Genomic DNA, 110,857 nt, shown 5'->3' on the forward strand with positions numbered 1-110,857 from the left:
TCAGGTCCTCGCGAGACCGTTAGTGAGAGAAGAGAGAGCCTTTCAGGTCCTCGCGAGACCGTTAGTGAGAGAAGAGATGCCCTTTCAGGCCCTCGCGAGACCCTTGGTGAGAGAGGCGCGAGGCTTTTTGCCTCTCGCGACCGCCTATGTGTGAGTAGAGGGACAAGAGGAGGCGCCCGGCCGGTCCATGACCTCTGGCGCTCAAGCGGTTCTCCATGGCCCGTATGATTCAACTCACATAGGAGGGGTCATGCGCTCACTGATCGGAATCTGCCTGCTCGCCCTGCTGCCGTTCGCCGCCCCGGCGGCTGGTCCGGCTGCCCATGCCATTCCCACCCGTGTCGCTCTGGACGCGGAAGTCGCGGCGGCCATGAAGGCCGCGCAGGCCAACGGTCTGGCCATCGCGATCATCGACGAAGGCAAGGTGGTCCACGTTGCCGCTTACGGCAAGCGCAATGCGAAAGGCGATCCCCTGCAAGCGGACACCGTCATGTATGGTGCGTCGCTGACCAAGGCAGTGTTCGCCTACACCGTGATGCAGCTGGTGGAGGAGGGCCGACTGGACCTGGACCGCCCCATCGGCGAGTACTTCGACCAGCCGCTGACCGACTATCCCGCCGAAGACGCCTACGGCCCCTGGCCCGACTTGGCCGGCGACTCTCGCTGGAAAGGCATCACCGCACGCCACCTGCTGACCCACAGCAGCGGCTTCGCCAACTTTGCCTTCCTCGAACCCGACGGCAAGCTGCGCATTCACTTCGACCCCGGCACGCGCTATGCCTACTCCGGTGAAGGGTTGATCCTGCTGCAATACGTGATCGAACGCGGGCTGGGCCTGGACCTGGGCGCGGAGATGCAGCGGCGCGTGTTCGACCGCTTCGGCATGCCGAACACCAGCATGATCTGGCGTGCCGATTTCGCCGCCAACCTGGCCGATGGCTGGATGGAAGACGGCACGGTCGAGCCGCACGACGAGCGCGGTCGCGTGCGCGCGGCCGGGTCGATGGACACCACCATCACGGACATGGCGGACTTCGCTGCGGCCTACATCAACGGAGAAGGCCTGCGTGCGGATACGTTCGCCGCGATGACGTCGCCGCAATTGCCCATCACCACGGCCTCGCAATTCCCCTCATTGCAGGACGAACTGCCCGCCCCACAGCGACGCAAGGATCTCGCTGCGGGCCTGGGGGTGGTGGTGTTCGACGGCCCGCAAGGCGCGGGCTTCTACAAGGGCGGGCACAACGACTCCACCGGCAATACCTGGGTGTGCGTGAAACAGCGCAAGCGCTGCGTCGTGATCCTGGGCAACGATGTGCGCGCGGAGCGCGCATTTCCTCGGCTGGTGTCGTTCGTGCTGGGCGACACCGGCGTGCCGTGGAGATGGGAGTACGGCGCCGGCAAGGGCTTCATCGACTGATGCGGCGACGTGCATTCGACGCGGATCCCTGTTGGATCGCCGTTCGATCGCGACGCCGGTGCTCTGCCGTCGATAGTGGAATGTGCAGGAAATCGCCGGAAATTACGCATATTCACGCATGCATTTAACGTTCTTAACATCGCGTTGACCTGCGCGATGACGATGCGGACTACAATGCTGCATCGCATCAGTCGATGTCCGCGTCCATGTCCGGGGACGGACGCGCATCTGCCGCGCTTCTGCGCGCAGCGTGCCTCGCACGCGACACACCTTCTTTCCGCACCCGCCTAGCGGTGCCCCTCCGATGCGTGATTCCCCGCCTGCGTCCTGTGACGCATCCGCGTCGTGCCGTGTGCGCGGCTTCCCTCGCGACCATGGAGTGCACCTCATGACCCTGTTGAAACATCCTTCGCAACCTGTCCTTCTCGCCACCGATCTCGACGGCACCTTCCTGGCCGGCGACGCGGAGGCGCGCAAGCGCCTGTACCACCTCGTCGACGCGCATCCGGACGTCAAGCTGGCGTGGGTCACCGGTCGCGGCCGTGAAGCGATCCTGCCGCTGTTGGCCGATCCCGGACTGCCCACGCCGGACTACGTGATCTGCGACGTCGGCGCGACCGTTCTGCGCACCGCCGACATGCAGCCGATCCAGCCGCTGCAGTCGGCCATCGAAGCGCGCTGGCCGGGCGAGCATGTGGTGGCCGAGGCCATGCGCCGCTTTCCCATGCTGGTGCGGCAGGAAGTGCCGCAGGAGCGGCGCTGCTCCTATTACTGCCATCCCGAACAGCTCTCCACGATCCAGGCCGACGTGGAGACCGTCGCCGCCTCGCTGGGCTGCGAAGTACTGTATTCGGCCGACCGCTACCTGGACATCCTGCCGCGCGACACGCGCAAGGGCAGCACGCTGACCGCGCTGGTGGACGAGCTGGCACTCGACCCGTCGCGCGTGCTGGTGGCCGGCGACACGCTCAACGACCTGTCGATGTATGGCGAGGGCTTCCCCGGCGTGTGCGTGGGCGAATCCGAGCCGGCGCTGATCGCCGCCACGGCCGACATGGACAACGTGCTGCATGCCGATGCGCCGGGCTGCGGCGGCATCCTGCAGGCGATGGCGCACTTCGCGCTGCTGGAGGCGGACGACTACCGGCCCACGCTGCATCCGCCCGGCAAGGCGGAACTGGTGATGGTCTACCACCGCCTGCCGTACGAGGAACACATCGTCGATGGACAGCGCGTGCGCCGCCCGCACAGTTCGCCGAACGGCATCATCCCGAGCCTGTTGAGTTTCTTCGGCGATGGCCAGCCCGGTTCGTGGGTGGCGTGGACGGTGGACGATCCGAAGGCACCCCCCATCGAGCCGCGCGCGCCGGTGGACGCCGAACGCTATCCGGGCCTTACCGCCACCCACGTGCCGCTGACCAAGCATGAGGTGGACGTGTTCTACAACCGCTTCTCGAAGGAGGCGTTCTGGCCGGTGATCAACAGCTTCTGGGAGCGCGCGCGTTTCAGCGAGGACGACTGGGACCTGTTCAAGCGCGTCAACCGCCGCTTCGCCGAGGCTGCCGCCGCCGAGGCCGCGCCGGGTGCGACCGTCTGGTTGCACGACTACAACCTGTGGATGGTGCCGTCGGTGCTGCGCGAACTGCGGCCGGACGTGAAGATCGCCTTCTTCCACCACACGCAGTTTCCCTCGGCGGACATCTTCGCGGTCCTGCCGTGGCGCCGCGAGATCCTCGGCAGCCTGCTGGCCTGCGACTACGTGGGCTTCCACATCCCGCGCCATGCCGAGAACTTCACCGACGCGGTGCGCAGCACGTTCCCGGTCGAGGTTACGCGGCGCGCGTCGTGCGCGCCGCGCTTCATGACCTTCGGCTGCGCGGTCGGCGTGGAGGACATGGCCACGGAGTTGCGTATTGACGGACGCACGGTGCGCATCGGTGCGCACCCGATCGGCACCGACGTGGGGCGCATCCGGGCCTGTCTCGAGACGGAGCAGGTGGCGGACGACATCGCGCGCATCCGCGACGAGATCGGCCGGCGCAAGCTGGTGCTGTCGATCGAACGGCTGGACTACACCAAGGGGATCCTGCAGAAGCTGCAGGCCTTCGAACGCCTGCTGGACGAGTCGCCCGAGCTGCGCGGCGAAGTGACGCTGGTGCTGGTCTGCGTGCCCGCCGCGAAGGAGATGACCATCTATCGCCCGCTGCAGCAGCAGATCGAACAGGCGGTGGGGCGCATCAACGGTCGGCTGTCGCAGCTGGACTGGACGCCGGTGCGCTTCTTCGCCCGCGTGCTGCCCTTCGCCGACGTGGTGGCGCACTACGCGGCCGCCGACGTCATGTGGATCACGCCGTTGCGCGATGGCCTGAACCTGGTGGCGAAGGAGTTCGTCGCCGTGCAGGGACTGGACGGTGGCGATGGCGTGCTGGTGCTGTCCGAGTTCGCCGGCGCGGCCGCGGAGCTGAAGGGTGCGGTGCTGACCAATCCGCACGACCCGGCCGACCTGGCGCGCACGCTGCGGCAGGCACTGGGGATGACGCCGGGCGAGCGCGAGGACCGTCAGCGTCGGCTGTTCGACATCGTGCGGCACTACGACCTGTCGCGCTGGGGGCGCGAGTTCCTCGCCGCTGCGCGTGGCGTGGACGACACGCCCACGGCCGGAGCGCACACTGCGATCGCCGCGTAACGCATTTACGTTTGACGCGTCCCCCGTGGGCCGCGATAGTCGCCTCACAGACGGAGGGGGGACGCCGCGATGCGGATGATGGTCGTGAGGAGCATGGCGTGGCTGCTGATCGCGGCCACGGCGCTCGTGTTGTTCGGCCTGGCCCAGGTACCGGAGCTGTGGGCGCGCTGAGCGCCGCGGCCAAAAGAAAACCCGACCAGGTCGGTCGGGTCTGAAAGGGGGAGTCCCCGGCTCCGGCAGTGCTGCTTGCTCAAGGCAGCGCCCGTTTCCGTTGCAGAGCGGCCATTCGTGGCCTGCGCAGGGCGTGCTGCCGGGGACGCGTCCATGGTCGTGGATGGCGCTCACCTTCGCAGTCGGGTGTAGCCCCGCCGTGCTGTAGGGAAATTCCTACCCTCATCCGTGATCGGATGCAGCGAACAACCCGTTGACCGCACCGTAGCCCATCGCCTGCGGATCGGGCAGTGACGTCGCATCCTCGTGCAGGAACGCGCTGACCTGCGCCGCCAGGCGACCGTACATCGATTCGGCCAGCGCCGAACCCGTGCTGATGCGTCGTACGCCCCACGCCTGCAGCGCGGCCAGGTCCTGCAGCTGCGGGCGCACCATCAGGTTGAGCGGCAGGCCGCAGCGCGCGACCAGCGTGCGGATCGCGTCCGCATCGACCAGCCCCGGCGCGAACAGGCCGTCGGCGCCAGCATCGCGATACAGATCGGCGCGCCACGGTTTCCTCGAGGCGTGCGCCTTCTACCACCAGGCCGCGAAGATATACGTCGGTGCGCGCGTTGATGAAGACATCCAGCCCATGGCGCACGCACGCCGCGCGGATGGCACGGATCTTCGTGGCGAGCAGCGCGGGGTCGCGTGCGCCGTCTTCCAGATTGATGCCTGCCGCGGCCGCTTGCACGGCTTGGACCACGGTATCCGCTACGGCGGCGGGATCGTCGGAGTAGCCGCCTTCCATGTCAACGGTCAGCGGCACATGGATGGCGCGCGCGATGCCGGCGACGGCGTGCAGCAACGCGTCCTTGTCCAGTGAGTCACCGTCGGGATAGCCTTGTGCCCACGCAAGTCCCGCACTGGTGGTGGCGACGGCAGGTGCGCCCAGGTGTTCGATCAGACGGGCCGTTCCCGCGTCCCAGGCATTGGCGAGGCGCAGCAGACCCTTGGAATGCAGATTTCGGAAGCGCGAGACCGCGGAAAGATGCGTCATGGCAGGTCGTCGGAAGAAACGGGCGCACAGAGTGCCACGCGCGTCACTTCAGGACTCACCGCTTGCGGACAGCAATAACCGTCGCGTGCCCGTGGATCAGGCGCAGAGACGCCAGCCCTCGAACAGGCGCCAGCGACCGTCGCCGCCTTCGATATTGATGGCGTACTCCAGCCCCTGCTGGTGGCGCTGGTTGGCCAGCTTGACGGCATAACCCAAGGCCGCGCCCGGGCTGCTGAAGTGCAGGGGAGGGGATTCGTTGATCGACAGCTCGTACGAGCCATCGTCGGCGGGAGCGTGGAAGAGATCGAACGTCATCATGGGGATGCGGAATGCGTTGCCTGTGGTGCAACGTACGGCGCGACGCGTGATGCGGACGCATACGCGGGCAATCTGGTTCCACGCGATTAAGTCATGTGGAAATGGCGTGAGAAAACTGTGCAGTCAGGCTGAACGCCATGCACGCGGTCTTCGCATCCGCGTCCGTAAAACAGCGCGCAGTGGTCGGGCCGGCGGATCCACCCCTTCTGCCTCCCGCGACCCCCTGCTACCGAGCCGCAAGGCTGACACCCAGGGCACCACGAGAGAACCGAACGCAGCGCACCGGACACCCCCTGTTCCTTAGCTGCGCCTGGCGGTGGACCGCGAGTCCGACACCGTCGCCGCCCGGAGAGCCAGGCGTGTTCTCGCCCCCCAATGCAAACGGGCCCGAAAGGGCCCGTTTGTGTGTCCGGCGCGGTGCAGGCTCAGTGTGCGGGAGCGGCATCCCAGGCGCGTAGCCCGTGTTCCACGACGCGCAGGGCATCGTCCACGCGACCGCTGTCCAGTTCTGCGGCCGTATCGCGGGCGCTGTGGATCACCTGCATCACCTTCGGCATCTGCGCCGGCTTGCCGCCGCCGAAGACCGCCAGGATCGGGTCAATCTCATCGCCACCGACCAGCGAGAACGACACCGCCGGCCAACCCGCCTTGAGGAAGGCGAGGTGGTCGGTGGGCGGGTACTTGTCGCCGGGCTGGAAGCCGAGTTTCTCGTGCTTGCTGGATGCCCGCAGGGCGGCGACCAGCAGGCTGTCGCCACTGTCGCTGGCGGGCTGCATCATCCACAGCGTGTCGCCCCAGCCGAATACGTCGAAGTTGACGTAGAGCGCCGGTTTCTCGCGTCCCGGCGTAGCGACCCACGCGCGCGAGCCGAGCAGGCCCTTCTCCTCCAGGTCCCAGAACACGACCCGCACGCGGTGGTGTGCCAGGGGCTTCGCTTTCAATGCCTGCGCCAGCTCCAGCACGGCCGCGACGCCGGACGCGTTGTCCGTGGCTCCGTGGCCGACGTCGACCTTGTCGTAGTGTGCGCCGATCAGCAGCAGCGGCGCCTTGCCGGGGCCGCCCAGGTCGGCGACCAGGTTCTGCCCGGACTGTCCGTCCTGCTCGAACGCCTCACGCTTCCATTCGATGCCGAGCGCCGTCAGGCGCTGGCCGATGGCATCGCCGCGTGCGGCAGTGTCGCTGCGCGCACTGACCGCTTCGACTTGCTGCAGCCAGCGATCGGAGACGTCGTCGGCCCAAGCGGGCACGCTGGTGAGGAGGGACAACAGGAGGGCGTGGCGGGCGCAGCGGCGCAGAGAGGTCATGGCGGAATTCCGGTGGAAAGCGCGAGTATGCCGCAGGCCCGCGGCGGTCTCGACCGGCCGGGGCGCCCGCCGCCGGCGTGCGTCGATACAATGTTAATTGCGCGGCGATGGACGCCACCCCTACGCTCCACCCGTATCCCCCAAGGCATCCGTCTCCATGACCATCCGTGTTTTCCTGATCGACGACCACGCGCTGGTGCGCACCGGCATGCGCCTGATCCTCGGTACGGAGACCGACATCGAGGTGGTGGGCGAGGCGGAAACCGGCGAGGCCGCCCTGCCGCTGGTTCGCCAGCTGAAGCCAGACGTGGTGCTGTGCGACCTGCACCTGCCGGGCTACAGCGGACTGGAGGTGACCGAGCGCATCGTGCGCGCCGATATCGGCGTGCGGGTCATCATCGTGTCGGTGCTCGAAGACGGCCCGCTGCCGAAGCGCCTGCTGGAAGCCGGTGCATCCGGCTACCTGGGCAAGGCCGGCGACGCCACCGAGCTGATCCGCGCCGTGCGCGATGTCGCCCGCGGCAAGCGCTACCTGGGCAGCAACGTGGCGCAGAACCTGGCGCTGCACACCGTGGGCGGCGACGCGTCGCCATTCGATGCGCTCTCGCCGCGCGAACTGGAAGTCGCCATGCTGCTCACGCAGGGCATGCGCCAGGAAGAGATCGCGCGCCGGCTCAACCTCAGCGCGAAGACGGTCAACACGCACAAGACGCGCCTGTTCGAGAAGACCGGCGTGCAGGACAACATCGCCCTGGCGCGCTTGGCCGCCCAGTGGGGCCTGATGGACCCGACACGGTCGCTCTGAGCGACCGGCAACGCGTGGACGGAGCGGGCGTGCATTGGATCGTCCTCGGAGGTCACTCCCGCGCAGGAGGGACTCCATGACCTGTTCGAGCCGCGATACGCCACGCAGGCAGCAACGGGGCTTGGCGTCCGCAGGTCGGCGGTGGACTAACCGGTTCGACCACGACGCCGTCATTCCGGCGCACGCATGGAATGCCAGGCGTGCGTGAGGATGGGCGCTAGCGCGCAGGCTGCGCCTCTGTTCTTTCTTCCATCGCCGCGGTGCAGGTCTGCAGCGAGTCCACCATGGCGTCGGCAAGCTCCGTGGCGCGTGTCTCCAGCGCGGCGCGCGCTTCGCCTTCGGCGGGCACACCCAGCACCGCGATCTCGTAACGGCTGCCGCCGTGCACGAACAGGCGGTGCACGGAGAGCGAATGGAGCGGTTCGTCGGGTGCGTTCAACAGGGGACGTGCAACCGGGAAGGGTGCGTCCGGGTCATCGTCGCCGATATTCAGCAGCCGCAGCCGCACCGTGGGCCCGAACGAGGATGTGCCGGTATCCACGCGGTAGCGGTCGGCCGACGCGACCGCAGTGACGGCGCGCGAGTTGTTGTATTCGCGCTGCAGCAGCCCGCGGTACTCGTCGGCGGCACTGCGGTCTCTCGGCAAGGTGGAGGTGACCACGTAGGCGCTCATATCGTTCTCGTAACGCAGGCGGTAGAACGAGATCGCGCCGCCGCCCAACGTGCCGTGCACGACATCCCGGGCCGGTCGGATGGGGGGCATGTCGATGCAGTACACATCGAGGAAGGTCCACTCGAACAGGAGCGACTGCGCGCCGCCCGTGCCCTTCATCTGATAGGGCCCCTCGGTCCATCCCCCGACGCTGCGCTGCTGGGCGTCCGCCGTGAGCGGCTGCGTGGACAGGAGGGTGGCCGCCGCGACGGTGATCATGACACGCGCCGCGCCTGCGGGCAGGGAGGGTCGCTTCATGACAGGCATCCATGCACTGGGAACATGGAATGACTGTAGTCGCATCATTGCGTGACTGCCACCCGCTGGTGTCCGGCGCCCTGAAACGACACTGGCCGCTTGCGCGGCCAGTGTGTGTTCACGCCAGGAAACGCGGCGCGTCAGGCGCTGCGCTCTTCCGTGCCGTCATCGTCCTGACCGTCGGCCGCCGCGATCCCGTCGGCAGGCTTGGCCGGTGTGACCACCGGTTCGAACAGGCTGCGCGTGACCGACGGCGGCGTGTCTGCATCGGCGACGAAGAACAGCGAGCCGGTGGCCGGCGCGCTGATGGGCTTCGGCACGACCGGGGGCGTCGTCGGTGCTGCGGGCACCACCGTTGCTTCGGTATCGGCGACGGTGGCCTCGTTCACGGCATCGACCAGATCGATCTGCACGGGCTCGCTACGCACGGCGGCGATCGCCGGGGTCTCCACCTGCGTGTCCGCCGTCTCGACGGCGGCGACCGGCGCAACCGTCGCGACCGCCTCGATGACCGCGGAGGCCGGTTCCGCGCCGATCTCGGCCTTCACCGTCTCGACGATGGCGACCGCGGCCGGGGTCTCATGCTGCACGGTGGCGTTCACCTCGGGCTGGATGCGCGCGGCTTCTGCCTTCACTGCGTCGATGACCTCGACGGCTGCGACCGCCTCGGGCACGACCGGTGCAGGCACGCTCGCGGGAGCGGGGGCGACGTCCGCTTGGGCGTCGGATGCAGTGGCCGCAGTCGCCACGACCGGTGCGGCAGCGGCGACGGGTGCGGGCGCATTCGGTTTCGGTGCACGCGGTGCGGCGACGGCCGGCTCTTCGTCGTCGAAATCGAACTCCGGCTGCGAGCGGTCCGCGACCGGGGTGTCGTCATCGCTACCGAGCTCATCGACCGACACGCCTTCTTCGCCGATGGCACCGGTTTCGCCGTTGCCGCGACGGCGGCGGCGGCCACCACGACGGCCGCGGCGGCGACGGCCACCTTCGCCCGTGTCGCCGGCGTCGGCGGACGGGACCGCATCGCCGTCGATGGCAGCGATCTGCTTCGCCTCGAGTTCGGTTGCCGGTGCGTCGGGCAGCGGGGTCGCCACGGGCGCGTCGGCCGGGGGGGTGAAGCGCGCGATATCCGGCGTGGCGGCCACGGCCGCGGCGGCGGTCACCGTCTCGACAGGGGTCGTGCCGGTCGGCTTCTGCGCATCCTGCTGCGGCGTGCGCGGGGCCTGCGGGCGCTGGCTTTCCTGCCCCTGCGGCTTGTTGCCTCCCTGCTGGCCCTGGGGCTGCCGGGGTGCCTTCGGCTGCTGTGCAGGGCCCTGGCCGTTCTGCGGCTGGCCGCCTTGCGGCTTCTGCTGCTTCTGGCCCTGTTGCTCGTTGCGCGGCTTCTGCTGCTGGGCGTTGCCGCCCTGCACCTTGTCGCCCTTGCCGCGCTCGTCGCGGCGGTTGTTGTCCTGCTTGCCGCCACGGCCCTGGTTCTGCTGGCCCCGGTTGTCGCGGTTCTCGCGACGGGCATTGCCATTGCGGTCGTTGCGCGGGCGGCTGTCCTGCTGCGGACGCGCCTGCGGGGCCGGTGCCGCGGCTTCGCCGCCACCGAACAGGCGCTTGAAGAAGCCGACCACGCCGCCCGATGCGGGTGCGGCCACGGCGACGGGTGCCGCGACCGGAGCAGGAGCGGGCGCCACCGGTGCCGGCGCCTCACGCTCTTCACGCACCGGGGCCGGCTGCGTGTGCTTGACGTGGGTGACGGCGGGCGCAGCCGGGATATTGAGCTGCGCCTTGGTCAGGGCATGCACGGGCAGCTTGCGCTGGGTGCCGCGGTGGTAGCTGGGCTTGCTGCTTTCTTCGCCCAGTTCGTTCTCGCGGATGCGGGTGACTTCGTAGTGCGGCGTGTGCAGCGCCTCGTCGGCCACGATGATGACGGGCGCATCGTGGCGCTGCTCGATCTCGCGCAGCGCGCTGCGCTTCTCGTTGAGCAGGAAGTTGGCGATCTCGAGCGGGGCCTGGATCAGCACCTGCCCCGTGTTGTCCTTCATCGCATGCTCTTCGGCCACGCGGATGATCGACAGCGACAGCGATTCGACGCTGCGCATGCGGCCATGGCCTTCGCAGCGCGGGCAGACGATCTGGCTGGATTCGCCCAGCGACGGACGCAGGCGCTGGCGGCTCATCTCGAGCAGGCCGAAGCGCGAGATGCGGCCGATCTGCACGCGGGCGCGGTCGTACTTCAGCGCGTTCTGCAGCTTGTTCTCGACTTCGCGCTGGTGCTTGTTGCTGGACATGTCGATGAAGTCGATCACCACAAGACCGCCCAGGTCGCGCAGGCGCAGCTGGCGGGCCACTTCCTCGGCCGCCTCCATGTTGGTGTGGAACGCGGTTTCCTCGATGTCGCCGCCCTTGGTGGCGCGCGCCGAGTTGACGTCGATGGCGGTCAGCGCCTCGGTCTGGTCGACCACGATGGAGCCGCCGGAGGGCAGGCGGACGTTGCGCTCATACGCGCCTTCGATCTGCGATTCGATCTGGAAGCGGTTGAACAGCGGGATGTCGTCCTTGTACGGCTTCAGCTTGCGCAGGTTGTGCGGCATGACCTGCTGCATGAACTCGCGCGCGGTCTCGTACAGCTCGTCGGTGTCGACCAGGATCTCGCCCACGTCGCTGCGCAGGTAGTCGCGCAGGGCGCGCACGATCAGGCGGCTTTCCTGGTAGATCAGGAACGGAGCCGGCTTGGTCAGCGCGGCTTCGGCGATCGCCTTCCACACGCTGAGCAGGTAGTCCAGGTCCCACTGCAGCTCTTCGGCGTCGCGGCCGACGCCGGCGGTGCGGATGATCACGCCCATGTCGTCGGGAATGGCCAGCGCGTCCATCGCCTTCTTCAGCTCGGCGCGGTCGTCGCCCTCGATGCGGCGCGACACGCCACCGGCGGTGGGCGAGTTCGGCATCAGCACCATGTAGCGGCCGGCAAGGGAGATGAACGTGGTCAGGGCGGCGCCCTTGTTGCCGCGCTCGTCCTTGTCCACCTGGACGACGACTTCCTGGCCTTCCTTCAGCAGCTCGCGGATGCCGGCCTTGTTGTGGTCGACACCGGCCTGGAAGTAGTCGCGGGAGATTTCCTTCAGCGGCAGGAAGCCATGGCGGTCAGCGCCGTAATCGACGAAGGCGGCTTCCAGGGAGGGCTCGAGCCGGGTGATGCGGCCCTTGTAGATGTTGGACTTCTTCTGTTCCTTCGACGGCTGTTCGATATCGATGTCGTACAGGGTCTGACCGTCGACGATGGCCACGCGCAGCTCTTCGGCCTGCGTGGCATTGATCAACATGCGTTTCATTGTGCGTTCCTCGCGCGCTGCTACCGCGCGGAACGCCATGGGGTTTCGCCTCTGGAACGTTGCACCGCCCCTTGCGCAGGCGCAGCGGGGCGGATCGGGTTTCCAGCGCTACGACACCACGGCAGGCCGCGGGAGCGCTTTTCTTTCTAATAGGTGTTGCGGGGCCGGCGGCAGCTTCCCCCAAGAGGTGGCGCCACGCGGGACATGTTCAGCATCAGGTGCCGTCACGCACCCGGCGGTATCCGGGCCTGCCGATCAGCCGCTAACATGGCCGCCCCTGGGGCGGTGGCCGCGCACTTGCCGGAATCGCGGGGAGACGGGCTTCTGGCCCAACTGCAACTCCCTGCGAAATCAAACCCTTATCTCGCCCTCCGAGTGTAACAGAATGAATGGCTCCAACCCCAGCCCCCCCACCGCCAAGCCTGCCGCCGCCGCCAAGAGCACGGTGCGGACGGTCACGGTGCCGGCGGACCGGGGCGGCCAGCGGCTGGACAACTTCCTGCTGGGGCAACTGAAGGGTGCCCCGCGCAGCTTGGTCTACAAGCTGGTGCGGAGCGGCCAAGTGCGGGTGAACGGGGGGCGGGCCAAGGCGGAGCGGAAGCTGGAGGGCGGGGACGAGGTCCGCATTCCGCCCGTCAGTCTCACGGAAGTGGGAGAGAAGGTCGCGCCTCCCTCAGGCTTCCTGAAGCGGATGGAGGCCGCCATCGTGTTCGAGGACGAGCGCCTGCTGGTGATCAACAAGCCGACCGGCGTGGCCAGCCATGGCGGCAGCGGGATCAGCCACGGCGCCATCGAGACGATGCGCGCCCTGCGGCCGAACCAGACGCTGGAACTGGTGCACCGGCTGGACCGCGACACCTCCGGCCTGCTGGTGATGGCCAAGAAGCGCTCCGCGCTGTCCGAACTGCAGGCGCTGCTGCGCGAGGACAGCGAGGACGGAGCGCGCGGGATCGAGAAGCGCTACCTGACGCTGCTGGTCGGCCGCATGCCCGACGGGGTGATGAGCGTGGACGCCCCGCTGCACATCGGCCTGCGCCAGGGTGGCGAGCGCCATGTACAGGTGCATCGCGATGGCAAGGCGTCGCTGAGCCACTTCCGTGTGCTGGAGCGTCGTGGCGGGCATTCGTACTGCGAGGTCCGCATCGATACCGGCCGCACCCACCAGATCCGCGTGCATGCGCAGCACATCGGCCATCCCGTGGCCGGCGACGACAAGTACGGCGATCCGGCCGTGAACAGGCGGCTGCGGGAGCAGGTGGGCTTGAAACGCCTGTTCCTGCACGCGGCGTCGCTGCAGTTCGCCCTGGACGGCGGCAGGACGCCGTACGTGCTCAGCGCGCCGCTGTCGGAGGATCTCGCGGACGCGCTGGAACGACTGGGCTGATTCAGCCCGCGCCCTGCGCGAAGCACCGGGTCGGCTTCTCCAGCACCGGCGGGAACGTCACCGGGACGTTGATGGTGTGGCTGACCGGTTTGCCGTTGCGCGTGGCGGCGCGGAATTTCCAGGTCTGCACCGCGTCGAGCGCCGCCTTGTCGAGCGAGGCGTTGCCGCTGCCCTGCACCTGCGCGACACGTGCCGGCACGCCGTCCTGTTCGACCGTCACCCGCAGCACGGTGGTGCCACCGGCACCATCGCACTCGGCATCGACGGGGTAGACGGGGGGCGGCGTGTCGATGGCGGCCAGTTCGGTAGGCGCGACCAGGGGCGCGGCGGATTCTTCCTGCTGCTTGGCGCAGGCCGACAGCACGAGGATGCCCGCGAGCATGGAGAAGGCGGGCGGGACGAGGCGAAGTCGCATCAGGATTCTCCCAGCAGGGCGCCGGCCTTGGCGGCGCAGATGAAGTCGTTCTCGCTCAGGCCGCCGACGTCGTGCGTCGAGTAGCGCACGACGGCGCGGTTGTAGTGCACGCCGAGATCGGGGTGGTGGTCTTCGGCATGCGCAACGAAGGCGAGGGCGTTCACGAACGCCATCGTCTCGTAGTAATCCGCGAAGGCGAACGTCCGCAGCAGTGCGTGGCCGTCCTCGACCAGCTCCCATCCAGGGATCTGCGGCAGCAGCTCGGCGATGCGGGCAGGCGGCAGGCGATGCTCGCTGCCACGCAGCGGCACGCAGTGCGCGCGGGCCAGGGGGATGAGATCGGACATGGCGCGGCTCCTGCTGGGACCAGTCTGAATGAACCACGACGACCGGCCTGTGGATGTGAATGCCCCTCGGGCAGGGGGCTAGAATAGCGCCATGATCCAGATTTCCGACAGCGCACAGGCGCACTTCCGCAAGTTGATCGAACGCGAAGCCTTGCCTGGCCTGGGCGTCAGGCTGAGTGCCGTGCATCCGGGCACGGCGCAGGCCGATGCGCGGCTGGAGTTCGCCGAGCCGAGCGACCTGGCAGGCGATGAATGGGCCGTGGATTGCGACGGGTTCACCTTGTATGTCGATGCCGCCAGCGTGCATTGGCTCGACGGCGCCGACATCGACTACGTGCTGAAAGGCGCCAGCACCCAGCTGACCATCAAGGCGCCGCGCATCAAGGGCGAAGCGCCCGGCGATGCGGCGTCGCTGGTCGAGCGCGTGCGCTGGGTCGTCGACAACGAGATCAATCCGCAACTGGCGTCGCACAAGGGCCGTGTGGCGGTCGAAGAAGTCGGCGGCGATGGCGTGGTGTGGCTGCGGTTCGGTGGCGGCTGCCACGGCTGTGGCATGGCGGACGTCACGCTCAAGCAAGGCATCGAGAAGACGTTGATGGCACGCGTACCCGGCGTCACCGCCGTGCGCGATGCCACCGACCATGAAACGGGCGACGCGCCCTACATCCCGCGCGGCAACGCGGCCTGACGGGGTCCTGCGCCGGTGACGAACGCCACCGACGTCATCGCACACCTGCTGCCGCGCAAGGCGGCCACCATCGTCGAGCGCCAGACCGGCCTGCCGTTTGGCTGGGGCCTGTGGTTGCGTGCCTTGCCGGAGCGACTGGGCCGCATCACCCGCGAGAAGGCCGATGGCATCGTCGATGCCGTCGCGCTGCGTGCGCCGCGCGCCCGGACCGCGCCACCGTTCCTGCCCAGCCGGCTGACTGCGTTACGGTCGCTGTTCTATCAGGGCTGGGGTCCGCCGCCGCGCGAAGAGCGCTGGATGCGCTGGCTCGCGGGTTTCAGCAGCAGCCTGCTGCACCTGATGTTCTTCCTGTTCCTGCTGTGGGTGGCGCTGGTGCAGATTCCGCCACCGCGGCCCGATGCCGGCGACAGCAGTCGCGTGAGGCTGGAGATGGTCGGCGACGGCAGCCCGGATGACGTGGGCGGTGCCGTGGAGGCGGGCGAGACCGCCAGTGAGCAGAGCGCAGCGGCGACGGCGTCGCCCGCCGCTGCGCCGTCACTGACCTCGACTCCTCCGCAGCCGACCGAAACGCCGCCGCCTTCGGACGCTGATGCACCGGAGGTTGCGGTGGACATGCCGCCCTTACCGCTGCGCGAGGTGCCGTTGCCGGAGATTGCGGAACAGCCGCTGCAGGTGACCGAGGTGGCCGAACCCACGCGCGCGTTCGTCTTGCTGCCGCCCACGCCCCGGCAGCCGGAGATCCGACCGCCGGCGATGCGGGAAATCGGCGTGCCCACGCGCGACATTCCCGTGCCCGTCACCGCGCCCGTCGTGCGCCGCAAGATACCGATGCGAGCTGTCGACGTGCCGGCTGTCGCCACGCGGGAAGCGGAAGTCCGCGAACGCGAAATGGCGGTGCCTGCTCCAGCGGTGCGGAACGTGCCGGTACCGACACGCGATATTGCACCGCGTGCCCTCGCGACACGTGAGCCCAGCGTGCGCCAGGCGGAGATCAATGAGCCCTCTCCCCGGGCAGCACCGGCGCCGGCCGCCAGCGCCAACGCCAACGCCAACGCCAACGCATCTACCGCGCCCCGGGGCACGACGGCCCCGGCGTCGGGTGCGCGCGGACCCATGCCGACCCCCCGTGCCGGTGGCTGGGACACTCCCGCGCGCGCCGACGACTGGGGCAACGCGCGGCGCGAGGTCGCCGGCGACAGCGTCGCGGATGGACGCGGCAACGCGGGTCTCTACAACGCCGATGGCAGTCTGCGCGTGCCCGGCAATGCGGGCGACGCGGCGGCGGAGCGGGGCGCTCCCGGCGGCGGCAACGATCAGTGGACCCGCGAACGGCTGGCGGAGGCGGGTACGTGGCTGCAGCGGCCGCCGTACGACTACGAGCCGACCAGCTTCGACAAATACTGGGTGCCGAGCGAGTCGCTGCTGGCCGAATGGGTGCGGCGGAATGTCCGCGAAGTCGACATTCCCATCCCGGGCACCAACATGAAGCTCAAGTGTTCGATTTCCGTCCTGCAACTGGGCGGAGGCTGTGGCCTCGGCAGCCTGTTCCCCGAGCCGCCCAAGGCCCGCCCGCCACCGGAGATCCCGGTCAAGCGCACGCCGATCCCGACGGACAGCTGATTAGGTCGACGCGCGCGTCGCCCCAGGAAGCGAGGTCAGTTGCGATGAAGCATTTGGAAGGGTCGTCGCGCGCGACTTTGCCCCCGAGGACACCTGCCGTCCCCACAAACGAAAACGGAGCCCAAGGGCGCCGTTCTCGCGTACCCGATGCGGGAAAGACTTACTCGTGGACGCGGTGCAGATCGCGCAGCTGCGAGGGGCGCGAACCGAAGTAGGCCGCCAGGTCGGAGATGTCCTGGTCGCTCAGGTTGGCGGCCTGGGGCGACATCAGGGCGTGCTGGCGATCGCCGCCCCGGTACGCCTGCAGCGCATGCGCCAGGTAGTCGCCGTACTGGCCGCCCAGCTTGGGATAGGTGTCGTCGATCGGCGCATTGCCGTCCGCGCCGTGGCAGTCGATGCAGCTCTGCCCGGTGGCCTTGCCCTTGGCCTTGGCCAGTTCCTCGCCCTTGGCGATATGCCCCTTCGGCAGGCCTGCCGACGAACTGGAACCGTGTTCGCCACTGGCGTGGCCCGGGTTTTCGGCCGAAGCCTCGGTGCTTTCCTTCGAGCAAGCCACCAGGGTGAGGGCCGCGAACAGGACGATGGCTAGACGCTGGGCGTGCTTGGCGTTGGGCATGGTGGGATTACTTGACGGTGGAAAGGAAAGCGGCGATGTCGGCGATGTCCTGGTCGGAGAAGCTCTGCGCCTGGGCCTGCATCGTGGGGTGCTTGCGGTTGCCGGTACGGTATTCGGTCAGCGCATTGGCCAGGTACTCCGCCGACTGGCCACCGATCTTCGGCACCTTGAAGCTCGGGTATGCGTTCTTGTAGCCGACGATGCCGTGGCAGCCCTGACAGGTGTAGGTCAGGGTGCGGCCGGTGTCGGCGTTGCCGACCAGCGGCTTGGGCGCAGCGACCGGCGCGGCGGCTTCGGCGACCGGCGGAGTGACCGGCGTTTCCTGTTGGGCGGTCAGGGCGGCCAGCGGAAGGGCGGCCAAGGCAAGGCAAGCAGCGAGCGGCAGCAGTCGCATCATTCTCGTGAAACTCTCAGGTTGCGCGCGCCACGTACCACCGCGGCGCTTGGCTGAACGCAAGTATAGCCTGCGACAGAATGTCACGCACAGGCGCGCCAGGATGCGCCGTGTTCCCTCCTGCGCGGCGCGCGTGCGTACTCAGGGCGTTTCGCACGCGACGGCCGCGATGGGATACAAAGACGCGCCGGTGTCCGGCATGTCGCATCTCCGACGAAGCAACCCGCCATTGCATCCTGGCTCGAGCACCATCGCCCCGGGCACGAACGCCGACGCAAGTCACCATGACCTTCGGCGCATGGAAGTCGTTCAGGGGTGATATACCTTGATACAACACCACCACAACACCACCACGGTACCGCCTCCATGTCCCGACCCCGCCCCCATTCCGGCCGTTCGTACCTGCGCCTGGCACTGATTCCCGTCCTGTGCAGCCTGCTGGTCCTGTCCGCCTGCAAGGGAGGCGGCCCGACGCCCGAAGCCCAGGCCAAGAACGGAGAGGAAAAGAAGGAGTCGGAGGCCGTCCCGGTCGAAGTGGCTAAGGCCACCCGGCGCGCGGTGGCTGCCAGCTATAGCGGCACCACCACGCTGGAAGCGCTGGGCGAGTCCCAGGTCGTTGCCAAGACATCCGGCGTCGCGCTGGCCGTGCTGGTCGAGGAAGGGCAGGTTGTCCGCGCCGGCCAGGCCTTGGTGCGGCTGGACCCTGATCGTCCGCGCCTGCAGGTCGCCCAGGCCGCAGCGCAGATGCACAAGCTGGAGAACAACTACAGGCGCGCCCAGCAGCTGGTCGAACAGCGGATGATCAGCGCCAACGACGTGGACCAGATCAAATACGACCTGGAGAACGCGCGCGCCGTTTACCGCGCCGCGTCGCTGGAACTGTCCTACACCACGATCACCGCGCCGATCTCCGGCGTCGTTGCCTCGCGTTCAATCAAGTCCGGCAACTTCGTGCAGATCAACTCGCCGATCATCCGCATCGTCGACGCCTCGCGGCTGGAAGCCACCTTGAACGTGCCCGAGCGCGAGATCGCCAAGCTCAAGCCCGGGCAGGCCGTCGGGCTGGCGGTGGATGCCTTGCCGGGCAAGCAGTTCTCCGGCACGGTGGATCGCGTCGCCCCCGTGGTCGACAACGGAACAGGTACGTTCCGCGTGGTGGCCTCGTTCCCCGGCAACGGCGAATTGCAGCCCGGCATGTTCAGTCGCCTCGACATCAACTACGACCAGCGTGCCGACGCGTTGGTGGTGCCGCGCACCGCGCTGCTGGAAGACGGTGGCGAGCCTGCCGTGTATGTGGTCCGTGATGGCAAGGCCCAGCGCACCGTGCTGAAGCTGGGGTACAACGATGCCGGTTGGGTCGAAGTGCGCGAAGGGCTGAAGCCCGGCGATCAGGTTGTGATCGCGGGCAAGGCCGCGTTGCGCGAAGGCAGCGCCGTGCAGGTGATCGGGCAGGACAAGAAGGCCGCCACGGTGGCCAAGGCGCCGGCCGCAGAGGCGAGCAAGCAATGAGTGCGCACGGACCTTCGTCCGGCGGTGGCTTCGACCTGATCGAGTTCTCCACGCGCCGCCGCGTCACCATCGCGATGATGACGCTCACCCTGGTGCTGTTCGGCCTGATATCGCTGTCCAGCCTGAAGGTCGAGCTGCTGCCGGACCTGAGCTATCCGACGCTGACGGTGCGCACCGACTATGAGGGTGCGGCACCTGCGGAAGTGGAAACGCTGATTTCGCAACCGGCGGAAGAGGCCCTGGGCATCGTCAAGGGTCTGCGCAAGCTCAAGTCGATCTCGCGCACCGGGCAGAGCGACGTGGTGCTCGAGTTCGCATGGGGCACCGACATGCAACAGGCCGGCCTGGACGTGCGCGACAAGATGGAAACGCTGCAACTGCCGCTGGAGGCCAAGGCCCCGGTGCTGCTGCGTTTCAATCCGTCCACCCAGCCGATCATGCGCCTCGCGCTATCGTCGAAGCAGGAGGCCGGCAACGACGCCGACGCGATCCGCCGACTGATGGAGCTGCGTCGTTACGCCGACGAGGACCTCAAGCGCAAGCTCGAACCCGTTGCAGGCGTCGCCGCCGTCAAGGTCGGCGGTGGCCTGGAAGACGAAATCCAGGTCGACATCGACCAGCGCAAGCTGGCGCAGTTGGGCCTGTCACTGGATGCCGTGATCCAGCGCCTGCAGCAGGAAAACGTGAACCTCTCCGGCGGTCGCCTGGAGGAGGGTTCGCAGCGCTATCTTGTGCGAACTGTCAACCAGTTCGCCACGGTCGAACAGATGCGGGAAATGTTGTTGACCACCGCGGCAGGTGCTTCGTCCAGCAGCTCGACCGGCACCAACCAGCAACTGATGACGGCGATCCTGGGCAGCAGCGATCCGAATGTGATCGCCGCGCTGCGCAGCGACACCAGCGGCGGCGCGCCCAGCGTGCGCCTGAAGGATGTGGCCGACGTGCGCCAGGGTTACAAGGAGCGCGAAGCGGTGATCCGCAGCGCCGGCCACGAGGCGGTGGAGCTGGCGATCTACAAGGAAGGCGACGCCAACACCGTGTCGACCGCCGATGCGCTGGAACAGCGCCTAGAAATCATCCGCAAGGAGATGCCCAAAGACATCGAGATGACGGCCGTGGAGGACCAGTCGGTCTTCATCCGCCACGCCATCAAGGACGTCAAGGTCGATGCGGTGATCGGTGGCCTGTTGTCGATCCTGATCATCTTCCTGTTCTTGCGTGATGGCTGGAGCACCTTCGTCATCTCGCTGTCGCTGCCGATCTCGATCATCGCCACGTTCTTCTTCATGGGCCAGCTGGGCCTGAGCTTGAACGTCATGTCGCTGGGCGGCCTGGCATTGGCCACGGGCCTGGTCGTCGACGATTCTATCGTCGTGCTGGAGTCCATCGCCAAGGCCCGCGAACGAGGCATGGGCATTCTGGAAGCGGCGATCAAGGGCACGCGTGAAGTGTTCATGGCGGTGGTGGCATCGACACTGACCACGATCGCGGTTTTCCTGCCGCTGGTGTTCGTCGAAGGCATCGCCGGCCAGCTGTTCCGCGACCAGGCGCTGACGGTGTCGATTGCCATCGCGGTGTCACTGGTGGTGTCGATGACGCTGATCCCGATGCTGAGCGCGCTGAAGGGCCGTCCGCCGCTGGAGTTTCCGGCCGAAGCGCCGCGCGAGCCGTGGCGTCCCGAGAGCCGCTGGAAGAAGCCGGCGGCCTACGCGGGGCGCGGCATCGGTGCACTGTTCCGTTATGGTTTTTTCTCGCTGGTGTGGCTGGTGGTGCGGATCTTCCGTGGCCTCGCTGCGGTGATCGGACCGGTGATGCGCAAGGCAAGCGACCTGGCGATGGCGCCGTATGGCCGGGCCGAAGCGGGTTACCTGCGGATCCTGCCGGCTGCGTTGAAGCGACCCGTCCCGGTGCTGGGCGGCGCGGCGCTGGCGTTCGCGCTGACCCTGGCGGCACTACCGCTGCTGGGCGTGGACCTGATCCCGCAGCTGGCGCAGGACCGTTTCGAGATGACCGCCAAGCTGCCGCCCGGCACGCCGCTCGCGCAGACCGACGCCCTGGTGCGCGAGGTGCAGCGTGCGCATGCAGGTGAGGATGGCGTGCGCCTTCTGTACGGCGTGTCGGGCACCGGCACGCGGCTGGACGCCAGCCCCACCGAAAGCGGCGAAAACATCGGCAAGCTGTCGGTGGTGATGACCGACAACGCGCGCGAGCAGGGTCTGATCGAAAGCCTGCGCGCGACCATGAAGCAGTGGCCGGAGGCCCAGGTCGACTTCGCCCGCCCGGAGCTGTTCGCTTTGGCTGCCCCGCTGGAGATCGAGATCGAGGGCAACAACCTGGAATCGATCCGCGTTGCAGGCAATCGCCTGGCCGAGCTGCTGCGGCAGAGCCCGCACTACGCCGACGTGAAATCGACGGTGGAGCAGGGCTTTCCGGAAATCCAGATCGTGTTCGACCAGGACCGGGCGGCTGCGCTGGGCCTGACCACGCGACAGATCGCCGATGCCGTGGTCAACAAGGTGCGCGGCAATGTCGCCACGCGCTACAGCTTCCGCGACCGCAAGATCGACGTGCTGGTGCGCGTGCAGGAATCCGAGCGCGCCTCGGTCGACGATATCCGCCGCCTCATCGTCAATCCCAGCGGCAACAAGCCGGTGGAACTGATCTCGGTGGCCGACGTCGTCGCCACCACCGGTCCGAGCGAGATCCACCGCGCCGACCAGCGTCGCGTGGCCATCGTGTCGGCCAACCTGCGCGATATCGACCTGGGCAAGGCCATCACGGAAGTGCGGAACATGGTGGCGGAAAACCCGCTGGGCACGGACGTGGGCATGCGCATGGGTGGGCAGGGCGAGGAGCTGGGCGAGTCGATCAAGTCGCTGCTGTTCGCGTTCGGTCTGGCGATCTTCCTGGTCTACCTGGTCATGGCGTCGCAGTTCGAATCGCTGCTGCATCCGTTCGTCATCCTGTTCACCATCCCGCTCGCGCTCGTCGGCGCGGTGGCAGCGCTGCTGCTGTCCCGTTCGCCGGTGTCGGTGGTGGTATTCATCGGCCTGATCCTGCTGGTCGGCCTGGTTGTGAAGAACGCCATCATCCTGATCGACAAGGTCAACCAGCTGCGCGAAGAGGGCGTGGCCAAGCGTGTCGCGTTGGTGGAGGGTGCGCGCTCGCGCCTCCGCCCGATCATGATGACCACCCTGTGCGCGGTGTTCGGCTTCCTGCCGCTGGCGCTCGCCTTCGGCCAGGGTGCCGAGGTGCGCTCGCCGATGGCGATCACGGTGATCGGTGGCCTGCTGGTGTCCACGCTGCTGACGCTGCTGGTGATCCCGGTGGTGTACGACCTGCTGGACCGCAAGCCGGATGAGTTCTACGCCGAACGCGGTCGTCGCGCGCGACTGGTCGCTGCGCAGGCCGAGCAGCTGATCGCGCACGAAGACGATCCGCTGGGCGGCGTCAAGGGCTGATCCGGATGAACATCACCGAGCTGTCCATCCGCCGTCCCGTCACCACCATCATGCTGTTCGTGTCGATGGTGGTGATCGGCCTGATCGCCTCGTTCCGGTTGCCACTGGAGGCCGAGCCGGAAGCCACCATTCCATTCTTCTTCGTTTCGTTGCCGTATCCCGGATCGACCCCGGAAGAGGTCGAGCGCAATCTGCTGCGCCCGGTGGAGGAAGCCATTGCCACGATGCCGGGCATCAAGACGATGAACTCGCGCGCCAATGCCGAAGGCGGCCAGATCCAGGTCGAGTTCAGCGATTGGGATCGGGACATCGCGATGGCCGCCTCCGAGGCGCGCGAACGCATCGATGCGGTGCGGGACGAGTTGCCGGATGATTTCCGCCGCTATTACGTGCAGCGCTGGAGCACCAGCGACCAGGAGGCGATCAGCCTTCGCCTCAGTAGCCAGGAAGACCTGACGGCCCGCGCCGACATGCTGGAGCGCAGCATCAAGCAGCATCTGGAGCGGTTGCCGGGTGTGGCGCGCGTCGAGGTCGAGGGCGTGGCAAGGCAGGAAGTGCTGGTCGCGCTGGACAAGGACCGCATCAGTGCTCACGGGGTCGCGCTCAACGAGCTGGTCAGCAAGTTGCAAGCGGCCAACTTCTCCGTTTCCGCCGGTCAGATCACCGAAGATGGCCGCCGCCTGCGCGTGCAGCCGCGCGGCGAATTGCTCGAACTGCAGGCGTTGCGTGACCTGCCTATCGATGGCCGCGGAACGCGCCTGTCCGATATCGCCGATGTCAGCCTGCAACCTCAGCGCATGAGCTACGTGCGCAAGATGGAGGGCAAGCCCAGCGTGGGTGTGGACATCTACAAGGAACGTTCGGCGAACCTCGTGGACCTGTCGAGGACGGTGGGCAAGGAGGTGGAGGCGCTGCGTCAGGACCCGGCGATGCACGGGGTCGACATCGAGGTCGCCTGGGATTCCGGCAAGGCGGTGACCAGTTCGCTGCTGGCGCTGGCGGAAGCGGGGGCGATCGGCCTGGTGTTGTCGGTGATCGTGCTGTACGCCTTCCTGCGCCACTGGCCGTCGACGCTGATGGTGTCCATGGCCATCCCGATCTGCTTCATCATGACCCTGGGCTTCATGTACTTCACCGGCATCAGCCTGAACATCATCTCGATGATGGGCCTGCTGCTTGCGGTCGGCATGCTGGTCGACAACGCCGTCGTGGTGGTTGAGAGCATCTACCAGGAGCGTGAGAAGTTCCCAAACCAGCCCGAGGTCGCTTCGATCATCGGCACCCGCCACGTGGCCATCGCGCTGTCGGCGGGCACCCTGTGCCACTGCGTGGTGTTCCTGCCGATGATGTTCGGCGAGAAGAACATCATCACGATCTACCTGTCGCAGCTGGCGGTCACTATCTCGGTATCGCTCCTTGCCTCGTGGCTGGTGGCGGTGAGCCTGATCCCGATGCTGTCGGCACGGATGAAGACGCCGCCTGCAGTGAAGTCGCCGCTGATCAGCCGCCTGCAGGACCGCTATGCGCGCGTCCTGCGCTGGACGCTGGTGAACCGCGGCTGGAGTGTCGCGGGCATCCTGCTGATCTCGGCGATAAGTGTATTCCCGATGATGAACACCACCGGCGGTGGCGATGAGAACGATCCGGACGAGATCAACATCTTCTACCAGTGGAAGGGATCCTATTCAAAGGAGGAGATGGGCAAGGAAGTGCAGCGCGTCGAAGATTTCGTCAACGCCAATCGCAAGGCGTTCCACATCAAGCGGGTGTACAGCCGATATTCCGAGCAGGGCTGGGCGCAGACGCGGCTCTACCTGGACATCGATGACCGCGAGGTCAGCAAGAAGATCGAAGAGGAAGTCCGAAAGGGTCTTCCGCAATCGGCGAGGGCCAAGCTCGGCATTGGCTGGCCGGGTGGCATGGGCAGCGAAGGCCAGGGTATACGCTTCAGCCTGATCGGCGACTCCAGCCAGACCCTGCAAGAGCTGGCCGAGGACATCATGCCGATCCTCGCGCGCGATCCGAAGCTGCGCGACGTGCGGGTGGATGTCGGCGACGCCAACTCCGAACTGGCGGTGCAGGTGAATCGCGAGCGTGCGGCGTCCTACGGCTTCAGCGCACAACAGGTGGCGCAGTTCGTCGGCATGGCATTGCGCGGCTCATCGCTGCGCGATTTCCATCGCGACGACGTGGAAATCCCGGTCAACGTGCGCTTCGCCGGGTCGGATCACTACGGCATCGAGGATCTGTCCTCGTTCATGGTGCGCAGCGCCTCGGGCCAGGAAGTCCCCCTGCTGGCGATGGTCGACGTCAACGTCACCCCCGCTGCAACGTCCATCCAGCGCCTGAACCGGCAGACCATGTTGCGGATCGAGGCGGGACTGGCCAAGGATGTGTCGATGGAGGACGCGCGCAAGTCCGTGGAAGCCACGCTGGACGGCATGGAGTTCCCGCCGGGGTATGGCTACACGTTCAATGGCGCCGGATTCAACATCAACTTCGACGGCATGGACCAGATGATGACCGCCATCATGATCGCGCTGGTGTTGATGCTGGTGATCATGGCGGCGGTGTTCGAGTCGCTGCTGTTCCCGGTCGCCATCATGTCCTGCGTGCTGTTCTCGATCTTCGGCGTGTACTGGCTGTTCTGGTTGACGGGAACGGAGATGAACATCATGGCCGTGATCGGCATCCTGGTGCTGATGGGCGTGGTGGTGAACAACGGCATCGTGATGATCGAGCACATCAACAACCTCCGGCGACGCGGTGTGGCGCGGACGGATGCGCTGGTAGAGGGCAGTCGCGAACGCCTGCGCCCGATCATGATGACCATGGGCACCGCGATCCTGGCGATGATTCCGATCGCGCTGAACACGCAGACGGCCGACGGCATGCCGCCTTACCACCCGATGGCGCGCGCCATCGCCGGTGGCCTGGCGTTCTCCACCGTGGTCAGCCTGCTGTTCCTGCCGACCATCTACGCACTGCTGGATGACCTGCGGAGCGCGACAGCCCGTTCGATCAAGCGCGCCCGCGACCGCGGAGGCGTGTCGCCTGCGGTGGCAAGCGACCCCCGTCTGCACGAAGACTGACGCTGATTGCATAAGAGAGGCCGGGCAAAGCTGGGCTTCTCTCCTTTGGCTCGGACTGCGGAGTAGGACTCGGTCGTCCAACTTGCCCAGCATCCGCAGCCGCCGATTGCCGTGCCCAGCTGATCGCAAAGAAGTTCAGTGGCACGCGCAGCACGCGATTCCACCAACCACGCATCGTTCGCACTCCGTTGCGCAGCGTCATGAAGCCAGGTCACGTGGGTTTGCGAAGCGTCGCTTGCACGAAGGCCCTCAGCGCACCGAGACAGGCGCCGGATGCAGGCGAGTGAGCGGACGCGAAATGAGCGGGAAGCAGATGCCGAGGATGCAAGCACCGCCAATCGCGCCTAGTACGCTGGTAGTCAGCGCCGATTGTGACAGCCGGTCGAAGCCGGCATCGTTTCAGCGGGGGGCGTCATTCTCTTCCCTCAAGTGAAGGGTCAGGCAGGGAAGGCGGTCCGCACAGAACAGCGCGAGCATGCGGTAGATCGCCGTGGTGCTGGTTCGGTTGCTGGTGGCGATTTGGCGTAGCGCAGATGCCAAGTAGTAGTCGCGCTCGGCGATGAAGGCCTGGCAACACAGCGGACTTCGGTCGCGGATTCGCTGAAGCTGGAATCCATCATGTCGCTCTGAGGCCAAGCCCATTCGCCGATGGCGCCAGTGATCGCGAGAGGTTTAGCGTTCTCGAGGATGGTCAAGCAGGCGTAAGAGGGTAGGTGGCGGATCGATCGCCATGCCGCCCAAATGCAGTGGCTTCGAGCGAGCGGCATATGGCTTGATTCACTCGTGGGGCATCATTAGAGTGCTAGGGCCGCTGATTGTGGTGGCGGTCGCCAAGAACGAAAAGGACATCGAATGCGTAAGATCAAGACCCGTTATGTGGCTTTTGTCGCGGTACTGCTGTGCGTGATGAGCGGTACGGCGGTGGCAGAGGAACGCAGTGAAATACTCGAAAAGATCTGCGACGCGGCACCTGCGTTTTGTGAGTTGTGGGGACTGTAAGAGTCCTTGTTGATTGGCGCATGGAGTCCTGATCCGGCTTCATGCGTCTTTGGCTGGAACACTCATGCCATTGGGTGTGCCTGGCGCGAAACGATCCATGTTGCACGCGACACGTGCCCACCGCGGGATTCGGCGTGGACACGTAGGTCGCGGTCTGACACGCGTATTGACTGTCTCATTCCCGAGCGAGGACCAGAAATTCTCTCGCTCTCAAGCTTATTACGCGCCCTGACGGCCACAACGAGCCAGCGGACGATTGCATCCTGTTGATCGCATGATGCGGATCTGCCGGGGGATGTGTTTCGCGGCGAAGATGGCGGGACCGCGCGTCGGATGATGCGCAAGAGTCGGGCATTGCACCCCCTTTTTTCTGCCTGAGGCTGCGATCAGCCGACCAGCTTGCCCAGCATCCGCAGTCCCCCCGTCCACACGCCGATGGCCGTCCCGAGGCTGGTCAGGAAGAAGTTCAGCAGCACGCGGGCCACGCGGTTCTTCCACCAGCCGCGCATCGTCTGTACATCGTCGCGCAACGCCATGAAGTCCGCGTACGTCGGCTTGCGCAGCGTGGCCTCCACGAAGGCGCTGACCGTGCCCGAGGCGAGCGCCGGATGCAGCGGGGTCAGGGGAGAGGAAATGAACGCGGCGAGGATGCTCAGCGGATGGCCGCCCGCGATCGCGCAGCCGATGGCACCCAGCACGCCGGTGGCCAGCACCCATTGCAGCAGCAGGTCGGAGCCGACGTCGACGCCGCCCTGCCAGAAACCCCAGGCGAAGCCGCCCACGAGGAATACGCCGATCACCACTTCCATCCACGGGAAGCGCGACTTGGCTTTCACGATCTCCAGCGATCGCCGGGTCTCGGCGGGATCCGCGGTGTCCTCCTGCAGATGTCGGGTCAGGCCGGGCAGGTGGCCCGCACCGACCACCGCGAGCACGCGGTAGGGTGACGGGGTGCCGGCCGGCTTGCTGGTCGCCACCTGGCGCAGGGCGGCCGCCATGTACTGGTCGCGCTCGGCGATGATGGCCTGGTAAAGCTGCGGGCTCTCCGCTGCGAATTCGCCGAAGCTGGACTCCATCATGTCGCCCTGCTTGAGCTTCTCGATTTCGTCGTCGCCGACTTCCTCGTCGCCGAACATGCTGGCCAGGATGCCGGCACCTACCTTGGTCCGCTGCCACCAGCCCAGGGACTGCAGGGCGCGCTTGAAGGTCAGTCCGACCTCGCGGTCGATCAGATGCACCGGCAGTCCGAGCGCCTGCGCATCCAGCGCGCCGGCCTTCAGTTCTTCTCCGGGCTCGACGTCCAACTGTTCGGCGAGGCGCCGCTGGTAGGCGGCCAGTGCCAGGTTGGCGGCGAACAGGTGTGTCTTGCCTTCGCGGATCACCTTGACCAGGTCCAGCCTGGCGAGCGTATCCGGGTCAGTGAGCGACTGCAGGCGGCCAGGATCCAGTTCCACGGCCACGCTGTCGTACTCGCCGCTGGCGACGGCCGCGCGCACGGCGTCTACGCTGGCGCGCGAGACGTGGGCGGTACCCAGCAGGGTGTAGTGCACGCCGTCGCGTTCGACGATCTCGTGGGGCTGGCCGTGCAGCGGGGCGACGGCGGCAAGGGGTTCGGTCATCGTGTCATTCGTCTTGCGGAGGCGTGGCGGTGCCATCGCCGAGGGTGCGTTGCATCTGCACGGTGTCCAGCCAGCGGTCGTGTTTCCAGGCGATGCCGCGGAACACACCCACCAGGACGAAGCCGAATTTCTCGTGCAAACGGATGGACGCGGTGTTGGTGGGTTCGCCGATCACCGCGATCATCTGGCGATAACCACGTGCCTCGCAGGCGTGGATCAGTGCCTGCATCAACGCAGCGCCGATGCCCTGGCCCTGTCGGCCCGGGACCACGTAGACCGAGTTCTCGACGGTCTTGCGATAGCCCGTGCGGGCGCGATAGCTGCTGGCGTAGGCGTAACCGACGAACTCTCCGTCCAGCTCGGCCACCAGGTACGGATAGCCGGCGTCGAGCACGCTCCGCATGCGGCGCGCCATTTCATCGGCGTCGGGCGCGTCGTACTCGTAGGTATTGACGTGATGGCGGACTTCGTCCGCATACAGGGCGGTGATGGTCGGCACGTCGGCCGGCGTGGCGTCACGGACGATCAGCGGCACGTGCTGCCCTCAGTCGATATAGCGCTTGAGCAGGTCGCCGTACGCATCGATGCGACGGTCACGCAGGAACGGCCAGATGCGGCGCACGTGTTCGCTGCGCTGCAGGTCGACCTCGGCCATGAGGACGGTCGCGTCGCCCCCCGCTTCCGCAATGAACTCGCCCTGCGGACCGAGCACGTGGCTGTTACCCCAGAACTGGATGCCGGACGCACCCATGGGAGAAGGCTCATGGCCGACGCGGTTGCAGCTCAGCACCGGAAGACCGTTCGCGACGGCATGGCCGCGGTGGCTCAACACCCATGCGTCGCGCTGGCGATCCTTCTCCGCCTGCTCGTCGTCCGGGTCCCAACCGATCGCGGTGGGATACAGCAACAGGTCGGCGCCGGCCAGCGCCATCAGGCGCGCGGCTTCCGGATACCACTGGTCCCAGCACACCAGCACGCCGAGGCGGCCGACCGACGTGTCGATCGGCGTGAAACCCATATCGCCCGGCGTGAAGTAGAACTTCTCGTAGAAACCCGGATCGTCCGGGATGTGCATCTTGCGGTACTTGCCGGCGATGCTGCCGTCCTTTTCGTAGACGACGGCGGTGTTGTGGTACAGACCGGCGGCGCGGCGTTCGAACAGCGACGACACCAGCACCACGCCATGCTGCTTCGCCAGTGCGCCGAGGCGCTCGGTGCTCGGGCCGGGAATCGGCTCGGCCAGGTCGAATTCGTGGACCGATTCGTGCTGGCAGAAGTACGCACCGTTATGCAGCTCCTGCAGCAGGACCAGCCGCGCACCACGCCGGGCCGCCTCGGCGACGCGCGCCTCGATCACCGCCAGGTTGGCGTCGGCATCGCCGTGGTTCTCTTCCTGGATCAGGGCAACGGGCAGGGTGGTGCGGCTCATCGTGAGGACAGGGCGGATGCGGGGGAGGCCGCATGGTAACGCGTCCACCGTGACGGCAGGCGTCCCGGGCGTGAATACGCGCGCTCAGGGGGTGCCGCCCGCCGCTTCCCGTTGCTTCTGCCGCCGGCCAAGCGCCACCCCGGTGATCGCCCATGCCATGGCAACTCCCGCACCGATGAACATCGCGGCGGCCGGATGGTCGGCCAGTACGTCCAGCGCGCGCTTCAGCCAGCCGCTCAGCGCATCGCCGCCGCGGTAGACGACGGTGTCGATGAAGTTCTTCGCCTTGTATTTCTGCTCGGCGGGCACGACGGTATAGAGCATCTCGCGTCCGGGACGCACGAAGGCATATTCGCCCGCGCGCCGCACCACCATCACCACCACGAAGACCGCGAATACCGGTGCCAGCGCCAGCCACAGGAAGCCCGCCGCGACCACGACGGGCACGGCCACCAGCAGCACACCGACCCCCAGCTTCTGCGCAACACGCCCGGTGATGAACAACTGGCTGAGAATGGCCAGCGTCTGCACGACGGTGTCGATCAGGCCGAAGACCTGGGTCTGCTCCTCCTTGTCGGCGAAACGCTCGGCGACCAGCTTGGCCTGTTCGAAATAGAGGAACGTGGTCACGGTCGCCAGCAACAGCACGAACAGTGCAATACCCGCCAGGTAGGGCGAGCGGAACACCGCGGTCGCGCCGGCGAAGGGATTTCCACCGAGCGGCTGGCGCCGGTGTTCCGCCGAACTGATGCCTGCGGGCAACGGGTGGCGATCGCGCCAGCGGTGCAGCCAGGTCGCAGTGGCTGCGCTGGCGCCGATCAGCAGCGCAGACAGCAGCATCAGGCCGCCGTGTCCCAGCGGCTTCACCATCAGCGTGGTCATCAGCGGACCCACCAGGCCGCCCAGGCTCGCGCCGGTGGCGATCAGGGCGAACAGGCGCTTGGCTTCGTGGCTCTCCATCACGTCGGCGAGCACGCTCCACGCCAGCGAGATCATCAGCAGGTTGATGACCGACACCCAGATGTAGAAGGTGCGCGCCAGCCAGACGTCCTCCGGCTGCGCCAGCATCGCCGCGCCATAGCCGAGCAGGCTGGCCACGACCATGCCGAATACCCACGGCACGATGCGCCGGCGGGAAACCTTCGATGCGATCCACCCGTACAACGGAAGTACCGCGAGGGTGGCGACGAAGGTGCCGGTGAACAGCCACTGCAGGTTGTCGACGCCGCCCGCGACGCCCATCGTTTCGCGGATCGGCCGCAGCATGAAGTAGCCGGCGAACAGCAGGAAGAACATCGCCAGCCCCGCGCCGACCACGGGTGCTTCGTGGTCGCGGACGTTGAAGACGCGGGCAAGCCAGGCGGAGATGCCTTGCGCGGGAGGCGAAGGCATGCGCTCAGGCCACGGCAGCGATCAGGGCGTCGCGCTGGGCCGCGGTCAGGTCGGGACCGATGCCTGCCCTCAGGTTGTCGGTTTGCCGGTCCGGTTTGCCGGTGGCGGGAATGACGGCCGTCACGGCAGGGGGGCTGAGCGCGAACTTCAGGAACGCCTGTGCCCACGAGCCGACGCCTGCGTCGACCAGGGCCGCGGGGACGGGCTTGTCCTTCACCTGCGCAAACAGCTTTCCGTCCTCGAACGCACGGTTGATGAGGACGGCCACGCCCAGGTCCTGCGCCAGCGGCAGCACGCGCGTCTCCGCACCGCGGCTGGCGACCGAGTAGTTGATCTGGAGGAAGTCAGGCTTCTCCGCCTGCACGACGTTGGCGAGCTCGTCCTGCGCGCGCTCGACGTAATGGGTGACACCCACGTACTTCACCTTGCCCTGCGCCTTCAACTCGCGTGCCACGGCCATCTGCGTCTTCAGGTCGCCCAGGTTGTGGACCTGCAGCAGCGCGACCTTGTCGGTCTTCAGGCGACGCAGCGTGTCCTGGAACTGCGCGATACCCGCCGCGCGCCCGCTCACGCCGGACAATTTGGTGGCCAGCCAGGCCCTGCCGGTCAGGTTCTGCTCCGCCAGCAGCGCCCCCATCACGTCCTCGGCGACGCTGTAGGTGGGCGCGGTATCGATCAGGGTGGCGCCGGCGGCGAAGAACCGCTTCAGTACCTCGCGCAGCGGGTCCAGTTCCGCGGCGCTCTGGCCCACTTCAAAGCTGCCGGAGGTGCCCATGCCGATGACGGGGATGCGCTCGCCGGTCGACGGGATGGCACGGGTGTTCAGGGGTGCTGGTGCGGTCGGCGTCGTGGCCGATGCCGGCTTGGCCCCGCCCACGCCGCCGGCCTGTGCCGTATCGCGGCAGGCGGCCAGGCCCATGCCTGCCGTGGCCAGCGCGGTGCTTGTCAGGAACTTGCGTCGTGAATACACGGCCGTCTCCTCGCTCAAGGGGAAACGGTGGTTATCCGGGATCGTGTGAGGCGAGATGTAAACGAAGCGTTCAATCTGCGCCCAACTGATGTCACGGTGCCACGAACCGTGGCGCCTTCGCTCAGTCAGCCGATCAGTCCTGAAGGCAACTGCATGGTGATGCAGTGCAGGCTGCCGTTCTGCCAGATCAGCGCGCGGCACGGCACCTGCACGATCTCACGGTCCGGATACGCCTGCGCCAGGACTTCGGCGGCGATATCGTCGGCGGGGTCGCCGTAGGCCGGCATCAACACCGCGCCATTGATGATCAGATAGTTCGCGTACGACGCCGCCAGGCGACGCCCACCGTCGATCACGGGCTGTGCCCAAGGAAGCGGGAACGTGCGATAGGCATGGCCATCCGCCGTGCGCAGCGCGGCGATGTCGGTTGCCATGGCCTGCAGCTCGGCGAAATGCACGTCGCCGGCATCGTCGCACGCCTGGTAGACGATGGCGTCGCCCGGTGCGAAGCGGGCGAGGGTATCGATGTGGGCGTCGGTGTCATCGCCCTCCAGATAGCCATGGTCCAGCCACAGCACGCGGTCCTGTCGCAGCCAGCCCGTCAACTTGGCGGTCAGCTCATCCCGAGACGCGGCAGGGTGGCGTTCGTGCAGGCATTGCCAAGTCGTGAGCAGGGTGCCTGCGCCATCCGTTTCGATAGCGCCACCTTCCAAAGCAAAATCAATACTTTGGACGAAATAGTTGTGAAATAGCTGCATGCCGGACAACTCGCCGACCAGGCGATCATCGCGACGGGCTTCGTACTTCCCGCCCCAGCCGGTGAAGCGGAAGTCGAGCAGCTTGAAACGGCCCCCGTCCCGCAGCGTGATGGGGCCGGAATCGCGCAGCCAGGTATCGTCGTACTCGGCCGGCACGAAGCGCACGTTCGCCATCTCCACGCGCGCGGAACGCAGCCGGGCTTCGGCATAGGTCTGCAGGTCGTCGTCTGCGACGCAGATCAGCACGGGCTGGAAACGGGTGATCGCGGCCACCAGGGCGACGTAGGTTTCCTCCACGTCGGCGAGGCGGTCGGCCCAGTCGGTCTCGGCATGCGGCCAGGCGATCAGGATCGCGGACTGGGGCTCCCACTCCGCAGGGAAGCGATAGGCATCTGTCATCGGATTGCAGGGTGCGCGGGCACCGGTCAGCGGATGGGAGGCTTCGGGCCGACTTCTTCGGCGGACGCCTTGTTGAGCACCACGTCGATGACGCGGCTCTTCTCGAAGTACACGGTGAAACCCGGATAGACCCAGCGATGGATCACCGGCCACTGGCGCTTCTGTCCGCCCCGGGGCTCCAGCTTCTGCTGGGGCGTGCCGAAGCGGGCTTCGACGTCAGCGGCCGACTGCCCCCGCACGGGCGCGGCGGCAGGTTGTTCCTGGGCGCGTTCGATCAGCAGCGTATCGGCGGACACCGGGCCTGCGAGGCCGAGCAGGGCGATCAACGGAAGTGCGAGGGCGCGACGGCTCATGGTGGAACTCCCCTGGATGATCTGCCTTTTATAACAAAAGGCAGGTAACAAAAAACCGCCCGAAGGCGGCTTTCCGTGCATTGCCGGCCGGAGCCGGCAGCGCCGTTCTCAGCGCTGGCGCGCCTTGAAACGGGGGTTGGACTTGCAGATCACGAAGACCTTGCCGCGGCGGCGGACCACCTTGCAGTCGCGGTGACGGGCCTTCGCCGACTTCAGGGAGGACAGGACCTTCATGAGTTGAAACCTCGGCGTAAAAGAATATGGGGTAAAGCGAAGCCCGCTATTCTAGCGGCAATTCCGCTGGCTTATCAAGCGGTTGCGGAGGGTGCCGGCGTGCCGTGCGTTCCGGGGCGTTCCAGGGGGCGCCATAATGAGCGGAAACCGCCTGGAGTTCCCATGTCCGATACCGCTCCCGTCCTCACCATCGATGGCCCCTCCGGGGCCGGCAAGGGTACCGTGAGCCGGCTCGCCGCGGCCCGGCTTGGCTGGCACTATCTCGATTCGGGCGCGCTGTATCGCGCCGTCGGCGTGGCGGCCAGTTGGGCGGACCTCGATATTTCGGATCCGGCGGCCCTGGTCAGGTGCGCCTTCGATACCCGGGTGAGCTTCCGGGAGTCGGAGCAGGGATTGAGGGTGATCGTCGACGATCTGGATGCCACCGACGAGCTTCGTCTTGAAACCACGGGCGCCCTCGCGTCCGCCATCGCCGCCATTCCCGAGGTCCGCTCGGCCCTGAAGGAGCGGCAGCGGGCGTTCCGGCAGATGCCGGGGCTGGTCGCCGATGGCCGGGACATGGGAACGGTGATCTTCCCGGATGCTCCCTACAAGGTCTTCCTGACGGCCAGTGCCGACGAACGGGCGGAAAGGCGGTATAAGCAGTTGAAAGACAAAGGGGTTTCCGTCACAATCGACGGTCTGCTTCGCGAGATCCTCGCCCGTGACGCCCGTGACGCCCAGCGCACGGTGGCGCCCCTGAGGCCGGCCGACGACGCCGTCCTCATCGACACCACCGGCCTCGGCATCGACGCGGTCGTCGAGCGCGTGCTGGCCCTGGTGCCTGCACGCGCAGGTTAGGTCCCGCGCTGCAGAAGGCTCGCGCCGCATCCGTGGCGCGTTTTTCCAACCACAACACTCACGGCCATACGCAATCCCGCGCCGGCCGACAACGGGTGGACCTTGTGCACGTCCGTGCGCAGGTCTGTTTCATCAACCGAGTATTTTTTCAATGACCGAATCATTTGCCGAACTGTTTGAACAGAGCCAGACCCAACTGGCCAAGCTGAAGCCGGGCGCGATCGTCACCGGCGTCGTCGTGGAAGTCCGCAACGACGTCGTGGTGATCAACGCCGGCCTGAAGTCCGAAGGCATCGTGCCGATCGAACAGTTCCGGAACGACGCCGGCGAAATCGACGTGGGCGTGGGCGACGAAGTGAAGGTGGCCCTCGACTCGATCGAGAACGGCTTCGGCGAAACCGTCCTCTCGCGCGAGAAGGCCAAGCGCGCCATGGTGTGGGACGAGCTGGAGCAGGCGCTGGAGAAGAACGAGACCATCACCGGCCGCATCAGCGGCAAGGTCAAGGGTGGTTTCACCGTCGACATCAAGGACGTCCGCGCATTCCTGCCGGGCTCGCTGGTCGACGTGCGCCCCGTGCGCGACCCGGGCTACCTGGAAGGCAAGGAGCTGGAGTTCAAGCTCATCAAGCTGGATCGCAAGCGCAACAATGTGGTCGTCTCCCGCCGTGCGGTGGTCGAGAGCGAGCATTCGGAAGAGCGCGAGCAGCTGATGGACAAGCTGCAGGAAGGCGTGGTGCTGAAGGGTGTGGTCAAGAACCTCACCGACTACGGCGCGTTCGTCGACCTGGGCGGCATCGATGGCCTGCTGCACATCACCGACATGGCATGGAAGCGCGTGCGTCATCCGTCCGAAGTCGTGGAAGTCGGCCAGGAGCTGGATGTCCGCGTGCTGAAGTACGACCGTGAGCGCAATCGCGTCTCGCTGGGCCTGAAGCAGCTGGGCGAGGATCCGTGGGACAACATCGCGCGTCGTTACCCGGCCAACAGCCGCGTGTTCGGCAAGGTCTCCAACGTCACCGATTACGGCGCGTTCGTCGAGATCGAGCCGGGCGTCGAAGGCCTGGTGCACGTGTCCGAGATGGATTGGACCAACAAGAACGTCAACCCGTCCAAGGTCGTGCAGGTCGGTGACGAAGTCGAAGTGATGGTGCTGGACGTGGATGAAGAGCGTCGCCGCATCTCGCTGGGCATGAAGCAGGTCGCCGCCAATCCGTGGGAGACCTTCGCGGCCACCCACAAGAAGAACGACAAGGTGTCCGGCCAGATCAAGTCGATCACCGACTTCGGCATCTTCATCGGCCTGGACGGCGGCATCGACGGCCTGATCCACCTGTCGGACATCAGCTGGAACACCACCGGCGAAGACATCGTGCGCAACTTCAAGAAGGGCGACACGCTGGAAGCCGTCGTGCTGGCCGTTGATCCGGAGCGCGAGCGAATCAGCCTGGGCGTGAAGCAGCTGGAGCAGGATCCGTTCGGCCAGTACATGGCGGCGCATCCGAAGGGCTCGAAGGTCGAAGGTACAGTGAAGGAAGTGGACGCCAAGGGCGCCACGGTCGAGCTGGCCGACGGCATCGAAGGCTACGTGATGGCGCGCGACATCAGCTACGACCGCGTGGACGACGCCAGCCAGCACCTGAAGGTCGGCGACAAGGTCGAAGCCAAGTTCATCGGCATGGACCGCAAGGGCCGCACGCTGCAGCTGTCGATCAAGGCGAAGGACGAAGCCGAGACGGCCGAAGCGCTGGCCGAGTACAACAAGTCGGCCGCCGAAGCCTCCACCGGTACCACCAGCCTGGGCGCGCTGCTGCGTGCACAGCTGGACGGTGGCAAATCCGAGTAAACGGCTCGCGCCGTTGCACGGCCCTCAGCAGTAACGTTCCCCGCCGGCCCGGAAATCCCGGGCCGGCGCGGGCACATCCGCCCGAATTCCGCACGCGATGACCAAATCCGAACTCATCGAGATCCTCAGCCGCCGCCAGCCGCACCTCAAGGCCGAGGATGTGGATCTGGCCGTCAAGGCACTGCTGGAGATGATGGGTGGCGCCCTGTCGCAGGGCGACCGCATCGAGATCCGCGGCTTCGGAAGCTTTTCGCTGCACTACCGTCCGCCGCGCATGGGCCGCAACCCCAAGACGGGAGAATCGGTCGCGCTGCCGGCCAAGCACGTTCCCCACTTCAAGCCGGGCAAGGAGCTGCGCGAACGCGTCAGCGACGTCACCCCGATCGAAGAGGCGGGGGAGTAGCACGTCGCCGGGCACGTGTCGTGGCCTGCCGACTCCGTTAAGCTAGGCGCCGTCCTGCAAGGAGTCGCCTGATGAACATGTTCCGCCTGGTCGTCGCTCTGTTGTTCCTGGCCTACGGACTCATCATCGGTGTGCTCAATACACAGCCGATCACGCTGAAACTCCTGTTCACAGAATTCCATACGTCGTCCGGCGTGGGCATCATGCTGTCCCTCCTGCTCGGCGTCGTGGTGGGCGGGCTCATCGTGCTCGCCACCCTGGTATGGCCGCTGTACGCGAAGCTCAGGAAGGCGACCCGCGCCCAGCCCCCCGTGACGAATGCAGCGGGAACGTCGTTGCCCCCGGATGGCGGTGCCTGAGCCCATGGCGTTCCTCACCGAATGGTTCTGGTTCTTCCTCTTCCTGCCGCTGGCCGCGCTCAGCGGCTGGATCATCGGTCGACGCGGTGGCCAGCGGCATGGCGACACCCAGGTCAGCCGCCTGTCCAGCACCTATTTCCGCGGCCTCAATTACCTGCTCAACGAACAGCCCGACAAGGCGATTGAGCTGTTCCTGCACATCGCTGAGCTGGACAAGGAAACGTTCGAGACCCAGGTCGCATTGGGGCACCTGTTCCGCAGGCGGGGCGAAGTCGATCGCGCCATCCGCCTTCACCAGGGACTCGTACAGCGTGCCGACCTGAGTGATGCGCAGCGCGTCCAGGCGTTGCTGGCCCTGGGTGAGGACTACATGCGGTCCGGCCTGCTGGATCGTGCTGAAACCGTCTTTACCGACCTGGCCCGGATCGACCAGCGCGCGCCTCAGGCGCTCAAGCACCTGATCGGCATCTACCAGGCAGAACGCGACTGGGAGAAGGCGATCGACAACGCGCGCCGCTACGAGGAAGTCACTGCGGAACCGATGGGAAAGCTGGTCGCCCAGTTCGAGTGCGAACTCGCCGAGCGGCATCGCACGGCAAACAACATCGACGATGCCCGGGCCGCGGTCGCCCGCGCGTACCAGGCCGATGCGGGCAGCGTGCGTGCCGGCATCATCGAAGGGCGTATCGAAGCCGATGCAGGCAATGCCGAAGCCGCCATCCGCGCGTTCGAGCGTGCCGCCCGCCATGACGCCGATTACCTGCCGGAGGTCCTGCCCAGCCTGCTGGAAAGTTACGACCAGGTAGGCGACCTGTCCGGCGCGCGCGCTTTCCTCTCGGAGATGTGCGAGCACTACCGTGGCATCGCGCCGGTCCTCGCATTGACGAAGCTCGTCGAACGCCAGGAGGGCGTTGCCGCCGCGCGCGCCTACCTGGCGCGCCAGCTGAAGGATCGGCCGTCGGTCCGCGGCGAGGCGTCGCTGATCGACCTGACGCTGGCCGAGGGCGCCGACCCCGCAGCCACGTTGCACGACCTGAAGCACATCACCGACCAGTTGCTGGTACGCAATCCGAGCTACCGCTGCACGCGCTGCGGGTTCGGCGCCCGCACGCACCACTGGCAGTGCCCCAGCTGCAAGGAATGGGGCACGGTCAAGCCCTTGTTGAATTACGCGGTGGTCTGATGCGGGACCTGTTCGTCTGGCTGGCCTTGCCCGCGCTGGGTGCGGCCGTCGCCACGTGGTGGGCGCGCCGTTATGCGCTGCGTGGCAACCTGATGGACCAGCCGGGAGAGCGTCGCAGCCATGCGGTGGCCACGCCTCGCGGGGGTGGCATCGCGATCGTGCTGGTCGTGTTCGCCGCGGGTGTCTATCTGGCCTGGCAGTCGGCGTCCCTGGGCGCGTTGTGGATCGGCTTCCTGCCGGGGTTGCTGATCGTGGCCGGTATCGGGTGGTGGGACGACCATCGTCCGCTGTCGCCCTGGTTGCGCCTAGCGGTTCAGGCGATTGCGGCCGCGATGCTCGCGGTTGGCGTGGCGTGGCAGTCCGGCCATTGGCTTCCTGCGGTGATCGTGTTCGGTTCGGCGATGGTGCTGGTCAACGTCTGGAACTTCATGGACGGCATCAATGGCCTGGCGGCGAGTCAGGCCGCCATTGCCGCTGTGGCGTACGCCGGGCTGTTGGCAGGGGAATGGCGGTGGCTGGCGCTGGCCCTGCTCGCGGGTTGTCTGGGCTTCCTGCCTTTCAACTTCCCCCGCGCCCGCATTTTTCTAGGGGATGTGGGCAGCGGTGCGTTGGGGTACGCGTTGGCCGGGCTGGCCGCGGCGGCGCTGATCGCATTGCCCCCTGTGAACGCCCCCCTCCTGCTACTGCCGCTGTGCGCCTTTCTCGTCGACGCGGGCTTCACGCTGATGGGGCGCATGCTGCGCGGCGAGCGGTGGTGGACACCGCATGTCGGGCACCTGTATCAACAGGCGGCGCGGCGATATGGACATTCGGCTGTCACCACGGTTTACATGGCGTTCGGTGGCGTTAGCTTATTGTTAAGCTGTGCGCTGTCAGGGTCGGTCACTTCGGCGCCTGTCCTCGCCTTCATCATGCTGTACGCGCTGGGCGGGGCACTTTGGTTTTCATTGCGCCGGGGATGGCGCGATTAGTATCAGGAGAGGGAACTGATGGAATCCTGGCGGGACCGACTGAGCGGCTTCATGCCGCGCGCCCTCGTGGCGGCACATGACCTGGCCATGGTGTGGCTGTGCTGGCAGGTCCTGCATCGATTCCGTTACGCCATGCTGGCGCACGCCCCCGACTTCCCGCTGTGGTCCAACGAAATCGCGGTCGTCCTGCTGGCTCAGGGTGCCGTTTTCTGGTGGATGGGGCTGTACCGGGGCCTGTGGCGTTTTGCCAGCCTGCCGGACCTCTGGAACATCGTGAAGGCGTGCGCGCTGGGGTTCCTGGGCGTGGTGCTTGGCCTGTTCTTCTACAACCGTTTCGGCTCCACGCCGCGTGCCGTGCTGGGCTTCTATCCTTTTGCCCTCGTGGGATTCCTCGGTCTGCCCCGCCTGGCCTATCGCGCCTGGAAGGACAGCCAGGTCCAGCGCAGCAACGAGAGCGCCTCGCGCGTTCTGGTCCTGGGGGCGGGGCGGGCCGGCGAGGCGCTGGTCCGCGAACTCCGCCGGACCGGTGTCTACCATCCGGTGGCGTTCCTGGATGATGCAGCGCGGCTCCATGGCTCCAAATTGCTCGGCATCCCGGTACTGGGTGGCCTGGAGAATGCAGCGGCGGTCGCGCGGGAAACGGCGGCGCGGATGCTGGTGATCGCCATGCCGTCCCTGGATGCACCGTCCATGCAGCGCGTGGTCGCGATCTGCGAGAGCACCGGTTTGCCGTTCCGCATGGTGCCCCGCCTGGTGAATGTCCTGGAAGGGCAGTCCATGCCGGGTGACCTCAAGGAAGTGGCGATCGAGGACCTGCTGGGCCGCAAGTCCGTCACGCCCGACTGGAAGCTGATCCGGGGCTGGCTGGGGGGACGGACGGTCATGGTGACCGGCGCCGGTGGCTCCATCGGTTCGGAGCTCTGCCGCCAGTGCGCCCGACACGGTGCCCAGCGGATTGCGCTGGTCGAGATCGACGAACTCGCGCTCATCACCATCCAGGGCGATCTGCGGCGCGCCTTTCCCGATCTCGAAGTGTTGCCGGTGCTCGGCAACTGCGGAGATCCCGCGGTCATCGCGCACGCCTTGCGCGTGGCGGAACCCGATGCGGTCTTCCATGCCGCAGCCTACAAGCAAGTGCCCTTGCTGGAAGGGCATCTGCGGGAAGCCATCGGCAACAATGTGCTGGCGACGGAAACCGTGGCGCGCGCCTGCCGCGAGGCGGGCGTGGGCACCTTCGTGCTGATCTCGACGGACAAGGCGGTGGACCCGGTCAACGTGCTCGGCGCGACCAAACGGCTGGCCGAGATGGCCTGCCAGGCGCTGGATGATGCGCGTTCCACCACGCGCTACGTCACCGTCCGCTTCGGCAACGTGCTGGATTCCGCCGGCAGCGTGGTGCCCCTGTTCCGCGAGCAGATCCGCAAGGGCGGGCCGGTCACCGTGACCGATCCCGACGTCACGCGCTATTTCATGACGATCCCGGAGGCCTGCCAGCTGATCCTGCAGGCGGCGTCGGGTGCGGCGCATGCATCCATCTATACCCTGGACATGGGCGATCCGGTGCCGATTCGCCTGCTGGCCGAACAGATGATCCGACTGGCGGGCAAGCAGCCGGGACGGGATATCGCCATCGTCTACACCGGCCTGCGTCCGGGCGAGAAGCTGCACGAGACGCTGTTCCACGCGGATGAGCGCTACCAGCCCACCTCCCACTCGAAGATCATGAAGGCGCTGGCGCGCGACGTGTCGCCGGAATTCCTCGATCTGGCGATACAGCGCCTGCGCGCCGCGCATGCACGCTACGACACAACCGAGCTGGGTGAAGTGCTGCGCGTGGCCGTGCCCGAGTTCGCCCCGCTGTCAAACGAACAGGACGAAGCGTCGGCTAATATCGTGGTCTTCCCAGGCCGCGACGCGCGCAGGACCCGATGACCCGAGCCCGAATCCGAAAGGCCGTGTTCCCCGTGGCGGGGCTCGGCACCCGCTTCCTGCCCGCCACCAAGACGGTGCCCAAGGAAATGCTGCCGATCATCGATCGGCCGTTGATCCAGTACGCCGTGGACGAAGCGATCGAGGCCGGGTGCGACACGCTGGTCTTCGTCACGAACCGTTACAAGCATGCGGTCGCCGATTACTTCGACAAGGCCTACGAACTCGAGCAGAAGCTGGAGCGCGCAGGCAAGGCCGAGCAACTGGAGCTGGTGCGCAACGTGCTGCCGCCGCACGTCCGCGCCGTCTTCGTCACGCAGGCCGAAGCGCTGGGACTGGGGCATGCGGTGTTGTGTGCCAAGCCCATCATCGGCGACGAGCCTTTCGCCGTGCTGCTGCCGGACGATCTGATCTGGAATCGCGGCCCGGGCGCGCTCAAGCAGATGGCCGATGCCGCGGAGGCGAGCGGAAGCAGCGTCATCGCGGTGCAGGACGTGCCGCGGGAACAGACCGGCAGCTATGGCATCGTGGCGACCGACGCCTTCTCGGGACGGGAGGGGCGCATCAGCGCCATTGTCGAGAAGCCCAAGCCCGATGTCGCGCCCAGTACGCTGGCCGTCGTGGGCCGGTATGTGCTCGATGCGCGCATCTTCTCCCTGCTGGAGAGCACGACGCCCGGCGCGGGTGGCGAAATACAGCTGACCGACGCCATCGCCGCGCTGCTGGCCGAGAAGCCGGTCCATGCGTACCGCTTCCAGGGCACGCGATTCGATTGCGGTACGCACATCGGCCTTATCGAAGCCACCATCCGTTATGCGCTCGACCACGAAAAGCTCAGCGACGCGGCGCGTGACACCATGCAGCGCGCATTGAACGAGCTCGGCGTTCGGGATCTGGGCTGACCGTACTCAAGGGGCGTCGGGAGACGGGCAAGGTGCTTTCGGCCGGCAATTACTACGCGGCGACCGCGGGCTCGCCCCCGCCGTTGCCGACGTTGGGTTCGCGCACCGAGGCCTCGGTCTGCGTGATCGGGGCCGGCTTCGCAGGACTCAACACGGCCCTGGGCCTTGCCGAGCGCGGCACGGAGAATGTCGTGTTGCTGGAAGCGGACACCCCGGCCTTTGGCGCGTCCGGGCGCAACGGCGGCTTTGTGTTCGCAGGCTTTTCCCGTGGCGAAGCCTCACTGGTGCGCGACCTGGGCCAGGCACGCGCTAAAGCGCTCTACGCCGGCACCACCGGGGCGGTGGAGCTGGTTCGCAGACGCATGGTGCGCCACGGGATCGAATGCGACGACACGCAGGCCGGCATCATCTGGGCGAACTGGTTCCGCGACCAGAATGTACTGAAGCAGCGTCAGGCATTGCTGGCGCAGGCGTTCGGACGTGACTGGCAATGGCGGGATCGTGACCAGGTACGCCGCGACCTTTTGACGGATCGGTACCACGATGCCCTGTTCGAACCGCAGGCGTTCCACTTCCATCCGTTGAAGTACGCGAACGGGCTCGTACGGGTGGCGACGGCGCAAGGCGTCTCGATCTTCGCCCGGTCGCCCGCGACATCGCTTGAGCGCGCCGGTGAGGGTTGGCGCATCACCACGCCGTCGGGCAGCGTCGAGGCCCGGCATGTCGTGCTGGCATGCGGTGGTTATCTCGCGGGCCTGCATCGTCGGGTCGATGCCGGCGTGCTGCCGATCGCCACGTACGTGATGGTCACCACGCCGTTGGGCGCGCGCATGGGCGAGGCGATGCGCACGCGCGCCGCGGTCTACGACACCCGTTTCGCATTCGACTACTACCGGCCGTTGCCGGACTCGCGCCTGTTGTGGGGAGGCCGCATCTCGGTCCTGGACCGTTCGCCCCACGCGGTGAAACGCCTGCTGTACCGCGACATGCTCAAGGTGTTCCCACAGCTCGATGGCGTCGAGGTCGACTACGCGTGGTCGGGGCTGATGAGCTACGCCCGTCACGAGATGCCGCAGATCGGTCAGGTGGAACCCGGTCTGTGGGTCGCGCAGGCCTTCGGGGGGCATGGTGTGGCGCCCACCACGCTCGCAGGCGAGCTTATTGCCGCTGCCATCGCGGAAGGCGACGAGCGCTGGCGCTCGTTCTCCGGCTACGGACTCGTGTCGGCCATGAAGCCCGCCGGCTTCCTGGGAGCCCAGCTGAGTTACTGGTGGGCGGAGGCGAAGGACGCCTGGAAGGCCCGCCGTGAAAAGGGGACAAAGGCATGAGTGCGCCGGAAGACGTCATCGGCTGGGATGACTTCATGCGTGTGCACCTGTGCGCGGGAACCGTGCTGCGGGTCGAGCCGTTTCCCGAAGCGCGCAAACCCGCGTGGAAGGTATGGGTCGACTTCGGCCCCCACGGTGTGAAGAAGACCAGCGCGCAGATCAGGGGTCTGTATGCGCCAGAAGACCTCGCGGGACGACAGATCGTCGGTGTCATCAATTTCCCGCCCAAGCAGATCGGGCCGTTCTTCTCGGAATTCCTGTTGACGGGATTCCCGACCGACGAGGGTGTGGTGGTGACGACGATCGAGCGCCCGGTGCCGGATGGAACCCGAATGGCGTGAGCGTGCTTCACGGCAAAGAAATGGCGCCTTGCGGCGCCATTTCCATTTCTGCCTTGAAGACGCGGCTTACAGCGATTCGAAGATCCCTGCTGCACCCATGCCCGTACCGATGCACATGGTGACCATGCCGTACTTCTTCTGGTGGCGACGCATGCCGTGCACGATCGTTGCGGTGCGGATGGCGCCGGTGGCACCCAGCGGGTGGCCCAGGGCGATCGCGCCGCCGAGCGGGTTGATCTTCGAGGCATCCAGTTCGCTGTCACGGATCACGGCCAGTGCCTGCGCGGCAAAGGCTTCGTTGAGTTCGATCCAGTCCAACTGGTCCTTCGTCAGGCCTGCCTGCTTCAGGGCCTTCGGAATCGCCGCAATCGGGCCGATGCCCATCACTTCCGGGCGCACGCCGGCGACCGAGAAGCTGACGAAGCGTGCCAGCGGAGTCAGACCGTAATCCTTGATCGCCTGCTCGGAGGCGAGCAGCACGCCGGCTGCACCGTCGCTCATCTGCGACGACGTGCCCGCGGTGACGGTGCCGCCGAACTGCGGGTTGCGGAACACGGTACGCAGCTTCGCCAGGCCCTCCAGCGAAGTATCGGCGCGCGGGCCCTCGTCCTGTTCGACCAGCAGCTTCTTCAGGCGCACCGTGTTGCCGGCGAGGTCTGGCTGGCGCGAGATCACTTCATAGGCGCTGATCTCGTCCCGGAACTCGCCCGCGGCCTGCGCTGCCAGGGCCTTCTGGTGCGAAGCCACGGCAAACGCATCCTGGTCTTCGCGCGAGATCTTCCACTCTTCCGCCACTTTCTCGGCGGTGATGCCCATGCCGTAGGCGATGGCCACGTGGTCGTTGTCGAACACGCTGGGCGCCATGGCGATCTTGTTGCCCATCATCGGCACCATGCTCATGCTCTCGGTACCGCCGGCGAGCATCAGGTCGGCATTGCCGAGCCGGATCTGGTCCGCCGCCATCGCCACGGCCTGCAGGCCGGACGAGCAGAAGCGGTTGATGGTCTGCGCAGCGATCGTGTTCGGCAGGCCGGCCAACAGCAGGCCGATGCGCGCCACGTTCATGCCTTGCTCCGCTTCCGGCATCGCGCAGCCGATGATCGCGTCGTCGATGCGATTGACGTCGATGCCCGGGGCCTGCGCCACGACCGACTTCAGCACGTGCGCCAGCATGTCGTCCGGGCGGGTGTTGCGGAACACGCCCTTGGGCGCCTTGCCGACCGGTGTGCGGGTGGCGGCGACGATATAGGCTTCTTGTACTTGCTTGCTCATGTCTCGGTGTCCTGTGTCGTCGTCGGTCAGTTACGCAGCGGCTTGCCGGTCTTCAGCATGTGCGCGATGCGGGCCTGGGTCTTTTCCTGCTGGGCCAGTTCGACGAAGTGCTTGCGTTCCAGCGTGAGCAGCCACTCCTCGTCGACCACAGCGCCGCGATCCACTTCGCCCCCGCACAGCACGGTGGCGATGCGAACCGCGATCTCGTAGTCGTACGGGCTGATGAAGCGGCCTTCCAGCATGTTCACCAGCATCATCTTGAAGGTGGCGATGCCGACGTCGCCGGCCACCTGGATGCGGCGGGCGGGCAGGGGCGGGCGGTAGCCGGTCTCGGCCAGCGCCAGCGCTTCCTGCTTGGCGATGTGGAGCAGCTCGTAGGCATTGAAGGCGACCTTGTCGCCCGCGCGCATCAGGCCCAGTTCCTTGGCCTCGACGGCGGAGGCGGAGACCTTGGCCATTGCGATGGTTTCGAAGGTCTTCTTCAATTCGGCGAAGACGTCGCCGCCCGGACCGGCGGCTTGCGACGCCCGTACGGCGAGTTCCTTCAGGCCACCGCCGGCGGGCAGCAGACCCACGCCCGCTTCGACCAGGCCGATGTAGCTTTCGAGGTGCGCCACGGTGCGCGCACTGTGCATCTGGAATTCGCAGCCACCGCCCAGGGCGAGACCACGCACGGCGGCCACGACCGGCACCAGCGAGTACTTGATGGCCTGGCTGGTGGCCTGGAAGTTGGCCACCATCGCTTCGAACTCGGCGATCTTGCCGGCCTGCAGCGCGCCCAGCGCACCGGCCAGATCGGCGCCGGCGGAGAAGGGCTCCTTCGGCTGCCAGATCACCAGGCCCTTGAAGCGACGCTCGGCGATCGCGACCGATTCCTGCACACCGGCCAGCACCGCGTCGGACACTGTGTGCATCTTGGTCTTGAAGCTGATCACGCCGATGCCGTCGCCGTCGGTCCAGAGGCGGACACCGTCATTCTCGAAGACGGTCTCGCCCTGCGGGAACACTTCGCCCAGCAGCGGATCCGGGAAACGCTGGCGCTGGTACACCGGCAGGGCGGAGCGCGGAAGCTTGGCATTCTTCGCGGGGCTGTAGCTGCCTTCGGGGGCATGCACGCCCTCGCGGCCGTCGAACACCCAGTTCGGCAGCGGGGCGCTGCTCATGGCCTTGCCGGCCACGATGTCGTCGGCGATCCACTGGGCGATCTGTTTCCAACCGGCGGCCTGCCAGGTCTCGAACGGCCCCAGCGACCAGCCGTAGCCCCAGCGGATGGCCAGGTCGACGTCGCGCGCAGTCTCGGCAATGTCGGCGAGGTGGTAGGCGCTGTAGTGGAACAGGTCCCGGAACACCGCCCAAAGGAACTGCGCCTGCGGGTGCTGGCTCTCGCGCAGCTTCGCGAACTTCTCGGCCGGGTTCTTGATCTTCAGGATCTCGACCACCTCCGGCGCCGCGGTGCGGTCGGACGCGCGGTAGTCCTGCTTCTCCAGGTCGAGGACCACGATGTCCTTGCCGACCTTGCGGAAGATGCCGGCACCGGTCTTCTGGCCCAGCGCGCCCTTGGCGATAAGGGCCTCGAGCCACTTCGGGGACTTGAAGTAGGCGTGCCACGGATCGTCCGGCAGGGTGTCGGCCATCGTCTTGATGACGTGGGCCATGGTGTCCAGTCCGACGACATCCGAGGTGCGATAGGTCGCCGACTTCGGCCGGCCGATCAGCGGACCGGTGACTGCGTCCACTTCGTCGAAGCCCAGCTTGAACTCACCGGTGTGGTGGGCCGTGGCCAGAATCGAGAACACGCCAATGCGGTTGCCGATGAAGTTCGGGGTGTCCTTGGCGTACACGACGCCCTTGCCGAGGGTGGTGGTGAGGAAGGTCTCGAGGCCTTCCAGCACCGAGGCGTCGGTGGACTTCGCCGGGATCAGCTCGGCCAGGTGCATGTAGCGGGGCGGGTTGAAGAAATGCACGCCACAGAAGCGATGGCGGAGTTGTTCGGGAAGGACTTCCGCCAGCTTGTTGATGCCCAGGCCCGAGGTGTTGCTGGCCAGGACGGCGTGGTCGGCCACGAACGGCGCGATCTTCCTGTACAGGTCCTGCTTCCAGTCCATGCGTTCGGCGATCGCTTCGATGATCAGGTCGCAGCCCTTGAGGTGCTCCAGGCCGGTCTCATAGTTCGCAGGGGTGATCGCTTCCGCCAGCGACTTGCTGGCGAGAGGCGCGGGGCTGAGCTTGGCCAGGTTGGCGATGGCTTTATGCACGATGCCGTCGGGATGGCCGTCCTTGGCGGGCAGGTCGAACAGCACGGTGTCGACGCCGGCATTGGTCAGGTGCGCGGCGATCTGGGCGCCCATCACGCCGGCGCCCAGCACGGCCGCCTTGCGAACTAGCAGGGGGTTGGACATGGAATTTCCTCGGATTGCGGGGGTGTCAGGTGTGGTCGGCGCGCAGGCCGGCCTCGGCGAAGCGGATGAGTTCGCGGGCGGCGCGTTCACGATGCGCCGCCTCGGTCACGCCCGTGGGGCGCTTGATCAGGCCGAAATCGGCCATGGCGTAGGTCAGGGCGCCGGAGAAGAAGTCCAATCTCCAGTACAGCTCTTCCTTGCTCAGGCCCGGCACGCAGGCGGCGATGGCCTTGCCGAATTCACGCAACACGTGGCCGTAATGATCGGAAAGGAACTTCCGCAGGCCATCGTTCTTCTCGGCGTAGGCGCGGGCGATCACGCGCACGAAGGCCCCGCCGCCGTGGCGGTCCTGGGCGAGGGCCAGGGCCGGTTCGACGAACGCCGCCAGGATGGGCTCCAGTGCACCCGGGTGTTCGACGAGCGCTTTTTCCAGCAGCGTCAGGCGCGCAGCGGTCATGTCGTCCATGCGGCGGCGGAAGACCTCATTGACCAGGTTCTCCTTGCTGCCGAAATGGTAGTTGACCGCGGCGATATTGACGTCCGCGCGGCTGGTGACCTGCCGCAGGGACGTGCCTGCGAACCCGTGCTGGGCGAACAGCTCTTCCGCTGCGCCCAGGATCCGCTCCTTGGTGGAAAAATGCGTGGTGCCGCCCATGACGCCTCCGGGACTGAATCAAACGCTTGTTTGACTCATTGTCGGTGGGACGACCGGGCCTGTCATGCTGCGCGGCAGCAATTCCTCCCCGGGCGGCTGCAAGCCGCGGCCGGATACGTTAGAATCTCGCTACGCTTTCTGGTCTAAGCCCGCGTTTCGACGCGGGTTTTTCATGTTAACCTCGGGTCTTCAGTGGCCCGCCCAACGGAGATAATCCCCATGGCGCTGGAGCGCACCCTGTCGATCGTCAAGCCCGATGCCGTCGCCAAGAACGTCATCGGCGAAATCTATGCCCGTTTCGAAAAGAACGGCCTGAAGATCGTCGCCTCGAAGATGAAGCACCTGTCGCGTCGTGAAGCGGAAGGCTTCTACGCCGTCCACCGCGAGCGTCCGTTCTTCAACGCGCTGGTCGAGTTCATGATCTCCGGCCCGGTCGCCATCCAGGTGCTGGAAGGCGAGAACGCCGTTCTGAAGCATCGCGACATCCTCGGCGCGACCAATCCGAAGGAAGCTGCGCCGGGCACGATCCGCGCCGACTTCGCCGATTCGATCGACGCCAATGCCGCGCACGGTTCGGACTCGGTCGAGAACGCCAACATCGAGATCGCATACTTCTTCGCCGCTACTGAAGTGTTCTCGCGCTGAGCGACATGCGATGAGCAGCCACGAACTTCCGCCGATCGAGTTGAAACTGGCCACGGACGCTCCGTCCGTGGCCATCGGCGTGCCCGTGTCTGCGAAGCAGAACCTGATGGACCTTGACCGCGAAGGACTGGAGCAGTTCTTCGTCGGCAAGCTCGGCGAGCAGAAGTTCCGCGCGCACCAGGTGATGAAATGGATCCACCATCGGTACGTCACCGATTTCGATCAGATGACCGATCTCGGCAAGAAGCTGCGCGCGAAACTGCAGGAACATGCCGAGGTCGTCGTACCGCAGGTGGTGTTCGACAAGCCCTCGTCGGATGGCACCCACAAGTGGCTGCTGGGTATGGGCGTGGACGGCAAGAACGCCGTCGAAACCGTCTATATCCCCGACAAGAACCGCGGCACGCTGTGCGTGTCGTCGCAGGTGGGTTGTGGCCTCAACTGTACGTTCTGCTCGACGGCCACGCAGGGATTCAACCGCAACCTCACCACCGCCGAGATCATCGGCCAGGTATGGGTGACGGCGCGGCATCTGGGCAACGTGCCTGCGCAGAACCGTCGCCTCACCAATGTGGTGATGATGGGGATGGGCGAACCGCTGCTCAACTTCGACAACGTCGTGCGCGCGATGAACATCATGCGCGACGACCTGGGTTATGGCTTGGCGAGCAAGCGCGTTACGCTCTCGACGTCCGGCCTGGTGCCGATGATCGATCGTCTGTCCACCGAAACCGACGTGTCGCTGGCCGTCTCGCTGCATGCGCCGAACGACGCGCTGCGTGAACAACTGGTGCCGCTCAACAGGAAGTACCCGATCGCCGAGCTGATGGCGTCCTGTGTGCGCTACCTGCTTGCGAACAAGAAGCGCGATTCGGTGACGTTCGAATACACCCTGATGAAAGGCGTGAACGACCAGCCCGAACACGCGCGCCAGCTCGCGCAGCTGATGCGCAAGTTCAGCAACGCGGCGCAGTTGAAGGACGCCGGCAAGGTCAATCTCATCCCGTTCAATCCATTCCCCGGAACGCGCTACGAGCGCGCGCCGGAAGAAGACATCCGTGCGTTCCAGAAGCTGCTGCTCGACGCGCAGGTGCTTACGATGGTGCGCAGGACGCGCGGCGACGACATCGATGCCGCCTGCGGTCAGCTGAAGGGACAGGTGATGGATCGCACGCGCCGCCAGGCCGAGTTCCGGCGCCAGCTGCAGGAACAGGGCATCGACGATGCGGCATAAGGCGCTCTGCCTGCTGCTGATTCCCATCCTGCTGGCGACCGCCTGCAGCCGCCTGACCTTCGTTCGCCCGAAAGGCAAGATGGGCCAGTTGGCGGGTCAGGAAGAGGTAGAGGACTACGCGGTTCGGGACAGTCCCGAGGTCAAGCGCCGGCAGGCAGTTCACACGATCCTTGCCCGTTCGATGCAACGGTTGCAGGCAGGCGAGTTCGAGGCTGCCGGGAAGGAAGCCCGCGCCGCGCTGAAGCTCGATCCGGGTTCGGCGGATGCGCTTACCCTCCTGGCCGTGAGCGAGGATCGCCAGGGGCGCCTGCAGAGTGCAGGGGAGCTCTATCGGCGTGCGGCTGACGTGGCGCCCCGCGATGGGTCGACACAGAACAACTATGGCACTTGGCTGTGCGCGAACGGATTTGCGGCGGAGTCGCTCGTCTGGTTCGATCGTGCGGTCCAGGCGCCCGGCTATGCGACACCGGCCGCCGCACTGGCGAACGCCGGAAGCTGCGCGCTGAAGGCGGGCCAAGTGGAGCGCGCGTCGCGTGACCTGCGTCAATCGCTGGCCATGGATTCCGCGAACGCCGTGTCGCTGGAAGCCATGGCCGAGCTCGAGTTCCGTCGCCAGCAGTACCTGTCGGCCCGCGCGTTCGTGGAGCGCAGGCTTGCGGCTGGCCCGGCCAGCCCGGCGGTGTTGAAACTCGCATCACAAATTGAAGAAAGACTCGGCGACAAGGCCGCTGCCAGTCGATATGTTCAGCGGATTCGGGCGGAGTTCCCCGACGCGCAGGACGTCAATTCTGGGGGAAATGCAGGGCCATGATGCAATCGGTAGTCGGGGATGTGTCTCCGTCGCAGGGGTGCGGCGAGGCGTTGAAGCAGGCACGCGAGCAGGCCGGCCTGTCGGTTCAGGAGGCCAGTACGCGGCTCAAGATGCCGGTGAAGGTGCTTCAGGCGCTCGAGGCCGGCCAGTGGGAGCAGTCCGGTGGCGCGGTGTTCGTGCGCGGGCAATTGCGCAGCTATGGCCGACTTCTGAAGGTGGACGTCGAGCCGTTCCTGCAGCAGGCGGACGCCGTCGTGTCCAGGCCGGCCGAACTGGTCAGCCATTCGCACACGCCCCGCGTCCAGTACATGTTCGAGAGTTTCAAGCGGCGTGCCGTCTATGTCGTGTTGACCCTGGTGATCGCCACCCCGGTGTGGATGGCGCTGCGACCCACTGCGGGGCCTGGCCCCGATGCGGCAACGGCCTCGCTGGAGGTCGTTCCGGCATCCAACCGCTCCGGTGGAGCAGGCGCAGAGGTTTCTGCGCCCGCCAGTCGGCCGCAGGCTGCGCCTTATGTCGCGTCCCTGACTCCGGTGCCGCGCGCTACGCCGTCATGGTTGACCTTGACGTTCAAGGGCGACAGCTGGGTGGAAGTGAACGCACCCGACGGTCGCAAGGTCGAGCACGCATTGCTGCGTGCAGGCGAAGAGCGTCGTTATGCGCAGGGCGAAGTCGGGCGCGTAAAACTGGGCGACGCGACGGCGGTCGAGGTTCAGCAAGCCGGGAGTACGGTGGACTTGGCGCCGTACCAGCGAGCGAACGTTGCACGCTTTACGGTATCCTCTGAGGGTTCCCTGGCGCCGGTCGTTGACTGACCCGCGTGCGGGTCTGTCCAACCTAGACCGAGACCCCGCATGAGACGGGGCAAGAGAGCGCATGGCGATTGATGATCTGCTCGACGAGCACGAACAAAGCGAACGTGTCCGCAGCTGGCTGAGGAGCAACGGTGCCGGCCTGCTGGGCGGCGTGGTCCTCGGCCTCGGCGTGATTCTGGGCTGGCAGTGGTGGCAGAAGGATCGGGCCGCCAAGCAGGAACAGGCCTACCAGGGTTACCAGACGGCCGTCGAAGGTCTCGCCAAGGGAGATCTGAAGCAGGCGGCGGGCGCGGTGGATGCGCTGGTCAAGGCAGACGAACTTTATGCGGACGCGGCCGGCCTTCAATTGGCGAAGGCGCAGCTCCAGGCGGGTGAGCGCGATGCCGCCATCGCCACCCTGCGCGCGCTGACGCCCGATGAGGCGCTCCGTCCGTTGGTCAACCTGCGCCTGGCGCGGCTGCTGATCGACGCCGGCAAACATGATGAAGCACTGACCTTGCTCGCCAAGGCAGACGATGCCTCGAGTCTGGAAGTGCGCGGCGATGCGCTGCTTGCGACGGGCAAGGTGAAAGAGGCGCAGGAGGCCTATACCCGCGCGCTCACGACGCTGGATGCGGTGTCTCCGCAGCGCAGGCTGGTCGAACTCAAGCTGATCGACGCCGGCGGCACGCCGCCGAAGTCGGGGGGTGCGGCATGATGCGCCCGATTTCCCCGGTCGTCCGTCTGGCCGCCGCCGCCGCGCTCGTTGCGGCACTCGGTGGCTGCAGCACCGTCAAGGGCTGGTTCTCCGGCAAGGACAAGGAAGGCGAGAAGCCGGTCGAGCCGGCTGAACTCGTTGACGTGACCTCCACCGTGACGGTCGCGAAACTGTGGAGCGCCAACGTGGGCAAGGGCGAAAAACGCCTTGGCCTGCAGCAGGCCCCCGTGGTCGATGGTGGCCGCGTCTATGCCGCCGCCGTGGAGGGGGGCGTACGCGCCTTCGATCTGCAGTCCGGCAAGCAGGCGTGGCAGTACAAGTCCGACCTGCGCCTGTCCGGCGGGCCCGGTGCGGGGAATGGCCTGGTCGTCGTGGGCACCCTCGATGGCCAGGTGATCGCACTGGATGCGGCCACGGGCGCCGAGAAGTGGCAGGCCAAGGTGCCGAACGAAGTCATCGCGGCGCCCGTCGTCGGCGACGGCGTGGTGTTCGTCCGCAGCAACGATGGGCGCGTGACGGCGTTGGCGGCGGATACGGGTGAACGCCGCTGGTTCTGGACGAACGAACTTCCCAGCCTGACCGTGCGCGGCAATGCGCCGGTGGTCGTCGGCCCTGGCATCGTGTTCACGGCGGGCGACGACGGCACGGTCACCGCGCTTTCGGCGAGCGATGGCCGGTCGATGTGGACCCAGACGGTCGGCACGCCGGAAGGGCGCAGCGAACTTGAGCGCATGGCGGATGTCGATGGTGCGCCGGTGCTCGAAGGCACCACGCTGTACGCGACCAGCTACAAGAAGGAAACGGTCGCGATCGAAGGGCCCTCCGGCCGTCCGCTCTGGACGCGCGACAACGGCGGCGTCGGCGGGCTGGCAGTGACCAGCAGCGCCGTCCTCGTGTCGGATCCTGCCGGAACGGTATGGGCGCTCGACAAATACAGCGGCAGTGCCCTGTGGTCCAACACCACGCTGGCACGCCGCTCGCTCACCGCCCCGACGATGCACGGCGACTACGCCGTGGTAGGCGATTACGACGGTTATCTTCACTGGCTGAAGACGGACAACGGCGAAGTGGCCGCGCGCGCGCGCGTAGGCGGCAAGGCCATCCGAGGCAAGCCGGTCGCCGCAGACGGTATCCTGGTGGTCCAGGACGTGGAAGGCGGGCTGACGGCCTTCGGCTTCAAGTGATCCATCAGGGGGAGTGGCCACGCCACCTCCCCCTTGTTGACGAAAAGGGCCGCATTGCGGCCCTTTTTCGCGGAGGGGGGCGTATTCCGATACCATGGCCGCCCCTTGCCTGACCGGACCGGTCGCGCCTTCCGCGCGATGCCGGGCGCCCGGCGCCCCTCATTCCTCACGGTTGCTCCCTGCATGTTGCCCCTCGTCGCCCTGGTGGGCCGTCCCAACGTTGGCAAATCCACCCTGTTCAATGCGCTGACGCGCAGTCGTGACGCGCTGGTGCACGACCAGCCGGGCGTGACCCGCGACCGCAATTACGGCGTCTGCCGCCTGGACGAGGACGTCCCGTTCCTGGTCGTCGATACCGGCGGCATCGCCGGCGAAGAAGAGGGGCTGGCCGGCGCCACGGCACGACAGGCGCGTGCGGCGGCGGAAGAGGCCGACCTGGTCCTGTTCATCGTCGATGGTCGTGAAGGCGCTTCCGCGCTCGACGACGAGATCCTCGCCTGGCTCCGCAAGACGGCCCGTCCGACCTTGCTGGTCATCAACAAGATCGATGGCATCAATGAGACCACCGCGCTCGCGGATTTCGCGCGCTACGGTTTCGCCGATGCCATCACCATTTCCGCCTCGCACCGACAGGGTATCGACGACCTGCTGGAGGAGGTGCACGAGCGGCTGCCGGAGGAAGGCGCGACGGCAGGACTGGACAACGATCCGAACCGCATGCGCATCGCCTTCGTCGGCCGTCCCAACGTCGGCAAGTCCACGCTGGTGAACCGGCTGCTGGGCGAGGAGCGCATGATCGCCTCCGAAGTGCCGGGGACCACGCGCGATTCGATCGCCGTGGACATGGAGCGCGACGGTCGCCAGTACCGGCTCATCGATACCGCGGGCCTGCGCCGCAAGGGCAAGGTGGAAGAAGCGGTCGAGAAGTTCAGCGTGGTCAAGACGCTGCAGGCCATCGAACAATGCCAGGTGGCCGTACTGCTGCTGGATGCGACCGAAGGCGTGACCGACCAGGACGCCAGCGTGCTTGGCGCGGTGCTCGATGCCGGACGCGCACTGGTGGTGGCGATCAACAAGTGGGACGGGCTGACCGCCTACCAGCGCGAACAGGCCGAAGCCTTGCTCGCCCGCAAGCTGGGGTTCGTGGAATGGGCCGAGGTGGTGCGCATCTCCGCGCTGCACGGTTCGGGGCTGCGCGAGCTGTTCAAGGCCATCCATCGCGCGCATGCGTCGGCCACGAAGGAATTCGGCACCAGTGAAGTCAACAAGGCGCTCGAGATCGCCTACGAGACCAATCCGCCGCCCAGCATCCGCGGGCATGTCTCCAAGTTGCGCTATGTGCATCCGGGCGGGGCGAACCCGCCGACCTTCATCGTGCACGGCACGCGCCTCAAGGTGCTGCCGGAGTCGTACAAGCGGTACCTGGAGAACTTCTTCCGCAAGCGCTTCAAATTGGTGGGCACGCCCGTGCGTTTTGTCTTCCGCGAGGGCGCGAACCCCTACGAAGGCAAGAAGAACGTGCTGACCGAGAAGCAGATCGCCAAGAAGCGCCGCCTGATCCGGCACGTCAAGCGCGGCAAGTGACGGGCTACCCGACCCGCATCGATTTCGCCACCGCTGCGGAGATCGTCCGCAGCGTCGCAGCCAACCGCATGCTGAAGGCCGAGCGCGTACCCGTCACGCGCGCCAGCGGCCGCATACTGGCCGAAGACATCATCTCGCCGATCGCGCTGCCCCCGTTCGACAACAGTCGCATGGACGGCTTTGCGTTCGCACATGCCAGTCTGGCCGGGGATGGCACGACGTCGCTGCGCTTGATCGGTGAACAGTTCGCGGGTCGCCTGCAGAGCCTGGTGGTCGGCATCGGCGAATGCATCCGCATCACCACCGGCGCACCGTTGCCGGCGGGCGTCGATACGGTCGCGCTCAAGGAAGACTGCGTCGAGGAAGGTGGGGCTGTCCGCGTGCCGGCAGGTATCGCCCGCGGCGCAGACGTCCGTCCAAGTGGCGAAGATGTTCATGCGGGGGTACGCGTCCTCGAGCACGGGCAATGGCTGACGCCGGCGCGGGCGTCGCTCGCCGCCGCCCTCGGCATCGCATCGCTAACCGTCGCCCAGCGCCCGACCGTTGCGGTGTTCACCACCGGCGACGAACTGGTCGAGCCAGGCCTGGCGTTGGCACCCGGCCAGATCTACAACAGCAATCGCGAGCTGCTGATGGGGCTGTTGCGGGCGGAAGGTCTTGAGCCGACCGCGTGGCCGTCGCTGCCTGACGATCCGGAGCGCATGAAGACCTTGTTGGCCGATGCCGCGGCGGCGTTCGACGTGGTCATCACCTGCGGTGGCGTGTCCGCGGGCGAGAAGGACCATCTGCCCGGCTTGCTTGCCGCGCATGGCCGCATCCACTTCTGGAAGGTGCGGATGAAGCCGGGCATGCCGGTCTTGTTCGGCGAAATGGATCGCGCACTGTTCCTGGCACTGCCGGGAAATCCGGTGTCCGTGCTGGCGACCTTCCTGACGCTCGGCCGCGGCCTGCTGGACGGCATGCAACGTCGCCGCGAACCCCGGACGCAGTGGACGGCGGTATTGGGAGCACACTGGCGGAAATCGCACGAGCGCCTGGAGTTCCTGCGCGGTTGGCTGGCCAGCACGGCGGATGGCCGCTTGCAGGTCATGCCCAATGCGGCCGATGCATCGCATCACTTGCGGGGCGCTGCCGACAGCAATGCCCTGATCGTGCTGCCGGAAGGCGCGCGCGACTATCGCGCCGGCGACATCGTCGAGGTGATCGCCTGCTGAGGCCGACCGCGCCGCGACTTGCGCGATAATCGCCGCATGGCCATCCGTGAAATCGATCCCCGGGACGTTGCCGCGCTGCTTGCGCAGGGCAGTGTGTTCATCGACGTGCGCGAGGAGCACGAGCGCGCCGGCGGGCAGGCCGAGGGCGCGCGCGGCATCGCCAAAGCCGCACTCGAAGGCGATCCTGCCGCGCACCTTCCGGACCGCGCTGCCAGCATCGTGCTGATCTGCCAGAAAGGCGCCCGTTCGCTGGAGACGGCACGCGTACTCGAAGCGGCGGGCTATACCCGACTGGCCTCCGTCGCGGGCGGAACGTCGCGCTGGATGGACGAGCAGCGTCCCATGGTCGTGCCTGCGATGTCTGCGGACGCGCGTGATTTCAACGAGCGCTATTCGCGGCACCTGCTGCTGCCCGAGGTCGGCGACGCCGGCCAGCGACGCCTGCAGCAGTCGCGGGTCCTTATGATCGGTGCCGGCGGTCTGGGTTCGCCAGCCGCGTTCTACCTGGCGGCTGCCGGGGTAGGGCAGTTGCGGATCGCGGACGATGATGTGGTCGACCGCAGCAACCTGCAGCGGCAGATCCTGCACACCGAGGCGCGCATCGGCGAGCCGAAGGTCGCCTCGGCACGGGCAACGCTCGCGGCGCTCAACCCGCGCACGCAGGTGGACGCGGTGGCGGAGCGTGTCACCGCCGACAACGTCGAACGGCTGCTGGAAGGGGTGGACGTCGTGCTGGATGGCGCCGACAACTTCCCGGCCCGCTACCTGCTCAACGATGCCTGCGTGAAGCTCGGCAAGCCGCTGGTGTATGGCGCCGTGCAGCGTTTCGAGGGCCAGGTGAGCGTGTTCGACGCGGGACGCCATCGCGGCGAACAACCTTGCTATCGCTGTCTGTTCCCCGAGCCTCCGTCGCCCGAATTCGCACCGAACTGCGCTGAAGCCGGCGTGCTGGGCGTGCTGCCCGGCGTGATCGGCCTGCTGCAGGCCACGGAAGTGATCAAGTTGCTGCTGGGCGTCGGTGACACGCTGGCGGGCCGGCTGCTGCACTTCGATGCGCTGGCCATGCGCTTCCGCGAGACCCGTCTGCGCCACGATCCTGACTGCCCCGTGTGTGCCGCCGGGCGCCCCTTTCCCGGCTATATCGATTACGCGGCATTCTGCCGGGCGAGCTGATCAGTCCAGCGGGCGCATCCGCAGGCCATCGCGGAACTGGCGGGGCGTGATGCCCGCGTCGCGCTTGAACGAGGCGCTCAGGTGGCTGTGGCTGGCGAAGCCGCACGCGAGGGCGATGGCGGTGATGTCATCGTTCCGGTTGAGCAGGTACCAGCGTGCGCGGCGCAACCGCTGCGCCAGGATGTATTGCGCCGGCGTGGTGCCGAACGTGCGGCGGAAAGCGATGAGCAACTGGTGCACGCTCATGCCGGCGAGTGCCGCGAGCGTGGACAGTGCGATGCGTTCACCGAGGACGGTTTCGATGTGGTCGCTGAGTCGCCGGGCAACGTGCGGCGACAGAACGACGGGCGAAGTGACCGGCGTGGCCGGCAACCGGTAGGCGTCGTAGAGGTGCTGTCGCAGCAGCAGCTGCAGACGCTCGGCCATCATCGCCGACAGGTCGTCGCCCTGCTGGCTGAGCCGTACAAGGCGAGCGACGCTGTAGTGCAGGAATTCATCGCGATGGCCGAGTCGCGGCATCAGTCCCTCGATCGCGGCGCGGCGATCTGTCCCCATGTCCACCTCGGCGGTGGGCGAAACGCGCAGCTCCGCGTACGTGATGATCTGACCGGATGCCTGGCTGGCATAGCGCTTTCCGGCAGGCACCAGCCAGATGTCGCCCGGCGAGGGAGGCATGTGGGTGGCGCCGACCCCTTCGATCTCGGTATCGAGTTCGCGCATGGTTCCGCCGAGATGGACGATGACGGTGTGACGCGGCTCGTCGATGGACCAGAGCGTGCGTTGGCGTATGTCTTCCTTGCACAGCAGCACTTCCACGCCCGGCCAGTGCGCTTGCGCCAGCACGCGGTACTGCGGCGTCTGGCCGGGTTCCGGATCGATGGCGGTCGCGGGGGCATCGTGCGCGTCAGTAATGTGAGTCGAGGCCGGAGAATTTGATAGCGCAGGGGACATCGTGAAAGCCCGCCGGAATGCGTTCACCTCATCTTAGGCGCGCCTCGCCGCTCTTGCCCACCCTGTCGATGGGCATCGCCGCGAAGGTCCGTCCCAAGCCAGGAGCATTTCCATGACTGATCATTCCATCCGGGGCAAGGTCGCCCTGATCGCCGGAGGCGCCAAGAATCTCGGCGGCCTGATCGCCCGTGACCTCGCGCAGCAAGGCGCTGCCGCCGTTGCGATCCACTACAACAGCGACGCGACCCATGCCGACGCCGAGAGGACCATCGCCGCGGTCCGCGATGCCGGCGCCCGCGCCGTCGCGATCCAGGGCGATCTGACCACGGCGGGCGGCGTCGAGCGCCTGTTCGCCGACGCCATCGCGATGGTGGGCAGGCCGGATATCGCCATCAATACGGTCGGCAAGGTATTGAAGAAGCCGATCACCGACATCTCGGAAGCCGAGTACGACGCAATGTCGGCGGTCAACGCAAAAGCGGCGTTCTTCTTCCTGAAAGAGGCTGGCAGACATGTCAACGACAACGGCAAGGTGGTCACCCTGGTGACGTCGTTGCTCGGAGCGTTCACACCGTTCTATTCCTCCTACGCGGGCACGAAGGCACCGGTCGAGCACTTCACGCGTGCGGCAGCGAAGGAGTTCGGGGCGCGCGGCATCTCGGTGACTGCGATCGGCCCTGGTCCGATGGACACCTCGTTCTTCTATCCGGCAGAAGGCGCCGACGCCGTCGCGTACCACAAGTCGGCGGCCGCGCTGTCGCCCTTCAGCAAGACCGGCCTGACCGACATCGAGGATGTCGTGCCCTTCATCCGCCACCTGGTCAGCGACGGCTGGTGGATCACGGGCCAGACGCTGCTCATCAATGGCGGGTACACCACCAAGTGACCCCTGCGGCGGGTGGTCCCGTACCGCCCGCCCATGCCGAGGGTCCGCCCCTCCGTTGACGTAGGAGCGGGCCCTCGGCCACCGCACAGGACCTTATCGATGCGCACCCTGATCTTCATCCTCGCCGGTCTGCTGCTGGTGGGTATCGCGATGTGGCTGGCAACGCCGGCCAAGCGACGCGCCGTCGCGGCGGTCTTCAGCGTCGGCTGGCTCGTCGCCGTCCTGTGGAACCTGCGCACCGGCATGTCGCACGGCTATTCGCTGCAGGAAGAGCTACCCATCCAGGCCTTGATCTACGCGGTTCCGGTGGCGACGGGAGCGTGGCTGGCGTGGAAGGCCACGAAGCACTGAATCTTCCCCCGCCGGGAGTCGACTGCTTGAACACCTCGCAGCACCCGTTGCTCCGCACGCTCGGGCAACCCGCGCGCGTGGCCAACGTTGAACTTTTCTTCGACCTGGTCTACGTGTTCGCCATCACCCAGCTGTCCCACTACCTGCTGGAGCACCTGTCGTGGCCCGGCGTCCTGCAGACAGCGACGCTGTGGTTCGCGGTCTGGTTGGGGTGGCAGTACACCGCGTGGGTCACCAACTGGTTCAATCCCGAGCATCTGGTCATCCGCACCATGCTGATGGTGCTGATGGCGCTGGCCCTGCTGGTGTCCGCTGCCCTCCCGGACGCGTTTGGCGAGCGGGGGCTGCTGTTCGCCTGCAGTTTTGCCGCCATCCAGGTGGGGCGCACCCTGTTCGTGCTGTACAGCCTGGGTCCTGGGCATGCGTTGACCCCCAATTTCCTGCGCATGCTGTGCTGGTTGTTGGTGTCCGCCGCGCTGTGGATCGCCGGTGGTGTGAACGAGGGATCTTCTCGCCTGGTGCTGTGGTTGCTGGCGGTGGGCTGCGAGTACCTCTCGCCGATGGCGAGTTTTCCGGTACCGGGTCTCGGACGCTCGCAGACGTCGGACTGGACCATCGATGGCGGCCATCTGGCGGAACGCTGCCAGTTGTTCGTCATCATCGCGCTGGGCGAATCGGTACTGGCGACGGGCGCATCCTTCGGCCATGCGGCCCATCCCGGACTGGCGGTGTGGATCGCATTCCCAGTGTCGTTCATCGGTTGCGTCGCCATGTGGTGGATGTACTTCGACACCTCAAGCGGCGACGCCGTACACGTGATCGAGCATTCGGACGATCCGGGCCGGCTGGGTGCCTACTTCCACTACGTCCATGTGGTGCTGATCGCCGGCGTCATCGTGTGCGCAGTGGCGGATGACCTGGTGGTGGCGCATCCGCTGGAGCCGGTGAAGGCCGGGTACGCCGCCGTCGTGGCTGCCGGTCCGCTGGTGTACCTGCTGGCCAATGCGTGGCTCTCGCGCGTCGTCCACGGACGCTTTCCGTGGCCGCATGCCCTCGGGATGGGAGCATTGCTGGCGCTGTGGCCGCTGCTGCCGCGCCTCAACCTGCTGACCGCAGGCGCACTCACCACGGCGGTGATGGTGCTCGTGACGATGTGGGTGGCCTACCACCGGCGGCAGGACGCCGCGGCGACGCGGCGTTCGGATTCCTGACGGAAGACGCGGGCCGGGAGTCCTCCGGTAGACTTCCCGGATGAGCGCAGAATCCGGTGCAAGCCAGCTGGTCAGTGTCGTCGCCCTGCTGGGTGCCGCCGTCGTCGCGGTGCCTATCTTTCGGCGACTGGGCCTCGGCTCGGTGCTCGGTTACCTGGCCGCCGGGCTGGCGATCGGCCCGTTCGGCCTGAAGTGGTTCTCCGACCCCCAATCCATCCTGCACGTCGCCGAACTCGGCGTGGTGATGTTCCTGTTCGTGATCGGCCTGGAAATGCGGCCGAGCCACCTGTGGAGCCTGCGCAAGCAGATCTTCGGCCTGGGAGCACTGCAGATCGCGGTATGCACGCTGTCGCTGACAGGGGTGGGCCTGGTCTTCGGATATTCGCTGCCGGTGTCCTTCATCGGCGGCATGGGCTTCGTGCTGACCTCCACGGCGGTGGTGATGCAGTTGCTCGCCGAGCGAGGGGATGTCGCGCTGCCGAATGGGCAGAAGGTCGTCTCGATACTGCTGTTCGAGGACCTGCTGATCGTGCCGCTGTTGGTGCTGGTCGCCTTCATGTCGCCGCAGGTGGCGCAGCCGGAGGAGGGTTCCCGCTGGGTGTCGATCGGCATCGCGGCTGCGTCGCTCGGCGGTCTGATCGCCGCCGGCATCTGGCTGCTGAATCCGTTCTTCCGCATCCTCGCCGCCGCCAAGGCCCGCGAGGTGATGACCGCAGCCGCGCTGCTGGTCGTGCTGGGCGCCGCGCTGCTGATGCAGTTGGGTGGCCTGTCGATGGCGATGGGTGCCTTCCTCGCCGGCGTTCTGTTGTCCGAATCGACGTTCCGCCACCAGATCGAAGCCGATATCGAGCCCTTCCGCGGCATCCTGCTGGGCCTGTTCTTCCTGGGCGTCGGCATGGCGCTGGACCTCGGCGTGGTGGCGAGCAACTGGCCGCTGATCGTCGGCGCGGTGCTGGCGATGATGGCGGTCAAGGCGGCCTGCATCTATGTCGTGGCGCGGGTGACGCGCAGTCCGCACGCCGAGGCGCTGGATCGCGCTGTGCTGATGGCGCAGGGCGGCGAGTTCGCGTTCGTGCTGTTCGCCGCCGCGGCCTCGGCCGGGATCATCGATGCCACCGTCAATGCGAACCTGACCGCCATCGTCGTGCTTTCGATGGCGCTCACGCCCTTGTTCGTGCTGCTGCTGCGCCGCTTCACACATCCCGATGCCCCGTCGATGGAGGGGATCGAAGAGGCCAAGGGCCTGAGCGGCAGCGTGCTGATCATCGGCTTCGGGCGCTTCGGCCAGGTGATGAGCCAGTCGCTGCTGGCGCGCGACGTGGACGTGACCATCATCGATACCGACATCGAGATGATCCGCAGCGCCGAGGAGTTCGGCTTCAAGATCTACTACGGCGACGGCACGCGGCTCGACGTGCTGCGTGCCTGCGGTGCGCAGACGGCGCAGTCCATCGCGATCTGCATCGACGACAAGGACGCCGCGAGCCGCATCGTGGAACTGGTCAAGCACGAGTTCCCGCAGGCCCAGGTGCTGGTGCGCTCGTTCGACCGCGAGCATTCGCTGGCGCTGATCGGCGCAGGCGTCGACTACCAGATCCGCGAAACGTTCGAGTCCGCGGTGGAGTTCGGCAAGGCGGCGCTGATGAGCGTCGGCATCGCACGCGAGGATGCCGATGCCATTGCCCTGGAGATCCGTCGGCGCGACGCCGAGCGCCTGGAGCTCGAGATCGCCGGTGGCGACCTGCGATCCGGCATCCCGGCGCTGTATGGCAATGCGAAGCACACCAAACCCACACCGACGCCGTTCACCAAGCCCAAGCGTGAAGCGAAGGCCCTCAACGAGGAAGCCGCCGAAATCATCGGCGAGGAAGAAGAAGAGGAGTAGCCGGCGCTAGTCGGCGTCGCGCTGCAGGAAGTTGCGGATCGCCGGCCAGTAGGCCGCGTCCGCCGACAGGTCGTCGTGGCTGGCGCGCGGGAAGTCCACGATCTGTGCCTGTCCTCCGTAGGTGGTCAGCAGCCGGTCGGTGTGCGGCGGCGGCACGACGGCATCGCGACCGGCGCGAAGCACCAGCAAGGGACCGCGGTAGCCGGGCAGCCGCGCGGCCGAGTCGTAGCGGTCGGTGAGCAGCCATCGGACCGGCAACACCGGATAGTGCGACTGGGCGACCGCCGCCAGACTGTCGAACGGCGTCACCAGCACCAGCGCCGCCACATCGCGCTGCGAGGCCACGTAGGTCGCCACACCGCTACCGAGGCTGCGCCCCACGACGGCGATCCTGCCGCCGGGATGCCGGCGTGCCACATCGTCGTACAGGGCGAGGGCATCGGCGAACAGTACGGCTTCCGACGGCTCCCCGTCGCTCGCGCCATACCCGCGGTAGGCCAGCAGATACACCGAGTGCGACGGCAGCCAGTGCGCGAAGGGTTCGCGGTTGGCTTCGACACGCTCCGCATTGCCGCCGAAATACAGCACGGCATCGGCGCGACCGGGCGTTGCGACCCCGCCCCGCAACACCGCATCCGGCCGCGCGAGCGAGAAGGTCGTCCGCGCCGGATCGGTCTGGGTGAACTGGGGGTAATAGATCAGGCGGCGCTGCTGCAGGTAGAGCAGGGCGCACAGCCCGAAGTAGGCCACGAGCGCCAGCACCACGAACCACGCCAGCACGCGCCGTGCGCGGTCAGCCATGCCGTTCCTGCGCCGCCTTGAAGGCGGCCAGCTGCTCGGGCGTGGCATCGCGCTGGTGCAGGGCCTTCCAGTCCGCGAACGGCATGCCATAGACGCGTTCGCGCGCCTGCTCCTTGTCCATCGCGACCCCGGCCTCTGCTGCCGCTTCGCGGTACCAGTCGGCCAGGCAGTTGCGGCAGAAGCCGGCCAGGATCATCAGGTCGATGTTCTGCACCTCCGGGCGATCCTGGTTGAGGTGCTGCAGCAGGCGGCGGAAGGCGGCGGCGTCTAGGGCGGTGGTATCGGTCATGGTGTCCATGGGTCGCGTTCGGGCGGGTTAATCGGGGACAATACGCGCCGACTCTACACTGCGCCCCTCCATGACTGCCCGAATCCTCGATGGCCGCCGCATCGCCGAGAACCTGTTGGACCAGTTGAAGGTCAGGGTCGACGCACGCGTTGCCGCAGGGCAGGGTCGGCCTGGCCTGGCGGTGGTGCTGGTCGGCGGCGATCCTGCCTCCACGGTCTATGTGCGAAACAAGCGCCGTGCCGCTGAAAAGGTCGGCATTGCCGCCTACGACTACGACATGCCGGAAGGTACCTCCGAGGCCCAGTTGCTGGCATTGATCGACGAGTTGAATACGGACCCGAAGATCCACGGCATCCTGGTGCAACTGCCGCTGCCGGGGATTCCCGATGCGAGCCGCCTGATCGAGCGCATCGACCCGCACAAGGACGTGGACGGGTTCCATCCGGCCAATGTGGGCCACCTGGCGCTGCGCCAGTTCGGTCTGCGCCCGTGCACGCCACGCGGCATCACCACCTTGCTTGGCTACACCGACCAGCCGGTCCGCGGCCGCAACGCGACAATCGTCGGCGTCAGCAACCATGTGGGCCGCCCGATGGCGCTGGAACTGCTGATCGCCGGCTGCACCGTGACCAGTTGCCACAAGTTCACCCCCCGCGACGTGCTGCAGGCTAGGGTCGGCGATGCCGATATCCTGGTGGTCGCAGCAGGCAAGCCGGGGCTGATCCCGGGCGAATGGGTCAAGCCGGGCGCCGTGGTGATCGATGTGGGCATCAACCGACTGGAAGACGGTCGGCTGGTTGGCGATGTCGGCTTCGACGCGGCCGCACAGCGGGCCAGTTGGATCACCCCGGTCCCGGGCGGCGTGGGGCCCATGACGGTGGCCACGCTGATGCAGAACACGCTGGAAGCGGCCGAAGCGGGCCTCTGAGCCGCCGCTTTTTGCTGGTCGTGGGAGCGACGTAAGTCGCGATGAAGTGCCCGGACTCCCCCATCGCGACTTACGTCGCTCCCACAGGTGCCCGGATGATGTGTGCGGGAAAGCATTGTTCCGGCTTTGGCGGCAGCCGGAAGCCCCGCCGATCAGGGTATAATGCCGCGCTTCCCCAACTATCCGGGCCCGCCGATGCTGCGCATCCAGGCTGAAGCACTGACGTACGACGACGTCTCCCTCGTCCCCGCCCATTCGACCGTCCTGCCCAAGGATGTCAGCCTGGAGACGCGCCTGACGCGCGACCTGCGACTGAAGCTGCCGATCGTCTCGGCCGCCATGGATACGGTCACCGAGGCCCGCCTGGCCATCGCCATGGCCCAGCTGGGCGGCATCGGCATCCTGCACAAGAACCTGACCGTCGAGCAGCAGGCCGCCGAAGTGGCCAAGGTCAAGAAATTCGAAGCCGGCGTCATCAAGGAGCCTTTCACGGTCGGGCCCGAAACGACCATCGCCGAAGTGCTCAAGCTCACCCGCGCCCGCAACATTTCCGGCGTGCCGGTGGTGGACGGCGGCCAGCTGGTCGGCATCGTCACCAGCCGCGACATGCGCTTCGAAACGAAGCTCGACGATCCGGTCCGCCACATCATGACCAAGAAGGATCGCCTGATCACGGTGCGCGAAGGCGCCAGCGACGGCGAAGTGCTGCAGCTGCTGCACAAGCACCGCATCGAGAAGGTGCTGGTGGTCAATGATGCCTTCGACCTGCGCGGGCTGATCACCGTCAAGGACATCCAGAAGAAGACCGACAACCCCAACGCCGCCAAGGACAGCGCCAGTCGCCTCGTCGTCGGCGCTGCAGTGGGCGTGGGCGGCGATACCGACCAGCGCGTTGAAGCGCTGGTGGCTGCCGGCGTGGACGTCATCATCGTCGATACCGCGCACGGTCATTCGCAGGGCGTGCTGGACCGCGTCAGCTGGGTCAAGAAGCGCTTCCCGCAGCTGCAGGTCATCGGCGGCAACATCGTGACCGGCGATGCTGCGCTCGCATTGATGGACGCCGGCGCGGACGCGGTGAAGGTCGGCGTGGGCCCGGGTTCCATCTGCACGACCCGCATGGTGGCCGGCGTGGGCGTGCCGCAGATCACCGCGATCGACATGGTCGCCGAAGCATTGCAGGACCGCATTCCGCTGATCGCCGATGGCGGCATCCGCTACTCGGGCGACATCGGCAAGGCGATCGCCGCCGGTGCGTCGACGGTGATGATCGGTGGCCTGTTCGCGGGCACCGAAGAGGCGCCGGGCGAAGTCGAGCTGTTCCAGGGCCGCAGCTACAAGAGCTACCGTGGCATGGGCAGCCTGGGCGCGATGGAGAAGGGGTCCAAGGACCGCTACTTCCAGGACGCCAGCGACGCCGACAAGCTCGTGCCGGAAGGCATCGAAGGTCGCGTGCCGTACCGCGGTTCGGTCGGCGGCATCATCCACCAGCTCGTCGGCGGCCTGCGCGCCACGATGGGCTACGTGGGCTGCGCGACCATTGAGGACATGCGCAGCAAGCCGAAGTTCGTGGTAATCACGGGCGCCGGCCAGCGCGAGAGCCACGTGCACGACGTGCAGATCACCAAAGAGCCACCGAACTACCGGATGGGCTGATCGTTGCCAGAGAAGGGAGACGCCAGCGTTTCCCTTCTTCGTTTATAGCCGCAGGACACCATGACGAATATCCACACCGACAAGATCCTCATCCTCGATTTCGGCGCGCAGTACACGCAGCTGATCGCCCGCCGCATCCGCGAGATCGGCGTCTACTGCGAAATCTGGGCGTGGGACCACGACCCGGACGAAATCGCGAAGTTCGGCGCCAAGGGCATCATCCTGTCGGGTGGGCCGGAGTCGACCACGCAGCACGGCGCACCCGCGGCGCCACAGCAGGTGTTCGACAGCGGCCTGCCCATCCTCGGCATCTGCTACGGTATGCAGACCCTGGCTGCGCAGCTGGGCGGCGCGACGGAAGCCGCCGACGCGCGCGAGTTCGGCCACGCCGAGGTGCAGCTGGTCGCACACGACGCGTTGCTGGGTGGCCTGAGCGACCACCAGGGTGCGCCGCGCATCGACGTGTGGATGAGCCATGGCGACCACGTCGCAAAGGCGCCGCCGGGCTGGACGATCACCGCCACCACTGACCGCATCCCGGTCGCGGCGATGGCGTTGGAAGAAAAGCGCTGGTACGGCGTGCAGTTCCATCCGGAAGTGACGCACACCAAGCAGGGTCAGACGCTGCTCCGCCGCTTCGTCGCCGAGATCTGCGGCTGCAAGACGCTGTGGACGGCCGCGAACATCATCGACGACCAGATCGCCCGCGTGCGCGAACAGGTCGGCTCGGACGAGGTGATCCTGGGCCTGTCCGGCGGCGTGGATTCATCCGTCGTGGCAGCGCTGCTGCACAAGGCGATCGGCGACCAGCTGACCTGCGTGTTCGTCGATACCGGCCTGCTGCGCTGGCAGGAAGGCGACCAGGTGATGGCGATGTTCGCCGAGCACATGGGCGTGAAGGTCGTGCGCGTCAACGCGGCCGACCGCTATTTCAGCGCGCTGGAAGGCGTCGCCGACCCGGAAGCCAAGCGCAAGATCATCGGCAACCTGTTCGTCGAGATCTTCGAAGAAGAGTCGAACAAGCTGAAGAACGCCAAGTGGCTGGCGCAGGGCACGATCTATCCGGACGTGATCGAGTCGGCCGGCAGCAAGACCGGCAAGGCGCACGTCATCAAGAGCCACCACAACGTCGGCGGCCTGCCCGAGCACATGAAGCTGGGCCTGGTCGAACCGCTGCGCGAGCTGTTCAAGGACGAAGTGCGCCGCCTCGGCGTCGAGCTCGGTCTGCCGCGCACGATGGTCTATCGCCATCCGTTCCCTGGCCCCGGTCTCGGCGTGCGCATCCTGGGCGAAGTGAAGCCCGAGTACGCCGAACTGCTGGCCAAGGCCGATGCGATCTTCATCGACGAGCTGCGCAAGGCCGATCTGTACGACAAGACTTCGCAGGCGTTCGCCGTATTCCTGCCGGTGAAGTCGGTGGGCGTCGTCGGCGATGCGCGTGCGTACGAGTGGGTGATCGCGCTGCGCGCGGTCGAGACGATCGATTTCATGACCGCGCATTGGGCGCACCTGCCGTACGATTTCCTCGGCACCGTCTCCAACCGCATCATCAATGAGCTGCGTGGCGTCTCGCGCGTGGTCTACGACATCTCGGGCAAGCCGCCGGCCACCATCGAGTGGGAGTGATGGCCGGTCACGACGACGAGCACTGGATGCGGCACGCGTTCGCCCTGGCGGACCGTGCCGAGCGCGAGTTCGATGAAATTCCGGTCGGCGCCGTGCTGGTGGGTGCCGACGGCGAGGTGTTGGGCGAAGGCTGGAACCGCAACATCCTCGACCACGATCCGACGGCGCATGCCGAAATCGTGGCGATGCGCGAAGCGGGCAAGGCGACAGGCAATCACCGTCTGATAGACAGCACGCTCTACGTGACCCTGGAGCCGTGCGCGATGTGCGCCATGGCGCTCGTGCACGCCCGGGTCGCGCGCGTGGTCTACGGCGCCAGCGACCCGAAGACCGGCGCTTGCGGCAGCGTGTTCGACCTGATCGCCGATCCGCGGCACAACCACCGCATCGAGCTCCGGGGCGGTGTACTGGGCGATGAGGCAGGGCGCCGCCTGACCAACTACTTCCGCGCCAAGCGCGGGCGACCGCTCGTCTAGGGTGTCGGGAACTTCCGTTTCACCTTGCGGTGGTCCATCTCTTCGTTGATGGCCGTGACCGCCAGTGTCGACTCGCGTGCGAGCAGCAGGCTCGCCGCCAGCATGGCCACTACGCCTAGGGCGGCCAGCCACGTGGGCAGCGAGCCGAGCCGATGGCCGGTGAACGTGTCCACGGCAACGGCCAGACTGGTGCCGACGAAGCAGCTGATCGCGCCATAGAGCAGCTGGCCCGCGCGCAGGATGATCAGGCTGCGCAGGCGCTGCAGTCCGATGCGCTTCTCGAGCAGCGTGCGGTCGGCTTCATCTTCCGCGTCGGCCAACTCGCGCAACAGGGTGCGTGCCCGGTCGATGATGCGCGCCAGACGGTTGTTCGCCGACAGCAGCAGCGATGCCGTTGCGGTCAGGAAGAATGCCGGTGCCAGCATGGCGGTGAGCACGGCATGGTCGGTGGAGGGGGTCATGGGCCGGTCGCCGGGGTGGTCTGCGTTATGATGACATGAAGCGGTGTTGCCGCATCCCCGGTGAGGATTCCCGGGCTTTCTCTCCGTCACGGATTCCCGCATGGCCTCGAACAACGCGAACAATGACCGCCTGATCTGGATCGACCTGGAGATGACAGGATTGGATACCGATCGCGATTCCATCCTGGAAATCGCCACCGTGGTGACCGATTCGAAGTTGAACGTGCTGGCGGAGGGTCCCGAGTTCGCGATCGCGCATCCGGTCTCCGTGCTGGAGGCGATGGACGACTGGAACCGGAACCAGCATGGCCGGTCGGGGCTGTGGAAGCGCGTGGTGGAAAGCGACGTGTCGCTGGGGCAGGCCGAAGCGCAGACGGTGGCCTTCCTGGCCGAGTGGCTGCCGGCGGGCGCTTCGCCGATGTGCGGCAACTCGATCTGCCAGGACCGCCGCTTCCTGCATCGGCTGATGCCGAGGCTGGAGAAGTACTTCCACTACCGCAACCTGGACGTCAGTACGCTGAAGGAGCTGGCGCGACGCTGGGCGCCGCAGGTGCTGGAAGGGGTGCGCAAGCAGGCCAGCCATACGGCACTTAGCGACGTGCGCGATTCCATCGAGGAACTGCGCCACTACCGCAAGCACATGGCGGCGCTCGCCGGCGAGTGACCTGGTGTGCGCCATGCGCACGCCGCTCTGGAACCATCACCGCGCGTCGTGCGCACGGCGCACGCTACGTGGCCGGCTTCGCCACATCGCCGTCGTCGGCCACGCCCTTGGTGACGATATCGCCCAGCGGCGCCCCATCGCCGTTGTGGTGGTAGACGTGCAGGTCGCGTTGCGGATAGGGGATGTTGAGCCCTTGGCCGATGATCTCGGTGCGTACGGCCTCGGTGAGGTCGCTCCTGGTCTCGCCGAAATCCTTGGTCTTCGTCCACGCCAGCAGGATCAGGTCGACGCTGCTCTCGCTCAGCTTGCTGACGATCACGCTGGGCGCCGGCTCATCCAGCACGAGCGGATGGTCCTGTGCGATCTTCAGCAGGATGGACTTGGCCTGCTTGAGATCGTCGTCGTAGCCGACGCCCACCGGGATGTCGATGCGGCGATGTGGCTTGGCGGTGAAGTTGATGATCGGCGCGGTGGTGATCAGGCTGTTCGGAAGCACGATCAGGCGGTTGTCGAGCGTGCGCATGCGGGTCTGGAAGATGCGCACCTCCTCGACGATGCCTTCCAACCCGCCGGCTTGCACGAAGTCGCCATCGCGGAAAGGGCGCAGCACGATCAGCATCACGCCGGAGGCGATGTTCGACAGCGAATCCTTCAATGCCAAGCCCACCGCCAGGCCGGCGGCACCGAGCACCGCGAGCATCGAGGTCGGATTTACGCCCAGCGAGGTGAGCGCGGTGATGATGACCAGCACCATCATGGCCGCGTAGCTTGCGCGGCGCAGGAAGCCGCCCAGCGTCGCGTCCGCATGCGTGCGGCCCAGCACGCGCTCGAGGCCCGCGCTCAGGCGTTTCGCCAGCCACATGCCGATCAGGAAGATGACGGCCGCGGCCAGCAGCTTCAGGCCCCAGGTCTCCAGGAGCTGGAGCCAGTCGATGCCGCGCAGCTCCTTGAGCAGGACGTCGGGTTGGGTGGGAATGGCGGGGAGGGCCGGGGACGAGGCGGGGGATGCGGACATGCAGGACTCCTGAAATGCAGCACGCCCCATCAGGGGCGTGCTGTGTCTACCGGACGATGGTAACCGCGTTCGCGTGAAGACGGTCGCGCGGGCGGTCAGCCCGCCTTGGTCTTCGCCAGGCGCAGCCAAGTGTCGACGACTGTGTCGGGATTCAGCGATACCGATTCGATGCCTTCAGCCATCAGCCACTCGGCGAGATCGGGATGGTCGCTGGGGCCCTGGCCGCAGATGCCGACGTACTTGCCCTTGCTGCGTGCGGCCTTGATCGCCATCGAGAGCATCTTCTTGACCGCCGGATTCCGCTCGTCGAACAGGTTCGCGACGATGCTGGAATCGCGATCCAGTCCGAGTGTCAGCTGGGTCAGGTCGTTCGACCCGATCGAGAAGCCGTCGAAGATGTCGAGGAATTCCTCGGCGAGCAGCGCGTTCGACGGCACCTCGCACATCATGATGATCTTGAGTCCGTTCTCGCCCTGGCGCAGACCGTGCTTCGCGAGCACGTCGATGACCTTGCGGCCTTCCTCCAGCGTGCGCACGAACGGGATCATCACCCACAGGTTGTCCAGCCCCATCTCGTCGCGCACGCGCCGCACGGCCTGGCATTCCAGCGCGAAGGCCGGTTCGAACGACGGATCGACGTAACGGCTCGCGCCGCGGAAGCCGATCATCGGGTTTTCTTCATGCGGCTCGTAGCGGCTGCCGCCGATCAGGTTGGCGTACTCGTTGGACTTGAAGTCCGACAGGCGCACGATCACCGGATGCGGCGCGACCGACGCGGTGATGGTCGCGATGCCCTCGGCCAGGCGCTCCACGTAGAAGCTGACCGGATCGGCGTAGCCGGCGGTCTTGGCGTCGATCTTCCTGCGGACGTCCAGGTCCTGGCGATCGTATTCCAGCAGCGCGAGCGGATGCACGCCGATATGGCTGGCGATGATCATTTCAAGTCGTGCCAGGCCTATGCCGGCATTCGGCAACTGGCCGAAATCGAACGCGCGCTCGGGGTTGGCCACGTTCATCATGATCTTCAACGGCGCTTCGGGCATCGCCGCCAGATCGGTGGTGGTGCGCTCGAAGGGAAGGTTGCCGGCGTAGATGAAGCCAGTGTCGCCTTCCGCACAGCTCACCGTGACCTCGACGCCGTCGTCGATCAGGTCCAGTGCGTTGCCTGTCCCGACCACGGCCGGCACGCCGAGCTCGCGCGCGATGATCGCCGCGTGGCAGGTGCGGCCGCCGCGGTTGGTGACGATGGCGCTGGCGCGCTTCATCACCGGCTCCCAGTCGGGGTCGGTCATGTCCGCCACCAGCACGTCACCCGGCTGCACGCGGGCCATGTCGTCCAGCGAGCGCACCACGCGAGCGACGCCGCTGCCGATCTTCTGGCCGATGGCGCGCCCCTCGGCGATCACCTCGCCACGCTTCTCCAGCGCATACCGCTCGATCTGCGTGGCCTTGGCGCGCGACTTCACGGTCTCCGGGCGCGCCTGCACGATGAAGAGCTTGCCGGTGACGCCGTCCTTCGCCCACTCGATGTCCATCGGGCGGCCGTAATGCTGCTCGATGACCAGGGCCTGCTTCGACAGTTCGTGCACATCCTCATCGGTGATGGAAAAGGTGGCACGCAGGTTTGCCGGCGTGTCTTCCGTGCGGACGCGTTCGCCGGGTACGTCCGAATACACCATGCGCAGCGCCTTGCTGCCGAGCGCGCGGCGAAGGATGGCCGGCTTGCCCTGTTTCAGCGTCGGCTTGTACACGTAGAACTCGTCAGGATTCACAGCGCCCTGTACGACCATCTCGCCCAGGCCGAAGCTCGAGGTCACGAACACCACGTCGCGGAAACCGGATTCGGTGTCCAGCGTGAACAGGACGCCCGAGGCGCCGACGCCGGAGCGCACCATCAGCTGCACGCCGGCCGACAGGAACACGTCCTCGTGCTTGAAGCCATGGTGCACGCGGTAGGCGATGGCGCGGTCGTTGTAGAGGCTGGCGAAGACTTCCTTCACCTTGTGCACGACATCGTCGGCGCCGGTGACGTTGAGGAAGGTTTCCTGCTGGCCGGCGAACGACGCGTCGGGCAGGTCCTCGGCGGTAGCCGACGAGCGCACGGCCACGGCGATGTCGCCGCCGCCGTTTTCGGAGGACAGCGTCGCGTAGGCAGCGCGGATGTCGGCATCCAGGTCGGGCTGCAGCGGTGCGTCGATGACCCAGCCGCGGATCTCCTTGCCGGCGGCCGTCAAAGCCGCGACATCCTCGACATCCAGCGTGGCCAGCTTGTCGAAGATGCGCTTGGACAGGTCGTTGTGCGCGATGAAGGCCTTGAACGCCTCCGCGGTGGTCGCATAGCCTCCGGGGACCGACACCCCCAGCTTGGCCAGGTGGCCGATCATTTCGCCCAGTGACGAATTCTTGCCACCTACGCGGGCCAGGTCGGCCAGGCGCAGCTCGTGCAACCACAGGATGTTCTCGTTCAAGCGCAATGCTCCGAAGCAGGCCGCGCCATGCCGATGACCATCGGCGTGGGGTGCCGTGTCCATGGGGAAAGAGGCGCTATGATGCAGTGCATACCAATTGCAGACAAGCTTGATCTGACAGGGGTTTCCATGATGAAGCAGGGAAGGAAAGGGCATGTCTGAGCTGCGCCCCGTGTTCTACGTGTCCGATGGCACCGGTATCACCGCCGAGACCATCGGCCACAGCCTGCTGACCCAGTTCGCCGGCATGCGTTTCCAGACCGACCGGCTGTCGTTCGTCGACGACGAGGAAAAAGCGCGCGACGCCGCCGACCGCATCCGCCGCATGGGCGAGAAGCTCGGCAGCCGGCCCATCGTCATCAACTCGTGCGTGGATCCGGCGCTGAGCGCACTGGTCGCCGAAAGCGGCGCACTGATGCTCGACGTGTTCGCCCCCTTCATCGAGCCGCTGGAGCGCGAACTCGGCCAGCAGCGCCAGTCGCGCGTGGGGCAGGCGCACGGCCTCGTGGATTTCGAGACCTACCACCGGCGAATCAATGCGATGAATTTCGCGCTGACCCACGACGACGGCATGGCGGTGAACTACGACGAGGCCGACGTGATCCTGGTGGCCGTATCGCGTGCGGGCAAGACGCCCACCTGCGTCTACCTGGCGTTGCATTACGGCATCCGCGCAGCGAACTATCCCTTGACCGATGGCGATCTCGAGACCGACAGGCTGCCGCCGCGACTGCGCCCCTATCGGCGCAAGCTGTTCGCGTTGACCATCGATCCTGATCGCCTGCACCAGATCCGGCAGGAGCGCCGCCCCAACTCCAGCTACGCGAAGATGGAAACCTGCAAGCGCGAGGTGGCCGCGGCCGAGGCGATGTTCCAGGTGGAACGGCTGCCCACGCTCAGCACCACCAACAAGTCGATCGAGGAGATTTCCAGCAAGGTGCTTTCCACGCTGGGCCTGCAGCGCGACATGTACTGAGGGAGGCCGGGCCCGGCGGTGGTCCCGGGAACCCTTAACTTAGGCCGCACCCAGCGAGGCGTCAATGCTGCCGCGGGCGCGCAACCGCGTGTAGGATCGGACCATGTCCCAGGCACTCGCACGTAACGCCCGCATTCCCCGGCTTGGCCGCTTCGGCTGGCTGATGGCGCTCTACGCGGAAAACCACGCACGGCTGACGCGCCTGTTCGCGCCGGAGCACCTGGCGGTCGGTACTTACGTCTCCCGTATCGGCGATGGGCTCGACGTACGCCTGGATGTCATCGAGACCCATCGGTACACGGTCGAGTTGCGCCTGACCTACGACATCTGCGACCCGCTGACCGGCGAACCGGACCCGTCCGCGTTCGTCCGACTGTATCGCGATGCACACCAGGCCGAGGCGACGCACTGTTATGTCGGCCGGCGATGGCAGGACGTCATCGGCCTGTATCCCCCGCCGGCGGAAGTCATCAGCCACCGCATGCGCATGAATACCTTCCTCGGCAAATGGCTCGAGTACCTGGGCGAGCAGGGGCATGGCGTGGCGACATTGCGACCCGTCACGACGGCGCGCGACGTCGCCTGACGTCGCATCGCCTTGCCGGTGATTCAGGCCACGCGAACGAAGCGGATGGCGTTGAGCCGGCTCAGGCCGTGACGGTTGTCGCGGGAAAGATTCGTCACGTCGACCGCACCCCGCGCTTCCAGTGCCAGCAGGCGAAGCGCGATGGCGTCGAACGTCGCCTCGTCCAGTCCCAGCGATCCTGCACTCCATCGCGTGTCCCGATGCAGCGGCACGTGGGAAACCAGCTCGTCTACAAGGGTGTCGTGTGTCATGGCGGCGACCGGGGAGGGTGGGTACTGCTGCGCCACGCGGTGGGAGGTCCGGTGGCCCTCCGAGGTTTTTACGCGCGCCCTCGTGATGTTCGCGTGGATGTCTTCGGGGCCGCGCTCGCGCTCGGCGAAGGCAAAAAGAAAGGCCCGGTTTCCCGGGCCTTGAAAGATTGGCGTCCCCACGGGGATTCGAACCCCGGTCGCTACCGTGAAAGGGTAATGTCCTAGGCCTCTAGACGATGGGGACGCACGAAAGTTGTTGCCAGATTTCACTCCGGACGGCCTATTGTCCGGAAGTTGGTGGAGCCAGGCGGGATCGAACCGCCGACCTCCTGCATGCCATGCAGGCGCTCTCCCAGCTGAGCTATGGCCCCACGTGCTGGCAGGAGCGGAATGATAGCTAGGCAATTTCCGATGCGCAAGCATCCGTTACGAAAAATTTCACGGCTGGCGGTGGAAGGTGCATGCGGTTGAAATAAGCGACCGGACATCGAGAGGCATCGCAAGGCGGATGATCGCGTTTTCAGTGAAGGAATGGTCCGCATGGGCGCCCGGTCTGGTGGACCGCGACGCTTGGCGTGCGTGGGCCACCGCCCCGTGGCTGCCGGTTGGCGAAGAAACTCCGGCGTTGGCCGAGGTGCCCGCAATGCAGCGAAGGCGCATCGAACGGCTCGGGCGGATGGCGATCCAGACGGCGTTCTGGTGCCAGCGCGCTGAAGAAAACGGCACGCCCCTCATCTTCGCGTCGCGGCACGGCGACGTGGCGCGTTCGATGGAACTGCTGGAAGCCCTAGCGACTGAGCAACCACCGTCGCCCACCACGTTCGGCCTGTCGGTGCACAACGCCATCGCGGCGCTGTACTCGATCCTGCGACGGGAGCGCGGCAACTACATCGCCCTGGCCGGTGGCATGGCGACGGTAGAAGCCGCGTGCGTCGAGGCGGCGGTATTGCTGGCGGATGGGGCGCCGGAGGTGCTGCTGGTGGTGTACGAAGCGCCGCTGCCCGGGATCTACGCCAGCTTCGCGGACGAGCCGGACGCCGGTTTCGCCTGGTGCTGGCGTATCGCGCCTGCCGACGGCTCGGCGCCAGCGTTGCGGCTGGCGTGGGAGGGCGAGGCGGGTGAATCGGAGCTCGCGGCCGCCACCTTGCCGCACGGTCTGGAGGTCCTGCGCTTCCTGCTGTCGGGCGAGGCGGCATGGCAATGGCGGGCCGACGGCATGACATGGCGGTGGCAGCGCGATGCGTGAGCGCGTCGACCGTGCCTGGCGCGTGTTAGGTACCGGACTGAGCTTCCTTGCGTTCGGCATCGGCGGGTTGTTCCTGGGCGTGTTCGTGCTGCCGCCGATGCTGTGGCTGGTGCGTGACCCCGAGCGCCGCCGCCGCTGGTCCCGGCGCATCGTCCAGCGCAGTTTCGCCGCCCATGTCGAACTGATGCGCCGCCTGGGGCTGATGACGTACGAGATCCGGGGCCGCGAGCGGCTGGCGCGCAGGGGCCTGCTGGTCCTTGCCAACCACCCGACGCTGATCGATGTCGTCCTGCTGGTGTCGCTGCTTCCCAACGCGGATTGCGTGGTGAAGTCGGCGGTGGCGCGCAATCCGTTCATGCGCGGCCCCGTGCGTGCCGCAGGCTACGTCGCCAACGACGACGGCGCAGGGCTGGTGGAAGACTGCATTGCCGCGGTCCGCGCCGGTGGCGCGCTGGTGATCTTCCCGGAAGGAACCCGGACCACGCCGGGGCAGCCGTTGAAGCTGCAGCGCGGGGCCGCGAACATCGCGGTGCGCGGCGCGCTGGACATCACGCCGGTGCGGATCACGTGCTCGCCGCTGACGCTGGGGAAAGGGGAGAAGTGGTATCGTGTGCCGCCGGTGCGATTCCACATGGTGATCGATGTTCAGGAAGACCTGCCGATCGCCCCGTTCCTGAACGGAATGGAGGGGGCGGATCCAGCGGCGGGGGGAGAGGCGCTGGCAGCCCGGCGGCTCACGGAACATCTGGCCAACTACTTTGCGGGAGATCCATCGCGTGCAGGCACTTGAGCACGAGATCAAGGAATTGATCATTTCATCGCTGTCGCTGGAGGACATCACCCCCGACGACATCGATACCGGCGCCCCGCTGTTCGTGGAGGGGCTGGGACTGGATTCGATCGACGCGCTCGAACTGGGCCTTGCGCTGCAGAAGCGCTACGGCGTGGCGCTCTCCGCCGATTCGCAGGAAACCCGCCGGCATTTCGCCAGCGTGCGTGCCCTGGCGGACTTCGTCGCCTCGCAAGGCAAGGCCTGAGCAGGGACGGCAGGACTGGCAAGATGACCAAGAACGAACTTTTCGACCGGATCGTGACGATCCTGCATGACAGCTTCGAGATCGAGCCCGCGCGCATCACGCCCGACGCCCGGCTCTACGATGACCTCGACATCGACAGCATCGATGCGGTGGACTTGATCGTGCAGCTGAAGCCGCTGCTGGGCCGCAGCCTGCAGCCGGATGCCTTCAAGTCGGTGCGCACGGTGCAGGACATCGTGGACGTGCTGTACGGCCTGATCCGCGACCAAGCCGCCTGAGCGCAGGCCGCGTGCCCGTGTCCCGGATAGGCGCGGCCATCTTCGTGGCGTTGTCGGTGGCTTACCCGCTGGTGGTCTATTGGGCGATGGGTCGCTTCGAGCCGCGCTGGCTGGCGGTCCTGCTGCTGGCCCTCGCGGTGCTGCGCGCCATCGCGACGCGCCAGGCGGTCTGGCTGGTGGCGGCCGCGGGCGCCGCACTGCTTGCGGCCCTGGCCACCGTGTTCAACCAGGCGTTGCCGCTCAAGCTCTATCCGACCCTGATCAATGCGGTGATGCTGGTCGTGTTCGCGAGCAGCCTGGCGTTTCCGCCGTCGGCGGTGGAGCGCATCGCGCGGCTGACCGAGCCCGACCTCCCGCCCGCCGGCGTGGCCTACACGCGCCGCGTCACCCAGGTGTGGTGCGGCTTCTTCGTGCTCAATGGCGCGCTCGCGCTGGTCACGGCGCTGTGGACGTCCGACCGGACGTGGGCGCTCTACAACGGATTGATCGCCTACGGACTGATCGGCCTGTTGTTCGGCGGCGAGTGGCTGGTGCGCCAGCGGGTGAAGGCAGGACATCGCCATGACTGAGTGGCGCTCGCTGGGCGAGGTCGCGCTGCACCCGTTGCCGGGACGGGCGTTCATCGCGGCGGGAAGCGAGTCGGCGGACCATGCGGTGTTCCAGCACGAGGCGCTGCGCTGGCAGGCGACGTTCCACCGTCTGCCGGGGTCGAGTTGGGCGCTGCATTTCGATGACGCCTCGCGCTTCGCCGCCGCCCTGTATGGCGCGTGGCATGCGGGCAAGACCGTGGTGTTGCCGGGCGACGCGCTGGCAGGCACCCAGGCCCGCCTGCGCGCGCACGTGGACGGTTTCGCGGGCGACTGGCTCGAGAGCGATGCCGCGTCGCCGGATGATCTGCCGGACGCCTCCTGCGCGGCGCGCCCGCTGGACGCGGACGCCACGCGTCTCGTCGTCTTCACTTCCGGAAGCACGGGCGAGCCGGTCGCCATCGAGAAGCGCCTGCGGCAGCTCGACGCCGAGGTGCATGCGCTGGAAGCCGCGCTCGGGCGCGGCCTGGACGGCGTGGCGGTGCATGGCACCGTGTCGCACCAGCATATCTACGGCCTGCTGTTCCGGGTGTTGTGGCCGCTGGCCGCGGGCCGCGCCATCGTGCCGCGTGCGTTCTTCCCCGAAGATCTGCTGGCCGCGATGGACGGCCAGGACGCGGTGCTGGTCGCCAGTCCGGCGCACCTCAAGCGCTTGCCGGCGCAGCTGTCATGGGCATCGCTGCATGGGCGGCTGCGCGCGGTGTTCTCGTCGGGTGGCGCGTTGCCCGCCGATGCTGCGCACGATGTGGCCCGGCTGCTGGGCGTGCCGCCCACCGAGATCCTGGGCAGCAGCGAGACCGGCGGCATCGCCTGGCGCCGCTGGGAGACGGAAGTTCCGGTCTGGACGCCGTTGCCCGGCGTCGACTGGCGGTTGCAGGAAGGCGTGCTCGAAGTGCATTCGCCGCACCTAGCCGGCGACGCGTGGTGGCGCAGCCAGGACCGCGCGGAAGCGGATGGTGCGGGCGGATTCCGTCTGCTGGGCCGGGCAGACCGTATCGTGAAAGTGGAAGAGCGTCGCGTCTCGCTGGATGCGCTGGAGCGCCGGATCCAGGCGCACCCGGCGGTTAGGGAGGCGCGCGTGCTGCTGCTCGGTGGCGCGCGCAGCGCGCTGGCGGCCGTCGTCGCGATGGCCGACGGCGTGCCGGTGCCGCAAGACGCGATGGCCCGGCGTGCGCTGTCGCAGTCGTTGTCGCGGCATCTGGCGGAGATGCAGGATGCGGTGACCCGGCCGCGGCGCTGGCGCTTCGCGACGGCGTTGCCGACCAACGCGCAAGGCAAGGTCACCGAGGCGGCACTGACCGCCCTGTTCCGCCCCGAGCGCCCTGCCACATGCTGGACGCTCCGCGAGTCGGCGCGCGCACGCGCCGACATGTCGCTGGACGCGTCGCTCGCCGTCTTCGACGGCCATTTCAACCAGGCCGCAGTCCTGCCGGGGGTCGCGCAACTCGACTGGGCGGTACAGCTTGCGCGTGAGGTCTTCGCGATTCCCCCGCGCTTCCTTCGCATGGAAGCGCTGAAGTTCCAGCGCGTGGCGCGTCCCGGCGACCTGATCCACCTCGACCTGGAATGGCAGGCGGATCGCGCCACGCTCGTGTTCCGCTACACCTCCGTGCAGGGTCCGCATGCCAGTGGTCGCATGGTGTTCGCCCATGAGGGGTGAATCCGTGGCGCCGCTGCTCGCCTTCCGCCCGCTGGTCGTGATCCCGGTGTTCGACCACGAGCACGCCATCGCCACGATGGTGGCGGGCGTGCTACACACCGGCAACGCCTGCCTTCTGGTGGATGACGGCTCGGGCCCGGCGTGCGCCCTCGAGCTCGACCGTCTGGCCGCGCTGCATGCGCCGCAGGTGCGCCTGCTCCGGCTGCCGGTGAACCAGGGCAAGGGAGGCGCCGTGCTGGCGGGGTTCCGCGACGCGAGCCGCCATGGGCACACCCATGTGCTGCAGATCGATGCCGATGGCCAGCACGACCCCGCCGACATTCCGCGCTTTCTCGCGCTGGCGCAGGCGCATCCGGGCGACGTGATCTGTGGCGTGCCGGTCTACGACGAGAGCGTGCCGAAGGGCCGGCTTTACGGCCGCTACCTCACCCACGTATGGGTGTGGATCAATACCGTGTCCTTCGCGATCCGCGATTCGATGTGCGGCTTCCGAGTCTATCCGCTGCCTCCGGTGCTGAAACTGATGGACGAGGAGACCATCGGGCGGCGCATGGACTTCGACGTAGAGGTGCTGGTGCGCCTGTTCTGGCGCGGCATCCGCGTGCACAACCTGCCGACGCGCGTGACCTATCCGCTCGATGGCGTGTCGCACTTCGACGTATGGCGCGACAACGTGCGCATCAGCCGCATGCATGCGCGGCTGTTCTTCGGCATGGTGCGGCGGTTGCCGCGCCTGCTGCGCGGCCGCAGGTCGGTGGCGTCGCCATGAGCCGGCGCAGCGAGCACTGGGCCGACATCGGCGAATCCACCTCCGTACGCGGGATCCTGCTGCTCTGCGCGGTGCATCGCTGGCTGGGGCGCTGGCCCTTCCGCTTGTGCGTCTATCCGGTGGTCCTCGTGCATTGGCTGCTCAATGGCACCGCGCGGCGTGCGTCGCTGCAGTACCTGCGGCGCCTGCATGCACATTCGGGCGTGCCGCCGTCGCGGCCGGGCGTGTGGCAGAGCCTGCACCACTTCGCGATGTTCGCCGAGACGATGCTCGACAAGATCCTCGCGCTGGGCCACCGCTACCCGATCGGACGCGTCCGCATGCAGCGGGAGGGCGTGCTGGCGCGGGTCAGGTCGGGGGAGGGCGGGCTGATCGTCACCGGGCACCTGGGATGCCTGGAGCTCTGCCAGGTGATGGCCGAGCAGGTTCCCGGCCTTCGCCTGACGGCGCTGGTGCACACGGCGCACGCCGAGCGCTTCAACCGCATGATGCGTCGCCTGGACGAGACCACGCGCGTTGAACTGCTCCAGGTCACGGACCTGGGGCCCGCCGATGCGGTGAGGTTGTCCGAGCGCGTGGCGCGGGGCGAGTTCGTCGCCATCGCCGGCGATCGTGTCCCGCTGCGCGGCGGGCGTACGGTGACGGCCTCCTTCCTGGGCCATGAAGCCCCGTTCCCGATCGGAGCCTACGTGCTGGGTGCCGCGCTGAAGTGCCCGGTGTTCACCATGGCGTGCACGCATGAAGGCGACGGCTACCGGGTGCGCATGGACGCGTTCGCCGAACGCATCGCGTTGCCGCGCGGCTCGCGCGATGCCGCCCTGGCCGGCTACGCTGCACAGTTCGCGCGGTGGCTGGAACAGCAGGTCCACCTGTCGCCCTACGACTGGTTCAACTTCTACCCCTTCTGGGATCAGGTACCGCATGAGCCCCGCAATGAATGACTCCGTGGCGCCGGTCTTCGGCGACGCTCCGCTGCGCATCGAGGACGTCGTCGCCCTGGCGCAGCGCCGCGTGCCGCCGGTGCTGTCCGCAGATCCCGCCTTCCGGGCGCGCATCGCGCGTGGCGCCGACTTCCTCAGTCGACTGCTGGAGGAGGAGGGCGTCATCTATGGCGTCACCACCGGGTATGGCGATTCCTGCACGGTGAACATTCCGCCGGCACTGGTCGCGGAACTGCCGCACCACCTGTACACCTACCATGGGTGCGGCCTCGGCCGCTTCCTGGACGAAACCGAGACACGTGCGGTGCTGGCGGCGCGGCTGGCGTCGCTGGTGCGGGGCATGTCAGGTGTCAGCGTGCCGCTGCTGGAAGGGTTGGCGAAGCTGCTGCGCCACGACGTGCTGCCCCTGATTCCCGCGGAAGGATCGGTCGGTGCGAGCGGCGACCTGACGCCGCTGTCGTACGTGGCCGCCGTGCTGTGCGGCGAGCGCGACGTCATGCACGGCGGGCGCCAGCGTCCGGCACGCGACGCGCTCGCCGAGATCGGCATGGCGCCGCTGACGCTGCGTCCCAAGGAGGGACTGGCGATCATGAACGGGACCGCCGTGATGACCGCGCTTGCCTGCCTGGCGTTCCATCGCGCCGAATACCTGTCGCGCCTGGCGACGCGGTTGACCGCGTTCAACGTGCTGGCCGCCGACGGCAACGCGCACCATTTCGACGCCGTGCTGTTCGCCGCGAAGCCGCATCCCGGCCAGTCGCGCGTGGCGCAGCGGTTGCGCGAAGACCTGCACAGCGACCGGCCGCCCCGCAATGAGCAGCGCCTGCAGGACCGTTACTCGTTGCGTTGCGCGCCGCACGTGATCGGCGTGCTGGAAGACGCATTGCCGTTCCTGCGCCAGCTGATCGAGACCGAACTCAACAGCGCCAACGACAATCCGCTGATCGACCCCGAGCGCGAGCAGATCCTGCACGGAGGCCACTTCTATGGCGGACACATCGCGTTCGCGATGGATTCGCTGAAGAACACCGTGGCCAATGTCGCCGACTTGCTGGACCGGCAGCTGGCCCTGATCGTGGATGCGCGCTACAACCACGGCCTGCCGGCGAACCTGTCCGGCGCGACGGGGCCGCGCGCGGCGATCAACCACGGCCTGAAGGCGTTGCAGATCAGCGTGTCGGCGTGGACCGCCGAGGCCTTGAAGCTGACGATGCCGGCCTCGGTCTTCTCGCGTTCCACCGAATGCCACAACCAGGACAAGGTCAGCATGGGCACGATCGCCGCGCGCGATTGTCTGCGCGTGATCGAGCTGACCGAGCAGGTGGTCGCCGGCATGCTGATCGCCGCACGCCAGGCACTGGCGCTGCGCGAGCGCGTCGGGCTGCAATCCACGCTGGGCGAAGGCCCGGCGACGATGTACGCCGACCTGCAGGCGCGCATCGCGCTGGTCGAGGAGGATCGCGCACTGGATGGCGAACTGCGCCAGCTGCTGGTCGACATCCGGGAGGAACGCTGGGATGTCTATGCCGCCTGACCTTCGCGCCGACCTGGCGATCGAGATCCCGCTCAGCCCGGCCTTCCACGATTGCGATGCCATGCAGGTGGTCTGGCACGGCCACTACTTCAAGTACCTTGAAATCGCCCGTTGCGCGTTGCTGCAGCGGTTCGACTACGACTACCCGCAGATGCATGCATCCGGCTACATGTGGCCGATCGTCGATACGCGCGTGAAGTACATCCGCCCGCTGCGGTACGCGCAGGCCCTGCTCGTGACGGCCCGCATCAGCGAGTGGGAGAACCGCTTGAGGATGGACTACGAGATTCGCGACGCCGGAAGTGGCGAGGTGCTGACGCGCGCGCACACGATCCAGGTGGCGGTCGACGCCGCTTCAGGCGAGATGCGGTATCAGTGCCCGCCTGTCCTGTGGGAACGGTTGGGAGTCGCTGCGCCATGAACAAGATCCGCAGTCTCGTTTCCGCTTTCGCGCTTGCCCTCATGGCGGGTGGAATCGTCAACCCGGCGTCCGCCGATCCGTTGGCGGAAGTGCGTTCCCAGGTGGCACAGGTGCCACTGTTGCGGGGCGAGTTCAGCCAGGAAAAGCAGGTGGCCGGCTTCAGGAATCCGCTGCGCTCGAATGGCCGTTTCCTGCTGGTGCGCGACAAGGGCGTGGTGTGGTCGACGACGGCGCCGTTCCCGTCCGAAACCGTCATCACGCAGGACCGCATCCTCAGCCGCCAGCGCGACGGCAGCCGCCGGTTGGAAGTCGATGGCCGGCAACAGCCCGGGCTTCGCAGTGTCAACGCGATGATGTTCGCGCTGATGAGCGGCGACATGAAGGCGCTGACGTCGACCTTCGAGGTGAAGGCGGAGCCTGTGGCGCGTGGCTGGAAGATGGCGCTGGTGCCACGTTCGCGGCAGGTGGCGCAGGCATTCACCTCGGTGCGCCTGTCGGGCGACCGCTATGTGCGTGAGGTGGAGTTGCGCGAGGCCAACGGCGACCTCACGCGCCTGCGCTTCAGCGGCATGAGCGAATCGCCCGCGACCCTGTCGCGCGACGAGGCGGCCCGGTTTGAGTGATCCTGTGCCCGCGGTGACGAGGGTGCGACCGTTGCGCGGCTGGCGCTGGCTTGCCGTGGCGTGGTTGGTGGTACTGGCCGCCGTGGCGTCGCACCAGTGGCAGTTCTGGCAGTCGCCACGCATCGACAGCGACGTGCTGGCGCTGCTGCCCCAGGAGGCCGGCGACCCGACGGTGTCCGATGCGACCCGACGCATCGCGGAGAACAGTGCGCGCGACGTGGTGGTCATGCTGGGCGGCACGGAGGTGGAGGACGCGCTGAAGGCACGGGCGGCGTTCGAGGCGTCGCTTGCACGCCCGGCGGCGCAGGCGATGCTGGCGTCGGCTGGGTCGCCGGAAGACTGGTTCGCCCAGGCGCGCGACGTGCTGGCACCGCATCGCGATCGCTTGCTGACTGCGTCCCAGCGGGACACGCTGGCGCAGGCGACGCCCGAAGCCTTGGCCGAGTCCGCACTGGCGTCGCTGTACGGTCCCATGGGGGCGCCGCGCCTGACCGAGTGGCGCAGCGATCCACTCGGACTGTGGCCGCAGTGGTGGCAGGCGCAGGCGGCCGCGTCGGGGATGGCAGTGGACGGTGACGGACTGCTGCAGGTCGAGAACCGCCACTGGGCGGTCCTGCAGTACACGTTGCGCACCTCGGCCTTCAGGCTGGACGGCGAACGCCATCTGCAGGATCTGCTCGACGCGGCGACCGGCGCCGCGATGGCGGCGGCGCCCGGCATCCGCGTGCTGAAGGCCGGGGTGCCCCTGCATGCCGAATCGGCCGCGGTGCAGGCCCGCCGCGAGGTCAATACCATCGGCTGGGGCTCGCTGGCGGCCGTGCTGCTGCTGGTGTGGCTGGCGTTCCGCTCGCTGCGTCCCCTGTTGCTGGTGGCGATGTCGCTGCTGGTCGGCTGCGCGGTCGCGATGACGGTCACTGTGCTGGTTTTCGGAAAGGTGCACCTGCTGACGCTGATCTTCGGCGCAAGCCTCGTTGGCGTGGCGGAGGACTACGGCATCCACTGGTTCGCATCGCGCCAGGACGTGGCCAGCGAGCGACGCTGGTCGCTGCTGCGCCATCTGCTGCCCGGCCTGTGGCTGGCATTGCTGACCAGCGCCCTGGCGTATCTGGCGCTGGGGCTGGCACCGTTTCCCGGCCTGCGGCAGATGGCGCTGTTCTCCGTGGTCGGCCTGGCGTCGGCCTTCCTGACGGTGATCTTCTTCTTCCCGTGGCTGGATGGTGGGCAGGTCCGCACGACCGGGTTCTCGCGCTGGCTGGGCGGCACGCTGGCGCGATGGCCGCGCCTGTCCGGTCGTCGTGGCGGTGTCGCGCTCGCCGTCGTCGTCCTCGCCATCGCGGTGCCCGGCCTGATGCGCGTACAGGGCAAGGACGACCTTCGCGGCCTGCAGTCGTCGCCACCGGCGCTGATCACGCAGCAGCGCGATGTCGGTCGCCTGCTGGGCATGCCCAGCCCGGCGCAGTTCTTCCTCGTGCAGGGGCGCGATGCCGAACAGGTGCTGCAACGCGAGGAACGCCTGGTGGCGCGCCTTCGCGAAGCGGAGGCGAACGGGAAGGTCGGTGGTCACCGCGCACTGAGCGATTGGCTGCCCTCGAAGCGCCAACAGGACGAAGATGCTGCGCTGACGTCGTGTATCGAGCGCGACGTACTGGCGCGCTTGTCCGCGGTCACCGGAGAGTCGGTGGCGCGCGGCGGATTCGCCCCGGCGGCGATGGACATCGAGGCCTTCCTCGCATCGCCGGCATCGCTGCCGGTGCGCCATCTCTGGCTCGGGCAGGTGGGCGAGGGTGTGGCGTCGGTGGTGATGGTCAACGACCTGTCGCGGCCGGACGCCCTCGCGACGTTCGCGGCGCAGGCGGTCGGTCTCGAGGGTGTGCGCTGGGTCGATCGCACGGCCGACATTTCACGCCTCCTCACGCACTACCGCCACATGATGTCCTGGCTGCTGCTGGCGGGCGTGGCGGTGGTGTTCGTGGTGCTGGCCGTACGCTATCGCGGACAGGCCTGGCGTGTGATCACGCCGACGGTGCTGGCGGGCGTGCTGACCGTGGCATTGCTGGGCTGGCTGGGCCAGCCGTTGCAGTTGTTCAACGTGCTGGCGCTGATGCTCTTGCTCGGCATGGGGATCGACTACGGCATCTTCCTGGTCGAGCACCGTGGCGATGCCAGCGCGTGGCTCGCGGTATGCGTGGGGGCGGCCAGTACCTGGCTGTCGTTCGGCCTGCTGGGGCTGTCGGCGACGCCTGCCTTGCGCGCGTTCGGCCTGACCCTGCTGTTCGGGATCGGCCTGGTCTGGCTGCTGTCGCCCCTGTTCCGGCCTGCGCCGGATGGTTCTCCCTTGCCTGGACACGATGTGGAATGAAAACGGAACGCACCGACATCCTGATCATCGGCGCAGGCCCCGCCGGCTCGGTGGCGGCCGCCCTGCTGCGGCAGCAAGGTCGCAAGGTCCTCATCATCGAGCGCGAACAGTTCCCGCGCTTTTCCATCGGCGAGAGCCTCCTCCCGCAGAGCATGGAATACATCCAGGCTGCCGGACTCCTGCAGGACGTGGTGGAGGCGGGCTTCCAGTACAAGAACGGCGCCGCTTTCGTGCGCGGGGAGCGCACCACCGAGTTCGATTTCCGCGACAAGTTCTCGGAGGGCTGGGGGACCACGTACCAGGTGCAGCGTGCCGACTTCGACCATGTCCTGGCGAAGGGCGCCGAGCGCATGGGGGCCGAGGTGCGCTACCGCCACGAGGTGCTGTCCGCCGAGCCCGGTCATGCTCCGCGCGTCACCGTGCGCTCGCCGGACGGCGAGGAGTACGTGATCGAAGCCGACTTCATGCTCGACGCCAGCGGCTTCGGCCGACTGCTGCCGCGCCTGCTGAAGCTCGAGTCGCCGTCGAACTTCCCGGTCCGCGGCGCCATCTTCACCCACGTGCGCGACCACATCCCCCCCGGCGAGGGCTTCGATCGCAACAAGATCCTGATCACCACGCATCCGGAACACGTCGACGTCTGGTACTGGACCATTCCGTTCTCCAACGGCTGCTGCTCGCTCGGCGTGGTGGCGGAAACCGCGTTCCTCGATCGCTACGCGGGCACCGACCTGGAGCGCCTGCAGGCGATCGTCGGCGAAGATCCCAACCTGACGCGGTTGCTGAAGAACGCCGAGTGGGCGGTGCTGCCGGTACGCCAGATCACCGGCTACTCCGCCAACGTCGCCTCGCTGTGGGGACCGGGTTATGCGCTGCTGGGCAATGCGGGCGAGTTCCTCGATCCGGTGTTTTCCTCGGGCGTGACCATCGCGTTCAAGTCGGCGCAACTCGCCAGCGAATGCCTGCGCCGCCACTATGCCGGCGAACCGGTGGATTGGGAGACCGAGTTCGCCATTCCGCTGCGTGGCGGCGTGCAGACCTTCCGCCGTTTCGTCGAGTCGTGGTACGCGGGCGGTTTCCAGAAGATCATCTTCCACCCGGATCCGCAGCCGGACATCCGACGCATGATCTGTTCGATCCTCGCCGGCTACGCCTGGGACAAGAAGAATCCGTACGTGGCCGACACGCAGCGCCGCCTGCAGGTGCTGGAGCAGCTGTGCACCGGTTGATCGCACTGCTGCTCGCCGGCGTGCTGCTGGTGGGATGCGCAACGCGTCCGCAAAAGCCCGCGGTGGAACTTCCCGCGTTGCGACTGGCGCCTGCGGCGCTGGGCCACGACCTGGCCGTGCAACAGCGCCTGGTGTTCCGTTTCGGCCCGCACGTGCGCGAACTGGATGCGCTGCTGGAAGTCGACGCCACCGATGTCCGGCTCGCGGTACAGGCCATGGGCCGGACCGGCGTGCGGCTGCAGTGGGATGGCAAAGCGCTCGTCGAGCAACGCGCGGCGTGGCTGCCCGCTGCCGTGCGCGGCGAGCGGGTGCTCGACGATGTGCAGTTCAGCCTGTGGCCGGCGGATGCGATCCGGGCCGTACTTCCCGCGGACTGGACGCTGGTCGAGCAAGGGGCGTTCCGTGAGTTGCGCAGGAACGGACAGGTCTGGTTGCAGCGCGAGCAGGTCGATGGCACCACGCTGCGCGTACGCAATGGCGTCGACGACTACGAACTGACGATCGAGTCCGTGGCCGGCGGAGCGCTCGATCCATGAGGGGCGATGCGATCTTCCTGAACGAGCTCGGCATCGTCTGTGCGCTCGGCGAGGGGACGGAGGCCGTGCGCGAGGCGCTGTTACGCGATGACGCGCCGGGTGGCGTGATGCTCGACGACACGTTCATGCCCGGGCGAAGCCTCGCACTGGGGACGGTCGAGGGCGGCCTGCCGTCGCTCGCGCATCATTCGCTCCCGTTGCACGGTCGCAACAATGCCTTGCTGCGTGCGGCCTACCTCCAGATCGGGGACGCCGTGCAGCAGGCCATCGACCGGCACGGCCCCGCGCGGGTCGCCATCGTGGTCGGCACCAGTACCTCCGGCATCGGCGAGGCCGAACGGGCGATGACGCACTGGCAGCATCACCGGCAATGGCCCGACGGCTTCCATTACGTGCAGCAGGAGATCGGCGCGCCGTCGCGCTTCCTCGCCGCCGAATCGGGCGCCCGCGGTCCCGCCTGGACGATCTCCACGGCGTGCTCTTCCAGCGCGAAGGCCATGGCATCGGCGGCCCGCCTGCTGCGCAGCGGACTGGTCGATGCGGTGATCACAGGGGGATCGGATTCGCTGTGCGAGTTCACCGTGCGCGGCTTCATGGCGCTGGAGTCCGTGTCGGCCGAGCGCTGCAACCCATTCTCGGCGAACCGCCACGGCATCAACATCGGCGAAGGGGCGGCACTGTTCCTGATGACGCGTGCGGAAGGCCCCGTCCGCCTCGCGGGGTGGGGCGAGACCGCCGACGCACACCACATCTCGGCGCCCGAGCCGCAGGGCATCGGTGCCGTCACCGCCATCGGCCAGGCGCTGGCGCGCGCGCAGCTGTCGCCGTCGCAGATCGATTACGTCAACCTGCACGGAACCGCCACGCCGCAGAACGACGCGATGGAAAGCCGGGCAGTGACGGTGGCGCTCGGCGGTGAGGTGCCGGCGAGTTCCACCAAGCCGTTGACGGGGCATACGCTCGGTGCCGCGGGCGCGATCGAAGCCGGCCTCTGCTGGCTGGCGATGACCGACAATCCCCGCCATCGGCTGCCACCGCACTGGTGGGATGGCGTCGTCGACGGCGACCTTCCGCCGCTGGCGTTCGTGGCACCCGGCGCCACCGCCAACGGGCCGCTGCGCCATGTGCTGAGCCAGTCGTTCGCGTTCGGTGGCAGCAACGCCGTACTGGTATTCGGAGCAGGATGATGCGCGAGCTGTACGACATCGCGCGCGTGGTGCCGCATCGCGGCACGATGCGCATGGTCGATCGATTGGTGGACTGGGACGAGGACACCGTGGTGGTCGAACTGCGGGTGCCCGACGAGGGGCCGTTCAGCCATGCGGAGGGCGTGCCCGCCTGGGTGGGCATCGAATACATGGCCCAGACCATCGCCGCCTGGGCCGGCTGCCACGCGCGGGCCTCGGGGCGTGAACCGTCGATCGGGTTCCTGCTGGGCACGCGCCGTTACGAGAGCCGGACCTCGTGGTTCCGCGCCGGCAGCGTGCTGCAGGTGGAGGCGACCCGCGAGTTGCTGGGCGACAATGGGCTGGGCATGTTCCGCTGCCGCATCCTGGGGGACGGCGAGGAACTGGCGACCGCCAACGTGTCGGTGTTCGAACCACCGGACGCGATGGCTTATCTGGAGAGTACGCAGGAATGAGTGCAGACAACACGATCCTGGTCACCGGGGGGAGCCGGGGGATCGGCAAGGCCATCGCGTTGCGGCTTGCGCAGGACGGTTTCGATATCGTCGTGCATTGCCGCAGCCGTGTGGAAGAAGCGGAGGGCGTCGCCGGCCAGGTCCGTGCGCTGGGACGTGCGTCGCGCGTCCTGGCCTTCGATGTGGCCGACCGCACCGCGGCCGCGCAGGCACTGGAGGCCGACGTCACCGCGCACGGGGCGTACCACGGCGTGGTCTGCAACGCCGGCATCGCCCGCGACACCGCGTTCCCGGCGATGAGCGCCGATGACTGGGACGCGGTGCTGCGGACGAACCTCGACGGGTTCTACAACGTGCTCAACCCGCTGGTCATGCCGATGGTGCGGCGGCGCAAGCCGGGCCGCATCGTCACGCTGTCGTCGGTGTCCGGCCTGGTGGGCAACCGGGGACAGGTGAACTACAGCGCGGCGAAGGCCGGCATCATCGGCGCCACCAAGGCGCTGGCGCTGGAACTGGCCAGTCGCGCGATCACCGTGAACTGTGTCGCCCCGGGCCTGATCGACACGGAGATGGTCAGTGGCGAGGTGGTCGACGAGGCGCTGAAGCTGATCCCGATGAAGCGTGTCGGCACGCCCGGGGAAGTGGCGGCCGTCGTGGCGTTCCTGATGTCGCCAGAGGCGTCATACGTCACCCGGCAGGTGATTTCGGTCAACGGAGGACTGGTCGGATGAGTCGGAATGATCGACGCGTGGTGGTCACCGGCGCAGGCACCATCAGTCCCCTGGGACACGACTGGCCCAGTGTGCACATTCGCCTGCGCGAATGCCGCAACGCCGTGCGCCACATGGATGATTGGGCGAAGTACGAGGGCCTGAACACCCGGTTGGCCGCGCCAGCCGAACCCTTCGACCTGCCCGCGCATTACAACCGCAAGACCACGCGCAGCATGGGGCGGGTCGCGCTGATGTCCGTGCGCGCCACCGAACTCGCCCTCGAGCAGGCAGGACTGCTGGGTGATCCCGTGCTGAAGAGCGGCCGGATGGGCGTGTCGTATGGCTCGTCCGCCGGCAGCCACGAGGCCGTTGGCGACTTCGGCCGCATGCTCAACGAGTACACCACCGAAGGCATCAACGCGACCACGTACCTGAAGATGATGAGCCATACCGCGCCGGTGAACATCGGCGTGTTCTTCGGTCTCACCGGGCGCGTGTACACCACGTCCAGCGCATGTACATCCGGCAGTCAGGGCGTCGGGTGCGCTTACGAGGCGGTCCGCAGTGGCAAGCAGGTCGCGATGATCGCCGGCGGTGCCGAGCAGCTGGATGCGACCGCCGCGGCGGTGTTCGACACGCTGTTCGCCACCAGCGTGCGCAACCACCAGCCCGAGCTGACGCCGCGTCCCTTCGATGCCAACCGCGATGGCCTGGTTCTGGGCGAGGGCGCGTGCACCCTCGTGCTGGAGGACCTGACGCATGCGCAGGCACGTGGCGCCGAGATCCTGGCGGAGATCGTCGGCTACGGCACCAACAGCGATGGCCAGCACGTCACCCAGCCCAGTGCGGACACGATGGCGCAGGCGATGCGCCTGGCGCTGGAAGACGCAGGCCTTTCGCCCGAGGCGATCGGCTACGTCAATGCGCACGGCACCGCCACCGACCACGGCGACATCGCGGAAACCGCGGCCACGGCAGCCGTGTTCGGCAACCGCATGCCCATCAGTTCTCTGAAGAGCTACGTCGGCCACACGCTGGGCGCCTGCGGCGCATACGAATCGTGGATCACGCTGCAGATGATGCGGGAGGGCTGGTTCGCCCCCACGCTCAACCTGGAGGAACGCGACCCGCGCTGCGCCGATCTGGACTACATCACCGGAGAGGGCCGCGAACTGCAGACCGACTACGTGATGAACAACAACTTCGCTTTCGGTGGCATCAACACCTCGCTGATCTTCAAGCGCTGGCAGGGTTGATGCTCCCGCACATCCTTATCGCCACTGTAATCCTGGAAGGAGGAGCACCATGAAACGATGCCTGACCGCAGGCCTGCTTACCCTGGCTGTACTGGCCCCGCACGCGAGTGCGGCGGATACCCGCCTCGAACTGCCCTTGCAGGAATTGGTGAACTCGCCCGAAGCCAAGGCTGCGGGCATCGATGGCAGCGTGCGCTTCTATCTCGCCGGCCAGAAGACGCCGGCAGTGATCTCCCGTTTCGGTGAGGACGTGACCAACAGGAAGACCAATGGCGTGGGCAAGTCCGATGCCGAATCCTGCCGCTGGGTGGCGCTGTCGGCACTGAAGGCCCTGCAGGAGGGCGCGAAGGATCGCGGTGCGAACGCGGTCATCGATATCGTCAGCTACTTCAAGAAAAACGAGTTCCGCAGCGACACGAGCTATGAGTGCCATGCGGGCGGCATCATGAGCGGCGTCGCCTTCAAGGCGACCTACGCCAAGGTCAAGTAAGCGACCTCGAGCTCCACTGCGGCCGCCCCACGGCGGCTGCAGGTCTTTCAGGCATCTACGGGCCGTGGCGCGTGTAGGTCGACGTCGTGCCGTCATGTCCGAGCGCCAGCACCGTGTACGCCTCGGCGTCGATGCCTTCGACTTCCATTCCCGGCGACCCTATCGGCATGCCGGGCAGGGCAATACCGTGGATGCGCGGCCGCTCCTTGAGCAGCCGACGGATATCGGATGCAGGCACATGGCCTTCCACCACATAGCCGCCGATCTCGGCCGTGTGGCAGGACGCGTGTTCCGGGGCGATGTCAAGGCGCTTCTTTACCGCGCCCATGTCGTCCTCGATGCGATCGTCCACGTCGAATCCGTGTCCGCGCAGGTGTTCCACCCACAGATGGCAACAGCCGCAGTACGCGTCGCGATGGACGATGATCTTCGGCGCAGTCGCTTCTGCGGCCTTTAGGGGCGGCGCGGCATGCGCGCTCTCGATCGGCGTCGTCACCGTCTGCGAACAGGCGGTGACGAGGACGGCGAGCAGGCACGAGGCGATGGCGTGGGGCAGGGGAGTGCGTTGTGTCATAGTGTGCTCCATCAGAACCAGACCCGGATGCCCGCCACGACGCGCGTGTCACGGGTGGATTCGCCGGCCGAACGCTTGAGATCGGCGGTGTCGCCGAGCGCGCGTTCATGCACCACACCGACGTACGGCGCGAAACGGCGGGTGACTTCGTAGCGCAGGCGCAGGCCCGTTTCGATGCCGGTGAAGCCGCTGGCGATACCGTATTCGATGTCGTCGCGCGCGGCGACGTCCACCTCGACCAGGGGCTGCAGAATCAGCCTGTTGGTGATGCGCAGCGTGTACTCGGCTTCGACGTTCGCCGCGACCTGACCGCCTTCGCCGACATACGCCGTCGCCGACACCTCGAACCGGTAGGGCGCCATGCTCTGCACCCCGACGGCCGCCCACGTACGCGCATCGCCGGGTTTGAAGTCCTGCTTCACGCCGGCCACCACGTCCCACCAGGGCGACACACTGCGTCCGTACAGCACTTCCAGGTCGGCACTTTCGGTATGGCCGCCGACACGTTCGCCTTCGCTGCGCAGCCACAGGCGATCGGTATCGGTGCCGAACCAGGCGCTGCCTTCCCAGGCCTGGCCGGTGCCTTCGTCGGCATCCCATGCTTCCAGCCGGTTGAAGGTCACCTTGCTGTTGAAGGCCGGCGCATGCTCCATCGCGTGGTGGTCGATGTCGGGGAATGCAGCCTTCAGGTCCTCGGCGGTGACAGGTGGCACAGGCTCGTGCGGTGTCGACATCGCGGCGTGGTCATGCGCGCTGTGTCGCGCATGCTCATCCTGCTCCACCGCCGGCTCGCTGGCCGGAGGCGCGTGCTGCGCATGGTCGTGGTGCTGCGCGAACGCCGGCACGCCGGTGCCCGCCAACAGGGCAGCGACGCAGGCGAGACGGAGTGGGGCGGGGAAGGAGGTCTTCATGCTTCGATCCTCACTTCCCGCATCATGCCGGCTTCCATGTGGTACAGCAGGTGGCAGTGGAACGCCCACCGACCGAGCGCATCGGCGCGGACGCGGTAACTGCGTCGCGTGCCCGGTGGCATGTCGATGGTGTGCTTGCGCAGCTGGAAGCCGCCCTCTGCATCCTCCAGATCGCTCCAGACGCCGTGCAGGTGGATAGGGTGCTGCATCATCGTGTCGTTGACCAGCACGATGCGCATGCGCTCACCGTACTTCAGCCGCAGCGGGTCGGCGCTGGCGAACGGAATGCCGTCGAACGACCAGGCGAATTTCTCCATGTGTCCGGTCAGGTGGAGTTCGACGGTGCGGCCCGGCTCGCGCCCATCGGGATCGTCGAACAGGCTGCGCATCGCGCCATAGGTCAGTACCTGGCGGCCGTTGTCGCGCAGGCCGATGCCGGGATCGTCGAGCTTCGGTTCGCTGGCGGACGACTGCATGTCGACCAGCGGGTTGCCGGATTCGCTGGGCGGATGGTTTGGCGCATTTGCCGCCGCGCCGTGTGCGCCATGATCCATCGCGCCCATGTTCGCGCCGCAGCCGCCTTCGCCCATCATCGCGCCGCAGCCGCCTTCCATGCCCTTGCTGGCGCCGTGTCCGCCCATGTCGTGGCCCATGTCGGCCATGGTCAGCAGTGGACGCGGATCCCGCGAGGGGATGGTCGCTTCCAGTCCGTCAAGGACGGCCAGCGTGGCGCGTGCGTAGCCGGTGCGTCCCATGTCCTGGGCGAAGATCGTGAAGGCATCCTGCCCCCTGGGCTCGACCAGGACATCGAAGGTCTCCGCCACCGCGATGCGGAACTCATCCACGCTGACCGGATGGATGTACTGGCCGTCGGCGGCGACCACGGTCATCTTCAGTCCCGGGATACGGACGTCGAAGTAGGTCATCGCACTGCCGTTGACGAAGCGCAGCAGCACCTTCTCGCCCGGCTTGAACAGGCCGGTCCAGTTGCCCGCAGGCGCTGCGCCGTTGACCAGATAGGTATAGGTGTACGCGTTGATGTCGGAGATGTCGGTGGGCGTCATCCGCATCCGGCCCCACATCCCGCGATCCTCGATCGTTTGTTTGAGGCCATCGCGCTTCGCGTCGCGCACGAAGTCCACCAGCGTGCGCTGGTAGTAGTTGTCGTGTTCCGGCATCTTCTTCATGCGGCGGTACAGCGCGGCCGGCTCCAGGTCGGTCCAGTCCGACAGCAACACCACGTGTTCGCGGTCGTGGTGGTACGGCGGCGGCTCGCGAGGATCGATGATGAGCGCACCGTACAGGCCGGCCTGTTCCTGGAACAGCGAGTGGCTGTGGTACCAGTACGTACCGGATTGCTTCACCTGGAAGCGGTACTGGAAGGACTCGCCCGGCCCGATGCCGTTGAAGCTCAGGCCCGGCACGCCATCCATGTTCGACGGCAGCAGGATGCCGTGCCAGTGGATGGAGGTCATGTCGCGCAGGCGATTGCTGACGCGCACGGTCACGGTATCGCCTTCGCGCCAACGCAGTGTCGGGGCGGGCAGGCTGTCGTTGACGGTGATCGCGGGGCGTGTGCGGCCGGTGATGTCGACCGGCATCGCGCCGATGCTCAGGGCGAAGTCGGTGCCGGTGATGAGGGGGGCGCCACCACGGCGTGCGGGTGTGCCGGCGGAGGCGGGCAGGCGGACCAAGCCAAGCCCGAGCGCTGCACTGCCGCTCGCAAGGCCGGTGACGAACTGGCGACGCGTGGGTCGGAACGCGCCGAGGCGTCCGGAGTCATCGTGTTTCATGCATAACATCCTGTACATCGTCGGTACGCCCGCCCGCTGCCGCGGTGGCGTCCTTCGTGATCATGGGGCCGGAGGGCACGTGCCCTCCGGCATGCGACCGGCCGCGGAAGGCGGCCTCAGGCCGCCAGGATGGGAGGTCGGTGGCGGTGCGGCAGACGCACCGAAGCATGGGCATCGGCGCGATAGGCCGGTGCCAGCATCGGGGGATGCAAGTGCGCATCCAGCGGTATCCGCCACGTCAAGGCCGGCGCATGGTGCGTGCAGAAACCATCGCAGCTGCCCGCTTTGCAACAGTCGGGGAGGCCGGTGGCATCGTCGTGGTGGTCTGAAGCCCCCGCGCTTTCGTGATCCATCGGTGCCGCCATGTCTATGCCCTCGTGGCATGGAGGCACGTCGTCGTGCGCCTGTTCCGTCGCCGCGTCGCCGATGGCCATCCGCGTGGCGGCGTGCGCATACGCAGCGCCGTTGAGCAGCAGCACGTAGCACAGCAGGACGCGGAGCAGGGCGGCGAAGCGGGGCATGCCGGCATGATACGCCATGGCACGTGCGCGTACCTTTCCGCAGGGTGAGTCGGGGCATCGCCCGCTGCCACGATCGGGCGGGGACACGTTATCCTTGGGCCGTATTTCAGGCATCGGGCAGCGTGGCATTCGCATGGCAGGCACGGGAACGGGGAACGAGGCGCCGGGAGGCGTTCCCGCAGCACAGGCGTCGGATGCGCGCATCATCGTCGCCGACGTGGGGGGCACGTATGCCCGTCTCGGATGGATCGAAGCCGACGGCAGCCACGAAATCCACGATTACCGTCGTTACGCCTGTGCCGAGCACGCCGATCTCGCCTCCATCCTTCACGACTATGCCGCCGGTACGCCTTGCCACGGGGCAGTCGTCGCGATCGCCGGCGTGCTGGAAGGCGATCGCCTGATCAACTCCAATTTGCCCTGGGCGGTGTCGGTCGAACAGACGCGTGTCGGTGCCGGGCTGGCCTGGGTGCAGCTGATCAACGATTTCGAAGCGGTGGCCAATGCGGTGCCGACGCTGTCGCCGGACACGCTGTCGCCGCTCACGCCGCTGAACTCATCCGCCACGTCGTCGCCGGCGCTGGTGATCGGACCGGGGACCGGGCTGGGCGCCGCCGTCTGGATCGAAGGCCAGCCGCCACGCGTGCTGCCGACCGAAGTCGGACAGGCATCGCTCGCTGCCGGCAATGCGCTGGAACTGGACATCGTGCGCCGACTGCTGAAGGACCGTCCCTACCTGCACAACGAGCACGTGCTGTCGGGCCCGGGCCTCATGAATCTCTATCGGTGCCTCTGCGAACTCCGCGATGCGACGCCCATGCACACGGATGCGAGCGCGCTGGTGGCCGCGGCCGACACGGATGCACTGGCGCGGGAAACGCTCGAGACGTTCTGCGGATGGCTGGGCAGCGTGGTGGGCGACCTGGCGATCATCTTCGGTGCCCGCGTCGTCTACCTGGCCGGTGGTGTGACCGCGCATATTCCGCAGTTCCTGCACGACGGACGGTTCCTGCAGCGCTATCTCAACAAGGGCGTGATGACCGAGCAGCTCGAACGGGTACCCGTATGGCGCGTCGAGCATGGACAGTTGGGACTGTTGGGCGCGGTCGCGTGGTATCGCCAGAATCTCAGCGGATGAACGCGGTCGGGTGAGGTCCTCGACGGGTCTCATCCTCGCCAGGTCACCGCGCATGGCTCTTTCTTGAGCGCCCATCGGCGTTCGGTCCGTCTGCAACGGACGAGCGCTTCACCAGCTGGTGCGGCAGCACGCGATTGACGATGACGCGGGTGGCGGGATCGCGCCGGATGTCGCGCAGCAGGATGTCGATGGCGGCATCGGCCATGGCCGCCACCGGTTGATGGACGGTGGTCAGTTCCGGCCACACCATCGTCGCCGCGGACGTGTCGTCGAAGCCGATCACGGAAAGGTCCCGTGGCACGTCCAGGCCGCGACGGTGGGCGACCGAGACCACCGCTGATGCCATGTCGTCGTTGCTGGCGAAAATGGCGCTGGGCGGGCGGCGCAACGCAAGTAGCGTCTCGGCTGCCTCCAGGCCGGAACGGTAGGTGAAGTAGCCCGGCTGGACCAGCTTGTCGTCGTAGGCGATGCCGGCGTCCGCCAGTGCATCCCGGTAGCCCTGCCAGCGATGCGCGCTTGCGGTCTGGTTGGGATCGCCCTTGATGTAGCCGATCCGCGTATGCCCGCGCGCGATGAGGTGGGAGACCACGTCCCGGCTGGCGCAATGGTCGTCGATCCGCACGCAGGAAACCGTATCGCCCAGATGCCCCGAGGCGATCGAGACCACCGGCACGCCCGCCTGCGAGAACTCCGACACGATGGCGGTCGATTCGCACAGCGGGGGAGGCAGGATCACCCCCGCCACGCTGCCCGAGAGTTGCCGGGCGGCCGCGCGGGATTGCGCGGCATCCAGTCCATCCCACGTGGCGATCACCAGCTGGGCCGCCGCCCGCGCAGAACCGCGCAACGCGCCGACCAGCAATTCGCGCAGATAGCTCGAGCTGGGGTTGGAGTAGATCAGCGCGATGCAGGTGCTTTGCGCCGCGGCAAGCGAGCTGGCCGCAAGGTTGGGGCGATAGCCCAGCTCGCGCACGCTGCGCATGACGCGATCACGGTTGGTGTCGCGCACGCCCGCATGGCCGTTCACGACACGCGACACCGTCATCGGCGACACGCCGGCATGCGCTGCCACCTCGTCGATGGTGACCGCACCGCCCTTCCTGCGCACCGCTTTGCTGGTCTTCTTCACGCAGTTACTTCCGTTGGCCTGATTGAGAGTACGTGGGTGAAATCGTCATTACTTGGGGCAGTGGCGGCTTCAAGCCGTTTTCCGCGGGTCTTGAACCGATCCTGGCGCTGGATGCCGCGCTCGCGATCGCTTTGCTGCGCTGCATGGTGACAAGAGCGAACACGTATGATTAGTCTGCGCTCCAACGCAATGGTAGCGCTACCACTAGATCACGGCCAGTTGTGGTCACGTAAGGCTCCACCATCGCGCGATCGTCGTCTTACCTCGCTTGAAGCCGGATCGCGGAACAGGACCTTCGGGGGTCCGCCGTCGTGCTCCGGGCTGGAAGACGGGCACTGCGCCCGTGGCCGCCCCCGGGAGGGGCGTTACCTCACATACGAACGTAGCGAAAGGGGAGATCCATGAACGTGTGCAGTTTCCGTAACACTCCAGACGTGAGGGCACGTCAATGAGCCGCAAGTTGGCGAGATTCAAATCGAGGGCCATGTTCACCTTCGTCGGCGGCGTGCTGGTCATCAACCCTGCTTTCGGCCAGGACGCGCAGACGCCCGCACCGGCACCGACCGCGCAGGAACAGACGCAATCCCAGGCGACGGATCTGGACACGGTCGTGGTGACGGGCATCCGCAGCAGCCTCAGCCAGGCGATGGACATCAAGCGCGATGCAGCGGGCGTCGTCGATGCGATCAGTGCCGAAGACATCGGCAAGTTCCCGGATACCAACCTCGCCGAGTCGTTGCAGCGCATCACCGGCATCTCGATCGAACGGCGCGATGGCGAGGGCGCGCAGGTCACCGCGCGCGGCTTCGGCCCGCAGTTCAACATGGTGACGCTCAACGGTCGCCAGATGCCGGGCGCGGACGCGTTCGGTGCGTCCGGACAGGTCGCGATCGGCGGCGTGGACGGGGGTACCCGTGCCTTCAACTTCGCGCAGCTCGCTGCCGAGGCAATCAACGGCATCGAGGTCTACAAGACGGGGCAGGCGCAGGTGCCGAGTGGCGGTATCGGCGCCACCATCAACATCCTGACGGCGCGTCCGTTCAACTACGACGGCGTGGTGGCCAATGCGGGCGCGAAGATCGTGTCCGACCAGAGCCAGCCCTTCGAGAGCGACATCACCCCGGAGTTGTCGGGCATCTTCAGCTACACCAATCCCGACAAGACGTTCGGCGTGAGCCTCAGCGCCAGCCAGCAGAAGCGCAAGGGCGGCTCGGTGCAGGCGACCGAGAACTACTGGAACGTGCAGCCCTGGACCGGCACCATGCCGGGCAATCCGAACGTGGTCAATGCGCCCGCGGTCGGCGATCTGTATGCACGCCCGAACGACCTCCGTTACGCGTTCTCGGAGTTCGAACGCGAGCGCGTCAATGGCCAGGCCGTGGTGCAGTTCGCGCCGACCGACAGCCTGACCCTCACGCTGGACTACACCTATTCGACCAACGAGATCACCGAGAACCGCGGTGAGCAGGCGATGTGGCTGCAGAACAGCAACTACACCGACATCGAGTTCGACACCAGCGGGGCCGTCGCTGTGCCGGTGTACATCCGCGAGATCGCGGGCACCAAGGATTTCGGCCTGGAACAGCAGCGCAGCATGCAGAAGTACAAGCTCGGTTCGCTGGGCTTCAATGCGGCGTGGGACGTCAACGACAGCTTCCGCCTCACCTTCGACGCGCACAACTCGAAGAACGAGAGCCGGCCGAACGATCCGCTCACCGGTGGCGGTTCGATCTTCATGAGCATCGCGGGTACCAACAACTGCACCACCGGTCCGCATTGCGGCGGCACCTGGGTACAGGAGCTGGAGTTCAACAATGGCCTGCCGGTCGGCACGCAGACCTGGTATCCGACCAATGGCGATGCCGTCGCCGGCACGAACGGCGTGGTCAATCCCGGTTTCGTGGAAGGCGAAATCGGTTCCCAGGTGCTGCGCGTCAATGCGCAGACGCAGGTCAGCGAGATCAAGCAGGCCCGCATCGACGGCGAATGGAGTTTCGACCAGGGTCGCTTCCAGTTCGGCGTGGACACCAACAAGTCCACGACCCATCGCATCCAGGCGGCGGAAGCGTATTCCACGCTGGGCGACTGGGGCGTCGCCAACGTCGATTCGGACACCGCAGCCGGCCTGGTGGATCTGCTGCGCCCGACCAACATCGTCGGGCTCTTCGACGACTACAGCGCGGTCAGCTGGCCGGCATGGCGCGGCAATGCGGCCGAGCTCGCCCAGTGGGCCGCGGGCCAGTATGGCGTGGGACTCGGGGTCAGTCCGCAGCGTGCAGCCGACAACCGGGTAGAGGAAAAGACCAACTCGGCGTACTTCCAGGTGGAACTGGATGGCGAGCTGGGTGGCATGCGCACCAACACCCGGCTAGGCGTCAGGTACGAGACGACGGATGTCGTGTCGACCTCCGTCATCGCGATTCCCGAAGCCATCGAGTGGCAGGCCAACAACGACTTCCGCATCGTGCTGTCGGACGAACAGCAACCCTTCAGCGAGAAGGCGAGCTACAGCTACATCCTGCCCAACCTCGACTTCAGCATCGATTTCACAGACGAGCTGAAGGGACGCGCATCGTTCGGCAAGACCATCGCCCGTGCCCCCTACGGCAATCTCTACGCGGGTCCCGGTGCACAGCAACCCTTCGGCTCGGTCCTGCTCGACCCGTCCGTCCGCGCAAGCGGCAACGCACAGAACCCGAGCCTGAAGCCGCTGGAATCGGACAACCTCGACCTGGCGCTGGAGTGGTACTTCGCCGACGCGAGCTATGTGTCGTTGACCTACTGGAACAAGTCGGTCGACAACTTCATCGGCAACACGGTCGGACAGGAATCCCTCTACGGTCTGCGGGATCCCACGTCCGGTCCGGATGCGCAGACGGCATTGGCGTTCCTGACCAGCGCGGCGTGCGTCGCCCAGGTCGGTGCGGCCAACGCGGCAGCGTGTTCGGCCAACGACACGTCGCTGTTCACGGCCCTGGCGCTGTTGCGCAACGATCCGGCCGGCCTGGCGGCGTTCAACGGCACCGGCGCGCAAACGCTGGCGACCGAAGCGGCTTACAACATCTACGGCGAAGCCGACGATCCGCTGTACCAGTTCAACGTCAACCGCCCGATCAACCAGAACCAGTCCAAGCTGCACGGCTGGGAGCTGGGTGGCCAGTACTTCTTCGGGGATACCGGGTTCGGCGTTCTGGCCAACTACACCGTCGTGCGCGGCGACGTGGGTTATGACGACGGCGGCGATCCGGCCGTCGACCAGTTCGCGCTCACGGGCCTGAGCGATACGGCCAACGCCATGCTCATGTACGAGAAGTTCGGCTGGTCGGTGCGCCTGGCGTGGAACTGGCGCGACGAGTACCTGATCCTCGCCAACCAGGGTGCCAGCCGCAATCCGTACTACGTAGAGGAGTACGAGCAGTGGGACCTGAGCGTGAACTACACGCTCGACGACCACTGGTCGTTCGGTCTGGAGGCGATCAACCTGACGGGCGAGGATGTCCGCTGGCGCGCGCGCACCGACCAGATGATCGTGAAGCTGGCCGACCAGAGCCCGCGCTACATGGTCGGCGTGCGTTACAAGTTCTGACTTAGGCGGCAGACGCCCTCTCCGGATGTCGCCGAGGGACCGCTGCGCGAGCAGCGGTCCTTTTTTCCGGGTGTCGTCCCAGGTTGTCGCCACGCGTTCCCTGCACCGGCGTACCATGCCGAGTCGAGCTTTCCGCTTTCCCTGGACAAGAAGATGGCCCGCTACGAGCTCCTCAACAACATCGCGCACCGCGACCTGCGGGTGGCGACAGGCTTCGGCACCGAGTTCGGCGACGACGTGGCCATGGTGCCGGCGTTCCCGAGCGAGTTTGCAGAACTGCAGCGCGAGTATCCGATCTTCCTGCGAAAGGATGCCGCCAGCGGCGAATGGCAATCCGTCGTGCTGCTGGGCTTCGAGCAGCGCGAGAATCTCTTCCTGCGCGATGGTCGCTGGAATGCCGCGTATCTGCCCGGCGCCGTGGCGAAAGGCCCCTTCCTCATCGGATTCCAGGAGCAGCGCATCGACGGCGAGCTCACGCAGGAGGCGGTGATGCACGTGGACCTCGAGCATCCGCGGGTCAACGCCGCGCACGGTGAGCCGGTGTTCCTGCCGCAGGGCGGCAACACCCCGTATCTCGACCACGTCGCAAGCGTCCTGCGCGGCATCCGCGATGGCAGCACCTATGCCGCGGCCATGTTCGCCGCGCTCGATGCGAAAGGCCTGATCCAGCCCTTCAGCCTGGACGTACAGGTGGACGAGCGGCACCGGATCGCGGTCAACGGTCTGCACGGGATCGACCGCGATCGCCTGGCCGCGCTGGATGGCGCCGACCTGCTCGCCCTCAACCGCGCCGGCTACCTGGAAGGCACGTACCTCATGCTCGCGTCGCTGCACAACATGCGCCGACTTCTCGCCGAGAAGCAACGCCGCCTGCGCGCGCAGGACGCGGCCACCTCCACCAGCACGAACTGACGCGCGTGATGCAAGGCGCCGCTATACGCACCCTGGAGAATCCGGATCCCGGCGCGTTGCCCCTGGCATCGCTGCTGGAAGAAGGCGAGCCGGTCGTGCTGAAGGGCGTCGCGCAGGCGTGGGGTCTCGTGCACGCCGGCCGGTCATCGCTGCATGAGGCCATGGCATACCTGCGCCGCTTCGACGCGGGGGCACCGATCCAGTACTCGTTCGGGGCTCCGGAGATCGGGGGGCGGCCGTTCTACAACGACGAATTCACCCGCTTGAACTTCGAGGTGCGGAAGGGTGCGCTGGCAGACGTGCTGGACGGTATTGCGGATCATCTGCACGACGCCACGCCGCCCACCTATTACGTGGCCTCGCTGCTTGTGGACCGTGCGCTGCCGGGTTTCACCCAGGCGAACGACCTCTCGCTGTCGGCCTACGGCATCGAGGCCCCTGCCAGTATCTGGATAGGCAACCGCGTGGTGGCGTCGTGCCATTTCGACGCGCCCGACAACGTCGCGTGCTGTCTGGTCGGCAGGCGCGCGTTCACGCTGTTCCCGCCCGAACAGATCGAGAACCTCTATCCCGGCCCCTTCGATCCCACGCCCGGCGGGCAGGTCGTCAGCGTGGTCGATTTCGATGCGCCGGATTTCGAACGGCACCCGCGTTTCCGAACGGCATTGGCGGCGGCGAGGACGGCGCTGCTCGGGCCGGGCGATGCGATCTTCATTCCCAGCATGTGGTGGCACCACGTGCGCAGCCTCGAACCGTTCAACGTGCTGCTGAACTACTGGTGGCGCCGTTCGCCGGCATTCCTCTCGTCGCCGCTGCCCGCGCTCCAGCATGCACTGTGGACGATCCGCGACCTGCCGGCGCGCGAGAAGGAAGCATGGGCGAGGTTGTTCGAGTACTACGTGTTCGGTGCGGGAGAGCGCGCGGGGGAACATCTTCCGGCGCAAGCCCGGGATCTGCTGGGACCGATCGATGAAACACAGGCCAGGCGCATCCGCGCCATGCTGCTGGGCCGACTCAACCGCTGACGGGAGCAACTGCATTGGATTCTCCAACGACACCCGAGGGACGTATCCGCAACGTGGTCATCGCCGGGGGTGGCACGGCAGGCTGGCTGGCCGGCTGCGCGCTGGCGCACCAGTTCCGGGACCGGCTCAAGATCACCCTGGTGGAATCGGAGCAGATCGGCACCGTGGGCGTGGGCGAATCGACGGTGCCGCCCATCAGGACCTTCCACCGCTTCCTGCAGATCGACGAGCAGGAATTCCTGCGCGCGGTCGCGGGCACCTTCAAGCTGTCGATCTCGTTCGAGAACTGGCGCCGCCCGGGCGAGCGCTACATCCATCCGTTCGGCATCACGGGGCAGGGCACCTGGGCAGCGGCATTCCATCATTTCTGGCTCGACAGCCTGCGGCGTGGCATGCCCTCCGAGCTCGGCGACTTCTGCCTGGAAACCCTCGCTTCGCGGGGCGACCAGTTCTCGCTGCAGACGCAGCCCCAGGTCAACTACGCGTATCACTTCGATGCCGGGCTTTACGCGAAATTCCTCCGGCGCATCGCCGAAGGCCATGGCCTGCGCCGGGTGGAAGGCAAGATCCGTGAGGTCCGGCAGCACGCTGCCGATGGCGGCGTGGCGGCGCTCGTCCTGGAGGACGGCCAGGTCATCGAAGGTGACCTGTTCATCGATTGCACCGGGTTCCGGGGCTTGCTGATCGAACAGACACTGCATACCGGCTACGAAGACTGGAACGATTGGCTGCCGAGTGACCGCGCGGTGGCCGTGCAGACGGAGTCGGTGGGGCCACCCGTACCTTACACGCGGGCCATAGCGCACGAGGCCGGCTGGCGTTGGCATATCCCCCTGCAACACCGCGTGGGTTGCGGGCTGGTGTTTTCCAGCCGCCACATGTCCGACGACGAAGCGCGTGCCAAGCTGCTGCGCGATGTGGGCGCGCCCGCGATCCGCGAACCCTGGCTGGTGCCGTTCCGCACGGGTCGGCGCCTGAAGGCCTGGAACCGGAACGTGGTGGCGCTGGGGCTGGCCAGCGGCTTCATCGAGCCGCTCGAGTCGACCAGCATCCATCTGGCGATCAGCGCGGTGGTGCGGCTGGTCCAGTTGTTTCCTTTCGACGGGATCTCGTCGTCGCTGGTGGACCTGTACAACGAGGTCAGCCGCACCGAGATGGAGCACGTGCGCGACTTCATCATCCTGCATTACCACGCCACGCAGCGCGACGAGCCGATGTGGAAAGCGTGCCGCGAGATGGCGTTGCCGGAGTCGCTCGCGATACGGCTGCGCGCCTGGCGGGAACGCGCGCATGCGTGGCAGGATCCCGACGAACTGTTCCGGGTCGATTCCTGGACGCATGTCCTGCTGGGGCAGGGCATCCAGCCGGGACCGCCGCATCCGCTTGCGCGTGCGCTGGCCGACGAAGACCTGCGCACGTTGCTGAACTCCATACGGCAGCCCATCGAACGCGCCATCGCGCATATGCCGTCGCAGCAGGCGTTCATCGAGCGCTATTGCAAGGCCGCGCCCGACGTGTGGCCGTCGCGCGCCGTGACCGCATAGTCGGGCGAGGGCGGGATCGCATGCTGCTGGCGCCCCATCCGGACTTGCGCATCAGCCATCACGTGGTGGGGCGGGAGCGGGCACCGCTGTTGGTGATCGACAACCTGCTCGCCGATCCCGAGCGCATGCTTCACAAGGCAGCGAGTCGCGGCTTCGAAAAGATGCCGACCTTGTTCCCGGGCATCCGCGCGTCGGCGCCCCCGTCGTACCAGCGATTCCTGCAGGCGATGCTGACGCCGCTGCTGCGCGAGGCATTCGCGCTGGAACCCGCGGAGTTCGTGTTCCCGATGTGCCATTTTTCACTGGTGACCCAGCCACCGGAGAACCTTCACTTCCTGCAGCGCGTGCCCCACATCGATTCCGTCAGCGCTCGCGGGCTGGCGACGGTGCACTACCTGTTCCGCGAGTCGTGGGGCGGGACGGACTTCTATCGGCATCGGCGCAGCGGATTCGAATACGTCGACGAGGGCCGGCACGCTGCCTATTTCGACTGCCTGGCGCAGGAAGCACGCGAGGAGCAGGGCGCGCCTGCCGGTTACATCGATGGCGATACGCCGTTGTTCGAGCGGATCGCGGGGGTGGAAGGCGTGTTCAATCGCCTGGTCGTGTACCGCCGCAACTCGCTGCATTCGGGGCGGATCGGCGGCCGAGCGCTTACGTCGGATCCGTTGCGTGGACGCCTGTCGATCAACAGCTTCATCGACCTGGCGCCGTGACGCCCGAATGCAACGCCGGCCCCGCGACAGGCATCACAAACCGCTGCTCTCCGTGTGGTTTTTGCAGCGCAGCAGGCTTTTTGTACGGAGGCTGGTTACAGTGCGGCCCTACGGCGGGCTGGACGCGGCCGTGCAGGAAAAGAGGGGCCACGTGCGTGTTCCCTTTTTTTACCAAGCAAAATGGTAGCGCTAACTTTTCTTGGGTGAGGGTGGTGTCGGATGGCATGGGTTGCGGGCATCGATGCAGGCACGCAGAGCGTGAAGGTGGTGGTGTACGACGCCGCGGCGCGGGCGATCGTGGCCAGCGCCAGCGCGCCGCTTGGCCTGATCAGCGGCGACGATGGCAGCCGCGAGCAGCACCCCGCGGAGTGGGTCGCGGCGATGCAGGCATGCTTCGACCGCATCGATCCCGCCGTGCGTGCGCGCATCGCGGCGCTGGCGGTCTCGGGCCAGCAGCACGGCTTCGTGCCGGTGGATGCGCAAGGTGACGTACTCGCCCCGGCGAAGCTGTGGTGCGACACCAGCACCACGGCCGAGTGCGCGCAGATCATGGACGCGGTCGGCGGTGCGGCCCAAACCATCGCGCTGGCCGGCAATCCTATCCTCGCCGGCTACACCGCCTCCAAGTTGCCGTGGACGAAGACCCATCGCCCCGAGGCCTACGCCCGGTTGGCGACGATCCTGCTGCCGCACGACTACCTCAACTTCGTGCTGACCGGGCAGCGCTTCTGCGAGTGGGGCGATGCCTCCGGCACGGGCTGGCTCGATGTGCGCTCGCGCACGTGGTCGAAGGACCTGCTGCGCGCGACCGATGCGGACCGCGACCTGGCCGCGTGCCTGCCACCGATCGCGCCGCCCGACACGCTGTTCGACATCGATCCCGCCATGGCGGCGCGACTGGGGGTGCCGGCCACGGCGAAGGTCGCCGTCGGTGGCGGCGACAACATGATGGCGGCCATCGGCACCGGCTGCGTGGAGGAGGGCAGGCTGGCGATGAGCCTGGGCACCTCGGGCACGCTGTTCGCCTACTCGGACGTGCCGGTCGTCGATCCCGACGGTGCCTGGGCCGCGTTCTGTTCCTCCACCGGCGGATGGCTGCCGCTGATCTGCACGATGAACTGCACGGTGGCGACCGAACAGGTAGCTACGCTGTTCGGCTTCAGCACGCGCGAAGGCGATGCCCACCTGCAGGCCACCCCGCCCGGCGCGGACGGGCTGGTGATGCTGCCCTTCCTCAACGGTGAGCGCACCCCGGACCTGCCCCGCGGCAAGGGCGTGCTGGCCGGGATGGACCCGACCAACATGACCCCGGCGCACCTCTACCGTGCGGCGATGGAAGGGGCGACCTACAGCCTGAAGTACGGCTTCGATGCCTTCGTGCGCGCCGGCATGGCCTTCGAGCGCATCGTGCTGACCGGTGGCGGCAGCAACAGCGCGGCCTGGCGCCAACTGGTGGCCGATGTGTTCGGCCTGCCGGTCGATGTGCCGGTACAAGCCGAAGGCGCCGCGTTCGGTGCGGCCCTGCAGGCGTTGTGGGCCCTCGGCCGTGCCGAGGGCGATGCGGCCTCCATCGCGGACATCGCCCGCACGCACGTGGCGGTCGATCCCGCGTTGTCCACCAGGCCCGATGCGTCCCGCGCACCGGCTTATGCGGCGGCCTACCGCCGCTTCCTCCAGTACCTCGATGCCGTCACCCCGCTGCAACGCGGCTAACGTCCCCCCTCGCATACCCACAGGATCACGCACCATGAGCACGCAGCCCTTCATCGGCGCCCAGGAATACTTCCCCGGCATCGGCCGCATCCCCTTCGAAGGGCGCGGCTCGGACAACCCGCTGGCGTTCAAGGTCTACGACGCAAACAAGACCATCGGCGGCAAGACCATGCAGGAGCACCTGCGCTTCGCGGTCTGCTACTGGCATACGTTCTGCAACGCCGGCCATGATCCGTTCGGCCCGGGCACGCGCCACTTCCCGTGGGAAGCCGGCTCGCCGATGGCCACCGCCGAAGCCAAGGTCGATGCGGCGTTCGAGTTCTTCACCAAGCTGGGCGTGCCGTACTGGTGCTTCCACGACATCGACCTGGCCCCGGATGCCGAGGACATCGGCCAGTACGAGAAGAACCTCAAGCACATGGTAGGGCTGGCCAAGGCGCGCCAGGACGCGACCGGCATCAAGCTGCTGTGGGGCACGGCCAACCTGTTCTCGCATCCGCGCTACATGAATGGCGCCTCGACCAATCCGGACTTCGCTGTCGTCGCGCGTGCCGCCGTGCAGGTGAAGGCGGCGCTGGAAGCCACCGTCGAACTGGGTGGCGAGCACTACGTGTTCTGGGGCGGTCGCGAGGGCTATGCCTCGCTGGTCAACACCGACATGAAGCGCGAAGTGGCGCACTTCGCCCGCTTCCTGACCATGGCTCGCGACTACGGCCGCAGCATCGGCCTGAAGGGCAACTTCCTGATCGAGCCCAAGCCGATGGAGCCGATGAAGCACCAGTACGACTTCGACAGCGCCACCGTGGCCGGCTTCCTGAAGGAGCACGGGCTGGAGAAGGACTTCAAGCTCAACATCGAGGCCAATCACGCCACGCTCTCCGGCCACACCTTCGAGCACGACCTGCAGGTGGCCTCCGACCACGGGCTGCTCGGCAGCATCGATGCCAATCGCGGCAATGCGCAGAACGGCTGGGACACTGACCAGTTCCCCACCGATCTGTACGACACGGTCGGGGCGATGCTGGTGGTGCTGCGCCAGGGCGGGTTGGAGGGCGGGTTGAACTTCGATGCCAAGGTGCGTCGCGAATCGACCGACCTGGAAGACCTGTTCATCGCCCACATCGGCGGCATGGACGCGTTCGCGCGCGGCCTGGAAGTGGCGCACGCGCTGCTGACCGAGTCGCCGTGGGAACAGTGGCGCAAGGAGCGCTACGCCAGCTTCGACAGCGGCAAGGGCAAGGACTTCGAGGCCGGCCAGCTCGGTCTGGCCGATCTGGCGGCGTTGGCCGCCGCGCAGGGCGAACCGAAGCAGACCAGTGGCAAGCAGGAGCGTTACGAGAACCTGCTCAACCAGTACCTGTTGCGCTGACGATCCAGCAGGAACGGGATGGAGTCGAGGGTGCCTGGCGGAGATCTCCGCCGGCGCTCCGGCTTGGATCAAAGACCAGGGGAACCTTCGATGGAACATGCAGCACTGCGCACCGGTGAGAACACCCGCTTCATCATCCTCATCAGTCTGGTGGCGACGATCGGCGGGTTCCTGTTCGGCTTCGACAGCGGGGTCATCAACGGCACCGTCGACGGGCTGAAGGCCGCGTTCGGCTCCGATGCGGCCGTGACCGGCTTCAACGTCGCATCGATGCTGCTGGGCTGCGCGATAGGCGCCTGGTTCGCGGGCACGCTCGCAGACCGATATGGACGTCGCACCATGCTGCTGTGGTCGGCCGTGTTCTTCCTGATCTCGGCCTGGGGGTCGGGCATCGCGACCTCGTCGCTCGAATTCGTGGTGTACCGGGTCATAGGAGGATTCGCGGTCGGCGCGGCGAGTGTCATGTCGCCCGCGTACATCAGCGAGGTCTCGCCGGCACGCTATCGGGGCCGGCTGGCGACGGTGCAGCAGATCGCGATCATTTCGGGCCTGTTTGCTGCCTTCCTGAGCAACTATGTCCTCGCCAAGTTCGCCAGTTCATCGTTGGCTCCGCTATGGCTGGGCTTTGAAGCGTGGCGCTGGATGTTCTGGGTGGAGATCCTGCCGGCTGCGTTGTTCCTCGGCGCGTTGCTGTTCATCCCGGAGAGTCCGCGCTATCTGGCGGCCAAGGGCCGGAAGGAACAGGCGCTGAGCGTGTTGACGCGGCTCTACGGCGCTGCGAGCGGCGCAACCAAGCTCTCCGAGATCGATGCCTCGCTTGCGTCGGATCATCACGCGCCGCGGCTGTCCGATCTGAAGAACAAGACGACCGGCAAGATCCGTCCCATCGTCTGGGTCGGCATCGGCCTGGCGACGTTCCAGCAGCTGGTCGGCATCAACGTGGTCTTCTATTACGGCGCGGTGCTGTGGCAGGCCGTGGGCTTCTCCGAGAACGATGCGCTGGCCATCAACGTGTTGTCCGGCGCGCTCAGCATCGGGGCCTGCATCGTCACCGTATTGCTTGTCGATCGCATCGGCCGCAAGCCGCTGCTGTGGATCGGTTCGGCCGGCATGGCCGTGACGCTGGGGCTGGTTGCCATGGCGTTCGCCACCGGCAGCCTTGATGCGGCAGGCAAGCTCCAGCTCTCGGACAACATGGGCGTGTTGGCGCTCGTGGCCGCCAATGCCTATGTGGTGTTCTTCAACCTCTCGTGGGGCCCGGTGATGTGGGTGATGCTGGGCGAGATGTTCCCCAACCAGATCCGCGGATCGGGCCTGGCCGTGGCCGGTCTTGCGCAGTGGGGCGCCAACTTCCTGATCACCTGGACCTTCCCGATGTTGCTGACCGGTATCGGCCTGGCCGGCGCCTACGGTCTGTACACGCTGGCAGCGGCGATCTCGGTCTTCTTCGTGATCAAGTACGTACACGAGACCAAGGGACGTGAACTGGAGCAGATGGAGGGATGAGCGCGATGACGAACCGAAGTGCGATGCGGAGGTGTCGTGGTGCGCTGCTCACCGCCCTGATGCTGGCGCTGGTCGCCTGCAAGGGCGACGACAAGGCGGCCGCGCCCGCGACCGCCGCCGATGCCACTCC

The 110,857-nt window shown here is 66.9% G+C and carries 102 protein-coding genes and 2 tRNA genes; 70 read left to right on the plus strand and 34 right to left on the minus strand.

Going from position 1 to position 110,857, the window contains the following annotated elements; genetic code table 11:
* Positions 1–250 precede the first annotated feature (250 nt).
* Both Q0907_RS16595 and ggpS read left to right on the plus strand, forming a co-directional pair.
* A complete protein-coding gene (locus tag Q0907_RS16595; RefSeq protein ID WP_299346899.1) occupies positions 251–1,420 on the plus strand; it encodes a serine hydrolase domain-containing protein in 1,170 nt (389 codons plus the stop codon).
* A 388-nt stretch (positions 1,421–1,808) separates the two neighbouring features.
* Positions 1,809–4,106: a glucosylglycerol-phosphate synthase gene (gene ggpS / locus Q0907_RS16600; RefSeq protein ID WP_299346901.1), complete on the plus strand. Its 2,298-nt coding sequence runs from the start codon at positions 1,809–1,811 to the stop codon at positions 4,104–4,106.
* 393 nt (positions 4,107–4,499) lie between these two features.
* Here ggpS and Q0907_RS16605 read toward each other — a convergent pair whose 3' ends face one another.
* Positions 4,500–4,814: an isocitrate lyase/phosphoenolpyruvate mutase family protein gene (locus tag Q0907_RS16605; RefSeq protein ID WP_343229826.1), complete on the minus strand. Its 315-nt coding sequence runs from the start codon at positions 4,812–4,814 to the stop codon at positions 4,500–4,502.
* Here Q0907_RS16605 and Q0907_RS16610 point away from each other — a divergent pair.
* On the plus strand, positions 4,717–5,142 hold the full coding sequence (locus Q0907_RS16610; protein ID WP_299346903.1) for a hypothetical protein: 426 nt from the start codon (positions 4,717–4,719) through the stop codon (positions 5,140–5,142). The genes Q0907_RS16605 and Q0907_RS16610 overlap by 98 nt on opposite strands.
* 270 nt (positions 5,143–5,412) lie before the next feature.
* Here Q0907_RS16610 and Q0907_RS16615 read toward each other — a convergent pair whose 3' ends face one another.
* Both Q0907_RS16615 and Q0907_RS16620 read right to left on the minus strand, forming a co-directional pair.
* Positions 5,413–5,631 carry a hypothetical protein gene (locus tag Q0907_RS16615; protein WP_299346905.1) on the minus strand — a complete coding sequence of 73 codons (219 nt, stop codon included), beginning with the start codon at positions 5,629–5,631 and terminating at the stop codon, positions 5,413–5,415.
* A gap of 428 nt (positions 5,632–6,059) precedes the next feature.
* Positions 6,060–6,938: a M28 family metallopeptidase gene (locus Q0907_RS16620; RefSeq protein ID WP_299346907.1), complete on the minus strand. Its 879-nt coding sequence runs from the start codon at positions 6,936–6,938 to the stop codon at positions 6,060–6,062.
* A gap of 157 nt (positions 6,939–7,095) precedes the next feature.
* Between Q0907_RS16620 and Q0907_RS16625 the strand changes: the two genes are divergently transcribed.
* Positions 7,096–7,743: a response regulator gene (locus tag Q0907_RS16625; RefSeq protein WP_299346909.1), complete on the plus strand. Its 648-nt coding sequence runs from the start codon at positions 7,096–7,098 to the stop codon at positions 7,741–7,743.
* A 217-nt stretch (positions 7,744–7,960) separates the two neighbouring features.
* Here the strand turns inward: Q0907_RS16625 and Q0907_RS16630 are convergent, their stop codons facing one another.
* The gene (locus Q0907_RS16630) at positions 7,961–8,713 is read right to left on the minus strand and encodes a hypothetical protein (protein ID WP_299346910.1); all 753 of its coding nucleotides are present in this window, start codon (positions 8,711–8,713) and stop codon (positions 7,961–7,963) included.
* A 140-nt stretch (positions 8,714–8,853) separates the two neighbouring features.
* Positions 8,854–12,030: an Rne/Rng family ribonuclease gene (locus tag Q0907_RS16635; RefSeq protein ID WP_299346912.1), complete on the minus strand. Its 3,177-nt coding sequence runs from the start codon at positions 12,028–12,030 to the stop codon at positions 8,854–8,856.
* A 385-nt stretch (positions 12,031–12,415) separates the two neighbouring features.
* Here Q0907_RS16635 and Q0907_RS16640 point away from each other — a divergent pair, with 385 nt between their 5' ends.
* Positions 12,416–13,414: an RluA family pseudouridine synthase gene (locus tag Q0907_RS16640; protein WP_299346914.1), complete on the plus strand. Its 999-nt coding sequence runs from the start codon at positions 12,416–12,418 to the stop codon at positions 13,412–13,414.
* Position 13,415: 1 nt separating this feature from the next.
* Here Q0907_RS16640 and Q0907_RS16645 read toward each other — a convergent pair whose 3' ends face one another.
* Both Q0907_RS16645 and Q0907_RS16650 read right to left on the minus strand, forming a co-directional pair.
* Positions 13,416–13,829: an energy transducer TonB gene (locus Q0907_RS16645; protein ID WP_299346916.1), complete on the minus strand. Its 414-nt coding sequence runs from the start codon at positions 13,827–13,829 to the stop codon at positions 13,416–13,418.
* On the minus strand, positions 13,829–14,176 hold the full coding sequence (locus Q0907_RS16650) for a 4a-hydroxytetrahydrobiopterin dehydratase (protein ID WP_296282372.1): 348 nt from the start codon (positions 14,174–14,176) through the stop codon (positions 13,829–13,831). The genes Q0907_RS16645 and Q0907_RS16650 overlap by 1 nt, the downstream gene beginning before the upstream one ends.
* 91 nt (positions 14,177–14,267) lie before the next feature.
* Here Q0907_RS16650 and Q0907_RS16655 point away from each other — a divergent pair, with 91 nt between their 5' ends.
* Both Q0907_RS16655 and Q0907_RS16660 read left to right on the plus strand, forming a co-directional pair.
* Positions 14,268–14,864: an NfuA family Fe-S biogenesis protein gene (locus Q0907_RS16655; RefSeq protein ID WP_299346918.1), complete on the plus strand. Its 597-nt coding sequence runs from the start codon at positions 14,268–14,270 to the stop codon at positions 14,862–14,864.
* Between the two features lie 15 nt (positions 14,865–14,879).
* Positions 14,880–16,484 carry a hypothetical protein gene (locus tag Q0907_RS16660; protein WP_299346920.1) on the plus strand — a complete coding sequence of 535 codons (1,605 nt, stop codon included), beginning with the start codon at positions 14,880–14,882 and terminating at the stop codon, positions 16,482–16,484.
* Between the two features lie 160 nt (positions 16,485–16,644).
* Here Q0907_RS16660 and Q0907_RS16665 read toward each other — a convergent pair whose 3' ends face one another.
* Together Q0907_RS16665 and Q0907_RS16670 are read right to left on the minus strand one after the other, a co-directional pair.
* Positions 16,645–17,100 carry a cytochrome c gene (locus tag Q0907_RS16665; RefSeq protein WP_299346921.1) on the minus strand — a complete coding sequence of 152 codons (456 nt, stop codon included), beginning with the start codon at positions 17,098–17,100 and terminating at the stop codon, positions 16,645–16,647.
* A gap of 7 nt (positions 17,101–17,107) precedes the next feature.
* Entirely contained in the window at positions 17,108–17,494 is a 387-nt protein-coding gene (locus Q0907_RS16670; protein ID WP_299347051.1) for a cytochrome c, read from the minus strand.
* A 366-nt stretch (positions 17,495–17,860) separates the two neighbouring features.
* Between Q0907_RS16670 and Q0907_RS16675 the strand changes: the two genes are divergently transcribed.
* The 4 genes from Q0907_RS16675 to Q0907_RS16690 all read left to right on the plus strand — a co-directional run bounded on the left by Q0907_RS16675 (position 17,861) and on the right by Q0907_RS16690 (position 26,555).
* Positions 17,861–19,003 carry an efflux RND transporter periplasmic adaptor subunit gene (locus tag Q0907_RS16675; RefSeq protein ID WP_299346923.1) on the plus strand — a complete coding sequence of 381 codons (1,143 nt, stop codon included), beginning with the start codon at positions 17,861–17,863 and terminating at the stop codon, positions 19,001–19,003.
* Positions 19,000–22,464, plus strand: coding sequence for an efflux RND transporter permease subunit (locus tag Q0907_RS16680; protein WP_299346925.1), 3,465 nt, complete (start codon positions 19,000–19,002; stop codon positions 22,462–22,464). Before Q0907_RS16675 ends, Q0907_RS16680 begins: the two co-directional genes overlap by 4 nt.
* A gap of 5 nt (positions 22,465–22,469) precedes the next feature.
* Positions 22,470–25,556, plus strand: coding sequence for an efflux RND transporter permease subunit (locus Q0907_RS16685; protein ID WP_299346927.1), 3,087 nt, complete (start codon positions 22,470–22,472; stop codon positions 25,554–25,556).
* Positions 25,557–26,408: 852 nt separating this feature from the next.
* Positions 26,409–26,555, plus strand: coding sequence for a hypothetical protein (locus tag Q0907_RS16690; protein WP_299346929.1), 147 nt, complete (start codon positions 26,409–26,411; stop codon positions 26,553–26,555).
* A 386-nt stretch (positions 26,556–26,941) separates the two neighbouring features.
* On the opposite strand, the gene Q0907_RS16695 is transcribed toward Q0907_RS16690, so the two are convergent.
* The 8 genes from Q0907_RS16695 to ykgO form a co-directional block, all read right to left on the minus strand.
* A complete protein-coding gene (locus tag Q0907_RS16695; RefSeq protein ID WP_299346930.1) occupies positions 26,942–28,174 on the minus strand; it encodes a TraB/GumN family protein in 1,233 nt (410 codons plus the stop codon).
* A 4-nt stretch (positions 28,175–28,178) separates the two neighbouring features.
* Entirely contained in the window at positions 28,179–28,709 is a 531-nt protein-coding gene (locus Q0907_RS16700; protein ID WP_299346931.1) for a GNAT family N-acetyltransferase, read from the minus strand.
* A 9-nt stretch (positions 28,710–28,718) separates the two neighbouring features.
* Positions 28,719–29,603 (minus strand): carbon-nitrogen hydrolase, encoded by an 885-nt coding sequence (locus Q0907_RS16705; RefSeq protein WP_296282356.1) that lies wholly within the window; start codon positions 29,601–29,603, stop codon positions 28,719–28,721.
* Between the two features lie 84 nt (positions 29,604–29,687).
* On the minus strand, positions 29,688–30,995 hold the full coding sequence (locus tag Q0907_RS16710; protein ID WP_299346933.1) for an MFS transporter: 1,308 nt from the start codon (positions 30,993–30,995) through the stop codon (positions 29,688–29,690).
* A gap of 4 nt (positions 30,996–30,999) precedes the next feature.
* Positions 31,000–31,965: an aldo/keto reductase gene (locus Q0907_RS16715; RefSeq protein ID WP_299346935.1), complete on the minus strand. Its 966-nt coding sequence runs from the start codon at positions 31,963–31,965 to the stop codon at positions 31,000–31,002.
* A gap of 125 nt (positions 31,966–32,090) precedes the next feature.
* Positions 32,091–33,122 carry an agmatine deiminase family protein gene (locus tag Q0907_RS16720; protein ID WP_299346936.1) on the minus strand — a complete coding sequence of 344 codons (1,032 nt, stop codon included), beginning with the start codon at positions 33,120–33,122 and terminating at the stop codon, positions 32,091–32,093.
* 26 nt (positions 33,123–33,148) lie between these two features.
* Positions 33,149–33,475, minus strand: coding sequence for a hypothetical protein (locus Q0907_RS16725; RefSeq protein WP_299346938.1), 327 nt, complete (start codon positions 33,473–33,475; stop codon positions 33,149–33,151).
* Positions 33,476–33,583: 108 nt separating this feature from the next.
* Positions 33,584–33,709, minus strand: a complete 126-nt coding sequence (gene ykgO / locus Q0907_RS16730; protein ID WP_010342887.1) for a type B 50S ribosomal protein L36 — start codon at positions 33,707–33,709, stop codon at positions 33,584–33,586.
* Positions 33,710–33,871: 162 nt separating this feature from the next.
* Here ykgO and cmk point away from each other — a divergent pair, with 162 nt between their 5' ends.
* The 10 genes from cmk (at position 33,872) to Q0907_RS16780 (ending at position 43,808) form a co-directional block, all read left to right on the plus strand.
* Positions 33,872–34,549, plus strand: coding sequence for a (d)CMP kinase (cmk, locus tag Q0907_RS16735; protein ID WP_296282345.1), 678 nt, complete (start codon positions 33,872–33,874; stop codon positions 34,547–34,549).
* A 151-nt stretch (positions 34,550–34,700) separates the two neighbouring features.
* On the plus strand, positions 34,701–36,392 hold the full coding sequence (gene rpsA, locus Q0907_RS16740) for a 30S ribosomal protein S1 (protein ID WP_192267958.1): 1,692 nt from the start codon (positions 34,701–34,703) through the stop codon (positions 36,390–36,392).
* Between the two features lie 97 nt (positions 36,393–36,489).
* Positions 36,490–36,795: an integration host factor subunit beta gene (locus tag Q0907_RS16745; protein ID WP_296282341.1), complete on the plus strand. Its 306-nt coding sequence runs from the start codon at positions 36,490–36,492 to the stop codon at positions 36,793–36,795.
* Positions 36,796–36,866: 71 nt separating this feature from the next.
* Complete coding sequence (locus Q0907_RS16750) at positions 36,867–37,154, plus strand: lipopolysaccharide assembly protein LapA domain-containing protein (RefSeq protein WP_299346941.1); 288 nt, start codon at positions 36,867–36,869, stop codon at positions 37,152–37,154.
* Between the two features lie 4 nt (positions 37,155–37,158).
* Positions 37,159–38,337, plus strand: coding sequence for a lipopolysaccharide assembly protein LapB (gene lapB / locus Q0907_RS16755; RefSeq protein ID WP_299346943.1), 1,179 nt, complete (start codon positions 37,159–37,161; stop codon positions 38,335–38,337).
* A complete protein-coding gene (locus Q0907_RS16760; RefSeq protein WP_299346945.1) occupies positions 38,337–39,308 on the plus strand; it encodes a lipopolysaccharide biosynthesis protein in 972 nt (323 codons plus the stop codon). Before lapB ends, Q0907_RS16760 begins: the two co-directional genes overlap by 1 nt.
* A gap of 18 nt (positions 39,309–39,326) precedes the next feature.
* Positions 39,327–41,240 carry a nucleoside-diphosphate sugar epimerase/dehydratase gene (locus Q0907_RS16765; protein WP_299346947.1) on the plus strand — a complete coding sequence of 638 codons (1,914 nt, stop codon included), beginning with the start codon at positions 39,327–39,329 and terminating at the stop codon, positions 41,238–41,240.
* The gene (gene galU, locus Q0907_RS16770) at positions 41,237–42,139 is read left to right on the plus strand and encodes a UTP--glucose-1-phosphate uridylyltransferase GalU (RefSeq protein ID WP_296282334.1); all 903 of its coding nucleotides are present in this window, start codon (positions 41,237–41,239) and stop codon (positions 42,137–42,139) included. The genes Q0907_RS16765 and galU overlap by 4 nt, the downstream gene beginning before the upstream one ends.
* A 32-nt stretch (positions 42,140–42,171) precedes the next feature.
* The gene (locus Q0907_RS16775; RefSeq protein WP_299346949.1) at positions 42,172–43,467 is read left to right on the plus strand and encodes an FAD-binding oxidoreductase; all 1,296 of its coding nucleotides are present in this window, start codon (positions 42,172–42,174) and stop codon (positions 43,465–43,467) included.
* Positions 43,464–43,808, plus strand: a complete 345-nt coding sequence (locus tag Q0907_RS16780) for a tRNA-binding protein (RefSeq protein ID WP_299346951.1) — start codon at positions 43,464–43,466, stop codon at positions 43,806–43,808. Before Q0907_RS16775 ends, Q0907_RS16780 begins: the two co-directional genes overlap by 4 nt.
* Before the next feature lie 66 nt (positions 43,809–43,874).
* Here the strand turns inward: Q0907_RS16780 and Q0907_RS16785 are convergent, their stop codons facing one another.
* From Q0907_RS16785 to Q0907_RS16795, 3 genes are read right to left on the minus strand one after another with little or no spacing between them, the layout of a single operon-like run.
* Positions 43,875–45,080, minus strand: coding sequence for an acetyl-CoA C-acyltransferase (locus tag Q0907_RS16785; protein WP_299346953.1), 1,206 nt, complete (start codon positions 45,078–45,080; stop codon positions 43,875–43,877).
* A gap of 26 nt (positions 45,081–45,106) precedes the next feature.
* Positions 45,107–47,479, minus strand: a complete 2,373-nt coding sequence (locus Q0907_RS16790) for a 3-hydroxyacyl-CoA dehydrogenase/enoyl-CoA hydratase family protein (protein WP_299346955.1) — start codon at positions 47,477–47,479, stop codon at positions 45,107–45,109.
* Between the two features lie 25 nt (positions 47,480–47,504).
* A complete protein-coding gene (locus Q0907_RS16795; RefSeq protein WP_296282326.1) occupies positions 47,505–48,134 on the minus strand; it encodes a TetR/AcrR family transcriptional regulator in 630 nt (209 codons plus the stop codon).
* 219 nt (positions 48,135–48,353) lie between these two features.
* Between Q0907_RS16795 and ndk the strand changes: the two genes are divergently transcribed.
* The 9 genes from ndk to moeB all read left to right on the plus strand — a co-directional run bounded on the left by ndk (position 48,354) and on the right by moeB (position 57,491).
* Positions 48,354–48,779 carry a nucleoside-diphosphate kinase gene (gene ndk / locus Q0907_RS16800; RefSeq protein WP_299346957.1) on the plus strand — a complete coding sequence of 142 codons (426 nt, stop codon included), beginning with the start codon at positions 48,354–48,356 and terminating at the stop codon, positions 48,777–48,779.
* 10 nt (positions 48,780–48,789) lie between these two features.
* Entirely contained in the window at positions 48,790–50,013 is a 1,224-nt protein-coding gene (gene rlmN, locus Q0907_RS16805) for a 23S rRNA (adenine(2503)-C(2))-methyltransferase RlmN (protein ID WP_299346959.1), read from the plus strand.
* Entirely contained in the window at positions 50,003–50,824 is an 822-nt protein-coding gene (gene pilW, locus Q0907_RS16810) for a type IV pilus biogenesis/stability protein PilW (protein WP_299346960.1), read from the plus strand. Before rlmN ends, pilW begins: the two co-directional genes overlap by 11 nt.
* Positions 50,821–51,639 carry a helix-turn-helix domain-containing protein gene (locus Q0907_RS16815; protein WP_299346962.1) on the plus strand — a complete coding sequence of 273 codons (819 nt, stop codon included), beginning with the start codon at positions 50,821–50,823 and terminating at the stop codon, positions 51,637–51,639. Before pilW ends, Q0907_RS16815 begins: the two co-directional genes overlap by 4 nt.
* A gap of 61 nt (positions 51,640–51,700) precedes the next feature.
* Complete coding sequence (locus Q0907_RS16820) at positions 51,701–52,336, plus strand: tetratricopeptide repeat protein (RefSeq protein WP_299346964.1); 636 nt, start codon at positions 51,701–51,703, stop codon at positions 52,334–52,336.
* Positions 52,336–53,520, plus strand: a complete 1,185-nt coding sequence (bamB, locus tag Q0907_RS16825; protein ID WP_299346966.1) for an outer membrane protein assembly factor BamB — start codon at positions 52,336–52,338, stop codon at positions 53,518–53,520. Before Q0907_RS16820 ends, bamB begins: the two co-directional genes overlap by 1 nt.
* A gap of 183 nt (positions 53,521–53,703) precedes the next feature.
* Positions 53,704–55,104: a ribosome biogenesis GTPase Der gene (gene der, locus Q0907_RS16830; protein WP_299346967.1), complete on the plus strand. Its 1,401-nt coding sequence runs from the start codon at positions 53,704–53,706 to the stop codon at positions 55,102–55,104.
* A complete protein-coding gene (gene glp / locus Q0907_RS16835; RefSeq protein WP_299346969.1) occupies positions 55,101–56,318 on the plus strand; it encodes a gephyrin-like molybdotransferase Glp in 1,218 nt (405 codons plus the stop codon). Before der ends, glp begins: the two co-directional genes overlap by 4 nt.
* Positions 56,319–56,336: 18 nt before the next feature.
* Complete coding sequence (gene moeB, locus Q0907_RS16840; RefSeq protein WP_299346971.1) at positions 56,337–57,491, plus strand: molybdopterin-synthase adenylyltransferase MoeB; 1,155 nt, start codon at positions 56,337–56,339, stop codon at positions 57,489–57,491.
* Here the strand turns inward: moeB and Q0907_RS16845 are convergent, their stop codons facing one another.
* Positions 57,492–58,442, minus strand: a complete 951-nt coding sequence (locus Q0907_RS16845; protein WP_299346973.1) for an AraC family transcriptional regulator — start codon at positions 58,440–58,442, stop codon at positions 57,492–57,494.
* A gap of 112 nt (positions 58,443–58,554) precedes the next feature.
* Between Q0907_RS16845 and Q0907_RS16850 the strand changes: the two genes are divergently transcribed.
* The 4 genes from Q0907_RS16850 to Q0907_RS16865 all read left to right on the plus strand — a co-directional run bounded on the left by Q0907_RS16850 (position 58,555) and on the right by Q0907_RS16865 (position 62,775).
* Positions 58,555–59,328 carry an SDR family oxidoreductase gene (locus tag Q0907_RS16850; protein ID WP_299346974.1) on the plus strand — a complete coding sequence of 258 codons (774 nt, stop codon included), beginning with the start codon at positions 58,555–58,557 and terminating at the stop codon, positions 59,326–59,328.
* Between the two features lie 99 nt (positions 59,329–59,427).
* Entirely contained in the window at positions 59,428–59,679 is a 252-nt protein-coding gene (locus Q0907_RS16855) for a hypothetical protein (protein WP_299346976.1), read from the plus strand.
* Between the two features lie 26 nt (positions 59,680–59,705).
* Positions 59,706–60,890 (plus strand): low temperature requirement protein A, encoded by a 1,185-nt coding sequence (locus Q0907_RS16860; RefSeq protein WP_299346978.1) that lies wholly within the window; start codon positions 59,706–59,708, stop codon positions 60,888–60,890.
* Between the two features lie 40 nt (positions 60,891–60,930).
* Positions 60,931–62,775, plus strand: a complete 1,845-nt coding sequence (locus Q0907_RS16865; RefSeq protein WP_296282302.1) for a monovalent cation:proton antiporter-2 (CPA2) family protein — start codon at positions 60,931–60,933, stop codon at positions 62,773–62,775.
* A gap of 6 nt (positions 62,776–62,781) precedes the next feature.
* On the opposite strand, the gene Q0907_RS16870 is transcribed toward Q0907_RS16865, so the two are convergent.
* Positions 62,782–63,576, minus strand: a complete 795-nt coding sequence (locus tag Q0907_RS16870) for an alpha/beta fold hydrolase (RefSeq protein WP_299346980.1) — start codon at positions 63,574–63,576, stop codon at positions 62,782–62,784.
* On the minus strand, positions 63,569–63,865 hold the full coding sequence (locus Q0907_RS16875; RefSeq protein ID WP_299346982.1) for a DUF1244 domain-containing protein: 297 nt from the start codon (positions 63,863–63,865) through the stop codon (positions 63,569–63,571). The genes Q0907_RS16870 and Q0907_RS16875 overlap by 8 nt, the downstream gene beginning before the upstream one ends.
* A 70-nt stretch (positions 63,866–63,935) precedes the next feature.
* Here Q0907_RS16875 and folD point away from each other — a divergent pair, with 70 nt between their 5' ends.
* The 4 genes from folD (at position 63,936) to tadA (ending at position 68,548) form a co-directional block, all read left to right on the plus strand.
* On the plus strand, positions 63,936–64,793 hold the full coding sequence (gene folD / locus Q0907_RS16880; protein WP_299346984.1) for a bifunctional methylenetetrahydrofolate dehydrogenase/methenyltetrahydrofolate cyclohydrolase FolD: 858 nt from the start codon (positions 63,936–63,938) through the stop codon (positions 64,791–64,793).
* A gap of 195 nt (positions 64,794–64,988) precedes the next feature.
* Positions 64,989–66,446, plus strand: coding sequence for an IMP dehydrogenase (gene guaB, locus Q0907_RS16885; RefSeq protein ID WP_296282391.1), 1,458 nt, complete (start codon positions 64,989–64,991; stop codon positions 66,444–66,446).
* Positions 66,447–66,506: 60 nt separating this feature from the next.
* Positions 66,507–68,072: a glutamine-hydrolyzing GMP synthase gene (guaA, locus tag Q0907_RS16890; protein ID WP_299346985.1), complete on the plus strand. Its 1,566-nt coding sequence runs from the start codon at positions 66,507–66,509 to the stop codon at positions 68,070–68,072.
* Positions 68,072–68,548, plus strand: a complete 477-nt coding sequence (tadA, locus tag Q0907_RS16895) for a tRNA adenosine(34) deaminase TadA (protein WP_299346987.1) — start codon at positions 68,072–68,074, stop codon at positions 68,546–68,548. The genes guaA and tadA overlap by 1 nt, the downstream gene beginning before the upstream one ends.
* Here tadA and Q0907_RS16900 read toward each other — a convergent pair.
* On the minus strand, positions 68,545–69,009 hold the full coding sequence (locus Q0907_RS16900; protein ID WP_299346989.1) for a DUF2721 domain-containing protein: 465 nt from the start codon (positions 69,007–69,009) through the stop codon (positions 68,545–68,547). The two genes, tadA and Q0907_RS16900, sit on opposite strands and share 4 nt — an antisense overlap.
* Before the next feature lie 100 nt (positions 69,010–69,109).
* Between Q0907_RS16900 and orn the strand changes: the two genes are divergently transcribed.
* Positions 69,110–69,673 (plus strand): oligoribonuclease, encoded by a 564-nt coding sequence (gene orn / locus Q0907_RS16905; protein WP_296282290.1) that lies wholly within the window; start codon positions 69,110–69,112, stop codon positions 69,671–69,673.
* Between the two features lie 64 nt (positions 69,674–69,737).
* Here the strand turns inward: orn and Q0907_RS16910 are convergent, their stop codons facing one another.
* Both Q0907_RS16910 and ppsA read right to left on the minus strand, forming a co-directional pair.
* The gene (locus tag Q0907_RS16910; RefSeq protein ID WP_299346991.1) at positions 69,738–70,718 is read right to left on the minus strand and encodes a mechanosensitive ion channel domain-containing protein; all 981 of its coding nucleotides are present in this window, start codon (positions 70,716–70,718) and stop codon (positions 69,738–69,740) included.
* A gap of 65 nt (positions 70,719–70,783) precedes the next feature.
* Entirely contained in the window at positions 70,784–73,156 is a 2,373-nt protein-coding gene (ppsA, locus tag Q0907_RS16915) for a phosphoenolpyruvate synthase (protein WP_299346993.1), read from the minus strand.
* Between the two features lie 154 nt (positions 73,157–73,310).
* Between ppsA and Q0907_RS16920 the strand changes: the two genes are divergently transcribed.
* Both Q0907_RS16920 and Q0907_RS16925 read left to right on the plus strand, forming a co-directional pair.
* Positions 73,311–74,132 carry a pyruvate, water dikinase regulatory protein gene (locus Q0907_RS16920; protein ID WP_296282287.1) on the plus strand — a complete coding sequence of 274 codons (822 nt, stop codon included), beginning with the start codon at positions 73,311–73,313 and terminating at the stop codon, positions 74,130–74,132.
* Positions 74,133–74,235: 103 nt separating this feature from the next.
* A complete protein-coding gene (locus tag Q0907_RS16925; protein WP_296282286.1) occupies positions 74,236–74,718 on the plus strand; it encodes a DUF1249 domain-containing protein in 483 nt (160 codons plus the stop codon).
* A 23-nt stretch (positions 74,719–74,741) separates the two neighbouring features.
* Here Q0907_RS16925 and Q0907_RS16930 read toward each other — a convergent pair whose 3' ends face one another.
* The 3 genes from Q0907_RS16930 to Q0907_RS16940 all read right to left on the minus strand — a co-directional run bounded on the left by Q0907_RS16930 (position 74,742) and on the right by Q0907_RS16940 (position 75,340).
* A complete protein-coding gene (locus tag Q0907_RS16930) occupies positions 74,742–74,969 on the minus strand; it encodes a hypothetical protein (protein WP_296282284.1) in 228 nt (75 codons plus the stop codon).
* Positions 74,970–75,137: 168 nt separating this feature from the next.
* A tRNA-Glu gene (locus tag Q0907_RS16935) sits at positions 75,138–75,213 on the minus strand.
* Between the two features lie 51 nt (positions 75,214–75,264).
* Positions 75,265–75,340 (minus strand) — tRNA-Ala (locus Q0907_RS16940).
* A gap of 137 nt (positions 75,341–75,477) precedes the next feature.
* Between Q0907_RS16940 and Q0907_RS16945 the strand changes: the two genes are divergently transcribed.
* The 19 genes from Q0907_RS16945 to Q0907_RS17035 are packed head-to-tail and all read left to right on the plus strand — an operon-like array spanning position 75,478 to position 92,290.
* Complete coding sequence (locus Q0907_RS16945; protein ID WP_299346996.1) at positions 75,478–76,215, plus strand: beta-ketoacyl synthase chain length factor; 738 nt, start codon at positions 75,478–75,480, stop codon at positions 76,213–76,215.
* Positions 76,208–77,005 (plus strand): lysophospholipid acyltransferase family protein, encoded by a 798-nt coding sequence (locus tag Q0907_RS16950; protein ID WP_299346997.1) that lies wholly within the window; start codon positions 76,208–76,210, stop codon positions 77,003–77,005. Before Q0907_RS16945 ends, Q0907_RS16950 begins: the two co-directional genes overlap by 8 nt.
* Positions 76,992–77,252: a phosphopantetheine-binding protein gene (locus tag Q0907_RS16955; protein WP_162337822.1), complete on the plus strand. Its 261-nt coding sequence runs from the start codon at positions 76,992–76,994 to the stop codon at positions 77,250–77,252. The genes Q0907_RS16950 and Q0907_RS16955 overlap by 14 nt, the downstream gene beginning before the upstream one ends.
* A gap of 23 nt (positions 77,253–77,275) precedes the next feature.
* The gene (locus Q0907_RS16960; protein ID WP_296282276.1) at positions 77,276–77,530 is read left to right on the plus strand and encodes an acyl carrier protein; all 255 of its coding nucleotides are present in this window, start codon (positions 77,276–77,278) and stop codon (positions 77,528–77,530) included.
* 17 nt (positions 77,531–77,547) lie between these two features.
* Complete coding sequence (locus tag Q0907_RS16965; RefSeq protein ID WP_299347000.1) at positions 77,548–78,099, plus strand: hypothetical protein; 552 nt, start codon at positions 77,548–77,550, stop codon at positions 78,097–78,099.
* The gene (locus Q0907_RS16970; RefSeq protein ID WP_299347002.1) at positions 78,092–79,777 is read left to right on the plus strand and encodes an AMP-binding protein; all 1,686 of its coding nucleotides are present in this window, start codon (positions 78,092–78,094) and stop codon (positions 79,775–79,777) included. Before Q0907_RS16965 ends, Q0907_RS16970 begins: the two co-directional genes overlap by 8 nt.
* On the plus strand, positions 79,767–80,546 hold the full coding sequence (locus Q0907_RS16975; protein ID WP_299347003.1) for a glycosyltransferase family 2 protein: 780 nt from the start codon (positions 79,767–79,769) through the stop codon (positions 80,544–80,546). Before Q0907_RS16970 ends, Q0907_RS16975 begins: the two co-directional genes overlap by 11 nt.
* Positions 80,543–81,487, plus strand: coding sequence for an acyltransferase (locus Q0907_RS16980; RefSeq protein WP_299347005.1), 945 nt, complete (start codon positions 80,543–80,545; stop codon positions 81,485–81,487). The genes Q0907_RS16975 and Q0907_RS16980 overlap by 4 nt, the downstream gene beginning before the upstream one ends.
* Positions 81,480–83,021 carry an aromatic amino acid ammonia-lyase gene (locus Q0907_RS16985; protein WP_299347007.1) on the plus strand — a complete coding sequence of 514 codons (1,542 nt, stop codon included), beginning with the start codon at positions 81,480–81,482 and terminating at the stop codon, positions 83,019–83,021. The genes Q0907_RS16980 and Q0907_RS16985 overlap by 8 nt, the downstream gene beginning before the upstream one ends.
* Entirely contained in the window at positions 83,011–83,442 is a 432-nt protein-coding gene (locus tag Q0907_RS16990) for a thioesterase family protein (protein ID WP_299347053.1), read from the plus strand. The genes Q0907_RS16985 and Q0907_RS16990 overlap by 11 nt, the downstream gene beginning before the upstream one ends.
* Positions 83,439–84,065 (plus strand): outer membrane lipoprotein carrier protein LolA, encoded by a 627-nt coding sequence (locus Q0907_RS16995; protein WP_343229825.1) that lies wholly within the window; start codon positions 83,439–83,441, stop codon positions 84,063–84,065. The genes Q0907_RS16990 and Q0907_RS16995 overlap by 4 nt, the downstream gene beginning before the upstream one ends.
* 22 nt (positions 84,066–84,087) lie before the next feature.
* Positions 84,088–86,424: an MMPL family transporter gene (locus tag Q0907_RS17000; protein WP_299347009.1), complete on the plus strand. Its 2,337-nt coding sequence runs from the start codon at positions 84,088–84,090 to the stop codon at positions 86,422–86,424.
* Positions 86,421–87,653, plus strand: coding sequence for an NAD(P)/FAD-dependent oxidoreductase (locus tag Q0907_RS17005; protein ID WP_299347011.1), 1,233 nt, complete (start codon positions 86,421–86,423; stop codon positions 87,651–87,653). The genes Q0907_RS17000 and Q0907_RS17005 overlap by 4 nt, the downstream gene beginning before the upstream one ends.
* Positions 87,641–88,189, plus strand: coding sequence for a DUF3261 domain-containing protein (locus Q0907_RS17010; protein WP_299347013.1), 549 nt, complete (start codon positions 87,641–87,643; stop codon positions 88,187–88,189). The genes Q0907_RS17005 and Q0907_RS17010 overlap by 13 nt, the downstream gene beginning before the upstream one ends.
* Positions 88,186–89,376, plus strand: a complete 1,191-nt coding sequence (locus tag Q0907_RS17015) for a beta-ketoacyl-ACP synthase (RefSeq protein WP_299347015.1) — start codon at positions 88,186–88,188, stop codon at positions 89,374–89,376. Before Q0907_RS17010 ends, Q0907_RS17015 begins: the two co-directional genes overlap by 4 nt.
* Complete coding sequence (locus Q0907_RS17020) at positions 89,376–89,831, plus strand: hotdog family protein (protein WP_299347017.1); 456 nt, start codon at positions 89,376–89,378, stop codon at positions 89,829–89,831. Before Q0907_RS17015 ends, Q0907_RS17020 begins: the two co-directional genes overlap by 1 nt.
* A complete protein-coding gene (gene fabG, locus Q0907_RS17025; RefSeq protein ID WP_299347019.1) occupies positions 89,828–90,562 on the plus strand; it encodes a 3-oxoacyl-ACP reductase FabG in 735 nt (244 codons plus the stop codon). The genes Q0907_RS17020 and fabG overlap by 4 nt, the downstream gene beginning before the upstream one ends.
* Positions 90,559–91,800, plus strand: coding sequence for a beta-ketoacyl-ACP synthase (locus tag Q0907_RS17030; protein ID WP_299347021.1), 1,242 nt, complete (start codon positions 90,559–90,561; stop codon positions 91,798–91,800). The genes fabG and Q0907_RS17030 overlap by 4 nt, the downstream gene beginning before the upstream one ends.
* A 49-nt stretch (positions 91,801–91,849) precedes the next feature.
* Positions 91,850–92,290 carry an excinuclease ATPase subunit gene (locus Q0907_RS17035; protein WP_299347023.1) on the plus strand — a complete coding sequence of 147 codons (441 nt, stop codon included), beginning with the start codon at positions 91,850–91,852 and terminating at the stop codon, positions 92,288–92,290.
* Positions 92,291–92,345: 55 nt separating this feature from the next.
* Here Q0907_RS17035 and Q0907_RS17040 read toward each other — a convergent pair whose 3' ends face one another.
* From Q0907_RS17040 to Q0907_RS17055, 4 genes are all read right to left on the minus strand, one after another.
* Positions 92,346–92,864, minus strand: coding sequence for a DUF411 domain-containing protein (locus tag Q0907_RS17040; RefSeq protein ID WP_299347025.1), 519 nt, complete (start codon positions 92,862–92,864; stop codon positions 92,346–92,348).
* An 11-nt stretch (positions 92,865–92,875) separates the two neighbouring features.
* Entirely contained in the window at positions 92,876–93,775 is a 900-nt protein-coding gene (locus Q0907_RS17045) for a copper resistance protein B (protein WP_299347026.1), read from the minus strand.
* A complete protein-coding gene (locus Q0907_RS17050) occupies positions 93,772–95,568 on the minus strand; it encodes a copper resistance system multicopper oxidase (protein ID WP_299347028.1) in 1,797 nt (598 codons plus the stop codon). The genes Q0907_RS17045 and Q0907_RS17050 overlap by 4 nt, the downstream gene beginning before the upstream one ends.
* A 116-nt stretch (positions 95,569–95,684) precedes the next feature.
* Positions 95,685–96,089 carry a CopL family metal-binding regulatory protein gene (locus tag Q0907_RS17055; protein WP_299347030.1) on the minus strand — a complete coding sequence of 135 codons (405 nt, stop codon included), beginning with the start codon at positions 96,087–96,089 and terminating at the stop codon, positions 95,685–95,687.
* Positions 96,090–96,222: 133 nt separating this feature from the next.
* On the opposite strand from Q0907_RS17055, the gene Q0907_RS17060 reads away from it, so the two are divergent.
* Positions 96,223–97,227 (plus strand): glucokinase, encoded by a 1,005-nt coding sequence (locus tag Q0907_RS17060; protein WP_299347032.1) that lies wholly within the window; start codon positions 96,223–96,225, stop codon positions 97,225–97,227.
* A 43-nt stretch (positions 97,228–97,270) separates the two neighbouring features.
* Here the strand turns inward: Q0907_RS17060 and Q0907_RS17065 are convergent, their stop codons facing one another.
* Positions 97,271–98,356 carry a LacI family DNA-binding transcriptional regulator gene (locus Q0907_RS17065; RefSeq protein WP_299347034.1) on the minus strand — a complete coding sequence of 362 codons (1,086 nt, stop codon included), beginning with the start codon at positions 98,354–98,356 and terminating at the stop codon, positions 97,271–97,273.
* Positions 98,357–98,388: 32 nt separating this feature from the next.
* Between Q0907_RS17065 and Q0907_RS17070 the strand changes: the two genes are divergently transcribed.
* From Q0907_RS17070 to Q0907_RS17110, 9 genes are all read left to right on the plus strand, one after another.
* A complete protein-coding gene (locus tag Q0907_RS17070) occupies positions 98,389–98,529 on the plus strand; it encodes a hypothetical protein (protein ID WP_299347036.1) in 141 nt (46 codons plus the stop codon).
* Between the two features lie 275 nt (positions 98,530–98,804).
* Positions 98,805–101,942, plus strand: coding sequence for a TonB-dependent receptor (locus tag Q0907_RS17075; RefSeq protein ID WP_299347038.1), 3,138 nt, complete (start codon positions 98,805–98,807; stop codon positions 101,940–101,942).
* Between the two features lie 153 nt (positions 101,943–102,095).
* A complete protein-coding gene (locus Q0907_RS17080; protein ID WP_299347039.1) occupies positions 102,096–102,854 on the plus strand; it encodes a SapC family protein in 759 nt (252 codons plus the stop codon).
* An 8-nt stretch (positions 102,855–102,862) separates the two neighbouring features.
* Positions 102,863–103,879 (plus strand): cupin-like domain-containing protein, encoded by a 1,017-nt coding sequence (locus Q0907_RS17085; protein ID WP_299347040.1) that lies wholly within the window; start codon positions 102,863–102,865, stop codon positions 103,877–103,879.
* Positions 103,880–103,893: 14 nt separating this feature from the next.
* Positions 103,894–105,423 (plus strand): tryptophan 7-halogenase, encoded by a 1,530-nt coding sequence (locus tag Q0907_RS17090; RefSeq protein ID WP_299347042.1) that lies wholly within the window; start codon positions 103,894–103,896, stop codon positions 105,421–105,423.
* A 20-nt stretch (positions 105,424–105,443) separates the two neighbouring features.
* Complete coding sequence (locus Q0907_RS17095; protein ID WP_299347044.1) at positions 105,444–106,139, plus strand: DUF6445 family protein; 696 nt, start codon at positions 105,444–105,446, stop codon at positions 106,137–106,139.
* Positions 106,140–106,358: 219 nt separating this feature from the next.
* The gene (gene xylB, locus Q0907_RS17100; protein WP_299347045.1) at positions 106,359–107,852 is read left to right on the plus strand and encodes a xylulokinase; all 1,494 of its coding nucleotides are present in this window, start codon (positions 106,359–106,361) and stop codon (positions 107,850–107,852) included.
* Between the two features lie 34 nt (positions 107,853–107,886).
* Positions 107,887–109,221, plus strand: a complete 1,335-nt coding sequence (gene xylA / locus Q0907_RS17105) for a xylose isomerase (RefSeq protein WP_299347046.1) — start codon at positions 107,887–107,889, stop codon at positions 109,219–109,221.
* Between the two features lie 90 nt (positions 109,222–109,311).
* Entirely contained in the window at positions 109,312–110,727 is a 1,416-nt protein-coding gene (locus tag Q0907_RS17110; protein ID WP_299347048.1) for a sugar porter family MFS transporter, read from the plus strand.
* The last annotated feature ends 130 nt before the right edge of the window (positions 110,728–110,857 follow it).

The sequence above is a fragment of the uncultured Pseudoxanthomonas sp. genome, assembly GCF_947498795.1.
In the GTDB taxonomy this organism is placed as follows: Bacteria; Pseudomonadota; Gammaproteobacteria; order Xanthomonadales; family Xanthomonadaceae; genus Pseudoxanthomonas_A.

Excerpts from the sequence above, each read along its gene's own strand:
- Q0907_RS16630 (WP_299346910.1), bottom strand. The coding sequence starts at position 8,713 with ATGAAGCGACCCTCCCTGCCCGCAGGCGCGGCGCGTGTCATGATCACC.
- Q0907_RS17080 (WP_299347039.1), top strand. The coding sequence starts at position 102,096 with ATGGCCCGCTACGAGCTCCTCAACAACATCGCGCACCGCGACCTGCGG.
- ggpS (WP_299346901.1), top strand. The coding sequence starts at position 1,809 with ATGACCCTGTTGAAACATCCTTCGCAACCTGTCCTTCTCGCCACCGAT.
- Q0907_RS16705 (WP_296282356.1), bottom strand. The coding sequence starts at position 29,603 with ATGAGCCGCACCACCCTGCCCGTTGCCCTGATCCAGGAAGAGAACCAC.
- Q0907_RS16990 (WP_299347053.1), top strand. The coding sequence starts at position 83,011 with ATGCCGCCTGACCTTCGCGCCGACCTGGCGATCGAGATCCCGCTCAGC.
- Q0907_RS16870 (WP_299346980.1), bottom strand. The coding sequence starts at position 63,576 with ATGGCTGACCGCGCACGGCGCGTGCTGGCGTGGTTCGTGGTGCTGGCG.
- cmk (WP_296282345.1), top strand. The coding sequence starts at position 33,872 with ATGTCCGATACCGCTCCCGTCCTCACCATCGATGGCCCCTCCGGGGCC.
- Q0907_RS16910 (WP_299346991.1), bottom strand. The coding sequence starts at position 70,718 with ATGGGGCGTGCTGCATTTCAGGAGTCCTGCATGTCCGCATCCCCCGCC.
- Q0907_RS16780 (WP_299346951.1), top strand. The coding sequence starts at position 43,464 with ATGAGTGCGCCGGAAGACGTCATCGGCTGGGATGACTTCATGCGTGTG.
- der (WP_299346967.1), top strand. The coding sequence starts at position 53,704 with ATGTTGCCCCTCGTCGCCCTGGTGGGCCGTCCCAACGTTGGCAAATCC.
- ndk (WP_299346957.1), top strand. The coding sequence starts at position 48,354 with ATGGCGCTGGAGCGCACCCTGTCGATCGTCAAGCCCGATGCCGTCGCC.
- guaA (WP_299346985.1), top strand. The coding sequence starts at position 66,507 with ATGACGAATATCCACACCGACAAGATCCTCATCCTCGATTTCGGCGCG.
- guaB (WP_296282391.1), top strand. The coding sequence starts at position 64,989 with ATGCTGCGCATCCAGGCTGAAGCACTGACGTACGACGACGTCTCCCTC.
- Q0907_RS16650 (WP_296282372.1), bottom strand. The coding sequence starts at position 14,176 with ATGTCCGATCTCATCCCCCTGGCCCGCGCGCACTGCGTGCCGCTGCGT.
- Q0907_RS16760 (WP_299346945.1), top strand. The coding sequence starts at position 38,337 with ATGCGGGACCTGTTCGTCTGGCTGGCCTTGCCCGCGCTGGGTGCGGCC.
- Q0907_RS17035 (WP_299347023.1), top strand. The coding sequence starts at position 91,850 with ATGAAACGATGCCTGACCGCAGGCCTGCTTACCCTGGCTGTACTGGCC.
- pilW (WP_299346960.1), top strand. The coding sequence starts at position 50,003 with ATGCGGCATAAGGCGCTCTGCCTGCTGCTGATTCCCATCCTGCTGGCG.
- Q0907_RS17040 (WP_299347025.1), bottom strand. The coding sequence starts at position 92,864 with ATGACACAACGCACTCCCCTGCCCCACGCCATCGCCTCGTGCCTGCTC.
- ykgO (WP_010342887.1), bottom strand. The coding sequence starts at position 33,709 with ATGAAGGTCCTGTCCTCCCTGAAGTCGGCGAAGGCCCGTCACCGCGAC.
- Q0907_RS16795 (WP_296282326.1), bottom strand. The coding sequence starts at position 48,134 with ATGGGCGGCACCACGCATTTTTCCACCAAGGAGCGGATCCTGGGCGCA.
- Q0907_RS16645 (WP_299346916.1), bottom strand. The coding sequence starts at position 13,829 with ATGCGACTTCGCCTCGTCCCGCCCGCCTTCTCCATGCTCGCGGGCATC.
- Q0907_RS16595 (WP_299346899.1), top strand. The coding sequence starts at position 251 with ATGCGCTCACTGATCGGAATCTGCCTGCTCGCCCTGCTGCCGTTCGCC.
- Q0907_RS16620 (WP_299346907.1), bottom strand. The coding sequence starts at position 6,938 with ATGACCTCTCTGCGCCGCTGCGCCCGCCACGCCCTCCTGTTGTCCCTC.
- Q0907_RS16920 (WP_296282287.1), top strand. The coding sequence starts at position 73,311 with ATGTCTGAGCTGCGCCCCGTGTTCTACGTGTCCGATGGCACCGGTATC.
- Q0907_RS16680 (WP_299346925.1), top strand. The coding sequence starts at position 19,000 with ATGAGTGCGCACGGACCTTCGTCCGGCGGTGGCTTCGACCTGATCGAG.
- Q0907_RS17060 (WP_299347032.1), top strand. The coding sequence starts at position 96,223 with ATGGCAGGCACGGGAACGGGGAACGAGGCGCCGGGAGGCGTTCCCGCA.
- Q0907_RS16900 (WP_299346989.1), bottom strand. The coding sequence starts at position 69,009 with ATGACCCCCTCCACCGACCATGCCGTGCTCACCGCCATGCTGGCACCG.
- Q0907_RS16820 (WP_299346964.1), top strand. The coding sequence starts at position 51,701 with ATGGCGATTGATGATCTGCTCGACGAGCACGAACAAAGCGAACGTGTC.
- Q0907_RS16815 (WP_299346962.1), top strand. The coding sequence starts at position 50,821 with ATGATGCAATCGGTAGTCGGGGATGTGTCTCCGTCGCAGGGGTGCGGC.
- Q0907_RS16765 (WP_299346947.1), top strand. The coding sequence starts at position 39,327 with ATGGAATCCTGGCGGGACCGACTGAGCGGCTTCATGCCGCGCGCCCTC.
- Q0907_RS17030 (WP_299347021.1), top strand. The coding sequence starts at position 90,559 with ATGAGTCGGAATGATCGACGCGTGGTGGTCACCGGCGCAGGCACCATC.
- Q0907_RS16685 (WP_299346927.1), top strand. The coding sequence starts at position 22,470 with ATGAACATCACCGAGCTGTCCATCCGCCGTCCCGTCACCACCATCATG.
- rpsA (WP_192267958.1), top strand. The coding sequence starts at position 34,701 with ATGACCGAATCATTTGCCGAACTGTTTGAACAGAGCCAGACCCAACTG.
- Q0907_RS16970 (WP_299347002.1), top strand. The coding sequence starts at position 78,092 with ATGACTGAGTGGCGCTCGCTGGGCGAGGTCGCGCTGCACCCGTTGCCG.
- lapB (WP_299346943.1), top strand. The coding sequence starts at position 37,159 with ATGGCGTTCCTCACCGAATGGTTCTGGTTCTTCCTCTTCCTGCCGCTG.
- Q0907_RS16655 (WP_299346918.1), top strand. The coding sequence starts at position 14,268 with ATGATCCAGATTTCCGACAGCGCACAGGCGCACTTCCGCAAGTTGATC.
- Q0907_RS16665 (WP_299346921.1), bottom strand. The coding sequence starts at position 17,100 with ATGCCCAACGCCAAGCACGCCCAGCGTCTAGCCATCGTCCTGTTCGCG.
- Q0907_RS17050 (WP_299347028.1), bottom strand. The coding sequence starts at position 95,568 with ATGAAACACGATGACTCCGGACGCCTCGGCGCGTTCCGACCCACGCGT.
- Q0907_RS17075 (WP_299347038.1), top strand. The coding sequence starts at position 98,805 with ATGAGCCGCAAGTTGGCGAGATTCAAATCGAGGGCCATGTTCACCTTC.
- galU (WP_296282334.1), top strand. The coding sequence starts at position 41,237 with ATGACCCGAGCCCGAATCCGAAAGGCCGTGTTCCCCGTGGCGGGGCTC.
- Q0907_RS16985 (WP_299347007.1), top strand. The coding sequence starts at position 81,480 with ATGAATGACTCCGTGGCGCCGGTCTTCGGCGACGCTCCGCTGCGCATC.
- folD (WP_299346984.1), top strand. The coding sequence starts at position 63,936 with ATGACTGCCCGAATCCTCGATGGCCGCCGCATCGCCGAGAACCTGTTG.
- Q0907_RS16690 (WP_299346929.1), top strand. The coding sequence starts at position 26,409 with ATGCGTAAGATCAAGACCCGTTATGTGGCTTTTGTCGCGGTACTGCTG.
- bamB (WP_299346966.1), top strand. The coding sequence starts at position 52,336 with ATGCGCCCGATTTCCCCGGTCGTCCGTCTGGCCGCCGCCGCCGCGCTC.
- Q0907_RS16785 (WP_299346953.1), bottom strand. The coding sequence starts at position 45,080 with ATGAGCAAGCAAGTACAAGAAGCCTATATCGTCGCCGCCACCCGCACA.
- tadA (WP_299346987.1), top strand. The coding sequence starts at position 68,072 with ATGGCCGGTCACGACGACGAGCACTGGATGCGGCACGCGTTCGCCCTG.
- xylA (WP_299347046.1), top strand. The coding sequence starts at position 107,887 with ATGAGCACGCAGCCCTTCATCGGCGCCCAGGAATACTTCCCCGGCATC.
- fabG (WP_299347019.1), top strand. The coding sequence starts at position 89,828 with ATGAGTGCAGACAACACGATCCTGGTCACCGGGGGGAGCCGGGGGATC.
- Q0907_RS16980 (WP_299347005.1), top strand. The coding sequence starts at position 80,543 with ATGAGCCGGCGCAGCGAGCACTGGGCCGACATCGGCGAATCCACCTCC.
- Q0907_RS16710 (WP_299346933.1), bottom strand. The coding sequence starts at position 30,995 with ATGCCTTCGCCTCCCGCGCAAGGCATCTCCGCCTGGCTTGCCCGCGTC.
- orn (WP_296282290.1), top strand. The coding sequence starts at position 69,110 with ATGGCCTCGAACAACGCGAACAATGACCGCCTGATCTGGATCGACCTG.
- Q0907_RS16925 (WP_296282286.1), top strand. The coding sequence starts at position 74,236 with ATGTCCCAGGCACTCGCACGTAACGCCCGCATTCCCCGGCTTGGCCGC.
- Q0907_RS16615 (WP_299346905.1), bottom strand. The coding sequence starts at position 5,631 with ATGACGTTCGATCTCTTCCACGCTCCCGCCGACGATGGCTCGTACGAG.
- Q0907_RS17015 (WP_299347015.1), top strand. The coding sequence starts at position 88,186 with ATGAGGGGCGATGCGATCTTCCTGAACGAGCTCGGCATCGTCTGTGCG.
- Q0907_RS16850 (WP_299346974.1), top strand. The coding sequence starts at position 58,555 with ATGACTGATCATTCCATCCGGGGCAAGGTCGCCCTGATCGCCGGAGGC.
- Q0907_RS16995 (WP_343229825.1), top strand. The coding sequence starts at position 83,439 with ATGAACAAGATCCGCAGTCTCGTTTCCGCTTTCGCGCTTGCCCTCATG.
- Q0907_RS17045 (WP_299347026.1), bottom strand. The coding sequence starts at position 93,775 with ATGAAGACCTCCTTCCCCGCCCCACTCCGTCTCGCCTGCGTCGCTGCC.
- Q0907_RS17095 (WP_299347044.1), top strand. The coding sequence starts at position 105,444 with ATGCTGCTGGCGCCCCATCCGGACTTGCGCATCAGCCATCACGTGGTG.
- Q0907_RS16725 (WP_299346938.1), bottom strand. The coding sequence starts at position 33,475 with ATGAGCCGTCGCGCCCTCGCACTTCCGTTGATCGCCCTGCTCGGCCTC.
- Q0907_RS16625 (WP_299346909.1), top strand. The coding sequence starts at position 7,096 with ATGACCATCCGTGTTTTCCTGATCGACGACCACGCGCTGGTGCGCACC.
- Q0907_RS16670 (WP_299347051.1), bottom strand. The coding sequence starts at position 17,494 with ATGCGACTGCTGCCGCTCGCTGCTTGCCTTGCCTTGGCCGCCCTTCCG.
- Q0907_RS16750 (WP_299346941.1), top strand. The coding sequence starts at position 36,867 with ATGAACATGTTCCGCCTGGTCGTCGCTCTGTTGTTCCTGGCCTACGGA.
- Q0907_RS16945 (WP_299346996.1), top strand. The coding sequence starts at position 75,478 with ATGATCGCGTTTTCAGTGAAGGAATGGTCCGCATGGGCGCCCGGTCTG.
- Q0907_RS16855 (WP_299346976.1), top strand. The coding sequence starts at position 59,428 with ATGCGCACCCTGATCTTCATCCTCGCCGGTCTGCTGCTGGTGGGTATC.
- Q0907_RS16635 (WP_299346912.1), bottom strand. The coding sequence starts at position 12,030 with ATGAAACGCATGTTGATCAATGCCACGCAGGCCGAAGAGCTGCGCGTG.
- xylB (WP_299347045.1), top strand. The coding sequence starts at position 106,359 with ATGGCATGGGTTGCGGGCATCGATGCAGGCACGCAGAGCGTGAAGGTG.
- Q0907_RS16975 (WP_299347003.1), top strand. The coding sequence starts at position 79,767 with ATGAGGGGTGAATCCGTGGCGCCGCTGCTCGCCTTCCGCCCGCTGGTC.
- Q0907_RS17085 (WP_299347040.1), top strand. The coding sequence starts at position 102,863 with ATGCAAGGCGCCGCTATACGCACCCTGGAGAATCCGGATCCCGGCGCG.
- Q0907_RS17020 (WP_299347017.1), top strand. The coding sequence starts at position 89,376 with ATGCGCGAGCTGTACGACATCGCGCGCGTGGTGCCGCATCGCGGCACG.
- Q0907_RS16790 (WP_299346955.1), bottom strand. The coding sequence starts at position 47,479 with ATGTCCAACCCCCTGCTAGTTCGCAAGGCGGCCGTGCTGGGCGCCGGC.
- Q0907_RS16695 (WP_299346930.1), bottom strand. The coding sequence starts at position 28,174 with ATGACCGAACCCCTTGCCGCCGTCGCCCCGCTGCACGGCCAGCCCCAC.
- rlmN (WP_299346959.1), top strand. The coding sequence starts at position 48,790 with ATGAGCAGCCACGAACTTCCGCCGATCGAGTTGAAACTGGCCACGGAC.
- Q0907_RS16930 (WP_296282284.1), bottom strand. The coding sequence starts at position 74,969 with ATGACACACGACACCCTTGTAGACGAGCTGGTTTCCCACGTGCCGCTG.
- Q0907_RS16640 (WP_299346914.1), top strand. The coding sequence starts at position 12,416 with ATGAATGGCTCCAACCCCAGCCCCCCCACCGCCAAGCCTGCCGCCGCC.
- Q0907_RS17055 (WP_299347030.1), bottom strand. The coding sequence starts at position 96,089 with ATGCCCCGCTTCGCCGCCCTGCTCCGCGTCCTGCTGTGCTACGTGCTG.
- Q0907_RS17005 (WP_299347011.1), top strand. The coding sequence starts at position 86,421 with ATGAAAACGGAACGCACCGACATCCTGATCATCGGCGCAGGCCCCGCC.
- Q0907_RS17110 (WP_299347048.1), top strand. The coding sequence starts at position 109,312 with ATGGAACATGCAGCACTGCGCACCGGTGAGAACACCCGCTTCATCATC.
- Q0907_RS16950 (WP_299346997.1), top strand. The coding sequence starts at position 76,208 with ATGCGTGAGCGCGTCGACCGTGCCTGGCGCGTGTTAGGTACCGGACTG.
- Q0907_RS16875 (WP_299346982.1), bottom strand. The coding sequence starts at position 63,865 with ATGACCGATACCACCGCCCTAGACGCCGCCGCCTTCCGCCGCCTGCTG.
- Q0907_RS16865 (WP_296282302.1), top strand. The coding sequence starts at position 60,931 with ATGAGCGCAGAATCCGGTGCAAGCCAGCTGGTCAGTGTCGTCGCCCTG.
- Q0907_RS16745 (WP_296282341.1), top strand. The coding sequence starts at position 36,490 with ATGACCAAATCCGAACTCATCGAGATCCTCAGCCGCCGCCAGCCGCAC.
- Q0907_RS16675 (WP_299346923.1), top strand. The coding sequence starts at position 17,861 with ATGTCCCGACCCCGCCCCCATTCCGGCCGTTCGTACCTGCGCCTGGCA.
- Q0907_RS16845 (WP_299346973.1), bottom strand. The coding sequence starts at position 58,442 with ATGTCCCCTGCGCTATCAAATTCTCCGGCCTCGACTCACATTACTGAC.
- Q0907_RS16720 (WP_299346936.1), bottom strand. The coding sequence starts at position 33,122 with ATGACAGATGCCTATCGCTTCCCTGCGGAGTGGGAGCCCCAGTCCGCG.
- Q0907_RS16960 (WP_296282276.1), top strand. The coding sequence starts at position 77,276 with ATGACCAAGAACGAACTTTTCGACCGGATCGTGACGATCCTGCATGAC.